The following is a 112,720-nucleotide window of genomic DNA, read 5'->3' as shown; positions in this document are numbered from 1 at the left end:
CGTCACGGATCTGCGGTACGCCGATCAGGTCCTCGGGGGCGAGCTGGGTGCCGAGAAGGCTGACGCACTCCAGGCCCAGGGAGTCGGCGAACTTCCTTACGAGCGAGGACTTCCCGATACCGGGCGCCCCCCACAGGAAAACGGGCCGCACGGTGGCGAGGCCGAGCAGCAGTTCGGGGATCTGGGCGGGGGTGACGGTTACGGCAGCCTGCACGGGCGGGAACGTCCTTAAGGCGGTGCGGTGTGTGGTGCGGCCAGTGTGGCCGCACCACACACCGCCCGGCATCCGGTTTTCCCGCCGGGCCGGGCCCGGCGCCCGTCCCACCCGTCCTGCCGTACCGCCCCGCGGGTCAGCCGGCCGAGCGCTGCCTGCGGGCCGCCATGACGGCGTAGACGGCGACGCCCGCGAAGAGGAAGAGCACGCCCTGGTAGACGGCGGCGTATCCGGAGCCGGCCACCAGCCACATGGAGAAGCCGAAGGCCAGGACGGCGAGGGCGCCGTCGCGGACCAGGCGTCCCCGCCGGACGCGCTCGCCCTGGCCGGAGAGCAGGAAGTAGATCTGCGCGGCGGTGGAGAGCAGGTAGGGGACGGTCGCGGTGAAGGTGGTGACGAGGACCAGGATCTCGAAGACGCCCTCGGAGCCGGCCGTGTAGTTGTAGACGGTCAGGGCGGAGGCCAGGGAGGTCGTGACGACGACGCCGACCACCGGGACACCGCGCTGCTTCTTCTCGAAGGCCCGCGGGAAGAGCCCGTCCTTGGCGGCGGCGTACGGGGTCTGGGCGCTGAGCAGGGTCCAGCCGTTGAGGGCGCCGGCCATCGAGATCACGGCGGCGCAGGCGACGAGCGTGCCGCCCCAGGTGCCGCCGAACATGGCGTTGACGGCGTCGGTGAAGGGGGCTTCGGAGGTGACGAGCTTCTCGTGGGCGACGAGACCGAAGACGGAGAGGGTGCCGAGCAGGTAGACGACGGCAGCACCGGCGGTGCCGAGGATCGTGGCGCGGCCGACGTTGCGGGCGGGGTCGCGGACCTCCCCGGCGCTGACGGCGGCCGATTCCACGCCGAGGTAGCTGAAGAGGAGGATGGCCGCGGAGGCGGAGAGCGCGCCGGCGGGGCTCTGGCCGGTGGCCTGGAACGGGCCGAGGTTGGCCGGGTCGAAGAAGAACAGGCCGCCCACGGCGACCAGCAGCAGCGGGGCGAACTTCAGCACGGTGGCGACGAGTTGGACGGCGCCGACGTAGCGGGTGCCGGCCAGGTTGGCGAGCGCCGGGAGCCACTGCATGGCCAGGGCCGCCAGGCACATGGACCACTTGTGCTCACCGATGGCGGGGAAGAGGACGGAGAGGTAGCCGACCGACGCGACGGCCAGGGCCGCGTTCGACACCCAGGAGGTTATCCAGTAGCTCCAGGCGGCGAGGAAGCCGGCGAAGTCGCCGAAGGCGGCTCGGGCGTAGACGTACGGACCGCCGGTCTGCGGGTGCCGGTGGGCGAGGCGGCCGAAGACGAGCGCGAGGGCGATGGCTCCGAGGGTGAGGACCGCGAAGGCGACGAGGCTGATGGTGCCGAAAGGGGCGACGGAGGCGGGGAGGAGGAAGATTCCGCCGCCGATGATGTTGCCCATGACCAGACAGGTCGCGATGGGCAGGCCGAAGCGTCGGGCATGGGGGTCGCGGCCCTGCTCGGGGGGTGCGGTGGTCTCTGCGGGCAGGGCTGCGGTGCTGGTCATCGGTGGTGCGCCTCGGGTCGTCTCACATGGTGGGCGGGTCGACACATGGTCGGCCACTGTGCGGGACGCACCAAATCAGTGGGTTTCGTCCCGCGCGGGCAGGCCATCGGAAGGAAGGATTCCGCCGATGGGGCCTTCCGGCGATGAATCCTCCGGCGCCCCACGCGGGACCTGCGCCCCCGGCCCACCGGCGGGGCCCGCGGGCGGCCACCCGCCCGGAGCCGCCAAGCCGTCCCCGGGCGGGCCCGNCCGGCGGGGCCCGCGGGCGGCCACCCGCCCGGAGCCGCCAAGCCGTCCCCGGGCGGGCCCGCCCCTCGGGCCCCGGCTCCGGCGCCGCAGCCGCCGGGCTCCGGGCCGAGGCACCTGCGTCCGGCCGCGGGCTCCCGGGCAGGCCCGCCACCGGGCGCGTCCATCAGCCCGGCCCCGGGCCCGGGCCCGGCCGCAGGCCGTTCTCCCGGACCCCCGACACCGGCCCCGGGCCCGGGCCCCCGGGCGGGCCCGGTACGCGGCCGGTCCGGGGCCTCGCCGATCGCCGCGACCGGCGCCGCGGGCTCGGGCGCGGGCCCGGCCACGGGCTCCGGCACGGGCCGGTCCGCAGGCTCGGGCCCGGACTCCGGCACAGGCCGGTCCGCGGGCTCGGGCAGCGGGATCTGGGGGCCGTCCGTTTCGGCCAGCCAGCGTCGTAGGACGCCGTGCACCGCCTCCGCCCCGGTCAGGTCCTCGCCCGGGTCCGACAGGTCCGTGGGCCAGAGCAGGAAGGGGCGGGACTGCTCTCCGCCCAGGCCGCCGTGCGAGCCGATCTGCTCCTCGAAGGCGTGCACCGCGCCCGTGTCCGGGTCGTACGCCGAGTTGACCATGATGTCGGCCACGTGCGGGAAGGAGTCGGTCCGGCGGACGGCCGCGGCCGCGCCCGGGCCGAAGGCCGCGAGCAGTTCCTCCGCCTCACCCGGCACGTCCAGCCGGGCCTCGGCGCCGCCCGGGCCCAGCACCACCCCGTCCACCAGCAGGAAGCCCACACCCGGATGGTTCGCCAGGGTCGCCAGCAGCGCGGGGTGCGCACGCTCGATGCGGGCCCGGGAGGCCCGGCCGGGCATGTCCGGGAAGGAGATCAGCGCGAGGTTGCCGGAGGCCAGCACCACCGGGTCGGAACCCGGCCCCGGCAGCGCCTCCTCGTCCTCCTCCACCGGCCGGTGCAGGGCCGCGAGCACCGCCGCGCGGGCCTCGGCCCCGCTGCGGGTACCACCCGCCCTGCGGGACACGGGCAGTCCGCAGCCCGCCCGCACCAGGTCCTTGAGGGTCAGCCCGTACCGGGCCAGGAAGGTCTCCCCCGGGCTCTGCCCGTGGTCGGAGAGCAGCACGATCCGGTACGGGCGGGGTGCGTGCTCGGCGACCCGGGCGATCAGCGCGAGGCTGCGGTCGAGGCGTTCCAGCACCTGGTCGGTGTCCCGGCCGCGCGGCCCCGAGTGGTGCGCGACCTCGTCGTAGGCGACGAGGTCGGCATAGACGACGGTGCGTCCCGCGAGCATGTCGCCGATCACGGCCGCCACGACCACGTCCCGTTCGACGACGGTCGCGAAGGCCCGGATCAGCGGATACAGCCCGCCGCGCGAGACCCGGGGCCGGTCCCCGCGGATCCGCGCCCGCAGCGACTGGACGATCTCGCGGACCGTGTCGGCGACGAAGGACAGGGCCGTGCGGACGGCGTTGGCCGGGTCGGAGAAGTAGGCGAAGTAGCCGGCGCGGGACCGATTGGCCCGGCCGCGCCGCGCCGAGACCGACAGCACGAGCGCCAGCTGGTCCGCGCCGCCGCTGAAGAGGTTGCCCCGGCTGGCGCCGTCGAGCGTGAGCAGCCCGCCGTCACCGGTGCGCGCGACGGCCCGCCGCTGGAGTTCCGCGGCGCTGGTCGGCCGGTTGCAGACCATCACCTCGCCGGTGTCCTTCTCGTACCAGCGGAAGGCGGGCACGTCGAAGGCGGAGCCGTGCAGGATGCCGAGCTGGCTGGCGCCGGTCTGGCTCGACCAGTCCGTACGCCAGGAGGTGACGCGGTGGCCGCCCTCCAGCCAGCCGGCGACGGTGGGCATCAGCGCGCTGTCGCAGGCATCGCGCAGCACCTCGTAGCCGACCCCGTCGAGCTGGATGACCACCAGCCCGGGCGCGGCCGCCCCGGTCCGGTCCGCCGCCCCGCGGCCCTGCCGTCGCCGTCGGCGGCGGTCGGCCAGCCGGTAGAGCCTGCGCCGGTAGGCCTCGTCGTCGCGCACCGCGAGGGCGGTGGAGGTCGCGGAGGCCACCGCGGACATCACGGCGGCCACCACGACCGCGGTCTCGGGGGCGGCCTCGCCCCGCCCGTCGGGGATCAGCCGGAGCGCGAGCAGCAGGAGCGAGCCGTTCAGGAAGAAGACGAGCAGCCCGAGCACGAGGGCGGGCACGAGCAGCAAGGCCCGTACGAGCACCGGCCAGACCACGGCGCTCAGCACGGCGAAGGCTCCGGCACCCCAGGCCGCCGTCAGGCCGATCCGGGTGATGCTGTCGCCGTCGTCGGACTGCAGCCGGAAGTCCGGGAGGATCCCGGCCAGGGCGAGCATCGTGAGGGTGGACACCGCCCAGACGAGGACCACCCGCACCAGGGTGTTACCCGTGCTCCGCCACCGTCGTCGCCGCACCGTGCCACCCCCTGGGTCGTCTCCCGCCTCCAGGCTCGCACAGCACGGGCGGCCCGGCCGGGCGACGGCCTACGGGGCGGGCAGGAGTGGGGCCGAGGGGTGCGGGGCGGGGCCGGGGGCGCGCCGGGGGCGTGGCGGCCCGCCGTCAGGTGCCGTCGTAGCCGGCGGTCGGCATGGACAGCCGCCGGTGGACCTCGGCCTTCATCGCGGAGGTGTACCGGGGCTCTTCACCCCCGGCGGTCTCCAGGCGTACACCGCGCCGCTCGCACTCGGCGGTGAACTCCTCGACGCAGTGCAGCGCCCGGGCCAGCACCCGGTGGTTGGCGGCGACGAACAGGTCGACCCGCCCGGTGGATATCTCGGACCAGAACCCGCAATGGTCCGCGCGCATCCCGTAGACCAGCAGCTGCTTGGTCACGACAAAGCCGCGGTCGGCGGCCCAGCGCGCGCACACGGCCTGCTGGCCGCGGGTGTCCACGGCGAAGGGGTCGGCGTCCAGGTCTTCGAGCGGGGCCAGGCTGGCGATCGCGGCCACGCGCAACTCTTCCATGCCGCCGGACCCTACTCCGATCCGCCGCCCGAGAGGAGGGGCTGCCCGGTTCTGGTTCCCGCGCGGTGGCGGAAGCCGTCGGCCCGGCATGATGGGTAGGACACCCCGAGGCTGGCGGTACGGCGAGGGAGGGAGTGCCTGGTGCCGGTGGACATCACCTGGTGGGGCCATGCGACGTGCACCGTCGAGGATTCCGGGGTGCGGCTGCTGACGGACCCGTTGTTCGCGCGGCGGCTCGCGCACCTGCGGCGGCGCCGCGGGGCGCTCCCACCGCCCGAGGCGGCGGTGGCCGACGTGGTGCTGGTGTCCCACCTGCACGCGGACCATCTGCACCTGCCGTCGCTGGGGCGGCTCGCGCCCGGGACCCGGCTCGTGGTGCCGCGCGGGGCGCGGCGGGCGGTGCCGGGTCTGGCCCGGCTGGCCGGGCTGCGCGGGCTGGTGGTGACGGAGACCGCGCTGGGCGAGGAGGTCCGCGTGGCGGACGGGGTACGGGTCCGGGCGGTCAGCGCCCGGCACGACGGGCGGCGGCTGCCGTTCGGACCGCACCTGGCGCCGGCGCTCGGCTATGTGGTCCTGGGCGCCGCGCGGACGTACTTCGCGGGGGACACCGGGCTGTTCGACACGATGGCCGAGGAGGTGGGGCCGGTGGACGTGGCGCTGCTGCCGGTGGGCGGCTGGGGTCCGTACCTGGGGCCCGGGCACCTGGACGCCGCGCGGGCGGCGCGGGCGGTGGCGCGGCTGGCGCCGGCGGCTGCGGTGCCGGTCCACTACGGGACGTACTGGCCGGTGGGACTGGACGCGGTGCGGCCGCACGAGTTCCACGCGCCGGGCGAGGAGTTCGAGCGCCATGCGCGGCAGCAGGCGCCGAAGGTGACCGTGCGGGTACCGGGGCACGGTGAGCGGGTGCGGCTGCCGTGACGCTGCGCGACCTCACCGCGGTGGCCGTGGCGGCGGCAGCGGCGGGGGCCGGTCAGGTGCCGCCGGAGACCACCCAGCGGGCGGTGGGCTACCCGGCGTTGTTCGTGCTGGTGGCCGTGGGTGCGCTGGTCCCGGTGATTCCCACGGGGGCGCTGGTGAGTTCGGCGGCGGTGGTGGCCTTCCATCACCAGTCGCCGCCGTACGGGGTGTCGCTCGTGGTCGCCGTGTCGGCGCTGGCGGCCTTCACCGGGGACCTGGCGCTGTACTGGCTCGGTCAGCGCGGGGTGCGGTCGCGCAACGGCTCGCGCCGGCTGGAGGGGCTGCGCGCCCGGGCCACGCCCGAGCGGCTGGAGCAGGCGCAGACCAAGCTGGACGAACACGGGGTCATGGTGCTGGTGCTCTCCCGGCTGGTCCCGGCGGGCCGGATCCCGGTGATGCTGGCCTGCCTGCTGGCGGAGCTGCCGCTGCGCCGGTTCGCCCGCGGCGACGGTCCCGCGTGCCTGGCCTGGGCGGCCACGTACGGGCTGATCGGCATCCTGGGCGGCTCGCTCTTCTCGGAGCCGTGGAAGGGCGTGGCCGTGGCGGTCGCCCTGACCCTGCTGATCAGCGCGGCCCCGGCGATCTGGCGCCGCCTGCGGCGTACCTAGACCGTTCCCCGCTCGTCCGGGGTGAGCGCCCCGGCAGGGTCCGGGGCCGGGCCCGGGGCCGGGGCGGGCGCGGGCAGGGTGCGCGAGGCTCCGACCGGGAGGTCCCAGAGGTCTTCGCGGGGCAGCGCCGCCCGCGACCAGGCGGCCAGGGTGCGGTGCAGGGGCTCCATGACCGGTTCGGCGGAGAGCACGAAGGCGGCCCAGTGCATGGGGGCCATCCGCCGGGCTCCGAGGTCGAGGCAGGCCTGGACGGCTTCCTCCGGGTCGGCGTGGACGTCGCCCAGCCACCAGCGCGGGGCGTAGGCGCCGACGGGCAGGAGCGCGAGGTCGATCCCGGGGTGGCGGCGGCCGATCTCACGGAACCACCGGCCGTAGCCCGTGTCCCCCGCGAAGTACACCTTCCTCGGGACCGGGCTCAGGGTGTCGGTGAGGATCCAGCCGCCCCACAGGGACCGGCAGGTGTCGGTCAGGGACCGCTTCGACCAGTGGTGGGCGGGGACGAACTCGAAGCGTACGCCGCCCAGTTCGGCCGCCTCCCACCAGTCGAGGTCGGTGACCGTGGTGAAGCCGCGGCGGCGGAACCAGCCCGCGAGGCCCGCCGGGACGAAGAGAGCGGTGTCCCGGGGCAGCCGCCTGAGGGTGGGGGCGTCGAGGTGGTCGTAGTGGTTGTGGCTGATCACGACCGCGTCCACCGGCGGCAGGTCCTCCCAGCGCACCCCCACAGGCGTCATCCGGGCCGGGGTGCCGAGGATCCGGCGGGACCAGACCGGGTCGGTGAGCACGGTCAGCCCGCCGGTCCGCAGGACCCAGCTGGCATGCCCGGCCCAGGTGACGGACACCTCGCCGGCAGCGGTCACGGGCAGCGGCCCCGGCGCGTACGGCAGGTCGGGGATGCCCCGCAGCCCTTCGGGTCCGGGCCGGAAGGCGCCCTCGCGGGCGAGCCGGGCGAAGGCCCGGACGCCGGGGAGTGGGGTGGTCAGCCGGTCGGCGAACGAGCGGGGCCAGCGGCGGTGCGCGCCGAGCGGCCGCAGGGCGGACGGGTGCGGCGCCGCCCGGGTGACGGCCGGGCGGACGGCCTCCGCGGCGGGGGCGGCCGGGGCGGCGGGGGCTGAGTCCGTCCGGTCCCTCATCGAGAAGTCTCCGTTCACCTGGGTCGCGGGGGCCGGACGGGCCCGGTACGGTCCGTCCGGGAGGAGCGGAAGGAGCGGAAGGGCCGGCCCGGGAGACAAGCAGCAGGCCGCGAGGTCAGGCCAGCCCGGCGAGGACCGATCCGAGGAGGTCCAGGGCGCTCCGCACGTGCGGCAGTTCGAGGGGATCGCGGGCGGTGAGCGCGGCCAGCCGTTCCTCGGGGGTGGCGCCGAGCAGCGGCCCGGTGGACAACCGGACTCGCAGTGCGCCCAGTTCGTCCGCGAACCGCTGTCCGCCCGGGGTGGGCGTGCCGAGCCGGACGCCGAGCCAGTCCTCCAGTTCCATGGCGTCGCCGACCCCGTGCCGGGCGAGCCCGGACCGCAGCGGGCCCAGGTCGGCGTAGAGGTGCCGCCCGGCCTGCGGGGGCCGGGCCAGGGCGCCGGCCGCGCGGATCTCGCGGTGTGCGGCGGCGGCCACCAGGCCGTGCAGGCGGGCGGCCGCGCGGGCGCGCGCGGCGACGGCGTCGGGTTCGTCGAGGGCGTGCGCAGCCGCCCCGGCGACGGGCCCGGCGACCATCGCCCCGGTGGCGGTCAGGACGTCGAGCGTGTGGGCGCGCAGCCGGGCCCCGTCCGGGGTGTCGGGGAACCGGACCACGGCGGCGGGCCAGCCGGCGGGCAGCAGCGCGCCGGAGAGGTCGACGAGGACCGCCGTCCGTTCGGGCAGCATCTCGGCGGGGCTCAGGACGAGGTCGTCGTGGGGCCGGTGGACGGTGTCGCGCCAGCTCTCGTCGCTGACGACGAACAGCCCGGTGCTCTGGGCGGCCTCGCACGCCTCGCGCAGCAGCTCCGGCGGGGGCACGGTCGCGGTCGGGTCGTCGGCCACCGACAGCAGCAGCACCCGCGGGTCGCCGCCCTCGGCGCGTACCCGCCGTACGGTCTCCAGCAGGGCGTAGGGGTCCGGTACGCCGCCGCACTCGGCCGGGGTGGGCACGTGGTAGGCGCGCCGCCCGAGCAGCCTGACCTGCGGGGTCCACCAGGCGGGGCAGGGCCGGGGCAGCATCACGTCGCCCCCGTGGGCCCCGAGGAGGGCCAGGAGCAGCGCCGGGGCGCCGGGGCCGGCCGCCACGTGCTCGGGGGAGGTGGCCAGCCCGCGCCGGCTCCAGTGCCGGCAGGCGGCCTCACGCAGGGAGGCGCCGCCGCCGGGGGACTGGGGGGAGGAGCGTCCGGCGGCCGCGCCGAGGACGGAGACCAGCTCGGAGAGCACGGGCAGGCCCGGCTGCGGCGCGGGCGGTCCGTAGCGGACGGGGCCGCGGCCCTCCGCCGTCGTGCGCTGCATCCCCGCCACCGCTGCCCGCCTTCCGCGTCCGTCGCGCCGCACTCCGCCGACCCTGACCTTTATACGATTGTTTGGCCACGCATGCCCGTTATCGACTGCCGACTGCCGGTCATCCGGTCTCCCCGTCCCAGCCCTTGCGCCCGACCATCGCGAGCAGCCGGGTCTGTGCGTCCGCGCCCGCAGGGACCTCGACCGGCTCGGCGTACATGCCGCTCGCAGCCAGCGCGTCGGCGTACGGCATGACCTCCTTGATCGAGAACTCGACGAGGGTGCCGGGCAGCCGGTCGTCGACCCCGATGCCGCGGCAGAGGTCCCAGGTGTGCACGACGCAGTCGGCGGTCAGCTCCGAGCAGTACGCGGAGCCGCGCGCGGGCCCGTAGGAGAGCTGCACGGTCCGCTCCAGCGCGCCGGACGCGGCGAAGGCGGCGTGCGCGGCGCCCGAGGCCCTGTCCCACGCCGCGACCGGGTCGTCGCCCAGCACGTCCCCGGAGAAGGCGTCGCCGAGCTCCTCGACGGTGCGGCCCTCGGTGATCAGGGGCGGGATCCACAGCTGCTCCCCGGTGACGTGGTTGACCAGGTCCCGCACGGTCCACTCCGTGCACGGGGTGGGCGCGCCCCACTGGTCGTCCTTGATGTCGCGCACCCGCTCACCGAAGAGCCGCAGCGCCTCGGCATGCCGTTCGAGCAGCGCGTCGGACATGACTCCCACCGTCCTCCACCAGGGGCGACTTCCGGGCGACCTCCCCCTGGAGCCACTCTCCTCGCACCCGGCCGACCGTGCCACCGACCCGGCCGGCCTCTCTGGCAGGCACGGGGGATGTCCACATGTCAATACGCATATCTCAGATGCCGAACTGATCCTTTACGGTGGTGGCAACGTTTCGACGACGAGGGGCAGGTACCGCCATGGTCGCCACGAACGACATGAACGCCGCCAGGGAGACCGCCGTCTACACGCACGGCCACCACGAGTCGGTGCTGCGCTCGCACCGCTGGCGCACGGCCGAGAACTCCGCCGCGTACCTGATCGGCGAACTCCGCCCCGGGCTGGCGGTGCTGGACGTCGGCTGCGGCCCGGGCACCATCACGGCGGACCTGGCGGAGCTGGTCGCACCGGGCGGCCGGGTCACCGCCGTCGACGCCGCCGAGGGCGTCCTGGCGCAGGCCCGGGCCCACGTGGCGGAACGCGGCCTGGACGGCGCCGTGTCCTTCGCCGTCGCGGACGTGCACGCGCTGGACTTCCCGGACGACTCCTTCGACGTGGTCCACGCCCACCAGGTGCTGCAGCACGTCGGGGATCCGGTACGGGCGCTGCGCGAGATGCGGCGGGTGTGCCGGCCGGGCGGGGTCGTCGCCGCGCGCGACGCGGACTACGCGGCGATGACGTGGTATCCGGCGACGCCGGGCCTGGACGGGTGGCTGGACCTGTACCGGCGGGTGGCCCGAGCCAACGGCGGCGAGCCGGACGCGGGCCGCCACCTGCGGGCCTGGGCCCGGCAGGCCGGTTTCACCGATGTGACCTCCTCGGCCACGGCCTGGTGCTTCGCCACCCCGGAGGAGACGGCGTGGTGGTCCGCCCTGTGGGCCGACCGGACCACGGCCTCCGCCTACGCCGACGTCGCCGTCCGCGGCGGCCACGCCACGCCCGACGACCTGACGGCCGCCGCCGCGGCCTGGCACACCTGGAACGCCTCCCCGGACGCCTGGTTCACGGTCCTGAACGCCGAAATCCTCTGCCGCGCCTGACCCGCGAGCGCCTCCCCGCCGGCGCCTCCCCAGGGATCAGGAGGTGGCCGGCCGCATGCGGAAGTCGTAGGAGGGCGGCAGGGGGCAGTCGGTGAGGGCGGACCACAGGTCGGACAGGGTTTCCTCGCCCTCCCGCAGGTCGGGGAGTTCGAAGCCGTCCTCGAAGAGCCGGCGGGCCGCCCGCACATGGCCCTCCGCCGCGAGCAGCCGGGCCGCCAGCAACCGGAAGCGGCCCTGCTCGCGCAGGGCCGGCCGGAGCCGGTCCCAGAGGGCGCGGGCCTGCGGCAGCCGGCCCGCCGCCAGGAGCGCGGCCATCGCTTCCCGGCCCAGCGCCGACTCCGCCGCCGTCCACGGACCGTCCCCGCGGCTCTCCGCGGCCAGGTCCTCGAAGGCCGCCGCGAAGCCGTCGGCGGCCCGCGCCGCGTCGCCCGCCAGCGCGTCCGCCACCGCCAGACAGCGCAGCAGCGGCCACTGCGAGGGGGCGAGCGCCAGCCCGCGCTCCCAGCTCCGCACCGCCTGGGCGGTGTCCCCCGCGTGCCACTGGGCCACTCCCAGGTGGTACTCCGTCAGCGGGTCCGCGGGGGCCGTCTCCAGCATGTCCCGCCAGTGCGCGGCGACCAGACTCGGGCCCGGCGGCACTGCCCGGCGCGGCGCGGGCAGGACGCCCGTGCGCCACAGTTCCAGCCACGGCTCCTGCTCCTCGCCCAGCGTGGACTCCTCGAAGGGCGTACCCGGCAGCCGGTGCCCCGCGCACAGCACCTCCAGCGCTCCCCAGCCCGAGCCGGCCGCCAGCCGCTCCCCCGGTTCGGTGTCGGCGCAGCCGCGCCACGCCTCGTACGCCGCGTCCACCCGCTCCCGGGGCAGTACGGCGTCCAGTGCGTCCTGGGCGGCGCCGCGGGCCGCCGCCCAGTCCGCGCCGTGCACCGCCGACGGCTCGGCCGCCAGCGGCCCGTACGCCTCCAGCCAGCTGAACTCGGCCCCGCCCTCCAGCCGGACGTGTTCCAGCTGGGTCCGGGCCAGCCCGGCCTGGATCTCGGCGTAGCCGCCTGTGCCCGGCTCGGTCAGCCATTCCTGCCAGCGCCGCCCGCCACCGCCCGCGCCCCATACGAACAGCTTGCGCCCCCGCAGCCGTGCCGTGGAGGTCTGCACGAGGCCCTCCCCGGCGGCGTCCAGGGAGGCGATCCAGGGCCGGTCCCCGTCCCGGACCTCGTAGAAGAAGTCGGCCGGATACTGGCTGCGCAGCGGGTACGTACGGTCCGCGGCCTCCCACTCCGGCACGGGGACGCGGCGCAGCGAGCGCTCGTAGCCGAAGTGCCAGGCCTCGTCGGCGGGGGCCAGGACACGGCTGCCGGTGTCCTCGGGGACGGCGATGCTGGACCACCAGTACACGGGCGCGGGCCGCTCGTGCGGGTTGCGCACGCGGACGCCGACGTACAGGAACGCCGAGTCCTCCGGCAGCCACAGGTCCACCTGGAACGGCAGGTCGCGCAGCCGCTCCCACTCCCACAGCCGGACCATCACGCCGCCGTCCGGAGCCGGGGCCGGCGCGGCGTGCAGCGGGGCGCAGGAGAGGGTGGTGTGGCCGGTCGCGCCGGTGTTCCATTCGATGCCGCCGGAGAACCAGGCGCCGTTCAACGCGAAGTTGGCGGGCTGGAACACCGGGTTGCGGTAGAGCAGTTCGCGCCCGGTCGGCAGGTGGACCAGCGAGTGGATCCGCCCGCCCAGGCCCGGCAGCACGGTGACCCGCAGGTGCTCGTTCTCCATGACGACGGCCTCGAACTCCCGCTCCGCGCGCTCCCGCCCGTACCCGTCACGGATGCGGACGGGCAGCAGCGAGCGCAGCGGCTCGTACCCGATCTGCCGGACCATGTCGCGCGGCAGGCCGTCGAGGGAACGCTCGTCCAGGACGTGCACGCCCTCGGGCGCGCGCAGGGCGGGCAGCGGGTTGTCGGAGCCCAACGGGGCTGCGGGGAGGGTCAGTACGGCGCGTCGGACGGTGGTGGCCATGAGGAAATGGAACACGCCACGGCGGCCGGTGCACAGGGGTTCCGCGGATCACCACCGGTCAGGATGACGCAAAGGCACCCGCCACCAGGTCCGCGAGCAGCGCACCCGCACGGCCGTCCGGGTCGAGGTCCGGATCGTAGATGGTGACGTTCAGCCCGACGCACCGCGGTGACCCCACCAGGACGGCCAGCAGGTCGGCGACCTCCTGCGGCAGCAGGCCCCCGGGGTCGGGGCTGTCCACGGCCGGCATCACCTCCGGGTCGAGCACGTCGGCGTCCAGATGGACCCAGAACCCGTCGGTGACGGGCGGGTGCAGGCCGTCCAGCGCCGACCGCGCCACGGTCGCGGCGCCCCGGCGGCGGATCTCGCCGACGGTGGCGGCGAAGATCCCGGCCTCCGCCAGCTCCCGCAGGTCCGCGTCCCCGTCGCGCATCCCGAACAGCCGGACGTCCTCGTCGCGCAGGTACGGCGCGAGGCCCTCCAGATCGCTGAGCGAGGCCTGCCCGCGGCCGGTGGCCAGGGCCAGTTCCTCACCGCCCGCGGCCCCGACGGGTCCGTTGACGGCGGTGTTGCCGGGGTGGCGGAAGTCGGCGGAGCCGTCGACGGCGGCGAGGCCGTAGCGGCCGGTCCGGCGCATGGCGAGGGAGGCGCCGAGCTGGATGGAGCAGTCCCCGCCGAGGACGACGGGGAACTCCCCCGCCCGCAGGTGGCGTTCGATCCGGTCGGCGAGGGTGACGGTGTAGGCGGCGAGCGCGTCGGCGTTGAAGACGCCGTCGCCCTCCACCCAGTCCCCGCGGTCGTAGCGGGGCGGGACCACGACGCCTCCCTCGCGCGCCCCGAGCCTGCTCAGCAGGCCCTGCTCGCGCAGGGCGCCCGCGAGCTTGTAGACACCGGGGACGGCCCCGGGCGCGGGCGGCCGCAGACCGAGGTTGGACGGGGCATCGAGCAGTACCAGGGTGCGCATCCCCTCATCCTGCGCGATCCGGCGCCGCGGTGGTGGCGATTGTTCGCCGTGTGTGCGGGGAGCGGCAGGGTGCGGGCCCGGTGGCCGGCCGGGCCGGCGGTGGCCGGCCGGCGGTCCGTGGGGCGCCTCGCCCACGCGCTGCGGGTGGGGGCGAAGGCGTGGTCGAGGACCAGGCCGAGGGCTTCGCGCAGGAGGCCCCGGCCCGCGGCGTGCGCGAAGGCCCCGTAGCCGAGGGCCCCGCACCGGAAGGCGCCCCGCACGATGTTGTTGACGTTGACGAAACCGGCCAGGGCTCCGGTGCCGAGCTCGCACACGAGGAACCCGGCGCGGGCGTCGCCCTCGGTCAGCCGGGCCGCGTAGGCCTCGTACTCCTCGATGGTGGCGGGCGGGAACAGCCAGGGGCGGTGGAGGTCCCGGCTCTCGCGCACGCGCGCGGTGAACTCGGGCCCGTCGGCGATCCGGTAGGACCGCAGGCCGCCGCGCTCGCCCTCCCCGACGTAGCTGTAAAGGGTCATCGCCCCAGGCTAGGGGGTGTGTTGTCGGCCGGGCCGGATCAGGGAGCGGGTTCTGGTGCCGTGGATCGCAAGGCGGACGAGGGAGGCGACGCGGAGCGTCGTCGACCGAGGACAACGCGGCGAGGCGCGGTGCCAGAACCCGCGAGCCCGGCACGGCCGGCAACACACCCCCTGGGGTGTGTGACACGATCAAGCTGTGATCACGGACGAGACGAGTGCGGCGCTGCGCCGCCGGGCGGCGCTGAACAACGCCGGGTGGTGCGACGCCGTCTGCCGCGCGCACGGCCTGTCGCCGCGGTACGACGGCGGGGACCTCTGGCTGAGCACGGTACGGACACCGCCCCTGTACCCCGATGCCGTGACCCTGGACCCGGGCGTCGGGCCGGCGAGCGTGCTCCCGCCCCTCGACACCGGCTCCCCCGGCTGCTCGGTGAAGGACAGCTTCGCCGCCCTGGACCTGTCCGGGGACGGCTTCGAGGTGCTCTTCGAGGCCCAGTGGATCCACCGCCCGGCCGGGGCGCCGGTCCCGGCGGCGGACCCGTCCGCGCCCCGGTGGTCCGAGGTCCGCGACGCCGCCGAGCTGGCGGCCTGGGAGGCCGCGTGGGACGGCGAGGAGGCCACCGGCCTGTTCCGGCCCTCCCTGCTCGGCGGTGACACAGCATTCCTCGCCGGCCGCGTCGACGACCGGATCGTCGCCGGGGCCGCCCTGCACACCTGCGCCGGCGCGGTCGGCGTCTCCAACCTGTTCGCCCGGGACGGGATCGGCACCGACACGGCCTGGGCGGGCGCTCTGACCGCGATCGCCGCCCGCCGTCCGGGCCTGCCCGTGGTCGGATACGAGCACGGCGAGGACCTGGACAGCGCCCTGAGCAGCGGATTCACCGCGATCGGCCCGCTGCGCGTCTGGCTGCACACCGCCTGAGGCGCGGCGCCGAGGCACCCCTTTCACCGCTGATCGTCCGTCAAGCTCCGTTGTCAGTGGCTCCCCATAGTGTGAACACATCACTCGGGGAGCTTCGGAAAAGGAGCACAGTCATGTCCGCACACAGGATCCAGCACAAGGTGAACCACGTCGCGCTGGTGGTGGACTGTTCGGGTTCCATGCGTCCGCACCAGAGCCAGCTCATCCGCGTCGTGGACGAGTTCGTGGCGGGTTTGAAGGCCGAGTCGGACAGCCTCGGTCATGAGACGCGGATCAGTCTCTATTCCTTCGACCACCGGGTGGAGAATCTGGTCTGGGACATGGACGTGAAGCACCTGCCGTCCATGCGGGGCCTCTACGGCGTGAAGAACGGCGCCACCGCGCTCATCGAGGCCTCCCTGAAATCCCTGGACGACCTCGGCCACATCTGGGAGGAATACGGCGAGCACAGTTTCCTCCAGATCGTGGTGACGGACGGCGAGGAGAACGCCTCCGGCGGCGACCGGCGGCACGACGGCGACATGAGCATCCTCGGCCCCTGGCTCGACCGGATCACGGCCAGGATGGGCGGGCTGCCGGACCACTGGACCTCCGCGATCCTCGTACCGAACTCCCTGGCGAAGCGGACCGCCCAGAACTACGGCTTCCCGGCGGGGAACATCGCCATCTGGGACGCCGACTCCCAGGAAGGCGTCAAGGAGGCGATCGGCACCGTGCGCGCCGCCGCCACCAGTTTCCTGCGCGGCCGCGAGAAGGGCGTGCGCGGCACGAAGAACCTGTTCGCGGTCGGCCAGGACCTTTCCGTCGACGACGTACGGGCGAACCTGGAACCGATCGCCGCCGACAAATTCCGGCTGCTGCAGGTCGATACGGACATGAACATCCGCTCCTTCGTCGACGCCCATCCCGAGGTGACCTACGAACGCGGTTCCTGCTACTACCAGTTGGGAACGCGGGTCCAGGTCCAGGCCGACAAGGAGGTCATCGTGGTCGAGAAGGAGACCGGCCGCGCCTACACGGGCGACGCGGCACGCAGCCTGCTCTTCGGTACCGGAATCCAGGGAACCGTCTCGGTGAAGGCGGGCCACAATCCCGCATTGGAGGTCTACGTGCAGAGCCGTTCGGCGAGCAGGAAGCTCAAGGCGCGGACGCGCCTGCTCGTCCTGGTCTGAGATTCACGAAGAGGTTTCCAGGGGGAGCCTCGGGACATCGGTGCGTTCGCATCCGAAGACCTGCGCGTACAGCGACAGTTCGGCCTCCAGCGCCCGCACCATCGTGTCGGCGCGGCGGAAGCCGTGCCCCTCGCCCTCGAAGGCCAGGTACGCGTGCGGCACCGGCCGGCCCCGCATCGCGGCCAGCAGCCGTTCCGCCTGGGCCGGCGGGCAGACCGGGTCCTCCAGCCCCTGGAGCAGCACGAACGGCGCCGTGATCCGGTCGGCCCGGGCCACCGGGGAGCGTTCGCGGCACAGGACGGCAAGGGTCTGCGGCGGCCCCGCCAGGCCGTCGATGTAGCGGGACTCCAGATCGTGGGTCTCCTCGGCGAAGCCCCGCAGGTCCAGCACCGGGTAGATGATCGCCGCGCAGGCGTACAGGTCGGTGGCGGCCAGTGACGCCGCCGCCGTCCAGCCGCCCGCGCTGCCGCCGCGGATGGCGAGCCGGGAGGGGTCGGCGGTCCCTTCGGCGGCCAGCGCCCGGGCCACCGCCGCGCAGTCCTCCACGTCCACCACGCCCCACTGTTCGCGCAGCCGCTCCCGGTAGGCGCGGCCGTAGCCGGTGGAGCCGCCGTAGTTCACCTCGACCACACCGATCCCGCGCGAGGTGAAGTAGGCGATGTGCAGGTCGAGTACGGGCGGCACGTGGTCGGTGGGCCCGCCGTGCGCCCACACCACGTACGGGGGCAGTTCGTCGGCGGGGGCCCGGCAGGCCGGATGGTGCGGCGGGTAGACATGGGCGTGGATCTGCCGGTCGTCCGGGCCGAGGAAGGTGCGGCTCTGCGGCTCCGGGTAGTAGGCCGGGTCCACCGGGTCCGCGCCCTGCGCGCCGACGACCCTGGCGTGTCCGCCGGCGGTGTCCAGCTCGACCACCTCGTAGGCGCTGCGCGGGCTGGCGGCGACCCCGTAGACCCGGCTGCCGTGCACGGCGAGCGTCGGCTGCCAGGCCGTCCACGGGCCGGCCGCGTCCACCAGGTCGCCGCTCTCCGGGTCCAGGATGCCGAGCACCGAAGAGCCCTGGCCGTGCAGCACGGCGACGAGCCCGTCGGGCAGCGGGGCGAGCCAGCGCAGTCCGGGCTTCCACAGCGCTCCCCCGAACTCCTCCTCCCGCAGGCACAGATTGACGGCCCACCCCGTGTCCGGGTCCACCCGGTACGGGTTCCACCAGCCGCCGCGGTCGCTGACCGCGAGGAGGGTTCCGTCGGCCGTCCAGTCCACCTGGGCGACCGACTCGTCGGGGCCGCCGAAGACCGTCCGTGCCCCGGACAGCTCCCCTGCCGCGGTCACCTCGGCCAGCTGCAGCTCGGTGCCGTCCCAGGGCATCCGCGGGTGGTCCCACACCAGCCAGGCCGCACGCCGGCCGTCCGGGGAGAGCCGCGGTCCGGTGGTGAAGCGGTGCCGGCCGTCCGTCAGCTCCCGTACGGCCGCACGGTCCCCGGCCGCCGACCCGTCCAGCGGTACGGCGGCCAGGACCCGGCGCACATCGGTCGGCGCGGGCCCGGTGAACTCCTCCAGCACGCACCACACTTCGTCCCCGCGCAGCACCGGGTCGGCCCACCGCAGCCCGCCGCCGGTGCCGGACACCGGGGTGAGGGGCCGCGGGTCCGGGGCGCCGGGCGCGTCCGGCTCGTACGCGTACAGCCGCTGGTCGGCGAAGTGGACGAAGACCAGCAGGGGTCCGCCCGCCGCCCGCTCGGCCCCTGCCCAGGGCAGGCCGCCGTACTCGGTGACCCGGCTGCGCACGTTCCACGGCGCGGGCAGCTCGCTGACCTCGCTCCCGGTACCGGACCCGGCGAGGCGGCGGCGCACGAGCGTGCGGCGGCCCGCCTCCCGCGGCCGGGGCTCGGTCCACCACACCTCGGGGCCCACCGTGCCGATGTACTCGGGCCGGCCGTCGCGGGAGGCCGCGAGCCCGGCGTCGATGGGCGAGGGCCAGCTCCCGTACGGCAGGGTCTGCGCGGCGGACATCACCGGGCCCCGCTCACAGGGTCCGCAGCGCGCGGTCGAGGACGCGGACGCCGAAGTGGAGGGCTTCGACGGGGACCCGCTCGTCCACGCCGTGGAAAAGGGACCAGTAGTCGAAGCCGGGCGGCAGTTTCAGCGGGGAGAAACCGTAGCCGGTGATGCCGAGCCGGGAGAACTGCTTGGCGTCGGTGCCGCCCGCCATGCAGAAGGGCACCACGTGTCCGTCCGGGTCGAACCGCTCGACACACTCGCGCAGGACGGCGAACGTCCGCCCGTCCACGGGTGCTTCGAGGGCGACCTCCCGGTGGTGGAACTCCCATGTGACGTCGGGGCCGGTGAGCTCGTCGAGGGTGGCGATGAACTCGGCCTCGCCGCCGGGCAGCATACGGCCGTCGACGTAGGCGGTGGCCTCGCCGGGGATCACGTTCAGCTTGTAGCCGGCGCTGAGCATCGTCGGGCTGGCGCTGTTGCGGACGGTGGCCTCGACGAGGGCGGCGGCCGGGCCGAGCTTGCCGAGGACCGCGTCGAGGTCGAAGCCGCGGCGGCGCGGGTCGACGGACAGGCCCTGGAAGGCGGCGAGTTCGGTGATGCAGGCAGCGACGGTGGCGGTGAGCCGGACCGGCCACTCGTACGCGCCGATCCGCGCGACCGCGGCGGCCAGCCGGCTGACGGCGTTGGCCCGGTTCGGCTTGGAGCCGTGACCTGTGGTGCCGCGGGCGGTCAGCTTGAGCCAGGCGGTGCCGCGTTCACCGGCGGCGATGGGGTAGAGGGACCGGCCGGGTCCGGTGTGGACGGTGAAGGCGCCGGATTCGCTCAGGCCCTCCGTGCACCCCTCGAAGAGTCCGGGATGCCCGTCGGCGAGGAAACCGGAGCCGTCGACGGCGCTGTCCTCCTCGTCGGCGGTGTAGGCGATCACCACGTCCCGGCGCGGGCGGACCCCCGCGCGCGCCCAGGCCCGTACGACGGCCAGCACCATCGCGTCCATGTTCTTCATGTCGACGGCGCCGCGCCCCCAGACGACACCGTCGCGGACCTCGCCGGAGAAGGGGTCCGCACTCCAGTCCGCGGCCTCGGCGGGGACCACGTCGAGGTGGCCGTGGACGAGGAGGGCGGGGGCGGAGGGGTCGGTGCCCTCGAACCGGGCGACCACATTGGTGCGGCCCGGGGTGCGCTCCAGCAGGAGCGGTTCCAGGCCGGCGGCGGCGAGGCGTTCGGCGACGTACTCGGCGGCGGGCCGCTCCCGGCAGTCACCGCCGCCCCGGTTGGTGGTGTCGATCCTGATGAGGTCCGAGGTGAACCCGACGGCCTCGTCGAGGGCCACCGTGTCCACCACCTCCATGGCCTCGGCCGGAGCCCCGCTGTCGGTTGCGCGCATGTCAGCCATACTGCTCCTCCACGGCCGCCGAGACGACCGTCGTGACCGCCTTGAAGCTGCGGATCCCCTCGTACATCGTCGCGCTGGTGTAGGCGACCCTGCGCTCGCCGCTGCGCCGGACCCCCGGGACCACCGTGGCGGACATGGCCAGGTGTTCGGCGTCGAATTCCAGCTCCACCGTGTACGGGCCGCCGGGCGCGGGCTCGTAGCGGACGGCGAGCGCGGTGGCCTCCTTGGCCGCGGCGCGGATGTCGGCGGCGGTGCGGGCCGGGGTCCGGCAGACGGCGGCGTAGCGCGAGACGTGGTCCTTGACGGCGACGGTCACCGCCTGCGGGGCGTAGCTGGCGGCGTCCACGCAGGTCAGGTCGTCGCCGGTGACCAGAACGACCGGGACGCCGTACTCGGCGACGACCTGGGCGTTGAGCAGCCCCTCGCTCGCGCGGGTCCCGTTGAGCCAGACCCCGGTGATGGAGTTGGCCAGGTAGGTGTGGGCGAGCACGCCTTCGGAGCCGGCGCCCGTGTGGTAGCCGACGAAGGCGATGCCGTCGACGTCGCCGCGCTGCACGCCCTCGACCATGGAGAGGGCCTTGTGGCGGCCGGTGAGCATCTCGGCCCGGGCGTCGAGGCGCTCCAGCAGCAGGTTGCGCATCGTCCAGTGGGCCTCGTTGATGACGACCCGGTCGGCACCGCCGTCGTAGAAGCCGAGTACGGCCGCGTTGACGTCGGAGGTGAACAGGGAGCGGCAGCGCTCCCACTGGGGCGTGCCGGGCAGCACGTCTGCGGGCCAGGTGACGCCGGTGGCGCCTTCCATGTCGGCGGAGATGAGGATCTTCATCGGGCCCCCGGGCGGTCGGTTGCGCGGTTGCGCGCGACGCGGGCGGCACGCACTGCGCCCAGCCTAAGGGCTGTCCCCTCGTCCGGGGCGGATCAGCGCGCGGGCGCGCGGCCTGGCCGACCGGGGCGGCCGACCGGAGCGGCCGACCGGAGCGCAGGGGCGGAAAGTCCACCCGAACCGGTGAGAGGGCCGGACCCCGCCGGGGCCCTGGCCCGACCCCGTCCGGAGCTCACCCGGACCCGCCCGGGCCCGCCCGGGCCCGCCCGGGCCCGGGCAACGGCCTTGCTCAGGCCTTGCCTTCGACCTCCGCGGCGAGGTTGTCCAGCAGGGTGTCGTAGATGCGGCCGAGGCCCTTGGGCGCGAAGGTGCGCTCGAAGAAGCCGCCGATGCCGCTGGCGCCGTTCCACACGGTGGTGACGACGGCCTTGGACCTGCCCTCGCCGGCCGGGGTGACGACCCAGGTGGTGACCATCGAGGAGTTGCGGTCCTTCTCCACGAGCTGCCCGTCGGTGGGCTCGGTGACCTCGAGCAGGCAGTCGCGCACGCGCTTGCTGGTGGCCTGGAGCTTCCAGTGCACCAGGGTGCCCTCGCCGTCGCCGCCCTCGCGCACCTCGTACTCGCTGAAGTGCTCGGGCAGCAGCTTGCCCCGGCTTCCGCTGTAGTCGGCCAGCGTGTCGAAGACCGTCTCCGCGTCGGCCTCGATGATGCGCTCCGTGGTGGCCTCGACCTGCGCCATGCCTGTTCCTCCAGCAGTTGTGTCCGTGTGTCCGCTCGTCATGGCGAAGCCAACCACCTCCGGAGCGGTGGCCCAAATCCGGGCCGGCCGCCCGCCCCCGAGTCCCGGACCCGCACGATCATGGGAACGTTTGTTCTATTCTCTCGGCAGAGCCAGCAAGGGAGGCGCACCATGCGCTGGGAGAACCTGACCGAGGGCCCCGCCGGGCCGGCCGCGCTCTTCGGGGCCGGAGCCGTCGTGACCCGCACGATCGACACCCCCGAGTTCCGGGGGATCACCTTCCACGAGGTGCGGGCCCGGTCGATCGTCAACCGGGTGCCCGGCGCCTCGCGCATGCCGTTCGAATGGACCGTCAACCCCTACCGGGGCTGCAGTCACGCATGTGTGTACTGCTTCGCGCGCAAGACGCACAGCTATCTCGACCTCGACACCGGCCTCGGCTTCGACTCACAGATCGTCGTCAAGACCAACGCCCCCGAACTGCTGCGCCGCGAGCTCGCCGCGCCCCGCTGGACCGGCGCGCACATCGCGATGGGCACCAACGTGGACTGCTACCAGCGCGCCGAGGGCCGCTACCGGCTGATGCCCGGGATCATCGAGGCCCTGCGCGACCGCGCCAACCCCTTCTCGATCCTCACCAAGGGCACGCTGATCCTGCGCGACCTGCCGCTCCTGCGCGAGGCGGCCAAGGTCACCGAGGTCGGCATCTCCGTCTCCGTCGGCTTCACCGACACCGCCCTGTGGCGGACCGTGGAGCCCGGTACGCCCTCCCCCACCGCCCGGCTGAACGCCGTCCGGACGCTGGCCGGCGCCGGGATCGAGTGCGGGGTGCTGATGGCCCCGGTGATCCCCTTCCTCGGCGACTCCCCCGCCCAGCTGCGGGCCACCGTGCGGGCGGTCGCCGAGTCCGGCGCCACCTCCGTGACACCCCTGGTACTCCATCTGCGGCCCGGGGCCCGCGAGTGGTTCACCGCCTGGCTGGGCGAGCACCACCCGCACCTCGTCGAGCGGTACGAGCGGATGTACGCGGGCGGCTCGTACGCGCCCACCTGGTACCAGCGGATGATCACCCGCCAAGTCCACGAACTCGCGGCCGAATTCGGCATCGGCCCGGCCCGGCGGGGCACGGCCCGCAAGGCCGCCGGGCCCGAACACCCGGACGGGCCCGCGTCCGCCGGAGCGACCCAGCTCACCCTCCTCTGACGTCCGTCACTGACTGAACGGTCATCACATCGGGCCAATGGCCCTTCCAATCCCGTCTTCCAGGCGTGGTTTCCGGGACGATTCCGCCCAGAACACTCGGCTGGGAGGCCCCATGCTCCACCCCTTGAAGAAGCGCGCCGCCGTCCTGCTGGCGACCTCCACCGTCGCCGCCGCCCTCGCGAGTCCGGTGACGGCCGCCCCTGCCGCGTCCGCCCCGGCGGAGCGGGCCGCGCAGGCCGCACTGCGCTGGACCGGCTGCGCGACCCCCCGCTACCCGACGCTCCAGTGCGCGTCCCTCGCGGTGCCTCTCGACCACGACCGGCCCGCCGGCCGGACGATCACCCTCGCCCTGACCCGGGTCCCCCACACCGCCAAGACCTCCCAGGGCCCCCTGCTGGTCAACCCCGGCGGTCCCGGCGGCAGCGGGCGCGCGCTCGCCGGGTTCGTCGCCTCCGCCCTGCCCAAGGACGTGGCGGCGCAGTACGACGTGATCGGGTTCGACCCCCGGGGCGTCGGCAAGAGCGAGCCCGCCCTCGACTGCGGTGCCGGGCACTTCAGCCCCGTCCGCCCCGACTCCGTACCGCAGGACGCGGCGACCGAGCGGGCCAACCTCGACCGCGTCCGGGCCTTCGCCGAGTCCTGCGGCGCCCGGCACGCGGACGTGCTGCCGCACATCGGCACGGTCTCGGCCGCCCGGGACATCGAGGTGCTGCGCACCGCCCTCGGCGCGCAGCGCATCAGCTACTTCGGCTACTCCTACGGGACCTACCTGGGCGCGGTGTACGCCAAGCTCCACCCGGGCCGGGTGCACCGGCTCGTCCTGGACTCCGTCGTCGATCCGAACGGGGTCTGGTACGAGGACAACCTCTCCCAGGACCTCGCCTTCGACGCCCGCCACAAGGCCTTCCTGGCGTGGGTCGCCCGGCACGACGCCACCTACCGGCTCGGCACCGACCCGGCGGCGGTCGAGGCGCGCTGGTATGCCATGCGCCAGTCGCTGCGCGGGACCCCGGCCGGCGGCAAGGTGGGCCCGTCGGAGCTGGAGGACACCTATATGCCGGGCGGCTACTACGACGGCTACTGGCCCAACCTCGCCGACGCCTTCGCGGCGTACGCGGTGAAGAAGGACAGCAAGCCACTGGTGGCGGCGTACGAGCGGTTCGGCGCGGTGGAGCCCTCCGCGGGCAACAGCTACAGCGTCTACACCGCGGTCCAGTGCCGGGACTCGGCCTGGCCCCGGGACTGGAACGAGTGGCGCGCGGACATGTGGCGCACGCACACCAAGGCGCCGTTCATGACCTGGAACAACGCCTGGTACAACGCCCCGTGCGCGTTCTGGCCGACCGAGCCGCTGCAGGCCCCCGACGTGACCAACGCGGATCTGCCGCCGGCCCTGCTCCTGCAGGCGACCGACGACGCGGCGACCCCCTTCGACGGGGCGGTCAGCATGCGGGAGAAGCTGTCGGGCTCGGCCCTGGTGGTCGAGGAGGGCGGCGGCAACCACGGCATCGCCCTCAGCGGGAACAAGTGCCTGGACGAGAAGGTCGCGGCCTATCTGCGGACCGGGCAGGCGGCGGACGCCACCTGTCCCGCGCAGCTGGCCCCGCAGCCGACGGCGGCGACCCGGGCCGTGCCCTCCTCGGCGGGCGGCGCCGCCCTGCACGGTCTGCTCGGCTTCCGCGGCTGACCGGACGGCCCTGCCGGGTCGGGACCGCCGACGGCATCCGGCGGGCCGGCTCGCCCGCCCGGTCCTGTCGGGCGCCGCGGGCCCGTCGAGCCCTGCGGGCCCGTCAGGCGTCGAGGGCGCGCAGGGCGGTCGTCGCCGCCACCGCGAGGCGGGGGTGGGACTGGGCGCGGGTGAGGACCTCGCGTGCGCGGGGGTCGGCGAGGGCGCCCAGGCCCTCGACGCAGGCCAGCGCGACCCGCCAGTAGGGGTCGTTCGGGGACAGCAGCCGCGACAGGGTGGCGATCAGGGCCGGTACGGACTCCGGGGCGCGCAGGGCGGTGAGCAGCCGGACGGGCTGGAGGGCGTAGGCGGTGCGCAGGCCGTTGGTGGCGAGGGCCGCGGCCGCGCGGGCGGTGCGCGGGTCGTCCAGGACGGCCAGGGCCTCGGCGGCGGCCGCGCAGCGGGGCGGGTCCCGGTGGTTGAGGAGCAGGACGAGGGATTCGAAGGCGCGCCGGTCCCCGGCGAGCCCGAGCCGGTAGGCGGCCAGCTCGCGGGCCCACAGGGGCAGCCCGGCCGAGGTCAGGGAGGCGGCGAGGGCGTCGGGGCCGGCCGCGCGCAGCACCTCGTACTCGGGCGAGCCGCCCGCCTCCGCCCGCAGGCGCTCCAGCACGTCGTTCACGCGGCCCACCCTAGGCGGGCGGGGCGGGCGGCACGCCGGGTTCACGCAGATGATCAAGCACGGTTGATCGATGATCGATGATCGGTACATTTCGGCGGTACAGGTCACATCTCCGCGCTCTGGCGCGTCAGTTACCGGCGAGTTACTGTCGTGGGAACACGTACGAGGGCGGCCTGGTGACGCAGCCGCCTCGTGTCGGTCGGTTCGTTTCGCATGCACGGTATGACCCCGGGACAGGGTCGTGCCGCTTCCGCCCCCGGGGCTGCTTCCCGCCGGGCTCCCGTCCGGGCCGTTCCTGCCCCGGGCTCCTCACCGCACGGCACTCCGTACGGCATCCGCGCGCGCTGTGCGCCGCGCGCTCCCTCAGTCGTCACCCTCTTCCACTGGAGTCCCTCGATGGACCGTCAGTCCAGTCAGCCCACCCTCCAGACCATCGCCGTCGTCGGCCTCGGCACGATGGGCACCGGCATCGCCGAGGTCCTCGCCCGCGCCGGCCGCGAGGTCATCGGCATCGACATCAGCGAGACCGCCGCCCGCCGGGCCTCGGCCTCCCTCGCCGCGGCGACCGCGCGTTCCGTCGCCCGGGAGCGCCTCACCGAGCAGGAGCGGGCGGACGTCCTGGCCCGTTTCCGCACCTTCACCGACCTGGCCGCCGCGGCCGAGGCCGATCTCGTCATCGAGGTCGTGCCGGAGTCGTACGAGGTCAAGCAGCAGGTGTTCCGCGAGCTCGACGCGGTCGTCCGGGCCGACACGATCCTCGCGACGGGCACCAACGCCCTGTCGGTGACCCGGCTCGCCGCCGAGTCCCAGCGCCCGGAGCGCGTGCTGGGCCTGCATTTCTTCAACCCGGTCCCGGCGATGAAGCTGGTCGAGGTCGTCTCCTGCGTCCTGACCGCCCCGACCGCCGTGGAGGCGGTCACGGAGCTGGCCCGCGAGCTCGGCAAGGAGCCCGTGGCCGTCGGCGACCGGCCCGGATTCGTCGCGGACGGCCTGCTCTTCGGCTACCTCAACCAGGCCGCGGCCATGTACGAGGCGAAGTACGCCTCCCGCGAGGACATCGACGCGGCGATGCGGCTCGGCTGCGGCCTGCCCATGGGTCCGCTCGCGCTGCTCGACCTGATCGGCGTGGACACGGCCCGCACGGTCCTGGAGGCCATGTACGCCTCCTCCGGCGACCGCCTGCACGCCCCGGCGCCGATCCTGGGGCAGCTGGCCGAGGCCGGGCTGGCCGGCCAGAAGTCCGGGCGCGGTTTCTACACGTACGAGGCACCCGGCAGCTCGGTGATCGTGCGTGACCTGCAGACCCCGCTGGACGGGTCGCTGCTGGGCGCGGGCCGCCCGGTGAGCTCGGTCGGCGTGGCCGGCTCCGGCACCATGGCGAGCGGTATCGCGCAGGTCTTCGCCCAGTCCGGCTTCGACGTTGTCCTGGCCGCGCGTAGCCAGGAGAAGGCGGAGGCCGCCAAGGCCGCCATCGGCAAGTCCCTGGGCCGTGCGGTGTCCAAGGGCAGGCTGACGCAGGAGGCCGCGGAGGAGACCCTGGGCCGGATCACCCCGGCCGGGTCGCTGGACGCGTTCGCCGAGGTGGACCTGGCGGTGGAGGCGGTCGCCGAGGACCTGGAGGTCAAGCAGGAGCTGTTCGCGGCGCTGGACAAGGTCTGCCGGCCGGGTGCGGTGCTGGCCACGACCACCTCCTCGCTGCCGGTCATCGCGGTGGCCCGGGTGACCTCGCGTCCGCAGGACGTGATCGGCATGCACTTCTTCAACCCGGCCCCGGCGATGAAGCTGGTCGAGGTGGTCCGGACCGTCCTGACCGCCGACGACGTGCACGCCACGGTCCGCGAGATCTGCGTGAAGGTGCGCAAGCACCCGGTGGACTGCGGGGACCGGGCCGGCTTCATCGTGAACGCGCTGCTGTTCCCGTACCTCAACAACGCGATCAAGATGGTCGAGGAGCACTACGCGAGCCTCGACCAGATCGACGCGGCGATGAAGCTGGGCGGCGGCTACCCGATGGGACCGTTCGAGCTGCTCGACGTGGTCGGCCTCGATGTCTCGCTGGCCATCGAGAAGGTCCTCCACAAGGAGTTCCGCGACCCGGGCCTGGCCCCGTCCCCGCTGCTGGAGCACCTGGTGGCGGCGGGCTGCCTGGGCCGGAAGACCGGCCGCGGATTCCGTGAGTACGCCCGGCGGTGACCGAGCGGGCCATGAGCCGGATGCGTGGGGAGGGCTGCTCGGGTCCGCCGGACCCTCACGGCGGACTGACCCTCCCGAGCCCAGTGCGGGCTCTCCCCCGCATCCACCCCTCTCCCACCCCCCTCAGGCGCGCTCCCCTGCGCGAATGAAGTACTTTCGCTCTATGTCCCAGCCCGCCAAGACCTCGCCCCGCGCCTCCTCGGCCCCCGACGCCCCGGAGAGCGCGGCCGGCACCCGGGCTGCCGCCCAACGGCTCAAAATGCGCCGCGAGCTCGCCACGGCGGCCATGGAGCTGTTCGCGACCAAGGGATACGAGGCGACGACGGTCGACGAGATCGCCGCGACGGCCGGCGTCGCGCGGCGGACCTTCTTCCGGCACTTCCGGTCGAAGGAAGAGGCGATCTTCCCCGACCACGACGACACCCTGATCCGCGCCGAGGCGGTCCTGGACGTGGCCCCGGCGCACGAGCACCCGCTCGACACGGTGTGCCGCGGGATCAAGGAAGTCATGAAGATGTACGCCGCCTCGCCGGCGGTGTCGGTGGAGCGCTACCGGCTGACCCGCGAGGTGCCGGCGCTGCGGGAGCGGGAGATCGCCTCGGTGGCCCGGTACGAGCGGCTGTTCACCCGCTATCTGCTGGCGCACTTCGACGAGACCGACCACCACGACGGCAACGACGACCCGCTGCTGGCCGAGGTGGCCGCCTCGGCGGTGGTCACGGCCCACAACCACGTGCTGCGGCGCTGGCTGCGGGCCGGCGGCCAGGGTGATGTGGAGGCGCAGCTGGACCACGCCTTCTCGATCGTCCGCAAGACCTTCGGCACCGGGATCGGCGCGGGCCGCACCCTGAGCCCGGCGGCGCCCTCCGTGCCGGCGGCGGTGCGGGCCGAGGGCGAGGTGCTGGTGGCGGTGGCGCGTACCGACGCGCCCCTGGACGAGGTCATGCGGACCATCGAAGAGGCACTGCGCGCGAGGTAGCCGAACCGGAAGCGATGCTCGTCACAGCGGCCGTCCCCGAGAGGGGGGCGGCCGCTTTCGTATGTCCGGCTTGCCCCTACTCGGCGGTAACTCTGATCGATCATCGCTCATCTGCGCAGGTCAATAGGCAAATGAGAGAAAGTTTTGGCACGCGGTGCCTTGCCGGGTGACACGGGGTGCCATACGTTGAAGTCGTCCGGATGTCCCCGCGACCCACGCCCACACGGCACGGAACGCGCCCCGGACGCCTGCGTCACCAGGCACCCGCACGCCCCACCACGGGCGGCGCCCAGCACCACAGCACAGCCGGACCGACGGCACACCGCACCCGCTCCACGCACCCGTTCACCTCAGCGCACCCTCATCAGCGCTAGCCGGAGGCTCACCGTGAAGGACATCCTGGACGCGATTCAGTCGCAGTCCGCCACCGCCGCAGACTTCGCGAACCTGCCGCTGCCCGACTCCTACCGCGCGATCACCGTGCACAAGGACGAGGCGGAGATGTTCGCCGGACTCACCACGCGCGAGAAGGACCCGCGCAAGTCCCTGCACCTCGACCACGTCCCGCTCCCCGAGCTGGGCCCGGGCGAGGCCCTGGTGGCCGTCATGGCCTCCTCGGTCAACTACAACTCGGTGTGGACCTCGATCTTCGAGCCCGTCTCCACGTTCAGCTTCCTGGAGCGCTACGGGCGCCTGTCGGAGCTCACCAAGCGCCACGACCTCCCGTACCACGTCATCGGCTCCGACCTCGCGGGCGTCGTCCTGCGCACCGGCCCCGGCGTCAACGCCTGGAACCCGGGCGACGAGGTCGTCGCGCACTGCCTCTCCGTCGAGCTGGAGTCCTCCGACGGCCACAACGACACGATGCTCGACCCCGAGCAGCGCATCTGGGGCTTCGAGACCAACTTCGGCGGCCTCGCCGAGATCGCGCTCGTCAAGTCCAACCAGCTGATGCCGAAGCCCGGCCACCTCAGCTGGGAGGAGGCCGCCTCCCCCGGCCTGGTCAACTCCACCGCCTACCGCCAGCTGGTCTCCAACAACGGCGCCGGCATGAAGCAGGGCGACAACGTCCTGATCTGGGGCGCCAGCGGCGGTCTCGGCTCGTACGCCACCCAGTTCGCCCTGGCCGGCGGCGCCAACCCGATCTGCGTCGTCTCCTCCCCGGAGAAGGCCGACATCTGCCGGTCCATGGGCGCCACCGCGGTCATCGACCGCAACGCCGAGGGCTACAAGTTCTGGAAGGACGAGAACACCCAGGACCCGCGCGAGTGGAAGCGCTTCGGCGCGAAGATCCGCGAGCTGACCGGCGGCGAGGACATCGACATCGTCTTCGAACACCCCGGCCGCGAGACCTTCGGCGCGAGCGTTTACGTCACCCGCAAGGGCGGCACCATCACCACCTGCGCCTCGACCTCGGGCTACATGCACCAGTACGACAACCGCTACCTGTGGATGTCGCTGAAGCGGATCGTCGGCTCGCACTTCGCCAACTACCGCGAAGCGTGGGAGGCCAACCGCCTGATCGCCAAGGGCAAGATCCACCCCACCCTGTCGAAGGTCTACTCCCTGGAGGAGACCGGCCAGGCCGCCTACGACGTGCACCGCAACCTCCACCAGGGCAAGGTCGGCGTCCTCGCGCTCGCCCCCGAGGAGGGCCTGGGCGTCCGCGACCACGAGATGCGCGCCAAGCACCTCGACGCCATCAACCGCTTCCGCAACGTCTGAGTCCGTTCAAAGGCCTAAGGGACAGCCTGAGATGACAGAGCGCCAGAAGGACCGTCCGTGGCTCATGCGGACGTACGCCGGCCACTCCACGGCCGAGGCGTCCAACGAGCTGTACCGCCGCAACCTCGCCAAGGGCCAGACCGGCCTGTCGGTCGCGTTCGACCTGCCGACGCAGACCGGCTACGACCCCGACCACATCCTCGCCCGCGGCGAGGTGGGCCGGGTCGGGGTCCCGGTCTCCCATCTGGGCGACATGCGGCGGCTGTTCCAGGACATACCCCTGGAGCAGATGAACACCTCGATGACGATCAACGCCACCGCCATGTGGCTGCTGGCGCTCTACCAGGTGGCCGCCGAGGAGCAGGGCGCGGACATCTCCCAGCTCCAGGGCACCACCCAGAACGACATCGTCAAGGAGTACCTCTCGCGCGGGACGCACGTCTTCCCGCCGGGGCCGTCCCTGCGGCTGACGACCGACATGATTGCGTACACGGTCAACCACATCCCGAAGTGGAACCCGATCAACATCTGCAGCTACCACCTGCAGGAGGCCGGGGCCACCCCGGTCCAGGAGATCTCGTACGCGATGTCCACGGCGATCGCCGTCCTCGACTCGGTGCGCGACTCGGGGCAGGTTCCCGAGGAGCGCTTCGGCGAGGTGGTCGCCCGTATCTCCTTCTTCGTGAACGCGGGCGTCCGCTTCATCGAGGAGATGTGCAAGATGCGTGCCTTCGGCCGCATCTGGGACAAGGTCACCAAGGAGCGCTACGGCATCGAGAACGCGAAGCAGCGCCGCTTCCGTTACGGCGTCCAGGTCAACTCCCTGGGACTCACCGAGGCGCAGCCCGAGAACAACGTCCAGCGCATCGTGCTGGAGATGCTCGCGGTCACCCTCTCCAAGGACGCCCGCGCCCGCGCGGTGCAGCTGCCCGCCTGGAACGAGGCGCTGGGCCTGCCCCGGCCCTGGGACCAGCAGTGGTCACTGCGCATCCAGCAGGTCCTCGCCCACGAGAGCGACCTGCTGGAGTACGACGACATCTTCGCCGGATCCCACGTCATCGAGGCCAAAGTCGACTCCCTGGTCGCCGACTGCCTGGCCGAGATCGACCGGATCCAGGAGATGGGCGGCGCCATGGCCGCCGTCGAGTCCGGTTACCTGAAGGGCGAGCTGGTCTCCTCGCACGCCGAACGGCGGGCGCGGATCGAGGCCGGCGAGGACAAGATCGTCGGTGTCAACTGCTTCGAGCAGACCGAGGAGAACCCGCTCACGGCCGACCTGGACGGCGCGATCATGACGGTCGACCCGGCAACGGAGGCCTTCACCGTCGAGCGGATCGGCCGCTGGCGCGCCGAGCGCCAGGAGTCCTCGGACCGCCAGGGCAACGGCGACCCGTTCGTCTTCCCCACCACCCAGCAGGCGCTGGAGCGCCTGAAGGAGGCCGCGGCGGGCACCGAGAACCTGATGGAGGCCACCCTGGAGTGCGCCCGGGCCGGTGTCACCACCGGCGAATGGGCGGGCGCACTGCGCGAGGTGTTCGGCGAGTTCCGCGCCCCGACCGGGGTCTCCTCGGCCCCGGTCGCCGTCGCCGCCGAACCGGGCACCCCCATGCACGAGGTCCGCGAGAAGGTGGCCCGCACCGCCGACGAGCTCGGCTCCGGCCGGCTGCGCCTGCTGGTGGGCAAGCCCGGCCTGGACGGGCACTCCAACGGCGCCGAGCAGATCGCCGTCCGCGCCCGCGACGCCGGATTCGAGGTGGTCTACCAGGGCATCAGGCTGACGCCCGAGGAGATCTCCTCCGCCGCGCTGGCCGAGGACGTGCACTGCGTGGGACTGTCCATCCTGTCCGGATCGCACAGCGCCCTCGTCCCGGACGTCCTGGAGCGGCTGCGCACGGCGGGGGCGGGTGACATCCCCGTCATCGTCGGAGGCATCATTCCGAACGCCGACGCCGTCGCGCTCAGGGCCGCGGGTGTCGCCGCGGTCTTCACGCCGAAGGACTTCGGCATCACGGAGATCATCGGCCGTATCGTCGACGAGATCCGCAAGGCCAACAAGCTCGCTCCCCTCGACACAGACAACGCACTCGTTGCAAGCACGGAGGTCCCCGCATGACCACGCCAGTCCACCCGGTGAACCGCCTTCGCCCGCGTCGCTCCTGCCTCGCGGTGCCCGGCTCGAACCCGCGGTTCCTGGAGAAGGCCCAGGGCCTGCCGGCCGACCAGGTCTTCCTGGACCTGGAGGACGCCTGCGCCCCGCTCGCCAAGGAAGGCGCCCGCCACACCATCGTGGACGCGCTGAACAACGGCGACTGGACCGGCAAGACCCGCGTCGTGCGCGTCAACGACTGGACCACCCACTGGACCTACCGCGACGTCATCACGGTCGTCGAGGGCGCCGGCCAGAACCTCGACTGCATCATGCTGCCGAAGGTCCAGGACGCCCAGCAGGTCGTCGCCCTCGACCTCCTCCTGACCCAGATCGAGAAGACCATGGGCTTCGAGGTCGGCAAGATCGGCATCGAGGCGCAGATCGAGAACGCCAAGGGCCTGGTGAACGTCGACGAGATCGCCGCCGCCTCCCCCCGGCTGGAGACCATCATCTTCGGCCCGGCCGACTTCATGGCCTCCATCAACATGAAGTCGCTGGTCGTGGGCATGCAGCCGCCCGGCTACCCGGCGGACGCCTACCACTACATCCTGATGCGGATCCTGATGGCGGCCCGCACGCACAACCTCCAGGCCATCGACGGCCCCTTCCTCCAGATCCGCGACGTGGACGCCTACCGCGAGGTGGCCGGCCGGGCCGCCGCGCTGGGCTTCGACGGCAAGTGGGTCCTGCACCCCGGCCAGGTCGACGCGGCCAACGAGGTCTTCTCCCCCTCCCAGGAGGACTACGACCACGCCGAGCTGATCCTCGACGCCTACGACTGGTGCACCTCGGAGGCCGGCGGCAAGAAGGGCTCCGCGATGCTCGGCGACGAGATGATCGACGAGGCCAGCCGCAAGATGGCCCTGGTCATCGCGGGCAAGGGCCGGGCCGCCGGCATGGAGCGCACCACCAAGTTCGAACACCCCTCGACCGAGAAGAAGGCGGAGGCCTGAGCGCCATGCAGTTCGGACGCACGTACGAGGAGTTCGAGGTCGGGGCGGTCTACAAGCACTGGCCCGGGAAGACGGTCACGGAGTACGACGACCACCTCTTCTGTCTCCTGACCATGAACCACCACCCGCTCCACATGGACGCGAACTACGCCGAGAACACCACCGACTTCGGCAAGAACGTGGTCGTGGGCAACTACATCTACTCGCTGCTGCTCGGCATGTCCGTGCCGGACGTCTCCGGGAAGGCCATCGCCAACCTGGAGATCGAGTCCCTGCGGCACGTGGCGCCGACCTTCCACGGCGACACGATCTACGGCGAGACCACGGTCCTCGACAAGACCCCGTCGAAGTCGAAGAACGACCGCGGCATCGTCTACGTCGAGACCAAGGGCTACAAGCAGGACGGCACCCTCGTCTGCGTCTTCCGGCGCAAGGTGATGGTCCCGACCGAGACGTACATCAAGGAGCGCGGCGGCGAGCAGCCCGGCCGCCCCCAGCTGAAGACCCAGGAGAAGTAGCCATGGCCCGACTCGCCCAGACCGCCGGGCTGACCGACGTCCAGCGGGAGATCCTCAAGACCGTCCGCGAGTTCGTCGACAAGGAGATCATCCCGGTCGCCACCGAGCTGGAGCACCGCGACGAGTACCCGCAGGCGATCGTCGACGGTCTCAAGGAGCTCGGCCTCTTCGGGCTGATGATCCCGGAGGAGTACGGCGGCCTGGGTGAGTCGCTCCTCACCTACGCCCTGTGCGTCGAGGAGATCGCGCGGGGCTGGATGTCCGTCTCGGGCATCATCAACACGCACTTCATCGTGGCGTACATGCTCAAGCAGCACGGCACGCAGGAGCAGAAGGACTACTTCCTCCCCCGCATGGCGCTGGGCGAGGTGCGCGGCGCGTTCTCGATGTCCGAGCCGGCGCTCGGCTCCGACGTGTCGGCCATCACGTCCAAGGCGGTGAAGGACGGCGACGAGTACGTCCTGAACGGCCAGAAGATGTGGCTGACGAACGGCGGCAGCTCCACCCTGGTGGCCGTTCTCGTCCGGAGTGACGAAGGACACCCCGAGGGCACGGCGCCCCACAAGTCGATGACGACCTTCCTCGTCGAGAAGGAGCCCGGCTTCGGTGAGGTCCGTCCCGGCCTGACCATCCCCGGCAAGATCGACAAGATGGGCTACAAGGGCGTCGACACGACCGAGCTCATCATGGACGGACTGCGCATTCCGGCCAATCGCGTCCTCGGCGGCCAGACCGGCCGAGGGTTTTACCAAATGATGGACGGCGTCGAGGTCGGCCGCGTCAACGTGGCGGCGCGTGGCTGCGGTGTCGCTCAGCGTGCTTTCGAACTGGGCGTCTCGTATGCCCAGCAACGTCACACTTTCGGCAAGGCGATCGCCGAACACCAGGCCATCCAGTTCAAGCTGGCCGAGATGGCTACCAAGGTCGAAGCCGCTCATGCGATGATGGTGAACGCAGCACGCAAAAAGGACTCCGGGGAACGAAACGACCTCGAAGCAGGGATGGCGAAGTACCTCGCCTCCGAGTACTGCAAGGAGGTGGTCGAGGACGCCTTCCGCATCCACGGTGGATACGGATTCTCGAAGGAGTACGAGATCGAGCGCCTCTACCGCGAGGCTCCGATGCTGCTCATCGGTGAAGGTACCGCCGAGATCCAGAAAATGATCATCGGGCGACGCCTGCTCGAGGAGTACCGACTCCAGGGCTGAAAGTCCCTTTTGCGGCGGATTCACCCTGGGTCCGTCGCAACAAGGTCACTACCAGTCACTGGCCGACGGCCATCGACTCGGCTTCTGGCTTGCCCAGTTGTTGCGCGCAACCGATAGCATTCCAGTAAAGCCGCCGTCCCGTCCCCCTGTTTGCGGCGCGGCAATCACCCGCTACGAAGGTCATCCATGCCCCACAGCCAAACCTCTGCACCCCGCGACAGCCGACTCGGCGTACGTCTCGCCCGCGGAGCATCGCCGTGGCTTCTGCCGACCGTCGCCACCGCGGCGCTCAGCCTCACCCGGGCCCGCAAGTCCGGGCGCTGGGCCGCCGCGGCCGTGCCCGCAACCGCGCTCGCCGCGGGCATGCTGTGGTTCTTCCGCGACCCCGAGCGTGAGATCGCTCAGGGCCGTGTCATCTCGCCCGCCGACGGTGTGGTGCAGAGCATCATGCCGTGGAAGGACGGACGGACCCGGGTCGCGATCTTCATGAGCCCGCTCAACGTCCACGTCAACCGCGCGCCCCTCGCGGGCACGGTGACGTCCGTGGAGCACGTCCCCGGCGGATTCGTCCCGGCCTTCAACAAGGAGAGCGAGAACAACGAGCGCGTTGTCTGGCACTTCGACACCGAGCTCGGCGACATCGAGATGGTGCAGATCGCCGGCGCCGTCGCCCGGCGCATCGTCCCGTACCTGCCGGCCGGCACCAAGGTGGAGCAGGGCGAACGCATCGGTCTGATCCGCTTCGGCTCCCGCGTCGACATCTACCTCCCGGAGGGCGTCGAGGTCGCGGTCGAGGTCGGTCAGGCCACCACCGCGGGGGTGACACGAATTGACCGTGACTGACCCTGAGACTCCGGCCACCGGCTGGGTGCCCGAGTCCACCGAGGAGGAGTCCGCCGAGGACGACATGCCGCTCTCGCTGCGGCTGTCGATAGCGGACACCCTCACCCTCGGCAACGCCACGTGCGGATTCATGGCGGTGTACTTCACCACCACCGGAATCCTCATCCCGCACCTCACCGGGAGCGGCGAGACGGGCATGGCCCGCAACAGCGCCGCCACGGCCGTGATACTGATGCTGCTCGCAGCGGTCTTCGACCTCTTCGACGGCATCGTGGCCCGCAAGCTGCGCAGCTCTCCGATGGGCGCCGAGCTGGACAACCTGTCCGACCTGATCAGCTTCGGCCTGGCACCGGCCTACTTCGTCCTCGTCTACGGCATGGTCGCCGTCGACGCGGACCAGAAGATGTCGGCACTGGCCGCGATCGTGGTGCTGCTCGCCGTGGTGCTCCGGCTCGCGAGATTCAGCTGCGTGACGATGAAGGACGGCATGTTCCAGGGCATGCCGAGCCCCTTCGGCGCGCTGACGGTCGTCTCGATCGTCCTGCTGGAGCTGCCGTTCATCCCGACGCTGCTGGCGATCATCGGGGTGGCCTGGCTGATGGTGAGCCGGGTCGAGTACCCCAAGCCGCGGGGTGTCCTCGCGGTGGCGATGCTCTGCTGGATCATCAGCGCGATGGGGCTCCTGGCGGCCTGGGCGTTCGACGCCCCGGGCGGCCAGCTGCTGCTCCAGACCGGTTGCGCCCTGCAGATCGCGATGGCGGCGACGATCCCGCTGTTCGCGACGACGCGGAGGGCGAACACCTTCCGGCACAACCGCCGCGAGGCCCGAGCGACGTCGCTGCGCTAGCTCGGCAGGTTCGAGGAGGCCCCGGATGCCACAGGCATCCGGGGCCTCCTGCGTGTCCGGGGGCGGTGGCGGGGCTGGGCGGTGGCGGGGCTGGGCCGGGGGCGGCGGCGGGGTGGGGAGTGTCCGGGGTAGGCATGATTTATGGCCCCCGAGCGGGACCGCACAGAACTCGGCAGCAAGGGCCACAAATCACGTTTGACACCCCGGACACTCCCCACCCCACCACCGCCCCCTCAGGTCACCGTCCGCCCGTCCCTCCCAGGCTCCGGGGCGGACACCGCAAGCCCCCGTCGCCCGCCCCGGGTCCGCGCACTGCCCCCGAGACGGGCCCCTGCACCTCAGGCCCGTTGCGCCTCTGGGGTCGGCTGTCGAGACCGGGCCCGGGCGGGGACGGGGTCGGTGGTGGGGCGGGGGTCGTCCGGGGTGTCAAACGTGATTTGTGGCCCTCACCGCCGAGTACTTTCCGGATCGGTCCAGGGGCCATAAATCATGCCTACCCCGGACGGCCCCCGCCCCGCCACCGGCCACGGCCCCGCCCCCACCACCGACCCCGCTCCCCCCCGGCCACCGCTAGCCTTGATGTCGGAAAACCGCCAGCTGCCGGCGATCACGCCCCGGATCCTGGAGCCATGCACACCGACACCGAGCGTTGCGTAAGGGCCGTGCAGTCGAAGGACGCCCGCTTCGACGGCTGGTTCTTCACCGCAGTCCTGACCACCCGGATCTACTGCCGGCCCAGCTGCCCCGCCGTGCCCCCGAAGGTCGAGAACATGACCTTCCTGCCCAGCGCCGCCGCCTGCCAGCAGGCCGGGTTCCGCGCGTGCAAGCGGTGCCGGCCCGACACCAGCCCCGGTTCCCCCGAGTGGAACGCCCGCGCCGACGCCGTCGCACGTGCGATGCGGCTGATCCGGGACGGCGTCGTCGACCGCGAGGGCGTCCCCGGCCTGGCCGCCCGCCTCGGCTACTCCACCCGTCAGGTGGAGCGCCAGCTGGGCGCCGAGCTCGGCGCCGGCCCCCTCGCCCTGGCCAGGGCCCAGCGCGCGCAGACGGCCCGGCTGCTCATCGAGACCTCCGAGCTGCCGATGGGCGACATCGCCTTCGCGGCCGGCTTCTCCTCCATCCGGACCTTCAACGACACCGTCCGCGAGGTCTTCGCCCTCTCCCCCAGCGAGCTGCGGGAGCGGTCCGTGAAGGCCGGCCGGAGGAAGGACACCCCTCCCCGGATCCCGGGGACGATCAGTCTGCGGCTGCCGTTCCGCACGCCCCTGAACCCCGACAACCTCTTCGGGCACCTCGCCGCGACCGCCGTCCCCGGGGTCGAGGAGTGGCGCGACGGCGCCTACCGCCGCACCCTGCGCCTCCCCCACGGCGCCGGTGTCGTCGCCCTCACCCCGCAGCCCGACCACATCGGCTGCCGCCTCGCCCTCACCGATCTGCGCGACCTGACCATCGCCATCAGCCGCTGCCGCTGGATGCTCGACCTCGACGCCGACCCCGAGGCCGTCGACGAGCAGCTGCGCTCCGACCCCCTGCTGGCGCCGCTGGTAGACAAGGCTCCCGGCCGCCGGGTTCCCCGTACGGTCGACGCGGCGGAGTTCGCCGTACGGGCCGTACTGGGACAGCAGGTGTCCACGGCGGCGGCCCGCACGCACGCCGCCCGGCTGGTCACGGCGTACGGCGAGCGCGTCGAGGACCCGATGGGCGGGCTGACCCACCTCTTCCCCTCCCCGCAGGCCCTGGCCGGGCTGGATCCGGAGTCGCTGGCCCTGCCGCGCAGCCGGCGGGCCACGCTCACCACCCTGGTCTCGGCGCTGGCCGACGGTTCGCTGCCGCTCGGCTTCGACAGCGACTGGGACGCGGCCCGTGCCCAGCTCTCGGCGCTGCCCGGTTTCGGTCCGTGGACGACGGAGGTGATCGCGATGCGGGCGCTGGGCGACCCGGACGCGTTCCTGCCGTCCGATCTGGGTGTCCGGCGCGCGGCGCAGGGGCTCGGTCTGCCGTCCACCCCCTCCGCGCTGACGGCGCGGGCCGCCGGCTGGCGGCCGTGGCGCGCGTACGCCGTCCAGTACCTGTGGGCCACGGACTCCCACCCCATCAACCACCTGCCCGTCTGAGGAGCAGCAGTCATGCGAACCACCGTGAACAGCAGCAAGCAGCACACCGTCGTCGACAGCCCGTACGGTCCGCTCACCCTGGTGGCCGTGGGCGGCGTCCTGAGCGGTCTGTACATGGCCGGGCAGCGGCATCGGCCGGCCGAGGAGTCCTTCGGGGAGCGGGTGGCGGCCACGGAGGAGCCGTTCGGCGAAGTGGCGCGCCAGCTGGCCGCCTATTTCGCGGGGGAGTTGACCGCTTTCGACCTTCCGCTGCGGCTGGAGGGCACGGAGTTCCAGCGCAGTGTCTGGGACCAGCTCGTGCGGATCCCGTACGGCGAGACGTGGTCGTACGGGGAGCTCGCGGCGAGGCTGGGCAAGCCCAACGCCTCGCGCGCGGTGGGTCTGGCGAACGGGAAGAACCCGGTCGGGATCATCGTGCCGTGCCACCGGGTGATCGGTGCTTCCGGCAGCATGACCGGCTACGGCGGCGGGGTCGAGCGCAAGGTGCGGCTGCTGGCGTTCGAGGCCGGTCAGGGCCTGACGTCGTAGAGGACGTTGAAGGGGTCTTCGGTGGGGGAACGGGTGACCTCGCCGAAGCCGGCTTCGGCGCACAGGGCTCGGACGGTCGTCTCGGGCAGGCCGCAGGTGCCGAGGGCGGCGCCGTCGTCGGCGAGGGACGTGGTCATGCAGTAGAAGACGCTGAATCCGTACATGAGCGAGGCGGCCGGGCCCACGTTGTCCTCGGGGCGGTCGCGGGAGTTGACCTCCAGCATGAGGTAGTCGCCGTTGTCCTTGACGGCGGACCTGATGGCGGCCAGCAGGCCCCGCGGGTCCGCCGCGTCGTGGATGACGTCGAAGGTGGTGACGATGTCGTAGCGGTCGGGAAGGCCCTGGGTGACGTCGAGGGTGCGGAAGGCGACCCGGTCGGCGACTCCAGCCCGTTCGGCGTTGGCGCGGGCGCGTTCGACCTGTGCGGGGAAGACGTCGAAGCCGGTGAAGCGTGAGCGCGGGAAGGCCTTGGCGAGCACGATCAGGGCCCGGCCCGCGCCGCAGCCGACGTCGGCGACGTGGCTGCCACGTTCGAGTTTGCCGATGACGTGCGGGAAGGTGGAGAGCCAGTCGTCGATCATGACGCTCTCGAACCAGCTGCCGGTGAAACGGCTCATGCCGTCGAACACGGCGGGCGGGTAGGCGGCCTGTCGTACGCCGCCGCCCGTGCGGAAGGCCTCGACGAGTTGTTCGTAGGGCTGCCAGAGGCCGGGGAGCATCTGGTGGACGCCGCCGAGGAACATCGGTCCGGCTTCGTCGGCGAGCGCGGGGGCGTGCGCGGGCGGCAGGGCGAAGGTGCCCGGTTCTGGTTCGGCGAGGTAGCCGGCGGCCGTGAGGCCGCGCAGCCATTCGCGGACATAGCGTTCGTTCAGGTCCAGCCGGTCCGCGAGGTCGTGGCTGCGGGCCGGGCCGCCTTCGGCGAGGGCCTTGAACAGGCCGAGCCGGTCGCCGAGAGCGCACAGGGCCGTGGCCATGGCCCCGCTCAGGTCGCCGAGTGCCTTCTCCATGAAGGCTTCGACCTCGGCGCCGTCCGGTTCCTGGGGTGCGGCCATGCGGGGGTGCTCCTGAGGGGTGGTCGGCTGTGGCCTCGGTGTGCGGCCCGGTCCCCCAGGCAAGCATCCGGGTGGCCTCCGGTGGGTTCGCCGCAGCGTTGGCGGGGCCGAAGTCACTCCAAGGAGTCGGCGACATACCGCTCCGAATGCGGACATACAGGAGCACCTGTATGAAAGAGATACCGCTACACGATCGGAGCCGGGCATGGACGACTATCCGCTTCTGAACCTCTTCTGGACGATGCTGTGGCTGTTCCTCTGGATCATGTGGTTCTTCCTGCTCTTCAAGATCATCACGGACATCTTCCGTGACCACACCCTGGGCGGCTGGGGCAAGGCGGGCTGGCTGATCTTCGTGCTGATCCTGCCGTTCCTCGGCGTGTTCGTGTACCTCATCGCGCGGGGGAAGAGCATGACCGAGCGGGAGATGAAGCAGATGCAGGAGAACGAGGCGGCCTTCAAGAGCTACGTCCAGCAGGCGGCGGCCCCCGGCGGCGGTTCGGCGGACGAGCTGCACAAGCTCTCCGCCCTCAAGGACAAGGGCGACATCACCCAGGAGGAGTTCGACCGCGCCAAGGCCAAGCTGCTGGCCTGACCCGGGGTCAGACCACGAGCAGGGGGACGAGCAGGGCGAAGGCGGCGCCGGCCTCCACGGCGTAGCCGTAGAGCGAGGGGTGCTGCACGGGGGCGGCGAGCAGCACCACGCTCTGCTGGGTGGCGGCCGCCGCCACCCAGTCGGCGTCGGCGCCGAGCGTGCCCTCGTACCAGCCTTCGCAGGCGCCGGGGCCGGTGACGGCGAGGAAGTCGTCCTCACGGCGGTAGAGGGCCCGCCACCGGGAGGCGGGGGTGGACCAGCCCTCGAAGTCGTCGAACCGGGACCAGCCGCCCTCGCGTATCGCGGTGTCGAAGAGCCACACCGGTGTCCCGTCGGGGGTGACCTCGCCACCGGCCTGCTCGTCCGTGGTGAAGTGGACCATGGGCAGGGCGTCCGGCCCGTCGGCCGTGCTGGGCCAGGCGTACATCGTGATCATCTTTTGATTCTGTCCTGGTCGAAGTGAGCCGGCTGTTACGGGGTGGCCGGGGGCCGGCCGTTCTCCAGTTCCGCGGTGCCCTCGCCCGACCGGAGGACCCGGCAGGCCTCTTCGGCGCGCCGCCCGAGCGATCCGGGCAGGTAGGCGGTGAGTTCGGCGGGGTCGACCAGCCGCCACGAGATCAGTTCCTCCTCCTGGAGCCTGATCGAGGCGAACTGGGCCTCGTCGAGCACGCCCCCGTCGTAGAGGTAGGCGACGAGCGGCGGGCGGTCGGGGCCGATCGTCCAGTCCACGGCGAGCAGGCGGCCGAGCGGGAGGTCGATGCCGATCTCCTCGGCGCTCTCCCGGCGCGCTGCGGTACGCGGCGACTCGCCCTGGTCCGACTCGATGGTGCCGCCCGGCAGGGCCCAGCCCTCACGGTAGTTGGGCTCGACGAGCAGGACCCGGCCCTCGGCGTCCCGGTAGAGGGCGGCGGCGCCGGCCAGCACCCGGGGCAGGCTCGCGATGTACGTGGCGTAGTCATCCGTGGTGGTCACCCGGCCACCCTATCCAGGGGGCCGCCGGCCGTCCGCCCGCCCCTGTTCGGTGACCGCGTCGCCGAGCATGGCCCGGACGGCGTCGCGCATGCCGTGCAGGGGATGGTGGCGGGCGGGCCCCGCGCCGGGGTCCTCGCGGAGCTCCTTGAACAGGGCCCAGCAGAGCAGCAGCATCACGACGACGAAGGGCAGCGCGACCAGGATGGTGGCGGTCTGCAGGGACTTCAGGCCGCCCGCGAGCAGGAGCACGGCGGCCACCGCGGCCATCAGCACGCCCCAGGTGACGACGAGCCAGGTGGGCGGGTGGAGGGAGCCGCGGCTGGTGAGGGAGCCCATGACGAGGGAGGCGGAGTCGGCGCTGGTCACGAAGTACGTCATGACGAGGATCATGGCGAGCCACGAGGTGAGCGTGGACAGCGGCAGCGCGTCCAGCATCGCGAAGAGCGAGGCCTCGGTGCCCTCCTTGAGTTCGGCCGCGAACTCGACTGCGCCGGTGGAGTCGAGGCGGATGGCGGTACCGCCCATGACGCAGAACCAGACGACGGTGGCCCCGCTGGGCACGAGCAGGACGCCGATGAGGAACTCGCGGATGGTGCGGCCCCGCGAGATACGGGCGATGAAGGTGCCGACGAAGGGCGCCCAGGACAGCCACCACGCCCAGTAGAAGATCGTCCACGCGCCCAGCCAGGCACTGTCGGTGAAGGCCCCGGTCCGGCTGGCCATGGGCAGCAGCTCGCTCAGGTAGCCGCCGACGCTCGCGGGGACGACGTCGAGGATGTAGACGGTGGGGCCGAGCAGGAAGACGAAGACCATCAGGACGGCGGCGAGCACGATGTTGCCGGTGCTCAGCCATTTCACGCCCTTGTGCAGGCCGGAGAAGGCGGAGACCACGAAGGCCGCCGAGAGCGAGCAGATGATGACCAGCTCGACGGTGGTGGAGTCCTCGATCCCGGTGGTGATGCTGAGGCCTTCGGACACCTGGAGCGCGCCGAGGCCGAGGCTGGTGGCGGTGCCGAAGACGGTGGCGAAGACGGCGAGCAGGTCGATGGCCCGGCCGGGCCCGCCGTCGGCGCGTTCCCGGCCGATCAGGGGGACGAAGGCGGAGCTGAGGCGGTTGCCGCGGCCCTTGCGGAAGGTCGCGTAGGCGAGGGCGAGACCGGCGATGCCGTAGATGGCCCACGGGGTGAGGGTCCAGTGGAAGAAGGAGTACTCCATGGCCGCGAGGGCGGCCGCGCCCGTGCGGGGGGCCGCCCCGGAGGCGGGCGGCGGGGCCAGGTAGTGGGTGAGCGGCTCCCCCACCCCGTAGAACATCAGGCCGATGCCCATGCCGGCGCTGAACATCATCGCGATCCACGACAGGTTGGTGAACTCGGGCTCGGAGTCGTCCGCGCCGAGGCGGATCCGGCCGAAGCGGCTGATCGCCAGGACGACGCACATGACGAGGAAGACGTCGGCGGCGATCACGAACAGCCAGGCGAAGTTGTTCAGGACCCAACCCAGCGCGGTGCTCGACGCGGTGTCGAAGGAGTCCCCGCCGAGGGCCGCCCAGGCGACGACGGCCAGCACGGCGATCACTCCGGTCGTGACGAGGGTGTGGTCGGGGGCGCCGTCCACGGGGCTGCCGTGGCCCCCGCCCGGGGTGTCCGGACGTGGCTGTTCCAGTGATTCGGCGCTCATGCGGCCACACTATGCAGGCGTATATCCCTATTTAGGGGCATGGCGCGCCGGGTGTGGCCCAGGCCACTCATGGGCATAGGAGGATCCTCCGGATAAGCTCATGGCGGCGCGACTGCACTGTTCGATAGCAAGGGATAGCAAGGTGACGGACGGAGCAGTAACTGAGGCCGCGCGCGTGCTCATCGCCGCGGACAAATTCAAGGGCTCGCTCACGGCCGTTCAGGTCGCGGAGCGGGTGACGGCCGGCCTTCGCAGGGCCGTACCCGGCGTGGAGATCGAGACCCTCCCCGTCGCGGACGGCGGCGACGGCACGGTCGCGGCCGCCGTGGCGGCCGGTTTCGAACGCCGGGAGGTACGGGTCACCGGGCCCCTCGGTGACCAGGTCACGGCCGCCTTCGCGCTGCGCGGGGGCACCGCGGTGGTCGAGATGGCGGAGGCCTCCGGCCTCCAGCTGCTGCCGTCGGGCACCTTCGCCGCGCTGACGGCGACCACGTACGGCTCGGGCGAGGTCCTCAGGGCCGCGCTGGACGCGGGCGCCCGCTCGATCGTCTTCGGTGTCGGCGGCAGCGCCACCACGGACGGCGGCGCCGGGATGCTGGCGGCGCTCGGCGCGGTGTTCCTGGATGCGAACGGCGAACCGGTCGGTCCGGGCGGCGGCGCGCTGGCCGATCTGGCCTCGGCCGACCTGTCGGGCGTCGATCCGCGCTTCGCGGAGGTCGACTTCGTCCTGGCCAGCGACGTGGACAACCCGCTGACCGGCCCCAAGGGCTGCGCGGCCGTCTACGGCCCGCAGAAGGGCGCCTCGCCCGAGGACGTGGCGACGCTCGACGCGGCGCTGGCGCACTACGCGCAGGTGCTGGAGAAGTCGGTCGGCCCCAAGGCCGCCGAGCTCGCCGCCTCCCCCGGCGCGGGCGGCGCGGGCGGCATCGGCTACGGCGCACTGCTGCTGGGCGCGAGCTTCCGGCCCGGCATCGAGCTGATGCTGGAGGTGCTGGGCTTCGCGCCGGCGCTGGAGCGGGCCACGCTCGTGATCACCGGTGAGGGCTCACTGGACGAGCAGACCCTGCACGGCAAGGCCCCCGCGGGCGTCGCGGCGGCCGCGCGCGCCGCGGGCAAGCCGGTCGTGGCGGTCTGCGGAAGGCTGCTGCTGGGCCAGGAGGCTCTGGAGGCGGCCGGCATCCGCAAGGCGTACCCGCTGACGGACCTGGAGCCCGACCCGGCCAGGTCCATCCCGAACGCGGGTCCCCTCCTGGAGCAGGTCGCGGCGAACATCGCCGCCGACGTCCTGTGATCCACCCCGGCCCACCGGCCCGGTCCCCCGCCCGGGGGCCGGGCCTCGGCCGTTCCCCCGGGCGGCGGCCGGGGCGCCGGGACCGTCCGGTCACGCCCAAAGCCCTGGACAGTGTTAGAAAGGGCTCATGACCGGACGTTCGGGGCGACAGCCGACCGGGAGGGGTTCGCGCATGTCCGCGCGCCTGTCCCGGGGGGCGCACAGCGTCGCCGGTCAGGTCTTCGCCCTCCAGGCGATGATCGTGGTGCTGCTGATCACCGCCGCCGCGCTGGCCCTGGTCTTCCAGGCCCGCTACGACAGCCAGCGCGACGCGCGCAACCGCTCGCTGGCCGCCGCCGAGGCCTTCGCGCATGCCCCCGGCCTCCCGGAGGCCCTGCTGTCGCCGGATCCGACGGCCGCGCTCCAGCCGCTGGCCGAGGCCGCCCGCCGGGCCTCGGGCCTCGACTTCATCGCGGTGATGGACCTCCGCGGGGTCCGCTACACCGACTCGCAGCCCGAGCTGATCGGCAAGCGGGCCTCGGACATCTCCCGCGCCGTCGCCGGCGAATCGTTCACCCAGGTCTTCAAGGGACAGCCGAGCGACGCCGTCCGGGCGGTGGTGCCCGTACGGAACGCGGACGGCGACATCATCGGCCTGGTCGCCACCGGCATAGAGGTCGAGAACGTCACCCACGCGGTCGAGGGGCAGATCCCGCTCCTCGTGGGCGCCACGGCGACCGGTCTGCTGCTCGGCACCGCCGGGTCCGCCCTGGTCAGCCGACGGCTGCTGCGCCAGACCCGCGGCCTGGGCGCCGCCGAGATGACCCGGATGAACGAACACCACGAGGCCGTTCTGCACGCCGTGCGCGAGGGCGTGCTCATCATCGGCAACGACCAGAGGCTCATCCTGGCCAACGACGAGGCCCGCAGGCTGCTGGACCTGCCGGAGGACGCCGAGGAGCGCGCCGTCGGCGACCTCGGCCTCGATCCGCGCACCACCGAGCTGCTCGCCTCGGGCCGTGTCGTGACGGACCACGTGCACCTGGCGGGCGACCGGCTGCTCGCGGTCAACGTCCGGCCCACCGTGGCGTACGCGGGGCGGCCGGCGGGCCGTGTGGTGACCCTGCGCGACTCGACCGAGCTGGCCTCGCTCTCCGGCCGGGCCGAGGTCGCCCGCAGCCGCCTGCAGCTGCTGTACGACGCGGGTGGGCGGATCGGCACCACGCTGGACGTGGCGCGGACCGCCGAGGAGCTGTCGGAGGTGGCCGTGCCACGCTTCGCCGACTTCGTGACGGTGGAGCTGCTGGAGCCCGTGCTGCGCGGGGACGAGCCCTCCGGCACCGGTGTGTACACCGAGATGCGCCGGGCAGCCATCAGCGGCATCCGCACCGACTCGCCGCTGCAGCCGGTCGGCGACCTGATCCGGTTCGAGGTGCCGACGGCCCCGATGGCGGCCGCCCTGGACGCCGGGCACGCGGTGCTGGCGGCCGATCTCAACGCGGCCATGGGCTGGCGGGCGCAGGACTCCCAGGGCACCCGGACGGCCCTGGACTACGGGCTGCACTCGCTGATCTCCGTACCGCTCCAGGCCCGCGGGGTGGTCCTGGGGATGGCCAACTTCTGGCGCGCCGACACCCCGGAGCCCTTCGACGGGGAGGACCTGTCCTTCGCGGAGGAACTGGGCGCGCGGGCGGCCGTCTCCATCGACAACGCGCGCCGTTTCACTCGTGAGCACGCGATGGCGGTGACCCTCCAGCGCAGCCTGCTGCCGCGGGTACTGCCCGACCAGAGCGCCGTGGAGGTCGCCTACCGCTATCTTCCGGCGACGGCCGGGGTGGGGGGCGACTGGTTCGACGTGATCCAGCTGCCGGGTGCCCGGGTCGCGCTGGTCGTGGGCGATGTCGTCGGTCACGGGGTGCACGCCGCGGCCACCATGGGCCGGCTGCGGACGGCGGTGCACAACTTCTCCACCCTGGACCTGCCGCCCGACGAACTGCTCGGCCACCTGGACGAGCTGATCAACCGGATCGACCAGGACGAGGCCGGGGGCTGGCGGGCGGACGGGAACGCGCACGCGAGCGGGGACGGAGACGGGAGCGGGGCGGGCGGGGAGGACCCGGAGCCCGGCACCGCGGCCGGGCGCACCTCCGCCGTCACCGGCGCCACCTGCCTGTACGCGGTCTACGATCCGGTCTCCGGGCGGTGCCGGATGGCGAGCGCCGGACATCCCGGGCCCGCGCTGATCCGCCCCGACGGCCGGGTGGAGTTCCCCGAGCTGCCGGCCGGGATCCCGCTCGGCGTGGGCGGGATGCCCTTCGAGGCGGTCGATTTCGAGGTGCCCGAGGGCAGCCGGCTCGTGCTGTTCACGGACGGCCTGGTGGAGGACCGCGACCGGGACTTCGACACCGGCCTGCGCCTCCTCGCCGACACGCTGGCGCGGCCCGGACGCAGCCCCGACCAGGCGGCCTCGGACGTGCTCGACGCGATGCTGTTCCCAGTGCCGAGCGACGACATCGCCCTGCTGATCGCGGACACGCGGCGGCTGGAGGCGGACCGGATCGCCGAATGGGAGGTCCCCGGGGAGCCCTCGGCCGTCTCGCGGGTGCGCAACGCCGGCTCGGCGCAGCTCGTCGAGTGGGGCCTGGAGGACCTCGCCTTCCCCGTGGAGCTGATCCTCAGCGAGCTGGTCACCAACGCGATCCGGTACGGGAGCGCGCCCGTCCGGGTGCGGCTGCTGCGGGACCGGAGCCTGATCTGCGAGGTCTCCGACGGCAGCAGCACCTCCCCGCACCTGCGGTACGCGGCCACCACCGACGAGGGCGGGCGCGGGCTGTTCCTCGTCGCGCAGTACGCCGAACGGTGGGGCACCCGGTACGCCGACCGCGGGAAGGTCATCTGGGCCCAGCTGCCGCTGACCGGGGGTGCGGAGCCGCAGCCGCCGGCGCCGCTGGACCTGGACGCGCTGGAGGACATGGCCTGGTGAGCCGGGCGGGCCGCCCGGGCCGTCGGGGCCGTCGGGGCCGCCCCGGGCGGGTCGGCGGCGGACCGGTCAGGCCGGCCGGGAGCGGGCCAGCAGCATCGCCACGTCGTCCTGCTGGGCGCACGGAAGCAGCCGCCGCAGGATCTGGTCGCACAGCCCGTCCAGGGGCTGCTGCACGCCGTGCAGGGCCGCTCCCAGCTGTTCCATGCCCTGGTCGAGGTCGCGGTCCCGGGCCTCGATGAGTCCGTCGGTGTAGAGGACGAGCAGGCTGCCGGGCGGCAGGCGCACCTCCTCGGTGCGGAAGTCCCGGCCGCCCGCGCCCAGCGGGGTTCCGGGCGGGCCGTGGAGGAAGGTGACGGTCCCGTCGGTGGCGACGACGGCGGGCGGCGGGTGGCCGGCCCGCGCGATCACACAGGTCCCGGACGCCGCGTGGTGGACGGCGTACACGCAGGTCGCCATCTCGTCCTCGCCCAGGTCGGCGACGACGGCGTCGAGGGAGCGCAGAAGCTGGGCGGGGGGTACGCCGTGGCGTGCGAGGGTCCGTACGGCCGTGCGCAGCTGGCCCATGACGGCGGCCGCGTGGATCCCGTGGCCCATGACGTCCCCGATGACGAGCCCGGTCCGGCCGCCGGGCAGCGGGATGGCGTCGAACCAGTCACCGCCGACGTCGTGGTCGCTGGCGGGCAGGTAGCGGCCGGTGAGTTCGAGGCCGGGGACCTCGGGCAGGGCGCTGTTGGTGAGGCTGCGCTGGAGGGTCAGGGCGGCCTGGCGCTGGCGGGTGTACATGCGGGCGTTGTCGATGTTGAGGGCCGCGCGGGCGACGAGCTCGTCGACGAGGACGCATTCCTGCTCGTCGAAGGGCGGGCGCTCGCGCGTCCGGGTGACGGTGACGGCGCCCAGGACGGTGCCACGGGCGACGAGCGGGACCAGGCGGGCGGATCCCAGGGTGGCCAGGTAGGCCCGCAGGGCGGCAGCGCGGGGGGAGGTGATCAGGGCGGGGATGTCGGAAGCGTAGAGGTTCAGGGGCAGGCCCTCGGTGATGACCCGCTCGTAGACGGTGCCCGCGGGAATCTGGAAGGTCTGGCCGGGGGCGAGTTTCGCGGTGGGGGCGTTCGGGTCGGGGAAGCGGGCGGCCAGGCGGCGCAGGACCCCGCGGGTGGAGGCGGCGGGTGCCGCGCCCTCGTCGGGGCCGAGGACGGATTCCAGCAGTTGTACGTCGGCGGAGTCGGAGAGCTGCGGTACGAGCTGTTCCACGATCTCCTGGGCGGTCTGGTGCAGGTCGAGGGTCGTACCGATGCGGGCGCCCGCCTCCGCGAGCAGGGCCAGGCGGTGCTGGGCCAGCTCGGCCTCGGCCTGGGCCTGCTCGCTGTCGGTGATGTCGATGAGGGAGGCGATCACGCCGAGGGCCCGGCCGGAGCCGTCCAGGAGGGGGGCGTAGGAGCAGGACCAGGTCCGGTCGTGGTCGGGGTCGGCGGGGGTCCGCCCGGTGCGTCGGACGTCGACGACGGCGCTGCCCCGTTCGAGAACCTGCCGCATGGTCGCCTCCAGGGCGACGGCGTTGACGCCGGGGACCACTTCGGTGAGCCGTTTGCCGAGGTGTTCGGCGGCGGAGACGCCGTTCATGCGGGCCAGCGCGTCGTTGACGCGGAGGAATCTCAGGTCGGGGCCGAGGGTGGCGAGGCCGATGGGCGACTGGGTGAAGAGGCTCTGCAGGGCGGCGAGGGAGTCGCGCATGTGGAGGACCTCGGAGGTCTCCACGGCGATGAGCAGGGCTCCCATCCGCCCGGTGGCGTCGACGGCGGGGACGATCCACATCTCCATCACGACGCGGTGCCCGTCGCGGTGGCGGACGGGGAGGGTGCCGACGACGCTCTCGCCGGCCTGGACGCGGCGGGTCAGCTGGTCGGCGAGCTCGTGGTTGGCCTCGGGGACCAGGACGGAGGCGCCGGGGCGGCCGATGATGTCCTCGGGGCGGTGTCCTAGGAGGTCCTGGGCGGCCAGTGACCACTCCACGATGCGGCCGTCGGCGTCCTCCCGCCACAGGGCGATCGGCAGCAGCTCGCGGAGTACGCCCGCGTAGCCGACAGCCGCCGCCGGCGGGTCCGGCACCGCGCTCGTCGACTGGTAAGTGTCCACACGACCTCACCCCGTGGGGCCCGATTCCTACCGATTCACCCTATCCGAGGCGTCGGCGCAGGGCTCTGCGTCCGCCCGAGGGGTGGGTAAGGACCAGTACCTCGGCGGGGGCGGCGGGAAACACGGAGACCGGCATCGCGGAACCGGGCGTCGGGAAATCGCGCGTGGACCGTGCGGACCCTGACCCCTCACGCGTGGACCGTACGGACCCGGACCCCTCACGCGTGGACCGTACGGACCCGGCTCCTCACGCGTGGGCCATGAGCTCCCGGACCCCGCCGCTGGTCACGGCGGTCACCGGGATCCCCGCCCGGTCGATCAGGCCCGCGGCGATGGTCGCCCGGCGGCCGCTGCCGCACACCACCCAGATCTCCCGGTCCCTGGGCAGCTCACCGATCCTGCGGGGCAGTTCGGCCAGGGGCACGGCGAGCGAGCCGGGGATGCCGCCCTCGGGGCGGTCCGGCCGCACGTCGAGCAGCAGCCGGCCGGCCAGGTGCCCGGCCGACGCGGCGGCGTCCGCGGTGCGGAAGGTGCGCAGTGGGCGGCCTGCGGCCGTCCAGGCGTCGGTTCCTCCCGCCAGGTATCCGGCGACGTCGTCGTAGCCGATCCGCAGGAGCTGGGTCATCGCCTCCTGGGCGGCGTCCCCGGCGGGTTCCGGCAGGACGAGGACCAGGCGCGTACCGAAGGGGACGACCTCGCCGACCAGGCTCGCGAAGCGGTCGTCGAGCTCGTCGCAGATCGAGTCGGGGAGATGGCCGGCGGCGAAGGCGGCCCGGTCGCGCCCGTCGACGATCTGCGCGCCGCCGCCGGCGAGCCCCTCCACCATGGCCGGGGTGAGCGGGCGGAGGGTGGGCGGGCCGCCGAGGACCCGTGGCCCGTGCCCGTTGATGGGTCCCATGTGGTGGTAGTAGGCGGGGTACGGGGGCAGGCCCGACATCCGTCCCCTGACGAACTCCTCCTCGTCCTGGGCGGTCAGTACGGGGTTGGTGCGCCGTTCCGCGCCGACCGTGCTGGTCCGCTCCCCCGACACCGGGCCGGCCGCGCAGGAGCTGCCCGCGCCGTGGGTCGGCAGGACGCGGGTGCCGTCGGGGAGCAGGGCGAGCCGGCGCAGGGTCCGGTACTGGGCCCGGGCGAGTTCCTCCGTACGGCCGGTGCCGGACAGGTCGGTCCGGCCGGCGTTGCCGACGAGGAGGCTGCCGCCGGTGAAGACGGCCGACGGGGCCCGGCCGGTGTCGTCGAAGACCAGGTAGGAGGTGTGTTCGGCGGTGTGGCCCGGGGTTTCCACGGCTCGTACGGTGACGTCGCCGACGAGGATCTCGTCGTCCTCGGCCAGGGGCAGGTGGTCGAAGCCGTAGGGTGCGCGGGCCGGTCCCGCGACCGTGGCGCCGGTGGCCGCTCTGACCTCCAGAGCGCCGGAGACGTAGTCGTTGTGCACGTGCGTCTCCAGGACGTAGCGGATCCCGACGCCCTTGGCGGTACAGGATTCCACCAGGTCCCAGATGTCCCGCTGCGGGTCGACGAGGGCGGCTTCGTCGCCGCTGACGAGCAGGTAGCTGGTGTCCCCGAGCGACGGGGTGGCGATGACCTCGATCGTCGCCTCGGAAGCGTTCATACGACCACCACTTCGACGGAGGCCACGGGGTTGCAGCCGTAGCCGCGGGCGTTCCACGGGGCCTGCGGCGGCTGTGTGTCGCCGCGGGCGTCGGTCGCGCGGGAGAGCAGCCGGTACGGTCCGGGCTGCTGCGGGGTCCACCGGTAGGACCAGCTCCGCCAGGCGTAGGGCCCGGCCGGCGGTTCGAGGACGGCTTCGTGCCAGCCGCGCAGGTGGTCCGGGTCGCTGCCGTCGTCCTCGTGCGAGGCGCGCACCTCGACCCTGCGGACGGGTACCCCGTCGCCCGACCAGGCGTGGCCGCGGACCAGGGTCTCGTGGCCGCGGCGCACGTCGTCGTCCGGTGCGGGCTCGGTGATGAGCGACTTGACCCGCAGGGTCGTCACGGGGCCTTCGGGGGTGCCGCGCGGGTCGACGTAGAGGTACTCCTCGGCCTGGAAGACCCCGGTGAAGGGGCCGGTCACGGCCTGTGCCCCGACCAGCCACTTCACATCTGCGACGGCGTACCGGCCGGGGACGAGCAGACGGACCGGCGCTCCGTGCTCGGGGGTGAGCGGCTCGCCGTTCATGCGGGTGGCGAGGAGGGTGTCCGGGTGGCGGGCGACGGCGAGCGGGAGGCTGCGTTCGAAGGGCGTCCGGCGGCCGCGGACCGTGCCGGAGTCGGCTCCGGTGAAGACGATCTCGACGGCCGCCGGGTCGATCCCGGCGCGGTCGGCGAGGAGGCGGAAGGGCACGCCCGCGAAGTGTGCGCAGCCCACGGCCCGCTGGCCCCAGGCCACGCCGGGCGGGGCCGGCCGCATCAGGCTGCGGCCGTTGCCCGCGCATTCGACGACGGCGTCGAGCTCGCGGTGTTCCAGGGTGAGGAGCTCTGCGTGGCCGATGGAGAAGGCGGTGGCCACGGCGCCGCCGATCCGCAGCCGCCACCGGGCGGGGTCGGTCGGCGGGATGCCGAAGTGGTCGCGTACGAAGAGGGCCGCCGCGGGGGTGACCGGCTCGGCCAGCGCGGCCGACGGGGTCTGGGCGTTGTACGGGTCGGCGGTGACCGTCTCGGGTGCCCAGACGGTTGCGCCGGGCCCGCGGGCGACCCGGAAATCCGGCGCTGCTGTCATGGCCACCTCCGGTCGGCCTGGTGCGGAGCGCGACGCGAATTTCTTCCAGCCTACGTCCGCGAACCCCTTGACTCAGGACAAATAGGGAGGAGACTCATCAATACACCGGATCACCGGAAAGAGCCGCACCTCCCTCAGGAGACGTCCTGGGGTTCGAGTGACTACTCTCCAGGCTCTGGCCAGGCCCCCGGCAGCACCTGTCGACCACGGGAGCCATCGGCGACGGCGGATGGCTCATGGCATCGACGGACTGCCGGGGACTGTCGTGTACTCCCGCTGTTTCAAGGACACCGACCCGAAGTGAGCGAGCGGTGACTCCCGGGCCGGCGCCCCGACGGGCGCCGGCCCGGGAGCGCGTCCGGGTTCAGGCGAGTTCGCGCGGGCGGGGCGCCCCGGCGGTGTCGAGGACCGCCGCGATCCCCCGGGCCAGGCACGGGATCCGGTGGGCCGGGATGCCGGCGATGTTGATCCGCCCCGAGGTCGTCCCGTAGATGGCGTACTGCCTGCGCAGCCGCAGCATCTGGTTCGGGGTCAGCGGCAGCATCGAGAACATGCCCTTCTGCCGGGCCAGCGAGCGGGCCTGCTCCGGGCAGCCGAGATTGCCGAGGTGGGCGGTCAGGTCCGCCCGGTTGGCCATGATCCGGCCGCGCATCACGTCCAGCTCGGCCCGCCAGGAGGCGCGCAGCCCCGCGTCCTGGAGGATCGTGGTCACGACGGCGGCGCCGTGCTCGGGCGGCATGGAATACAGGGTGCGGGCGGCGTTCTGCAGGGCAGTCTCGGCGTGCCGCACGGCCTTGGCCGAGGAGCCGACCACGATGGCGCAGCCGACGCGGTCGCTGTAGAGGCCGAAGTTCTTCGAGCAGCTCACGGCGATCAGCATCTCGGGCACCCGGGAGGCCAGCATCCGCGTGGCCAGCAGGTCGGCCTCCAGGCCGTCGCCGAGTCCGTGGTAGGCGAGGTCGACGAAGGGCACCCAGCCGCCGCGCAGGGCCGACTCGGCCAGCGCCTCCCAGTCGTCCAGCAGGGGGTCGACGCCCGAGGGGTTGTGACAGCACCCCTGGAGCAGGACGACGTCGTCGCGTCCCGCGTCCGCGAGCTCCCGCAGCACGCCGGCCGTGTCGAAGCCGCCCTCGGCGTCGCGCCACCCGTAGGTGCGGACCTTGAGGCCGGCGGCCTCCAGGATCGGCCGGTGGTTGACGTAGGCCGGGTCGCTGATCCACACCGTGGCGCCGGGGCGGGTACGGAAGACCAGGTCGGCGAGGAGGCGCAGGGCGCCGGAGCCCGCGACGGTCTGGACGGCCGCGGCCCGCTCGGCGGGCCCGTCCGGGCCCAGGACCAGGTCGAGCAGGGAGCTGTTGAAGGCGGTGTTGCCGGACAGCCCGCGGTACTCCTTGGAATCGGAGCGCTGCGCGAGCAGGATCTCGGCCTCGCGGACGGCGGCCATGACGGGGGTGGACCCGCTCTGGTCCCGGTAGACGCCGAGGACGAGGTTCAGTCGTTCGGGCCGCTCGTCGCCGCCGAACTCGTACGTCAGGTCCCACAGCGGGTCGGTGGGCGGCGTGGGAAGGAGCTCAAGCATCTGCGGGGACCTCGGGTCGGGGGCGGCGGTTGGCGAGGACGACGCCGGCGGTGATCAGGGGCACGCCGACGAGGACGGCGACGGTGGGTGTCTCGCCGAGCAGGGGGATCGCGAGCAGGACCACGGCGACGGGGCTGAGGCTCCCGACGACGGAGCTGCGTTCGGCGCCGAGGCGCCGGATGGCGAAGGCGTAGAGCAGGCCCGCGCACAGCCCCACTCCGAGGCCCTGCACGACCAGGAAGAGCGCGATGTCGGTGCCCGCGGCGTGCGCGATCCCGGTGGGGAGGACCCCGGTCAGGACGAGCAGTCCGATGATCACGAAGGAGGGCAGGCACAGCAGTCCGATCGATCCGACGGGATCGAGGTCCACCTCGCGCAGCCCCACGGTGTAGAGGGCCCACAGGCCGCTGGCGACCAGGAGGATGCCGGAGCCGGCGAGGACGTCGGTGTCCACGGGGACGACGTAGCGCCAGACGAGGGCGAGGACACCGGCCGCGATCAGGGCGAGGCCGGCGGCCTGCGTGCCCCTGGGGACGCCGTGGCCGCGCCGGATCATGATCAGGGAGACGAACAGCGGGACCATGCCGGGGACGATGGAGCCGACGAAGGCCGCGGAGGTCAGCGCTCCGCCGTGCATCGCGGCCAGGAAGAAGGGCACCCCCGCGCCGCAGACGATCTTCAGGGCGGGGCCCGGCCGCACCGCGGCGATGGCGCGGCGGCGCCGCCACAGGGCGGGCAGGAGCAGGACGAGGGGGAGGCCGAACCGCAGCAGCGCGGCGTCGGCGGGGAGCAGGGAGGAACTGCTGAGGGCGCGGGCGCTGAGCGCGAAGGCCGCCCAGATCGACACCGTCACCAGCAGCGCCAGCATGCCCTGGGCCTGGGGGGAGAGCCCGCGCCGGCCGGGGTGTCCGGCGCGCGGGCCCGCCGCATCGGGAGGCAGGGTCGCCCGGGTGGTGTGCGTCGCGACCAAGGGATCCACTCCAGCCTCTGGAACACGGGCCGGTCCGGCCCGTTCGAGGGCAACGTTAGGTCTTCGGCCGGGGCAGCCGATTGCCAGTTCTGCCTCTCGGACATACGTTTGGGGCAGGATCTGCCAAGGAGTGGCCATGGACGCAGTCGATCTGCAGATAATCCGGGAATTGCAGACAGATGGGCGTCTTTCCAACCAGGAGCTGGCCGATCGCGTCCGGCTGTCCCCCTCGCCCTGCCTGCGCCGGGTCCGGCGGCTGGAGGAGGCGGGCCTGATCCGCGGCTACACGGCCATGGTCGACCAGGTCGCGTTCGGACTGCCGGTGACCGTCTTCGTCCGGATCCGGCTGGAGCGGCACACGGCGGAGGCGGTGCGGCTCTTCGAGGAGCACGTCGCGGTCATCGAGCACATCCAGGACTGCTACCTGATGGCGGGAAGCAGCGACTACCTGCTCCGGGTCGTCATCGAGGACCTGGAGGCGTACGAGGCCCTGGTGCGCCACCGGATCCACGCGATCCCCGGGATCGCCTCGATCGAGTCGAGCTTCGCGTACGGCAGCGTCAAGCAGACCAGGACCTACCCCCGCCCGGCGCAGGGCACTGCGCGCCGGCCGGTGTGACCCCCTAGCGGGTGGCTTCGACGGCCGCCTCGAAGGCGGCGTGGGCGGCTTCGTCGAAGAGGACGAAGCGCACCTCCTGGACGTCGGTGCGGGCTGCCAGGACCGTACGGACGGCGATCCGCGCCCCGTCGTCCATGGGCCAGCCGTAGATGCCGGTCGAGATGGCCGGGAAGGCGACCGTACGGGCGCCCAGCTCGTCGGCGACGCGCAGCGACTCGCGGTAGCAGGAGGCGAGCAGCTCCGAGCGGTCCTCCTCCCGCGACCAGACGGGACCGACGGTGTGGATGACGTGCTCGGCGGCCAGCCGGCCGGCGGTGGTGGCGACGGCCCGGCCCGTCGGCAGGCCCTTGCCGTAGTGGCCGCGCCGCAGGTCCTCGCAGGCCGCGAGGATCTCCGGGCCGCCCTTGCGGTGGATGGCGCCGTCGACCCCGCCGCCGCCGAGCAGCGAGGAGTTCGCGGCGTTGACGATGGCGTCGGCCTGCTGGGTGGTGATGTCGCCGCGGACCAGGGTGATACGGACCATGGGGAGTCCTTTCATGGGCGGCCTCAGGCGGCCTTGCGCAGGTGGCGCCAGACCGCCTTGGCGGCGTTGTGGCCGGACATGCCGTGGACGCCCGGGCCCGGCGGGGTCGCCGAGGAGCAGAGGAAGACCGCCGGGTGGGCCGTCGAGTACGGGGAGAGGCTGAGCCGGGGGCGCAGCAGGAGCTGGAGGCCGGAGGCGGCTCCGCAGGCGATGTCCCCGCCGATGTAGTTGGGGTTGCGGGCGGCGAGCTGGGGCGGGCCGGCCGTGGCGCGGGCGAGGACCAGGTCGCGGAAGCCCGGGGCGAAGCGCTCCAGTTGGCGTTCGACGGCGTCGGTGAGGTCGCCGTCCCAGCCGGCGGGGACGTGCCCGTACGCCCAGAAGACGTGCTTGCCCTCGGGGGCCCTGCCGGGGTCGGCCAGGCTGGGCTGTGCCGTGATGAGGAACGGCGCGCGGGGTGCCCGGCCGCCGGAGGCGAGCTGCAGGGCGGCGTCGATGTCGCGCATGCGCGGGCCGACCTGGACGGTGCCGGCGCGGCGCGGTTCCTCAGCCGTCCACGGGACCGGGCCGTCCAGCGCGTAGTCGACCTTGAACACGCTGGCGCCGTACCGGTAGCGGTCGTAGGCGCGGCCGAGGCGGGCGATCCTGGCCAGTGCGGTCGGCGAGGTGTCGAAGACGTAGGCGCGGGCGGGCGGGAGGTCGTCGAGCCGCTTGACCTCGAAGTCGGTGTGGATCGACCCGCCGAGGTCGCGCAGGTAGGAGGCGAGGGCGTCGGAGATCGACTGGGAGCCGCCGCGGGCCATCGGCCAGCCTCCCTCATGTGCGGCGAGGGCGAAGACCAGGCCGACGGCGCCGGTCCCGATCCCGCCGAGCGGGGCGATGACGTGGGCGACGAGCCCCGCGAACAGGGCCCGCGCCCGCTCGTCCTGGAACCGGCGCAGCAGCCAGGTCGAGGGCGGCAGCCCGGCGAGCCCGAACCGGGCGAGGGTGACCGGGTCGCGGGGCAGCGCGGTGTTCGGCAGGGACATGAAGTCCCGGGCCAGGGTGTCCCATCGGCCGAGGAACGGCCCGACCAGGCGCCGGTAGGCGCCCGCGTCGCGCGGCCCCAGCGACGCCGCCGTCTCCGCGACCGAGCGCGACAGGACGGCGGCCGTTCCGTCGTCGAAGGGGTGCGCCATGGGCAGCGGGGCGTGCAGCCACTCCAGCCCGTACCGCTTCAGCGGCATCGTGGCGAAGACCGGCGAGCCGGCGCCGAGCGGGTGCACCGCCGAGCAGGGGTCGTGCCGGAAGCCGGGGAGGGTGAGTTCCTCGGTCCGGGCTCCGCCGCCGACCGTGCCGGCGGCTTCGAAGACGGCAACGGAGAAGCCGCGCCGGGCCAGTTCGACGGCGGCCGTCAGCCCGTTGGGCCCCGCTCCGACCACGACCACATCGAAAATCGACGGCACGTGCGACTCCTTCGTTTCCGGTGGTGGCGCCTGCACCCCCAGGATATGGCGACGCGTACGCGGCACCGGACTCCTTATCGGCCCCGGAGCAGTTCCCGGACGCGTACGGCGGTGGCCTCGTCCCGGCCGACGGCGAACGGCAGGGCGTTGTCACGGTCCACCCGGAAGGGGACACCGTCGACAGTGCTCTGCGCACCGCCCGCCTCGGCGACCAGCAGCAGTCCGGCGGCGTGGTCCCAGGCCGAGGGCCAGGTGAAGGCGAGGGCGTCCATCTCCCCGCGGGCCACCTTCAGGTACTCCAGGCCGGCCGAGCCGCAGGGGCGGGCCGCGACGCCGGGCACGTCGAGCCGGGCCAGGGTGCGCTTGTTCTCGTCGGAGGTGTAGAGCGGGTGCGCGGTGGCGACCCGCAGGTCGGCGCCTGGTTCGGGCGAACCGCTGTGGATCCGGTCGCCGTTGACGTACGCGCCCCCGCCGCGGACGGCGGTGGCGAGCTCTTCCAGGGCCGGGGCGAAGGTCCAGGAGGCGAGGATCTCGCCGCGCACGGCCAGCGCGACCAGGGTGCAGAAGGCCGGGTCCCCGTTCACGAACTGGCGGGTGCCGTCGACGGGGTCGACGATCCACACGGGGGCATCCGCGCGCAGCGCCTCGTACACGGTGGGGTCGGCATGGACGGCTTCCTCGCCGACCACGGCCGATCCGGGCAGCAGGTGCGTCAGGGAGGCCGTAAGGTGCTCCTCGGCCTTGCGGTCGGCGACGGTCACCAGGTCGTGGGGGCCGCTCTTCTGGTCGACCTCGTGCTCGGCGAGCTGCCTGAATCGCGGCATGATCTCGATCGCCGCCGCCTTGCGGACGGCTTCTTCCACATCGGGCAGGCCATGGGCCAGGAACTCATCGATCATGCCCCCCAGCAAAGCACGCCCGGCCGGCAAACCCCACCGCCACTACCGGACACCCGGACGGACACCGGGTGGCCTCCGGGTGAACCGCCTCCGGTGCTCCCGCCTGGGCGATGTCAGCCCACCGGTGCTTCGGCTGCGGACGCTCACACAGTCCGGCGTGTGCGCTGCGCGTGCTCCCGTGCCCGTCCGCCGGCGCCAGGTTTCCAGGCCGCCGTCGGCCGGGCCCAACGCCGCCCGCTGGACGCGGCGGCCGTCCCGCGCAGGCCCCGGAGTGCGCCCGGCGCGCGAAGCCCGTCACCATCCCTCATCGTGGGGGTACGGGGTCCGCTCCGCCCGATGCGCCAGGTTGCGGGGCGGAGGCAGCGGGACGAGGGGAGTACCGTCCGATGTCATCGCCACGGATTGTCTCGTCTGACGACGGCGTGCACCCCCTCGTTTCACCGGTCGGCTCGCACAACGAATGGGACCCGCTGGAGGAGGTCGTGGTCGGGCGTCTGGAAGGTGCGACGTTCCCGTCCAGGCACCCGATCGTGACCTGCAACGTCCCGATGTGGGCCGGACGGCTGCAGGGTCTTGCCGCCGGCTTCCGCTATCCCCGCGCCATCGTCGAGCCGGCGCAGCGTGAGCTCGACGAATTCATCGCCCTGCTGCGGTCCTTGGGCGTCACGGTCAGACGGCCGGACCCCGTCGACCACCGCCGGCGCTACGCGACTCCGGACTGGCCGTCACGCGGCTTCGCCAACAGCTGCCCGCGTGACAGTCTGCTGGTGATCGGTGACGAGATCATCGAAACCCCGATGGCCTGGCCGTGCCGGTACTTCGAGACGTTCTCCTATCGCCCCCTCGTCAAGGGCTACTTCCGTCGCGGCGCGCGCTGGACGTCGGCTCCGAAGCCGCAGCTCACCGATGCCCTGTTCGATGAGAGCTACCGGGTCCCCAGGCCTGGCAGGCAGGTGCGCTACCTGACCACGGAGTTCGAGCCGGTGTTCGACGCAGCGGATTTCGTGCGGGCGGGCCGTGACCTGTTCGCCCAGAGGAGCAACGTGACCAACCGGATGGGCATCGAGTGGCTGCGTCGCCACCTGGGGCCCGACTATCGCATCCACGAGATCGAGAGCCGCTGCCGCACCCCGATGCACATCGACACGACGTTCCTCCCGCTCGCTCCGGGCAAGGTACTGGTGAATCCCGAGTACATCGATGCCGACCGCCTGCCGACGGTTCTCGACGGATGGGACGTGCTCGTCGCCCCCGAGCCCGATCCACTCCCTGAACGGCTGCTCAAGATCACCTCAATGTGCGGCAAGTGGCTGAGCATGAACGTCCTGGTGATCGACGGCGAACGCGTGATCGCCGATCGCCACCACACCCGCATGCTGCGCGCCCTCGAGGGGTGGGGCTTCGAGCCCGTCCCTTGCGACCTTCTGCACTACGCGCCGTTCGGCGGGTCGTTCCACTGCGCCACCCTCGACATCCGTCGCCGCGGTGCGCTCGAAACCTACTTCCCCCGGCCTGCCGCCGCGACCGCATCGCACACCGCTCGCCACGTCCGGGGAACGCAAACCGGCGGATCGAACGTCTGGGGGTAGCGAAGAAGGTGTGGCTCACCTGCGCCGTCGTACGGAGCCGCGTCGCGTGTCGCGGGGCCCGCAGCCCGGGGAGGAGCCCCCGCCCGCGCCGCCAGAAGGGAGCGCAAGCATGTCCCGTCCTGTGATTGTCGGTGTGGACGGGTCGCCGGAGGCCGTCGCGGCGGCCGCATGGGCCGCGAGAGAGGCGGTACTGCGCAGAGTCAGCCTGCGTATCGTCCACGCGGACGACACGCCGGGCCCGGCGACCGCGTGGCCCGACAGCTTCGAAACACGGGGCCGATGGGCCGAAGACCTGCTCGCCGAGGTCGCAGAATCGGTGCGTCGCGAACACCCTGCTCTGGAGACCGAGGGCCGGCATCGATCCGGGCGACCCTCCGAGGTTCTGGCCGACGAGGCGTCCGAGGCCGGACTCCTCGTGCTCGGCTCTCGGGGTCTGGGCGGGGTACGGGGATTCCTCCTCGGTTCGGTCGGCATGGCGACGATCAGCGTCACGAAGTGCCCGGTCGTGCTGGTACGGGCACCGGAGCGGCCGGACGCGGCAGACGGCGCCGTCCCAGCCGGCCCAACGCGCAACGTGGTCGTCGGCGTGGACCTCGACCGGTTCTTCGCTCCCCTCCTCGATTTCGCCTTGACGGAGGCCGCGTTGCGTGGCGACCGTGTCCTGGTCCTGTACGGGTGGTCCATGATGCCCGTGGTCCGCGACGCCTCGGCGCTCGTCGCAGCCGAGCGGGACATGGGCCCCGGCATCGCGGGGCGCCTCACGGAAGCCCTGAAGCCGTGGCGGCACAAGTTCCCTTCCACGGAGGTCGTCCAGCAATCGCCCGTCGGCGGCCCGGCTCGACTGCTCCTGCATGCCGCGGACACGGCGGACCTCGTGGTGGTCGGCCGACGTGTACGCAGTGGATCTCTGGGCGTACACATCGGATCCGTCACCCATGCCCTGATTCACCACTGTCCGGCACCCGTCGCCGTCATCGCGCATGAATGACGTCTTCGCCGCCCGGACCATGCCCGTGCCGGAGTCCGCGCGGACCCCGGCGGCGTCCGGCATGCCCGCCGGCCTGATGGTCCCGGCCGGACCGTACACGTGTGCCTCGGACGTGGTCCGTCCCGCGGCGGCAGGGCTCTTCGACCCGTGAACCTCGTGATAGCGGTGTCGAGTGCCCTGATGGCCGCCGCATGTTTCGGTATCGGGTCGGTGCTGCAGCACGAAGCTGCGCGGCAGGCGTCGATGCAGGAGTCGATGAGGCTGCGGCTCCTGCTCGACCTGGCCCGTCGACCCAGGTGGCTGGTGGGGCTGGGGCTCTCCGTCTCCTCCTTCGCCTTCCTCGGATTCGCGCTCGCGTACGGTCCCCTGGTCCTGGTCCTTCCGCTCGCGGCAACCGATCTCGTGTTCGCGCTGCCGTTGCTGGCTCTGCGGCGCGGGGAGCGACTGACCCGGCGGGAGAAGACGGGAGTGGTCTGCACGGCGGGAGGCGTGGCGGTGTTCCTGGCGGTGCTGCCCCTCACTGCCGACCTGACGCCCCCCGCGGTCCACGACTGGGCCCCCGCGTTCGCGGTGGTGGTCGGTTCCGTGGCGCTGCTGGCGCCCGTAGGGGCCAGGCGTCCTGGATGGGTACGGACGGCCGCGTACGCGGTCTGCGCGGCGCTGATGCTGGCGCTTCTCGATGGCCTGGCCAAGAGCACGGTCGGCCGGTTCCGGGCCGACCGCCTCGAAGTGCTGCTCCACTGGGAACCATACGCGCTGGTCGCCGTCGGGGTGACGAGCCTGGTTCTGTCCCAGAGCGCCTTCCAGGCCGGCTCTCTGGCTGTCAGTCTGCCGATCATCGACACCCTGGAGCCGATCGGCGCCGTCGCGATCGGCATCGCCGTCTTCGGCGAGCGGCTCGCACTCACCGGCTGGGAGCTCACCGTGCAGATGCTGGGAGCGGCGGCGGCCGTGACAGGCATCGTGTTGCTGGGGCGGTCGCCGCTGGCCACGGTATGACGCACGGCCGGATGCGCCGACGCGGCGCGCGCCGACCCCCACCCGCTCGTCGGGAGCAGCCGTCACCCGCGTCGCCGGGACCGTCCGGCTCCGGCGCGGGTACCGGCAGGGGTGGCGGTCCCCTGCCCGGTCCCGGGGTGCCGAGGCGGACGGACGTCCGGGCAGCGGAGCATCCACGGGAGGCTTGGGACCGCGGACGGCCTCCGCTCGGCCGTGCCCTGCTCACGAGGGTCACTGCAGCAAAGGAATGATCTGCGTGCCGTAGGCGTCGATCGTGGACTCCTTCGCGTCGTGCATGTCGTAGACGGCGAACTGGTCGACGCCGAGGTCGCGCAGGGCGCGGAGCTTGTCGATGTGTGCCTCGGCCGGGCCCAGCAGGCAGAAGCGGTCGACGATCTCGTCGGGGACGAAGTCGGTGGACGGGTTCCCGGCCCGCCCGTGGTGGCTGTAGTCGTAGCCCTGGCGGGCCTTGATGTACTCGGTGAGTTCCTCCGGGACCATGCTGGAGTGCTCTCCGTAGCGGGAGACCAGGTCGGCGACGTGGTTGCCGACCATGCCGCCGAACCAGCGGCACTGGTCCCGGGCGTGGGCCAGGGCTCCGGCCGAGTCGTCGGCCGTGACGTAGGCGGGGGCCGCCACGCAGATGGTGATGGCGGCCGGGTCCCGGCCGGCCTCGGTGGCGGCCTCGCGGACCGCGTGGATCATCCATTCGGTGAGGTAGGGGTCGGCGAGCTGGAGGATGAAGCCGTCGGCCTTCTGCCCGGCCAGGGCGAGGGCCTTCGGGCCGTAGGCGGCCATCCAGACGGGCAGCTTCCCGTCCTTGATCCAGGGGATGCGGACCGGGTTGCCGTCGACGGACGCCTCGCGGCCCTCGGCGAGGTCGCGGATGACGCCCATGGCCTCGCCGAGCCGGGCCAGGGTGTTGGGTGCCCTGCCCGCGACCCGCATCGCGGAGTCGCCGCGCCCGATCCCGCAGACGGTGCGGTTGCCGTACATGTCGTTGAGGGTGGCGAAGGTGGAGGCGGTCACCTCCCAGGTGCGGGTGCCCGGGTTGGTGACCATCGGGCCGACGTGCAGCTTCTGCGTGTTCGCGAGGATCTGGCTGTAGATGACGAACGGCTCCTGCCACAGCACGGCGGAGTCGAAGGTCCAGCCGTAGCGGAAGCCGTTGCGCTCGGCGCGCTTCATGAGGCTGATGACCTGGGAGGCGGGCGGGTCGGTCTGCAGGACGAGGCCGAAGTCCATCGGGCGGCTCCTTGACGCTCTTTACAGGTACTGGCAGGTGGAGCGGTGGACGAAGGCCCCGTGGCCGGCCCGGCCGGTGTACTCGCGCCGGTCGACGACGAGTTCGCCGCGCGAGAGCACGGTGTCGACGCGTCCGGTGATCCGCTTGCCCTCGTACGCCGAGTAGTCCACGTTCATGTGGTGCGTCTCGGCGGAGATGACCTGCTCGGCGTGCGGATCGTAGAGGACGATGTCGGCGTCCGAACCGGGGGCGATGGTGCCCTTCTTCGGGTAGAGGCCGAACATCCGGGCGGGTGTGGCGCAGGCGATCTCGATCCACCGGCGGCGGCTGATGTGGCCGTCCACCACGGCCTGGTGCAGGAGGTCCATACGGTTCTCCACGCCCGGCAGCCCGTTGGGGATCTTCGAGAAGTCCCCGCGGCCGAGTTCCTTCTGGCCGCGGAAGCAGAAGGGGCAGTGGTCGGTGGAGACCACCTGGAGGTCGTTGGTCCGCAGCCCCCGCCACAGTGCGGCCTGGTGCTCGCGGGGCCGCAGCGGGGTGGAGCAGACGTACTTGGCGCCCTGGAAGTCCGGCTCCTCCAGGTTGTCGGTGGAGAGGAAGAGGTACTGCGGGCAGGTCTCCCCGAAGACCGGGAGCCCCTTGTCACGGGCGGCCGCGAGCTCCGCGACCGCCTCCTCCGCCGAGACGTGGACGACGTACAGCGGGGAGCCGGCGACCCGGGCGAGCTGGATGGCGCGGTGGGTGGCCTCCGCCTCCAGGAGGACCTTGCGGACCTCGCCGTGGTGTCGGGGATCGGTCTCCCCGCGCGCCAGGGCCTGTTCGACGAGGACGTCGATCGCGATGCCGTTCTCGGCGTGCATCATGATCAGCCCGCCGTTGGAGGCGCCGCGCTGCATCGCGCGCAGGATCCGCCCGTCGTCGCTGTAGAAGACGCCCGGGTAGGCCATGAACAGCTTGAAGGAGGTGACGCCCTCCTCCACGAGGAGGTCCATCTCCTTCAGGGTGCCCTCGTTGACGTCCGAGAGGATCATGTGGAAGGCGTAGTCGACGGCGCAGTTGCCGTCGGCCTTGGCGTACCAGGTGTCGAGTCCTTCGCGCAGGGAGTGGCCCACGCTCTGCACGGCGAAGTCGACGATGGTGGTGGTGCCGCCCCAGGCGGCGGCTCTGGTGCCCGTCTCGAAGGTGTCCGAGGCGGAGGTCCCGCCGAAGGGGAGCTCCATGTGGGTGTGCGCGTCGACACCGCCCGGGATGACGTACTTCCCGGACGCGTCGATCGTACGGTCGGCGGTCCAGGCGCCGGCGGCCGCGGAGCCGTGCGCGGCCAGCGCGGCCACGCGGCCGTCCTCGATCAGGACGTCCGCGTGCAGTTCGTCGGCGGCGGTGACGACCAGGCCGCCGGTGATCAGAGTGCGGTTGCTCATGGGAGGTTCCCCCTACTCCACACGGTTCACTTGATGGAGTGCCTTTTCGAGGATCTCGGCGCCCTCTTCCGCCTCGGCGACGGTGAGGGAGAGCGGCGGCGCGATGCGCAGCACGCTGGTGTTGTGGCCGCCGCCCTTGCCGATCAGCAGGCCGCCTTCGCGGGCGGCCTCCAGGACGGCGGAGGCGGCGTCCGGGTCGGCCTGGTCGGTGCCGGGCCTGGTCAGTTCGATGCCGGCCATCAGGCCCCGGCCGCGGACCTCCCGTACCGCGGGAACGGTGGCGGCGATCCCGCGCAGCCGTTCCAGGAGCAGGCCGCCGACGCGGCGGGCGTTGCCCTGGAGGTCGTGTTCCAGGAGGTAGCCCAGGTTGGCGACGCCCGCGGCCATGGTGACCGGTGAACCGCCGAAGGTGGAGATGGAGTTGGCGTCGAGGCAGTTCATCACCTCGGCGCGGGCGACGACGCCGCCGATGGACATGCCGTTGCCGATGCCCTTGGCGAAGGTGAGGATGTCCGGCGGGCCGTTGCGGGCGTGGGCCTGCCATCCCCAGAAGTGGTCGCCGGTGCGGCCCCAGCCGGTCTGCACCTCGTCGCTGATCCACAGGATCCCGTGGCGGTCGAGGACCTCGCGGAAGGCGCCGTACAGGCCGTCGGGAGGGGAGGTGAAGCCGCCGACGCCCTGGATCGGCTCGGCGATGAGGGCGGCCACTCCCCCGCGGGCCTGGCCCAGTACGTCCTCGAGGTCCGCGACGGCCGCGGCGGTGAAGGCGGTGTCGTCGAGGTGGGCGAAGGGACCCCGGGTGCGGACGGCGCCGTGGACGTAGTACGTCTGCAGCGGGGACAGGCTGGTCGGGGACCAGCCGCGGTTGCCGGTGATGGAGACGGTGGAGAAGGACCGGCCGTGGTAGCTGTTGCGCATCGCCAGGATCTGGTTGGAGCGGCGGTACGTCGTCGCGAGCAGCAGGGCGGTGTCGTTGGCCTCGGTGCCGGAGGTGGTGAAGAAGACGCGGGCGTCGGGGATGCCGGACAGGGCGGCGATCCGCTCGGCCAGCTCGATCATCGGCCGGTTGAGGTACAGGGTGGAGGAGTGGATGATCCGTCCGGCCTGCTCGGAGACGGCCTTGGTGACCTCGGGCAGGGCGTGGGCGGTCATGGTGGTGAGGATGCCGCCGAAGAAGTCGAGGTAGCGGTTGCCGTCGGCGTCCCAGACGTGGCGTCCTTCGCCGTGGGTGAGCTCGATGGGGTTGTTGTAGTAGAGCGCGAGCCAGTCGGGCAGGACGGTGCGGTGGCGGCTGTGGAGCGGGGTGGGGTCGGTCACGGCTGTACGAGCCCTCCGTAGGCGTCGGGACGGCGGTCGCGGTAGAAGGCCCACTGGTCGCGGACCTCCTTGATCAGGTCGAAGTCGAGGTCGCGGACGAGGAGTTCCTCTTCCTTGTCGCTGGCGACGTCCCCGACGAACTGGCCGCGCGGGTCGACGAAGTAGCTCGTGCCGTAGAAGTCGTTGTCGCCGTACTCCTCCTGGCCGATGCGGTTGATCGCGGCGACGAAGTACTCGTTGGCGACGGCCGCGGCGGGCTGTTCCAGCTGCCAGAGGTGGGCGGAGAGGCCGCGGTGGGTGGCGGAGGGGTTGTAGACGAGCTGGGCGCCGGCCAGGCCGAGTTGGCGCCAGCCCTCGGGGAAGTGGCGGTCGTAGCAGATGTAGACGCCGATCCGGCCGACGGCGGTGTCGAAGACGGGCCAGCCGAGGTTGCCCGGTCGGAAGTAGTACTTTTCCCAGAAGCCCTTGACCTGCGGGATGTGGTGCTTGCGGTACTTGCCGAGGTAGGTGCCGTCGGCGTCGATGACGGCGGCGGTGTTGTAGTAGAAGCCCGCGCTCTCCAGCTCGAAGACCGGGACGACGACGACCATGCCGGTCTCGCGGGCGAGGTCCTGCATACGGCGGACGGTCGGGCCGTCGGGGACGGCCTCGGCCCAGCGGTAGTGCTCGGGCTCCTGGACCTGGCAGAAGTAGGGGGCGTTGAACACCTCCTGGAAGCCGATGACCTTCGCACCCTCGGCGGCGGCCCGGCGGGCGTACTCCTCGTGCTTGGCGATCATCGATTCGGTGTCTCCGGTCCAGGTGGCCTGGACCAGCGCGGCGCGGACGACTTGGGCCATGAGCTGCTCCTTGCGACGGGAACGCCGGTTCTACGCACGTAGACGGAGTGCGTAGGGAGTAGAACGTAGGCCTCGTCACAGCGCGGGGCAAGACCGCCTTGCACAGTTGGAGTAGTCGGTCACGTTACGTCGCCGCGCGGTCGTTTGCGGTCAGCAGACGGGACTTTGACGACACGAACCCGGGAGCACCCGCGCCCTGTTCCACGTGCCCGCCCGCCCCGGGTCGCGCGGGGCGGGCGGGACGGTTGGGGCAGGTGCGGGACCCGCGGGGTGCGCGGGCCGGGCCGGCGGGCGGGTGTGGGGCGGGCCGGCCGGGCAGGCGAGACACCCGTCTAGGGGGTGTCGATGCCGGCTACGCGGAGGGCGTGGACGAGGTCGCGGTGGCGGGCGCCGGGGAGTAAGCGGGCCACATGGAGCAGCAGCGGGGCGAGCCACTGGGGGTCGTGCCGGGCCAGGGTGGCCGCCTCCTCGGCGGTCCGGACCCGTACGAAGGCTCCGAGCAGGGCTTCGGCCTCACGGGTACGGCCGGCCCTGCCGAGGGCGAGGGCCGCGTCCGCGACCTCGGCGGCGGGGCGGGCCACGCCCTGCCGCAACAGGGCGTCCCGGTCGGCCTCCCGGCCGGCGTCGCCGAGGGCGGCGGCCGCCGCAGCGAGCCGGTCGGGCGGCAGGGAGGCCGCCTCCCACAGCAGCGTCGTCCAGTCGGCCGCCAGGCCGGCGCGGGTCAGCTCGGCGGCCAGCCGGGGCAGCTGCCCGGCGGGCCAGGCCGCGGCCTGGCAGAGCAGGGCGTGCGCCTCACCGCTGCGGCCCTGCGCGCGCAGCGCGATCAGTTCGGCGGCGACGTCCCGCGGCGAGCGGGTCGGCGGCGCGGGCGCTGGTACGGGCACGGGTACGGGCGCCGGTACGGGTACGGGCTCGGGTTCGGCCGCCCGCTCGGGCCGCGGACGGCCGAACCGGGCGCCCCGCGGGGCACGATGGACTTCCGGGCTGCCAGGCCCGCCGGGAGCCTCGGCGTCCGGGTGGCCCGGCGGCGGCGTGAAGGCCGGGGCCTCGGGAGCCGCCGACCCGGCGTACCGGGCGCCCCCGGCCCGCCGCGCCCCGCGCAGCCACCGCCCCTCGGCCCGCCCGACAGGCGGCAACACACCGGCCTCCCGGCCCGAGGCGCCGCCGTCCTCCACGGGCGGCGATTGCGAAGCGTGTGCGTGCCCCCCACCCTCCCCCGGCACACGCGGGCCACCGCCGTCGGCCGGGCTCCCGTCCCAGGACCCGCCCCAGGGCCCACCCTGAGCCGCACGCCCCGCCCAGGCTCCCGCCGGGGCCGCGCTCCGCGCTGCCGCCTCGGGCGCCTGCCGCACGGGGGCGCTCGGGGTGGGCGTGGTGTGCACGGCGGCCAGGCGGGCGGCCAGGTCTTCGTGGCGGGCCGCGGCGCGGGCCATGTCGTCCTGGGTCCAGGACAGCTCCCGCGTCAGGGCTTCGGTCTCGGCCCGGTCGGCGGTCCCGCCGAGCCGGGCGGTCAGGCTGCGCAGGGCCTCCTCCGACTCCGCCCGCTGGGCGGCCGCCGCCGCCAGCAGGGTCCGCAGTTCCTCCGCGCCCCCCGGGAGCCGGTCCCACGCGGCCACGGCCGCCGCCCGCAGCCTCGCCGCGTAGCCGGTCTCCCGCGCCGCGAGCTCCGCGCCGCCCGCCCCCGCCAGGTCCCTCAGCAGCGATTCCACCACGTCCCACGGAGGTATCGCCGACCCGTTCAGACAGGCCCGCATGCCCTCCGGATCCCGGCGCAGGAACTCCCCGTACCAGCCTGCCCCGGCATCCAGCCTCTGCGTCAGTCCCCGCAAATATCCGGAGAGCTGACTGATCGCCAGTGAAGTCGCGGTCTCCATGACCGCATTGGACCCCACCTGTGTTACAGGCGGACTACGGGAATCTCAAAGCTTGACGGCGATCGCGGTGTGCGGCCGCTTCCCGCGCCGCACCAGAGCGGCGGGCACGTCCACCATCCAGAACTGCCAGGTGTACTTGCGCGACATCAGCCTGCGCACCCGGCGCAGGCCCTCCTCGTCGAGCAGCCGGGCCCGTCCCTCGACCGCGGGCGCCCCTTCCTCGACGCGCCCCCGCACGTCGCACGGGGTGACGGTGACCCGCCCGTCGTTGCGGATGCGCTTGACCTTCCAGGAGTCGCTGCGCGTCCACACGTACAGCTCGCTCCCGTCGGCGACCGCCCATACCGGGGTCGCCACGGGCGTGCCGTCCTTGCGGAAGGTGGTGAGGCTGACGTACCGCGCGCTGCCGAGCTCCTGGAGACCCATACCGGGACCCTAGCGCGTGTCCGCGACGTCCCGGTCGACGGCTCCCTGGCGGGCCCGCCCGTCCGCTTCGCGGAGGGGCGAGGGCCGGTCGTCGGGCAGGGTGCACGCCGCCAGCAGCAGGCCTCCCGCGAGGAGGGCGCCGGCGGCTGCGAATCCGAGTCGTTTGGCTGCGTTCGTGGCTGACACGCCTTCACGCCTGCCCCGCGCGCGGCAAGTCCCACCGCCGATTGGGCCGTTCGGCCTCGGCTCCCGCCCGAAGGGGACGACCCGACGGCAGGGCCTCAGGCCGGCAGGACCTCAGGCCGGCACGGCCGCGCAGCGCCTGAGCAGGTCGTCCAGCGAGAGCCCGAGCGCCTCGGCGAGGGCGGCGACCGTGAAGAAGGCGGGCGTGGGCGCCCGGCCGGTCTCGATCTTGCGCAGGGTCTCGGCGGAGAGCCCGGCCCCCGCCGCGACCTCGACCATGCTGCGGGTGCCGCGGGCCTCGCGCAGCAGGGCACCCAGGCGCTCGCCACGCTCGCGCTCTTCGGGGGTGAGAGGGGTACGGACCATGCGCCCATCCTACCCGGGCGGCCAATAGTTATCCCGGTAAAGTAATCCCGTTACAGTTATACCGGTATAGTTATTGGCATGGTGGAACTGAAGACAGCACCCGAGATCGAGAAGATGCGCGCCGCGGGCCGGATCGTCGCCCGCACCCTGGCCGCCGTCCGGAGGGCCGCGCACGTCGGCACGGCCCTGTCGGAGCTGGACGGGGTGGCCCGCGAGGTGCTCCGCGGCGCCGGCGCGGCCTCGCCCTTCCTCGGCTACCGGCCGCGGTTCGCGCCGGTGCCCTTCCCCGCGGTGGTGTGCGCCTCCGTCAACGACGCGATCGTCCACGGCATCCCCGACGGCTACCGGCTGCGCGACGGCGACCTCGTCAGCATCGACTGCGGGGCGAAGCTCGGCGGCTGGGTCGGGGACGCCGCGGTCAGCTTCACCGTCGGCCGCGCGCGTCCCGAGGACCTGCGGCTGATCGAGACGTCCGAGGCGGCCCTCGCGGCCGGTATCGCCGCCGCCGTGCCGGGCAACCGGATCGGGGACATCGCCCACGCCGTCGGCACGGTCTGCCGCGCCGCCGGGTACGGCGTGCCCGACGGCTTCGGCGGCCACGGGATCGGCCGCAGCATGCACGAGGACCCCGGCGTGCCGAACGAGGGCCCGCCGGGGCGCGGCATGAAGCTGCGCCCCGGCATGGTCCTCGCCATCGAGCCGATGCTGATCGCGGGCGGTACGGACGACTACCGCTGCGACGGCGACGGCTGGACCCTGCGCACCGTCGACGGCACCCGCGCCGCCCACTCGGAGCACACGGTCGCGATCACCGCCCGCGGCCCGCGGATCCTCACCGCGCCCTGACCTCCCAGGTGTCCGCTACGGCCTGCCGTGCGGGTGGACGACCATGGCCGAGCCGCCGCCGCGCCGGGAGGTCTCGGCCGCCGCCAGCCACCGGCCGTCGGGCAGCCGCTGGACCCCGGTGGCGGCGCCGATCTCCGGGTTCTGCCGGAAGCCCTGGCCCAGGGCCTCCAGCTCGGCTCGCAGCGGGCTGTTCCACAGGCCCGGTTCCAGCTCGGTGGTGGTCTGGTTGCGCTGGCTGGCCCGCGGCGCGGCGATCGCGTCGACCAGCGGCAGGCCCCGGTCCAGGTGCCCGGTCAGGGTCTGCAGGACGGTGGTGATGATGGTGGCTCCGCCGGGCGAGCCGACCGCGAGCACCGGCCGGCCGTCGTCCAGCACGATCGTCGGGGACATGGACGAGCGCGGGCGCTTGCCGGGGCCCGGCAGGTTCGGGTCCGGGACACCGGGCGCCGCGGGGGCGAAGGAGAAGTCGGTGAGCTCGTTGTTGAGGAGGAAGCCCCGGCCGGGGACGGTGATGGCGCTGCCGCCGGTGGACTCGATGGTCAGGGTGTAGGAGACGACGTTGCCCCAGCGGTCGGCGACCGTCAGGTGCGTGGTGTTCTCCCCCTCGTACGTGGTCGGCGCGGCCTGTCCGGTGGTGGCGCAGGGCACCGGGTGGCGCGGGTCGCCGGGGGCCAGCGGGCTGGTCAGGGCCCGGTCCGGATCGATGAGGCAGGCGCGGGAGTCGGCGAACCGCTGGGAGAGCAGTTCACGCGTCGGCACGTCCACGGCGGCCGGGTCGCCGACCCAGCGGCCGCGGTCGGCGAAGGAGATCCGGGAGGCCTCGATGAAGTGGTGCAGGTACTGCGTCTTGGACAGCTTCGACAGGTCGGTCCGTTCCAGGATGTTCAGGGCCTCGCCGACCGTGGTGCCGCCGGAGGAGGAGGGCGCCATGCTGTAGACGTCCAGGCCGCGATAGCCCACCCGGGTGGGTTCCTGCCGCTTGGTGCCGTACGCGCGCAGGTCGCCGGTGGTCAGGTCGCCGGGCCGGACCCGGCGGGTGGCGGCCGGGTCGACCGGGGGCGTGCGGACCGTGCGGACGATGTCCTCGGCGATGGGGCCCCGGTAGAGGGCACCGGTTCCCTTGCGGGCGAGTTCGGCGTAGGTGTCGGCGAGGTCGGGGTTCTTGAAGGTGGAGCCGACGACCGGCAGGGAACCGCCGGGCAGGAACAGCTTCGAGGTGTCGGGGAAGTCCCTGAACCGGGCCTCGTTGAGCTCGGTCTGGGCCCGGAAGGTGGCGTCGACGGTGAAACCGTCACGGGCCAGTTTCTCGGCGGGCCGCAGAAGTTGGCGCAGCGGGCGGCTGCCCCAGGCGTCGAGGGCGCTCTTCCAGGTGGCGGGGGTGCCGGGGACACCGACGCCGAGGCCGCTGGTCTGGCCCTCCGCGAAGGGGATCGGCTGCCCGTTCTCCTGGAACAGGGTCTCGGTGGCCGTGGCCGGGGCGGTCTCCCGGCCGTCGATGGTGTGCACCCGGCGGGCGCGGGCGTCGTAGTAGACGAAGTAGCCGCCGCCTCCGATGCCCGCCGAGTAGGGCTCGGTGACGCCGAGGGCCGCGGCGGTGGCGACGGCCGCGTCGACGGCGTTGCCGCCGGAGCGCAGCACGGCGATCCCGGCGGCCGAGGCGTCCGCGTCGACGCTGGCGACGGCTCCGCCGTAGCCGGCGGCGACCGGTACCTTCGCCGGCGGGGCGGGGGCCGCCGCGACGGGCGGGGCGGCGCCGGTCGCCACGAGTGCGGCGGCGACGGTCAGCAGCGGTAACGTGCGGGCGACGGCGGGACGGTGCATCCGGACCTCCAGTGGCAGCGTGGGCCGAGCCTAGCGCCGGGCCCGGCGCCCCGTCAGGGCGTCTGCCGGGGCGCGCCGTCGAGCGGTGGGCCGTCCCGTGGGGCACGCCGCCGACGGGTGGCGGGGAGACGGGCGGGGAGGAAGGTGTACCGGAGGGCGGAAGGGGGCCGGGCCGGTGACCTCCGCGCCGGCACCGCTAGCATCCGCGCATGAACGACGACGTGCGCAACATCGTGCTCGGGGTGATAGCCACCGCCGTCAGCGGCGGGTTCGGCTGGTTCTCCCGGACCTATCTCTGGCGGCGCGCGCTCCGCCGCAAGCAGGCGTTCTTCGGGCTTCCGACGGGCTCCGACTGCCTGTTCGTGGTCAACCGGCAGATGGGCGGAAAGGATTCCTCGCTGCACCGCAACGACGCCTTCGCCCTGCTGGAGATCTCCGCCCTGATCAAGGACTGCGGGGCGAACGTCCAGATCGTCACCCACGACACCGCCCGTCAGGGCTTCGGCGACCGGGCCGAGTTCTGTGTCGGCGGGCCGACGTCCAACGCCCGCACCACGGCGCATCTCGCCTCCATGCTGCCGGGCATCACCGTCAACATCGACTCCGAGCAGCACGAGGACCGGGGCGCGATCCAGGTGGGCGGCGAGACCTACCGGTGGCGCAAGGGGCTGGAGGAGCACGTGGTGCTGGCCCGGCTGGCGGGCGGGGAGGGCGGCCGCCCGGTGTTCCTGCTGTCCGGGCAGACCGCGGTCAGCAACCAGGCAGCTGCACGGTACCTGAACCGGAACCACACGCAGCTGGCGCGCAAGTACGGGTTGGAGTCCTTCTGCCTGGTGCTGAAGGTCGTCAACTCCGACGCCTACGGGCCGGACGTGACCGAGCTGGTCGCGGACGTCACCCGGCCGGCCCGGACACCCGCAGCGGCAGCCGCGTGATCCCGTTGATGAAGTTGGACACCAGCCGCTTGGGCTGGCCGGCGAGTTCCGGTACGGGCATGGCCGCGCACCACTCCTCGTAGAGGATGCGCAGCTGGAGGCGGGCGAAGTGCGCGCCCAGGCAGACGTGCGGGCCGTCCCCGAAGGACACGTGCGGGTTGGGTGTGCGGCCGAGGTCCAGGCGGCCGGGGTCGGTGAAGACGCGGTCGTCGTGGTTGGCGGAGGCGTGCAGGACGACGACCTTGTCGCCGGCCCGGACCGGCTGCCCGGCCAGTTCGTGGTCGGTGGCGGCGCTGCGCCGGAAGCTGAGGACCGGCGGGTGGACGCGCAGGAGTTCGTCGACCGCACGTTCCACGGGGACGTCGCCCGCCGCGAGCCGGCGGTATTCGTCGGGGGCGCCGGCGAGGGCGAGCAGGCCGCCGGGGGCGGCGCTGCGGACGGTGTCGTTGCCCGCGACGGTGAGCAGGAAGAAGAACATCTCGAGTTCGGCGGGGTCCAGCCCGGCGGTGGCGAGGGCGGTCATCACGTCGTCGCCGGGGTGGTCGCGTTTGTGTGCGGCGAGTTCGCGGGCGTAGGCGAACATCTCGCCGAGCAGGGCCGGGGAGCGCGGGTTGAGGGGTGTGCCGTCGGGGCCGAGGAGTGGTGCGGGGGCGTCGTCGGGGTCCTGGTAGCCGATGACCCGTACGGTCCATTCGAGGAGCAGGGCCCGGTCGGCGGGCGGGACGCCGAGCAGGTCGGTGAGGTTGAGCAGCGCGTACTCGTCGGTGACGGTGCGGACGAGGTCGGCGGCGCCGTCTTCGGCGGTGTCCCGGGCCGTGGCGAGCAGGGTACGGGCGCGTTCGCGGACCCGTCCGGCGAAGGCGTCGACGCGGGCGGGGGTGAAGGCGCGGGCGACGAGCCGGCGCAGTCTGCCGTGCTCGGGGGGATCCTGGTTGAGCATGGTGCGGCGCAGGAAGGGCAGGTCGGCCGGGTCGGGGTCGCGGATCTGGGTGGCGCCCAGCCAGGAGGAGTACGTGCGGTGGTCACGCAGGACGTGGACGACGTCGGCGTGCCGGGTGACGGCCCAGAAGCCGGGGCCGGCGGGCCAGCCGGCGATCTCGGGCTCCGGCTGCCAGGCGACGGGGTGCCGGTCGCGCAGCAGCCGGTAGCGCTCGTGGGGGACGCCTGCGGCGTAGACGCGGGGGTCGAAGACGTCGGGGATGTCCGCGGCGTGGTCCATGGGGCCACCGTGACGCGTGGGCGGCCCTGCCCGCAAGGGCACGCCGTGGGCGGGTGTGCGCCGGGTCAGCGCCGCGGGTTGCAGTCGGTGGCGGGGAGGGTGGTATCGGTACCCTGGATGGCGACCGGGGTGACGGTGTCGCGTACGGCGGAGACGCCGAAGGTGCACACCAGCTGCTTGCGGGCCAGGTCGGACAGGCCGGCCACGGGGAAGGGGACACCGACCGTGATCCCCTTGTCCGGCTGGTACTTGCTCACCGCCACCCGCTCCGAGTCGGCATCGGACACGGACACCTTCGGCAGGGCGGTGGTGAGTCCGGCCGCCGAGGCCGGACCGGTGGGGCCGTCCAGCAGGATCCGCAGGAGCGGTACGGGCGCGAGCATGTAGTCGGTGCCGATCGAGAAGGGGACCGGGACGACCCGGTCGCCGTCCTTGGAGACGAAGTAGAGCGTGGCGGCGTTCTTGCTTCCGGGCACCTTGACGGTGGCGGCGTGGCCGCTCTCGATCACCCCGGTGCGTTTGATCCCGCATCCGGCGAGCAGCAGGGCGCAGCCCGTCAGGGCGGCGGCGGCCGCCGTGGCACGGGATCTCGTCGTGCGCCCTGTCATGCGCGGGCCTCCAGCGGCATGTCGAGGGTGAAGAAGGCGCCGCCCTCGGGTCGGTTGCCCGCCCGGAGGGTGCCGCCGTGCAGGCGGACGTTCTCCAGGGTGATGGCGAGCCCGAGGCCGCTGCCGGCGGAGCGGGTGCGGGCCGCGTCGGCCTTGAAGAAGCGGTCGAAGATGTGCGGCAGCACCTCGGGGGCGATGCCGGGGCCGCTGTCGGCGACGTCGATGAGGAGCCGCTCGCCGTCCCCGCCGGATGCGGTGCTCACGGTGACGTGCACGGGGGCGCCGCCGTGCCGCAGGGCGTTGCCGACGAGGTTGGCGAGGACCACGTCGAAGCGGCGCGGGTCGAGCCGGGCGCGGACCCCGTCGGGCAGTTCGGTGACGACGCGGTCGTCGTCCCAGTGGCGTCGTTCGAGGGTCTTGCGGACGGCTTCGGCGATGTCCACGTCGTCGAGGTTGAGCTCGGCGGCCCGGGCGTCGAAGCGGGAGATCTCCATCAGGTCCTCGACGAGGACGGCGAGTTTGCCGGTCTCGGCGCTGACCAGGTGCAGGGCCTTGGCGGTGTCGGCGTCGAGGCGGGCGGCGTCCTCGTCGAGGACCTCGGTCACGGCGAGCATCCCGGCCAGCGGGGTGCGCAGTTCGTGGGAGACGTCGGAGGCGAAGCGGCGGGCGCGGGTCTCGGCCTCCTGGAGTTCACGCACGGACTGTTCCAGGGCACGTGCGGTCTCGTTGAAGGTGCGGGCGAGTCCGGCGAGTTCGTCGGCGCCCCGGACCTCGATGCGCGTGTCGAGGCGGCCGCGGCCGAGTTTCTGGGCGGCGCGGCGCATGTCGCGTACCGGGCGCAGCACGCTGCGGGCGGCCAGCAGTGCGGGGACGACGGCGATGGCCAGGCCCGGGACGGCGCCCTGCTGGGCGGCCTCGACCATGGCTTCGACGGTCTGCTTCTCGGTGGACAGGGGGACGCTGGCGTAGAAGACGACCCCGGTGGCTTCGGTGTATCCGTTGTGTTCGAAGACGGCGGGGACGCCGATGGTGAGCCAGGGGTTGCCGCGCTGGTCCTCGACGCGCTGGAAGGCGGCGTACTGGTTGTTGCGGACCCGGTCGCGCAGGCTGTCGGTGATCACGGTGGAGGTGGGCGTGCCGGGGTTGGTGGAGACGCGTGTGCCGCCGTACTCGCCGAAGATGATCCAGGGGTGGGGTTTGCCGCGTTTGCCGAGCTCGATGACGATGCGCTGGAGTTCCTGCTGTTCCAGGGGGAGGCGGACCTCCTGCTGTTCGACCTGGTCGCGCAGGGTGCTGACGGCGGTGTCCTGGGTCTGTTTGAGGATGGCGTTGCGGGCCTGCTGGTAGGTCAGGGCCGCGGTGGTTCCCGCACTGATGGCGGCGACCAGGAGGAAGGCCGCTATCAGCCGGGTGCGCAGCCCGAGGGGTGCTATGCGTCGCACCGCGGCCTACAGGGGGCCGAAGCGGTAGCCGAAGCCGCGCACGGTCTGTATGTAGCGGGGGCTGCGGGCGGGGTCCTCGATCTTGTGGCGGAGCCGGCGGACGCAGGCGTCCACGAGCCGGGCGTCGGCGTGGTAGCTGTGGTCCCAGACGTACTCCAGGAGCTGCTGGCGGGAGAAGACCTGCTCGGGCGAGGCCGACAGGTGCAGCAGGAGTTTGATCTCGCTGGGTGCGAGGGCGACGCGTTCGCCGTTCTTGGCGACGGTCAGCCCGGCGCGGTCGATGGCGAGTTCGCCGTGGGTCTCGATGCCGGGGCGGGTTCCCACCGGGTCGCTGAGCCGGCGCAGCACGGCCTTGATGCGGGCCTCGATGACCTCGGTGCGGGCGGGTTTGACGATGTAGTCGTCGGCTCCCGCCTCCAGGCCGATGACGATGTCGAAGTCGTCGCCGCGTGCGGTGAGCATGATGATCGGCACTTCGCTGGTCTGGCGGATGCGGTGGCAGACCTGTACGCCGTTGATGCCGGGCAGCATCAGGTCGAGCAGGACGAGTTCGGGGTGGAAGGTCGCCATCAGGGCGAGTCCCTCCTCCCCGGTCTCGGCGGCCTGCACGTCGTGGCCGCGGCGGCGCAGGCCGAGGCCCACGCCTTCGCGGATGGAAGGGTCGTCCTCGATCAGCAGTACGCGTGGCATCCGGTCAGTATCCCAGGGTGATCTTCGGCTTCTCCTCCCGCTACCGGCCGGTCTTGCGCCGCAGGGAGTCCAGCAGGTCGGTGATCTCGGCCAGCCGCAGCGGCCGGGCGAGGAGTACGACGACCAGGGCGAGGGCCGCGGTTCCCGCTCCGACGGCGGCGAAGTCGCCGAAGCGTTCGGCGGCGCGGGCCGCCGCGTACGCCGCCGCGGCCGCGGGTGCGCAGGCCGCGAGCAGCCGCAGGTGGGTGCGTACGGCGGTGGTACGGCGTTCGGTGCGGCTGCCCGGGCGCGGGCCGAGCCTGCGGGAGAGGGCGTACCCGGTGGCGGCGGCGCCCGCGAGGAAGGCGACGGAGGAGGCGGCGGCCATGCCGGTGACCGCCCAGCGCGGGGAGAGCAGGAGGTAGGCGGCGGCCGACAGCGCGGCGTTCAGGGTGACGATGACGAGGTTGAGGAAGAAGGGGGTCCGGGTGTCGGAGAGCGCGTAGAAGCCGCGCGAGAGGACGTACTGCGCGGAGAAGGCGACCAGTCCGGGGGCGAAGGCCGCGAGCATGCCGGCCATGATCCCGATGTCGGCGGCGCCGGTGCGTCCGTAGCCGAAGACGCTGCCCATCACCCAGGGGGCGAGGGCGGCCATGAGGGTGGCGGCGGGAACGACGAGGGCGGCGCTGGAGCGCAGGGCGTAGGAGACGTCGCGGCGGACGGCGCCGAGGTCGCCGTCGGTGGCGGCGGAACTCATCCGCGGCATCAGGGCCGTGACGAGGGAGACGGTGATGATGCCCTGCGGGACGATCCAGAGCTGGTAGGCGTTGCTGTAGGCGGTGTAGCCGGCGCCGCCCGCGAGACCGGCGTCGACGGCGCGCTGGCCGGTGGCGGTGGAGAGCCGGGTGACGACCCAGTAGGCGATCTGGTTGGTGAGGACGAGCAGGACGGTCCAGCCCGCGTTGCGCAGGGGGCGGCCGAGGCCGCTGCCGCGCCAGTCGAAGCGGAGGCGCCAGCGGAAGCGGGCCGCGCGCAGCGAGGGGATCAGGGCGAGGGCCTGGACGACGATGCCCGCGGTGGTGCCGAGGCCCAGGAGCCGGGTCTCGGCGGCGGTGAGGCCGGTGGCGCCGTCGTGCGAGAGGTACAGGAACAGCCCGAAGACGGCGATGATGACGACGTTGTTGAGGACCGGGGTCCACATCATCGCGCCGAACCGGCCGCGGGAGTTCAGGACCTGCCCGAGGAGGGTGAAGAGCCCGTAGAAGAGGATCTGGGGCAGGCAGTACCGGGCCAGGGCCACGGTGGTGTCGGCCTGGGCGCCGCTGTAGCCGGTGTACGCCGAGACGATCAGCGGGGCGGCGATCACGGCGGTGGCGGTGAGGGCGACGAGGGCCGCGGTGCAGGCGGTGAGCAGCCGGTCGGTGTAGGCGGCGCCGCCGTCGGCGTGTTCCTTGGCGGCCCGGACCAGCTCGGGCACGAAGACGGCGTTGAGCGCGCCGCCGATGAGCAGGATGTAGATGATGTTCGGGACGGTGTTGGCGACGGCGTAGCCGTCGCCGAGCAGTCCGGTGCCCAGGGCCGCGACGACGACGGCGGAGCGGACGAAGCCAGTGGCGCGGGAGACGATCGAGCCGGCCGCCATGAGCGCGCCGCTGCGCAGCACCGAGGTCTTGCGCGGTGCTGCGTCGTCGGTGCCGGGGCCGGGGCCTGCCTGTCTGGTGTCGGTGGCCGTCACCGGCGGGCCAGGTAGGCCTGGAACGCCTTGTAGAGCGCCGCGTTGGCGACTCCGTCCATCGGGGTCTCCCATTCACCGAGCGTTTCGACGACCTGCCCGCCGGTGCCGAGCTTCCAGCGCAGCAGCCCGAAAGAACGTTCGTCGGGGTCAAGGGTGGAGGGTACCCCGCGCATGTCGTACTCGTCGGCGCCCAGGGTGTGTGCGTCGCGCATCATGCGCCACTGCAGGGCGTTGCTGGGCCGTACTTCGCGCCGGTGGTCGGCGGAGGCGCCGGTCTGGTACCAGACCCTGCTGCCGGTGCTGATCATGGTGTGGGCGGCGAGGATCTCGCCGCTGTGGACGGCGAGGTAGAGCCGCATCCGGCCGGGCTGTTCCTCGTTCAGGACGCGGTACTGCTGCTCGTAGTACGCGAGGGAGCGGCCGAGCCGGAAGCCGTCGCGCTCCTCGGTGATCCGCAGCAGCCGGTAGAACTCGGGCAGGTCGGCGGAAGTGCCGAGGACGGTCTCGACGCCGGCCTTGCCGGCCTTGCGCACGTTGCGCCGCCATTCCTGGTTGAGGCCGGACCACAGGTCGTCGAGGCTGCGTCCGGCGAGCGGAACGCGGAAGACGTGGCGGGGCTGGGCGTCGCCGTCGTCCTCGCCTCCGCAGCGCTTCCAGCCGCGGGTGCGCAGCCGGTCGGCGAGGGCGGCGCCCACGGGGTCTACCTCGGTGGCGAGGACGTCGGATATCTGGCGGCCCGTTCCGGTGCCGGCTTTGGCGGTGGCCGCGTCCCAGCGGCGGTAGGCGGGGCTGGGGCCGATGCGGACGGCGAAGGCGCCGGCGGCGCGCAGGTGGCGCATGAGCGGGTCCAGCCAGCGGTCGATGCGCGGGTCGGACCAGTCGGCGACGGGGCCTTCGGGCAGGTAGGCGAAGTATTTGCGGGTGCCGGGGAATTGCCGGTAGAGAACGAGGCCGGCACCTTCGATCTCGCCGCCCGGACAGTGCCATCCGACCATTTCCGAGCGCCAAAGGTCCTTCACCCGGCCCCATGACGGGTGCTGGAGAAAGCTCGCCGCGGGGCTCCTGGACAGGAAGGACTGGTATTCGGGGACGGACAGGGTGCGCACCCGGAGCTCGTGGTCCTGGTCCTGCCGGGCGGGGGTAACGAGCAGTGCGCACACGGCTGACGGCCTTCCTGATCGTCCTGAGGGGTCGTTCACAGGACTCTCACAGCCACCCGTGACCGAAGTGCGCGGCGAATGTGACCGGATGATGACCGTTTCGCTGCGGTCCACGTCACAAGAGAAAGAGAGATCTTTTCCGTGGTTTGTGCAACCTAAAGTCGTCCCGTTCTCATCCTCTTTTGCGAACGTTCGTCACCGCCACGACTCGAAGGGGCCCTTCGTTGAGCCGCACACGCCGCACCGCCATTGCGGGCACCGCATTCCTGGCCGCCGCGCTGACCGCCTGCTCGGGCGGGAGTGACGGTGGCAGCGACGACAAGGGCAAGGCGGAGTCGAAGCCGAAGGCGCCGATGGCTGTCTCGGTGAACCTCACGGGTGATCAGGTCAAGGCGGGCCAGCCGGTGACGGTGACCGTCGCCGAGGGCAAGCTGGCCCAGGTGAAGGTGACCGACGCCAAGGGTGCGGAGCTGCCCGGCAAGATAGCCGACGACGGGAAGACCTGGACCTCGGAGCGCAACGCCCCGCCCGGTGCGGAGTACAAGGTCGAGGCGCAGAACACCGACAGCCAGAGCGCCACCACGCAGTTCAAGACCGGCCCCGCCGACAAGGTGAACAAGGTCGCCATCAACATCTCCAAGGGCAGCACGGTGGGCGTTGCGATGCCCGTGTCCCTCGTCTTCGACAACCCGGTGACGAACAAGGCCGAGGTGGAGAAGCAGCTCAAGGTCACCACCTCGGACAACACCGAGGGCTCCTGGGGCTGGATGAAGGACCACGACGGCAAGGACCGCGTCGACTGGCGGCCGAAGGACTACTGGAAGTCCGGCACGGACGTGAAGGTCGACATGAAGCTGAACGGGGTGGACTCGGGCAAGGGCGGCGGGCTGTTCGCCCGCGACTACAACACCGAGTTCAAGATCGGCAAGGACCGCCGGGTCCAGGTCAGCCTGGACACGAAGAAGCTGACGGTGACCGAGAACGGCCAGGCGCAGAAGGCGATCCCGATCTCGGCCGGCACGCCCGGCGGCAAGAAGGCCTCCTGGTCCGGGAAGATGGTGATCATGACCAAGGAGGGCACCATCCGGATGGACTCCCAGACCGTGGGCCTGGACAACGCCTACGACAAGATGGTCGATTACTCGATGCGGCTGACCTGGTCGGGCATGTACGCCCACGCAGCCCCGTGGAACGCAGCCAACTTCGGCCGCACCAACAGCAGTTCCGGCTGCGTGGGAATGAGCGACGCCGACGCCAAGGAGTTCTTCGGGCAGTCCCAGGTCGGCGACCTCTTCGAGGTGGTCGGCGAGGGCTCGAAGGGGCAGCCGCCGATCGGCAACGGCTACGGCGAGTGGAACCTCTCCTGGGACGAGTGGAAGACCAAGAGCGCGCTGTCCGGCGCCCCGCAGAACGGCTGACCTGCGGACCTCGCCTCCTGACTCTCGTTCAATTGTTACCACCACGTAACTTACCGACGGGTTACCTTCGGTAAGCCGCTCCCGTTACCGTCGGGTCACTTTCCGGACCCGGTGCACGCGAGGAGCGACCGATGGAACGCACCACCACCGCCGCAGCCGTGGCGGCACTCCTGGCGGCGACCGCCCTGGGCCTGGCCCCCCACCAGGCCCAGGCGGCTCCCGCGCCCGCCGCGGCGACCGCTGCCCCCACCGCGCAGACCGCCGCCGCGGACCTGCGCTTTCACGACATCCCCGGCTCCGGCGGCATCACCCTCAAGGGCAACGTCTTCACCCCGGACGGCGCCACGACCGGCCGGAAGTATCCGCTGATCGTGCTGCCCACCAGCTGGGGCATGCCGCAGATCGAATACATCGCCCAGGCCAAGAAGCTCGCCGACTCCGGCTATGTCGTGGTCAGTTACACCTCCCGCGGCTTCTGGCTCTCCGGCGGGCAGATCGAGGTGGCCGGGCCGCCGGACGTCGCGGATGTCTCGGCCGTCATCGACTGGGCCCTCGCCAACACCCCCGCCGACGCGGACCGCATCGGCCTCGGCGGGGTCTCGTACGGCGCCGGCATCATCCTGCTGGCCTCCGCGCACGACCCGCGCGTCAAGGCCGTGGTCGCCATGAGCGGCTGGGCCGACCTCATCGAATCCATCTACTCGGGCCGCACCCAGCACCGCCAGGCCGCCGGGCTGCTCGGCGCCGCCGGCTACCTCACCGGCCGCCCCGGACCCGAACTCCAGTCGCTCCTCGGCGACTTCCTCGGCTCCCGGCTGGACCGCGAGGCGCAGATGATCGAGTGGGGCAGGAAGCGGTCGGCCGCCGAACAGGTGGACCGGATCAACGCCAACGGCGCGGCGATCATGCTCGGCAACGCCTGGGGCGACACGGTCTTCCCGCCCAACCAGTACGCGAAGTTCTACGAGCGGCTGACCGGCCCCAAGCGGCTGGAGTTCCGCCCGGGCGACCACGCCACCGCCGAGGGCACCGGTCTGCTCGGCCTGCCCAACGACACCTGGACCAACGCCCACCGCTGGTTCGACCGCCACCTCAAGGGCGAACGCAACGGCATCGACACCGAGGCCCCGGTACAGATCAAGTCCCGCGGCGACGGCGGATACGAGGGCTACCCCGACTGGGCGTCGGTGGGCTCCGGCGGCACCGAGAAGCTCCCGCTCACCGACAGCGAGCACCTCTTCGCGAACGTCGACTCCGGGGCCAACGGCGGCGTCGTGATCCTCTCCAGCGTCCTCGACCAGTTCTTCAAGGCGCCCCCGGTCGCCTCGATCCCGCTGCTCCCCCGCTCCTTCGCCGCCGTCTGGCAGTCCGGGCGCCACGACGAGGCCCGCCGTATCCGCGGCACCGTCAAGCTGCACACCACCGTCACGCCCACCAAGAGCGACGGCACCTTCGTCGCGTACCTCTACGACGTCGGCCCGCTCGGCATCGGCAAGCTGGTCAGCAACGCCCCGTACACCTTCCACGGCAAGGCCCCGGGCCGGGCCTTCGGCGTGGACCTGGAGCTCTTCTCCACCGCCTACGACGTGCCCGCGGGCCACCGGCTCGCCCTCGTCGTCGACACCGTCGACCCGCTCTACATCGAGCACAACCCCACCGGCGCGCAGCTGACCTTCTCCTCGCCCGCGGGCGACCCCAGTTACGTCTCGGTGCCGCTGCGCGAGCAGTGATCCACGGCGGCGGCCGGGCCTGGGCGGCCCGCTCCCGGGCTCCTCAGTGCTTGAGGATCTTGGAGAGGAAGTCCTTGGCCCGGTCGCTCTCCGGGGCGGTGAAGAACTCCTCGGGGCTCCGGTCCTCGACGATCCGGCCGTCCGCCATGAACACCACGCGGTTGGCAGCGGAGCGCGCGAAGCCCATCTCGTGGGTGACCACGACCATGGTCATGCCCTCCTGGGCGAGCTGCCGCATGACCTCCAGCACCTCGTTGATCATCTCCGGGTCCAGTGCGGAGGTGGGCTCGTCGAAGAGCAGGGCCTTGGGGTCCATGGCGAGGGCGCGGGCGATGGCCACGCGCTGCTGCTGGCCGCCGGAGAGCTGGGCGGGGAACTTGTCGGCCTGGTCGGCGAGGCCGACCCGTTCCAGAAGCTCCCGGGAGCGCCGGTCCGCCTCGCGCTTGCCCCGCCCGCGGACCTTGACCTGCGCGAGGGAGACGTTGGCAAGAACGGTCTTGTGCGCGAAGAGGTTGAAGGACTGGAAGACCATCCCCACCTCGGCGCGCAGCCGGGCCAGGTCCTTCCCCTCGGCGGGCAGCGGTTCCCCGTCGATCAGGATCGTGCCGGACTCGACGGTCTCCAGCCGGTTGATCGCCCGGCACAGGGTGGACTTCCCGGAGCCGGAGGGGCCGATGACCACCACCACCTCCCCGCGGCCGACGGTGAGGCTGATGTCCCGCAGCACGTGCAGCGGTCCGAAGTGCTTGTTGACGTCCCGCAGCTCGATCAACGGATCGACGGCCATGCGCTGCCCTGCCCACTCGGTGTCGGATGCCGGTCAGCGCAAACTATCCAGCGGCGGAAGGGCACTTCGCCGCGACACGCCGCCGACCGCCGCCGACCACTGCCGGCCCCGGCCGGCCGCCGCCGGCGTCCGGCGCTGTCAGCCCTCGGAGGCCTCCGCGTACGCCTGGCTGAGCTCGGGGGAACCGGTCATCGCCCAGGACACCCCCGACTCGATCACGTTCAGCTCCCGGCCCGAGGCCAGGCGGATCACCGGCTGGCCGTTGGGCCACACCTGCCAGGCGGTGCCCGGGACGGTCCGGACGATCACGGTGCCGAGGTAGAAGCCCGCGTCGTTGCCGAGCCAGGGCACCACCTCGGGGTCCCGCCGCCAGCGGGGCATGAGCTGGTCGAGGGCCTCCAACGAGGCGGGGCTCCCGTCGAGTTCCAGCCCGGCCGCCCGTGCGTGGACCCGCAGCATCTCGCACTCCGCGAACAACTCGGCGACGCCCTCGGGATCGTCCACGAGGGCGGCCGCGAGCCCCGCACCCTGTTCCGTTTCACGCCGGTTCAGCCAGTTGTCCAGGAAAGGGATGTTCATACCGCCCAGCGTCGCACCAGGATCCGCCGGTGGCCACAGGGCGCGCCTGGGCCGTTTCGGCGGGCCGTGCCCCTGCCTACCGGTCGAGATCGAGGTCGACGACGACCGGTGCGTGGTCGGAGGCGCCCTTGCCCTTGCGCTCCTCGCGGTCGACGTAGGCGTCGGTGACGGCCTTGGTGAAGGGCTCGTTGCCGTAGACCAGGTCGATGCGCATGCCCTTGTTCTTGGGGAAGGCGAGCATCCGGTAGTCCCAGAAGGTGTACGGGCGGTCGTACTTCAGCGCGCGCGGGAAGACGTCCGAGAGGCCTGCGGCGCGCAGCGCCTCCAGGGCGGCCCGCTCGGCCGGGGTGACGTGCGTGAGTCCCGCGAAGACGGCCGGGTCGTACACGTCCTCGTCGGTCGGCGCCACGTTGAAGTCGCCGAGCACGGCGAAGGGGCGCGGGCCGGCCGCGTCCTCGGCGACGGCCGTGGCCAGGGAGCGGAACCAGTCCAGCTTGTAGCCGTAGTGGTCGTGCTCGACCTCCCGGCCGTTGGGCACGTACACCGACCAGACCCGGACCCCGCCGCAGGTGGCGGAGATCGCCCGGGGCTCCTGGACGCCCTCGTAGTCGGGGCCGCCGGGCAGGCCCGTGACCACGTCGTCCAGGCCGACCTTGGAGAGGAGGGCCACGCCGTTCCAGCGGCCGGTGGCGTTGACCGCGGCCTCGTAGCCCAGCTCGCGCAGCTGCTCGTGCGGGAACTGCTCCGCCGAGCACTTGGTCTCCTGGATGCACACGACATCGGTGCCGGAGCTCTCCAGCCAGGCCAGCAGGCGCGGCAGCCGGGCGGTGATGGAGTTGACGTTGTAGGTGGCGATACGCATACCTGCCAACCTACCGCCCGGCACCGACAGCGGCCGTTACAGCTCGGCGCTGTCCCCGGCGGTGAGGCGCCCGTGGTCGGTGCCGCCCAGCTTGTCCAGAGCGAAGTCGTAGATCGGCCGGGCGATGTCGGCGAGGTAGGCGTCGTGGATGTCGAGGGCCCGGCGCGGCCCCACCTCGCGCAGGTAGTCGATCACCTCGGAGACCTTGTTCCAGGGTGCGTGCACCGGCACCATCAGGGTCTCCACCGGGACCCCGGGCACGGTCAGCGCGTCGCCGGGGTGGAAGAGGGATCCGTCGACGAGGTAGCCGACGTTGGTGACCCGCGGGATGTCCGGGTGGATCACGGCGTGCAGCTCGCCGTGCACCTGTACCTCGAACCCGGCCGCGGTGAAGGTGTCGCCGTGACCGACGGTGTGCACCCGGCCCGGGTAGGCGGGGGCGAGCCGCTCGGCGACGCTGCGCAGGGTCCACAGCCGGGCCGCCGGGTTCGCGTCGAGGGCGGCCCGCAGCCGCCCCTCCTCGAAGTGGTCGGGGTGTTCGTGCGTGACCAGCAGGGCGTCCGCCCCCAGGCCCGCGTCCGGTTCGCTGAAGGCGCCCGGGTCGATGACGAGCGTGCGCCCGTCCTTCTCCAGCTGGACGCAGGAGTGCAGCCGCTTGGTGAGCTTCATGATCCCAGGCTAGTGCTGTGGCCGGAAAGGTTTGCCGGGGCACGGGGTGCCCGCCGGCTTACGGGGTGGTCGTGGAGACCACGTAGACCTTGGGGTGCTCGGGGTCCGTCAGGTCCACCGTGATGTCCCGGCTGGGTCGCGGGTCGTCCTGCTCCAGGCTGGTCCCGTACCAGGTGGCGCGGGGGCTCCAGCTCCAGCCCGCGACCTCGGAGTCGTGGGGGGAGATGGTGACCGCCCCGGCGACCAGCTCGGCGCGGCTGGTGCCGACGGAGGCGAGGAAGCCGTCCAGGTCGGCCGGGGTCACCGCGAACTGGGTGAAGAGCCGGCTGGTGCGCCAGTTGTTGGTCTCCAGGAAGCCGACCTTCCAGGCCTTCGCCGGGATCGGCACCTCGTAGATGCTGCGCTGCACCCTGGAGGGCCAGCCGGGGCGCACCGTGGACGCGCCGACCTTGGCGGCCTTGTCGCGTCCGCTCTCCCGGCTCTGCTGGGTGGAGATCGCGAGGTAGCCCGCGGGCACGCCGATCAGCAGGACGATGATGATCGCGGTGATCCAGCGCCGCTTGACGACGTGCCGGCGGTCCTCGGGGGTGGGCTGCGGCGTGCCGCCCTCGTCGGGGGCGGAGGCCTGGTGGGGCAGGGTGGGCGGGTTCACGACTGGGGGTCGTCCTTGGAGTCCGTGGGGGCGGCGGTCTCGCGCCTGCGGCCCAGCTGGCCGAGCTGCGCGTAGCGCTCGTAGCGCTCGACCCGTCGGCGGGTGGCGCGGCGGAAGCGCCGGGCGACGAGCCGGGCGAGGTCGGCGGCGCCGACCATACCGGCCTCGGGGCCGAGCTGGGCCTTGGCGATACGGGCCTCGGGACGGTAGCCGCGGCCGGTGAGGTGGCGGCGGAAGGCGTCCCGGGCGGGGCCGATCAGCAGGTCGTCGGCGGCGCTGACGCCGCCGCCGATGACGAAGCAGGACGGGTCGAGGGCGGCGGCGAGGTTGGCGATGCCGACGCCGAGCCACTGGCCGATGTCCTGGAGCAGCTCGACGCACATGGCGTCGCCCTCGCGGGCCAGCTCGGTGATCAGCGGCCCGGTGATCTCGGAGACGTTCCCGCCGACCCTGGCGATGATGTTGTACGCGACCGGGGAGTCGGCGGCGGCCAGTTCGCGGGCCTCGCGCACCAGGGCGTTGCCGGAACTGTACTGCTCCCAGCAGCCGCGGTTGCCGCAGGGGCAGCGGTGGCCGCCGGGGACGACCTGCATGTGGCCGAACTCGCCGGCGACCCCGTACCGGCCGCGTTTGACCTGGCCGCCCTCGAGGATGGCGCCGCCGATGCCGGTGCCGAGCGTGATCATGACGAGGTGGTCCTCGCCACGTCCGGCGCCGAAGCGCCATTCCGCCCAGGCGGCGGTGTTGGCGTCGTTGTCGACCATGACGGGGACCGCGAGCCGGGACTGCAGGGCGTCGCGCAGGGGCTCGTCTCGCCAGGCCAGGTGGGGTGCGAAGAGGACCCGGGAGCGGTCGGCGTCGACCCAGCCGGCCGCTCCGATGCCGACGGCGTGCACGTCGTGCCGGTCGGAGAGGTCCAGCACGAGCTCGACGATGGTGTCCTCGACGACCTTGGGGCTCTTGGACTTGTCCGGGGTCTCGGTGCGGATCTTCTCGAGGATGACGCCGTCGGCGTCGACGACCCCGGCCATCACCTTGGTGCCGCCGATGTCGATGCCGACGGTCGGGACGCGTGGGGCGGTCAGGTGCGACCGCCGCTCGCGGGTCCCGATGGTGCGCAGGACGGTGCCTCGCGCCGACCCCCGGTGGGTGAGCGTGAAGTCCCGGTACGTGCTCATCGAGTCGTGTCGTCCCTCTTGGGTGCGGTGGTGCGGGAGGCCCGGTCGGCCGGGCCCGCCGGTGCGGTGCGGCCGGCTCCGCGGGCCGTGGCGTCCGTGACGCCCGGTCCCGATTCTGCCACCCGCTCCAGTTCGTGGCTCAGTTCGTCGAGCTCGGAGCCGCCCGCCATCTGGCGGGTGAGCTCGTCCAGGGTGATCGAGTCACGGGTGTGACTGCCCGCCATGGCGCCGCGCTTGAGCAGCACGAAGCGGTCCCCGACCAGGTACGCGTGGTGCGGATTGTGGGTGATCAGGACCACACCGAGACCGGCGTCACGGGCCGCGGCGACGTACTTGAGGACCACGCCGGACTGCTTGACGCCGAGGGCGGCGGTCGGCTCGTCGAGGACGAGGACCTTCGCCCCGAAGTAGACGGCGCGGGCGATGGCCACGCACTGCCGCTCCCCGCCGGACAGGGTGCCGATGGGCTGGTCCACGTCGCGCAGGTCGATGCCCATGCGCAGCAGCTCGTCGCGGGTGGTGCGGCGCATGAAGTCCACGTCGAGGCGGCGCAGGGGGCCGCGGCCCTTCGTCGGCTCGGAGCCGAGGAAGAAGTTGCGCCAGACGGGCATGAGCGGGACCACGGCGAGGTCCTGGTAGACGGTCGCGATGCCGTGGTCGAGGGCCGCGCGCGGGTTGGCGAGCACGGTCTGCGCGCCCTCGATCTCGAAGGTGCCGGCGTCGTGCCGGTGCAACCCGGCGATGATCTTGATGAGGGTGGACTTGCCCGCGCCGTTGTCGCCGAGGACACAGGTGATCTCGCCCGCGGAGACCTCCAGGGAGACGTCCTGGAGGGCGCGGATGTTGCCGTAGTACTTGGCCACGCCGGTCAGCTTCACCAGGGCGGTCGTCGCGTCCGGAGTCGTGGTGGTGCTGTCGGTGGTCACTTGCTCGCCTCCGCCCGCTTGCGGACCCATGCGTTGAGCAGCGTGGCCAGCAGGAGCATCGCGCCGAGGAAGAACTTGAACCAGTCCGGGTTCCACTGGGCGTACACGATGCCGTTGCTGGTCATGCCGAAGATGAAGGCGCCGACCGCGGAGCCGATGGCGGAGCCGTAGCCGCCGGTCATCAGACAGCCGCCGATGACGGCCGCGATGATGTAGAGGAACTCGTTGCCCACCCCCTCGCCCGACTGGACCACGTCGAAGGAGAAGAGGATGTGCTGGCCGGAGATCCAGGCGCACAGGGCGACGCCCATGTACAGGCCGATACGGGTCTTCACGACGGGCACGCCGACCGCGCGGGCCGCGTCCGCCCCGCCGCCCACGGCGAAGATCCAGTTGCCGGCGCGGGTGCGCAGCAGGATCCACGTGGCCACGGCGACCAGGGCCAGCCACCACAGGACGGTGACCTGCAGGGTGACCGAGCCGATCTCCCACTTGGAGGCGAAGACGGCGCGGGCGGAGGGGAAGCCCTCCATGTCGGCGATGGACTTGGTGGAGACCGTGCCGCTGATCAGCTTGGTGAAGCCGAGGTTCAGGCCGGTCAGCATCAGGAAGGTGCCGAGCGTGATGATGAAGCTGGGCAGCTCGGTGCGGGTCAGCATGAAGCCGTTGAAGAAGCCGATGGCCAGGGTGACCAGCAGGGACACTCCGACGCCAACCCAGACGTTGGCGGTCATCTGGTAGCTGAACATAGAGCTCACCAGGGCCGAGGTCGTGACCATGACACCCGCGGAGAGGTCGAACTCGCCGCCGATCATCAGCATCGCCACGGGGGCCGCCATGATCCCGATGGTGGAGGCCGAGTACAGGATCGTGCTGAGGCTGGAGGCCTGGAGGAAGGTGGGGGCGGCGATGGAGAAGAAGACGAAGACGGCGACGGCCCCGACCACCGCGCCCAGCTCGGGCCGCCCCAGCAGCCGGCGGACCAGGGAGGTCGGCGCGAGCCGTTCGTCGACGGCGGTGGCGGCGCTCATCGGCTGCCCCGCCGGATGTACTCCTCCAGCTCGGCGGCCTCGGCGGCGGTGACGATCTGCGGTCCGGTGAGCACCGGGCGGCCGCCGCCGAGCACGTCCGCGTTGTAGCGGTAGAGCCAGAGCAGGTCGACAGCCTCGTACCCCTGCAGGTAGGGCTGCTGGTCCACGGCGAAGCCGAGGGCGCCGGACTTCAGGTCGCGGGCCACCGAGTCGTTGAGGTCGAAGGTGTCGACCTCGGCCTTGCTCCCGGCGGCCTCCTTGGCCTTGACCGCGGTGGGGGCGAACGGTGCGCCGAGGGTGAGGATCGCGTCGACGGAGGGGTCCGCCTGGAGTTTGGCCTGGATCGCCGCCTGGACGGAGGGCATGTTCGTGCCCTCGACGTACAGGTTCTCCATCGTCCCGGAGAAGGTCTTCTTCGCGCCGGCGCAGCGCTGCTCGTGGCCGACGTTGCCCTGCTCGTGCAGGACGCAGATCGTCTTCTTGCGGCCCCGCTTGTTCAGCTCGCTGCCGACGGCCTCGCCCGCGATCGTCTCGTCCTGGCCGATGTGGGTGAGCGCCCCGTACGCGGCGGACTGGGCGGACCCGGAGTTGACCGTGATCACCGGGATGCCGGCCTTGACGGCCTTGGCGACGACGTCCTTGAGGGCTTCCGGCTTGGCGAGGCTGACGATGATCCCGTCGACCTTCTGGTCGATGGCGTTCTGCACGAACTGCGCCTGCTGCTGCGCCTGGTCGTCGTGGGCGTAGACGAAGTTGATGTTGTCCTTGGCCGCGGCCTCCTTGGCGCCCTTCTGGACGATGTCCCAGAAGGTGTCGCCGTCGCCCGCGTGGGTCACCATCGCGAAGGTCCAGCGCGGGGTGGAGACGGCGGGGCGGCCCGCCTCGGCGGCCTTCGCCCGCTCCTCGGCGCGCTTGCCGCCGGTGCTGCTGCACCCTGCGAGCGAGGCCCCCAGTACCGTCGCGAGCACGGCGCCCACGACGCGTACCCCTGTCCGAACCCTAGCCACGTCGCCGCGCCCTTCCCTCGTCCGTCTCGTCCGTCGTCCCGGCTGTCATGCCGTCCGTCATCATTCGGTCATTCCGGTGTCAGCCGCCCAGTATCCGCCACAGTGGACCATGAAGGGCCATCGGGGCATGCACCCGCAGACCGGCACGACGCGATCGCAGATCAGCACGGGAAATCCTCAAGATCGATGCGAGCGGATTGACAGGTTCCCCCGACGGGGCCAGGTTGAGTTCATGCGCATCGGGCTCATCGGAACCGGCCGGATCGGCTCGTTCCACGCGGCGGCTCTCGCCCGCCACCCGGAGGCCGGCTCGCTCCTGCTCGCGGACTCCGATCCCGCACGGGCGGCGCGCCTCGCCGACCGGCTCGGGGCCACGGCCGCGCCCTCCGTGGAACAGGTCTTCACCTGGGGTGTGGACGCGGTGGTCGTGGCGTCCTCCACCGACGGGCACGCGGAGCTGGTCGTACGGGCGATCCGCGGCGGCCTGCCGGTGTTCTGCGAGAAGCCGGTAGCCCCCGACCTGAACCGCACCCTGTCCGTGCTGCGCGAGGTCTCCGCCCTGGGCGGGCTGCTCCAGGTGGGCTACATGCGCCGCTTCGACGCGGGCTACCTCACGGCCCGGGAACTGGTCCGCTCCGGCGCCCTGGGCCGGCTGCACACCGTACGGACGATGACGGCCGATCCGGCGCCGCCGGCCGCCGACTACCTGGCGACCTCGGGCGGTCTCTACCGGGACTGCATGGTCCACGACTTCGACATGGTGCGGTGGGTGACCGGGCACGAGGTGGTGGAGGTCTACGCGGCCGGGTCGGACGCCGGTCCGCCGCAGTTCCGGCAGACAGGGGACGTCGACACGGCGGCCGCAGTCCTCACCCTGGACGACGGGACCCTGGTCACGTCCACCGGGACCCGGTGCAACGGCGCCGGCTACGACGTGCGGATGGAACTGGCCGGGGAGCGGGACCAGGTCTCCGCGGGCCTGGACGACCGGACGCCGATCGCCTCGACCGAACCGAACGGGCCGCCGCCCGCGAGCAAGCCGTGGACCGGCTTCCTGGAACGCTTCGGCCCCGCGTACGAGGCCGAGCTGAACGCCTTCGTGCACCTGGCGCGCGGCGCGGGCGAGAACCCCTGCGACGGGCGGGAGGCCCTGGCCGCGCTGCGGGTGGCGGAGGCCTGCGAGCTGTCGCGGCGGGAGCGGCGCCGGGTCCGGCTGGAAGAGCTCCCGGACCTGCCGGATCGCTGACCGGAACGCTGACCGGATCGGCAACCGCAGCTGCGGCCGGATCGGTAACCGGATCGGTGAACAGGGCATCCGGCCACCCTACGGTGGTGATCCCCGGCTGACTGCGGCGCTTTCCGGACACGCTCGGGGGACCGTGGGACCGCCCTCAGGCGCGGGTCGCGGTGACCGCCCGCCGTCCCCAGGCGGTGCCGGCCAGGACCAGCACGACGCCGGCGTAACCGAGCGGCCCGAGGTGCTCGCCGCCGACGGCGATGCCCGCGACGGCCGCCCACAGGGGCTCGGTGCCGAGCAGCAGGCTGACCCGGGAGGGCGAGGTACGGCGTACGGCCCACATCTGCACGAAGAAGGCGAAGAGGGTGCAGAAGACGGAGAGGAACGCCAGGCCGGCCCACTGGGCGGGCCCGAAGTCGGCCGCGGCGGCCCAGGGGGTCGCGCCGGTCCCGGGTACGGCGGCCAGCAGTGCGAAGACGACCACGGCCCCGCCGAGCTGCACGGTGGTCAGCGACAGCGGGTCGGCACCGCGGACGCCCTCGGACCGGGCCATCAGCAGCACGTGCAGGGTCCGGGCGAGGGCGGCGCCGAGGATGAGCAGGTCACCGAGGCCGGGCGCGGTGAAGCCGGCACCCTGGGTGAGCAGCACGACGCCGAGGACGGACAGCGCGGCGGCGCCGAGGAATCCGGCGGACGGCGCCCTCCGCTTCACCGCCGCATCGGCGAGCGGGGTGAAGATCATGGTCAGGCTGATGATCAGCCCGGCGTTGGTGGCGGAGGTGTGGACGACCCCGTAGGTCTCCAGCAGGAAGATCCCGCCGAGTACGAGGCCCAGCAGCCCGGCGCCGCGCAGCTGGGCCGGGGTCAGCGCCCGCAGCCGCGCCCACCCGGCGACGACCAGCACGGGCAGCACGAGCGCGAACCGCAGCACGAGCACGGCGATCACGGTGTGCGCGGTGGTGATGCCCTTGGCCGCGAGATAGCTCCCGCCCCACACGACGGCGACGGCCAGGACGGGCAGATCGGCGAGCCAGGCCCGGCGGGGTGCGGCGTGCAGGGTGGGCGAGGCGACGGCCACGGAGGTCTCCAACGTCACTCGGGAGGTGGAGACATCGGCGGCTCGCACGGTTGCGGGGCACACCGTACCGGAGCCGATCATGCGGGGCGACCCGTTTCCGGGCCTCGCACCTCTGCCCCGTAGAGTCGGGCGCATGGCTGATCTTTACGCCGTGGATCTGGCGTTCGACCTGCTCGACACCACACCCGACGTCGTACTCGCGGAGGTGCGCCGCCACCTGACGGGAGACGGCCTGCTCTCGCCCCGCGGCCCGGCGTGGCACATAGGCGGGATGCTCGTGGGCGAGTTCGGCCCGGCGGAACGCGACGGCTGGGCCCTGACGGCCCGCCAGGAGATCCACGAGGACCAGCTCCCGGCCCTGGAGGACCTGCTGCTCCTCCTCACCCCGCACATCCGCCCGCCGGGCCCGGTCGGCCGCATCCGTCACCACGCCCACGAGTCCCCGGACCTCCTGGTCCTGCGCGAGGGCCGCGTGGTCCAACTGGCCCTGGACCGGCGGTAGGGGGTGTCCCGCAGCATGACCGAGCCCCGGGACGAGGAGCAGCTGACCGCGCAGGGCTTCCGGCGTGTGTACGCCGAGCTGGACTGCTACGACGGGCCGCGGGCGGGCCTGGCCGACGTGGACGGCAGCCCGCACTACTTCCAGGGCTACGACTACGACCACGCCGACGCGGCCGACGAGTACCTCGTGTGGCCGGCGAGCGAGGCCGCCGTCGCGCTGGAGCGCGAACAGTGGGCGATCTTCGCCGGCTGGAACCGGCGCTACGAAGCCGGATCGGCCGGTCCGGAAAGCCACCCGGGCCACGGCGGCACCGACGCCCGCCACGACGAGCTGACGCATCTCCTCGCCGTGCACCGCCAGCCGCCCGCCGATGCGCGCCGCCTGGTCGGCGAGCTGGGGTTCGACAAGGGAGACCGCTACCGCGCCGAGGGCGTCGACTACTGGTTCCGGTGGCGCCCGGCCAGGTGAGGCAGGTCAGGAGCCGACGGTCCCGAACGTGGCCCGCCCCGTCGGCCGATAGGTGTGGATGGCCATCCCCGACGGTGTCGTGCGGGAGGCCTTCAGCTCGTAGGCGGTGGGCAGCCCGCCGGTGGGGAACAGCCGACGGCCGGTCCCCAGGACCACGGGGAACACCAGCAGGTTGATCTCGTCGACGAGGTCCCGGGCGAGCAGCCACTGCGCGAGCTGCCCGCTCCCGTGCACCTGGAACTCCCCGCCCCCCTCCAGCGCGTCCTTGACCCGGACGATCTCGCTCTGCAGGTTCTCCCCGTCGAGCACGGTCGCCGGCCCCCAGGCCGGCTCCTTCAGGGTGGTCGAGGCCACGTACTTGGGCAGCCGGTTCAGCCCGCCCGCCACGGGATCGCCCGGCTCGTCGTGCTCGGGCCAGTAGCCGGCGAAGATCTCGTACGTCCGCCGCCCGAGCAGGAACGCCCCGGCCCGGCCGAACACCTCGGTGATGAACTCCCCCATCCCCTCGTCGACGTACGGCGCGGCCCACCCCCCGTACTCGAACCCGTCGCTGCGGTCCTCGTCGGGCCCGCCGGGCGCCTGCATCACGCCGTCCAGCGTCACGAAGGTGGTCAGTGTCAGCTCGGCCATGCCTCTGCGCTCCTCGCTCGATGCTCCTACGCAAGAGCAGACTCCCGGGCCGCCCCGGACTCATCGGTGCGCCACGCGAATGACGGCCTGAACGCGGGGTCGGATTCCTGCCAGCGGTGGGGCGTTGGGGGCTATTTGATTGAACCCGCAACCAAGTGGGCGATGTGGGAGGAAGAACACATGGACAGGAACGCGGTGGCGCTGGTGACCGGGGGGAGCCGGGGGATCGGGGCGGCGGTCGCGGTGCGGCTCGCCGAGGACGGGGCGGACGTCGCCATCACCTACGTCAGCGATGCCGAGGCCGCGGACCGGGTGGTCAAGGCGGTGCAGGCACTCGGGCGGCGGGCCGTCGCGCTGCGGGCGGACGCGGGGGACGCGGCGGAGGTCGCGAACGCCGTCGGGGAGACCGTACGGCGGTTCGGGCGGCTCGACGTGCTCGTCAACAACGCCGGTGTGGGGGCGGTCGGACCGATGGAGGAGGTCGGGCCGGCCGACCTCGACCGGGTGCTCGGCGTCAACGTGCGGGGCGCGTTCCTCGCGGCCCAGGCTGCCGCGGGGCGTATGCGGGAGGGCGGGCGGATCATCACCATCGGCAGCTGCATGGCGCAGCGGGTGCCCGGGCCGGGCGGGGTGCTGTACGCGATGAGCAAGGCCGCGACGATCGGGCTGACGAAGGCCCTGGCGCGGGAGCTCGGCGGGCGCGGGATCACCGCGAACCTCGTGCATCCGGGGCCGGTCGACACCGACATGAACCCGGCCGACGGACCGTACGCGGGCCCGCAGGCGGCCATGACGGCGCTGGGCCGCTTCGGCAGGGCGGAGGAGGTCGCGGACGTGGTGGCCTTCCTCGCCGGTCCGGGCGCGGCCTACGTCACGGGGGCGGAGTTCGCGGTGGACGGCGGCCATGCCGCGTAGCCCTCGGCGGTCGGCGGCTGTTACCTGGTCGGGTTCAGGTCGGTGTGCAGCAGGTGGTGGTCCGAGTGGGGGCTGGGGCGGACGTGGTGTGTGCGCGGGGTGATGCCGCGCAGGAAGACGTAGTCGAACTTGCTGTTCCAGTCGGTGGTCGCCGTACAGGCGTCGGCGTCGGCGTCGGCGTCGGCATCGGCGGAGGCGGCCGAGGGGCGGCAGCCCGGGTCCGGGTCCGTGGCCAGGGACCACATCGGGGTGAGTTCGGCGGCGTGCGGCGCGGCGTTGAAGTCGCCGAGGACGATCGCGCGGTCGTGGCGCTCGACCTCCGCCGCGAGCACCTTCACCTGGCCGGCCCGTACCTCCGCCTGCCGGCGCTCGGCGAGGTGGGTGTTGAAGACGCGGACGGGCCGGCCGCCCACCAGCGTGGTGACGGCCAGGTATCCGCGGTCCTCGGAGCCGCCGTCGGGGTATTCGACGCTCACCCGGTCCGTCATCGGCGCCGCCGAGAGGATGGCCTGGCCGTAGCCGCCCGGCCGCCACGGCAGACCGCCGCAGCGGTTCCAGTTCTGCAGGACCGGCCCGTACTCGACCCGGTAGACCAGCCCGTAGGCCTCCTCCAGATGGTCACGGATCTGCTCGACATCCCGTACGCACGCCTCCTGCAGGCCGACGACCTGCGGCGCGTACGCGGCGATCTCCGTCGCCCGGCCGTAGTTCTGCCGGCTCCCGCCGCACGGATTGCAGATGTTCCACGTGGCGACCCGGTCCGGGACGGCCTCCGCGATGCGAGACGCGCCACCACCCGGTGTGCCCGGGCCCAGGAGCAGCAGCACGCAGACCGCGGCCGTCGCGCCCGCCGCCCACCGCGCGCCCCTTCTCAGCACCGTCGCCTCCCCCGGAAGTGGACGCACATCATCACACGGCGCCCTCGGCACACGACGGGCACGCCTGCGCACCACCGCCCGCTGCCTCGCCGCGGTGGACGGCTTCCCGGCGGACCGTACGGAGAACGACCGGGCCGCCGTCCGGGCCGCCTGCCTGGCCGTTCCCGAGACCGTACGGCACTACCCGCTCGGCGACACGGACCGCAAGGACCACCCGCTCCGGGTGCTGGTGGCGGGGCCCTGCGCAACGACCACCCCGCCCCGACCACCGTCGGCGACGTCACCTGTCCGGCCGTGGCGCACGCCTGCTGGGGCCGGGGCGGCACCTGGGCGGGCCGTCTGCTGGAACTCGTCCGTTCCGAACTGCAGGCCGGGCCGGCCGGCCAGACCCCCGTCGGCTGGCGCAGGACCGCCCGCCACGAACCGCCGCCGGGGCGCACCGGCGTGCGGTGCGCCCCGGCGGGACGTGCGGCCCCGGGGGGTGTGCGGGCCCCGGGGGTGTCGGCCCCCGGGGCGGTCAGGGGAACGGGGTCAGCCGCCCAGCTCCTGGTGGCGGGCGGTCAGCGCCGCCGCGCCGGCCTCCGTCAGCGAGCCGAAGAGCCGCAGGCGGGAGAAGCCGCCGTCCGGGAAGATGTCGATCCGTACGTGGGTGCCCACAGCCGGGGTGTCCAGGACGAAGCGGTGGTTGGTGTCGGGCTGCAGGCGGGTGCGCGGCAGGAACTCCGTCCACTCACCCTCCTCGCCCGTCTTCACCGACAGCGAGGCCCAGCCGGCCGAGTTGCCCTTGAGGTACGCGGTGTCGATCTCGACGGCGCGGATCTCGGACTCGGTGACGAGCTGGTAGCGGATCCAGTCGTTGCCGTTGTCGCGGCGGCGGGCGGTCTCCCAGCCGTCGTCCATCTTGCGGGAGCGGCCCGGGTTGATGGTGTTGGTCGGCGGGGAGTAGAAGCGGTTGGAGGCGTCCTGCACGGAGCCGCCGTTCTCCAGCGCCACCACGTCGAAGGAGCCGAGCGCCGCGAGCCACCTCGGGTCGGGCAGGACCTCGCCGTAGACGCGCAGGCGGGCGATGCCGCCGTCGGGGTGCTGGTTGACGCGCAGGTGCGTGAAGCGCTGCTCGGTGTCGACCTCGAAGCCGTTGGCGGCATGGCCGCCAACCGCCGTGCGGGGCACGACGGTCGTCCACTTCACGTCGTCGCCCTGGAGCTCCTCCGGGGTCGGCGCGAGGGCGCCCTCCCAGTTGGTGGCCTCGATGGAGACGGCCTGCGGCATGTTGCCGCGGAAGTGGGCGGTGTCGACGACGATGCCGCGGATGACGCCGGGCGCGCCCAGGCGCACCAGCGCCCAGTCGTGGTCCTCGGGGGTCGGCCAGGGCTGGGTGGCGGAAACACCGCGGCGGCGGCGGGTCTCCCAGCCGTCCATGACCTTGCCCTTGTGGCCGAAGTCCTCGGGGTCGAAGTGCGCGGCCTCGGAGATCAGCAGGTTCTCGCGCTGGGCGAAGAACTCGTCGTTGGCGGCGATGACACCGGCGCCCAGCTCACGGGCGGCGAGGTTCGCGTACTGGGCGAAGGGGAAGTCCGCGGTGCGGTAGTCCGCGTACGGGTCGCCGCCCCCGTACGGGTTCGCGTTGCCGGTGAAGGATTCAATCGCCACTGGTCAGTTCTGCCTTTCGAGGAGGAGGCCCGTGGGCTCGGTCGGGGTGCCGTGGTCGGCGATCTGCCTGCCGCGCAGCCAGGTGGACTTCACGACGCCGTGCAGGGTCCTGCCCGCGTACGCCGTGACCTGGTTGCGGTGGTGGAGCTCGGCCGGGTCCACGGTGAACGTTTCTTCGGGGGCGAGCACGGCGAAGTCGGCGTCCCGGCCGGCCTCGATCGCGCCCTTCTGCGCCAGACCCGCGAGGGCGGCCGGGGCGGCGGACATCCAGCGCACGACGTCCTCCAGGGAGCGTCCGCGCCGGCGCGCCTCGGTCCAGATGGCGGGCAGGCCCAGCTGGAGGGAGGAGATGCCGCCCCACGCGGTGGAGAAGTCGCTGGTCTTCAGGTCCGCGGTGGAGGGCGAGTGGTCGGAGACGATGCAGTCGATGGTGCCGTCGGCGAGCGCGTCCCACAGGAGGTCCTGGTTGGCGGCCTCGCGGATGGGCGGGCAGCACTTGAACTCGCTCGCGCCGTCGGGCACTTCCTCGGCCGTCAGGGTGAGGTAGTGCGGGCAGGACTCAACGGTGATGCGGACGCCCTCGGCCTTGGCGGCGGCGATCAGCGGCAGCGCGTCGGAGGAGGACAGGTGCAGGACGTGGACGCGCGCGTTCAGCCGCTTGGCCTGGGCGATCAGGTTGCCGATGGCGGTGTTCTCGGCGTCGCGCGGCCGGGAGGCGAGGAAGTCGGCGTACTTGGGGCCCGGGACGACGGGGGCGGCGTCGAGGTGGTGCGGGTCCTCGGCGTGCACGATGAGCAGGCCGCCGAAGCCGGTGATCTCTGCGAGGGAGGTGGCGAGCTGCTCCTGGTCGAGCTCGGGGAACTCCTCCACGCCCGACGGCGACAGGAAGCATTTGAAGCCGTAGACGCCGGCGTCGTGCAGCGGAGCCAGGTCCTTGACGTTGTCCGGGAGGGCGCCGCCCCAGAAGCCGACGTCCACGTGCGCCTTGGCGCGGGCGACCTCCTGCTTGACGCGCAGGTTGTCGACCGTGGTGGTCGGCGGGAGGGAGTTGAGCGGCATGTCGAGGATGGTGGTGATGCCGCCGGCGGCGGCCGCGCGGGTGGCCGTCCAGAAGCCCTCCCACTCGGTGCGGCCCGGGTCGTTCACGTGGACGTGGGTGTCGACCAGGCCGGGGAGCAGGACGTCGTCGCCGAAGTCCTGCAGCCGGGCTCCGTCCGGTACCTCGGCGTCGTGTGCCAGCACAGCCGTGATCTTCCCGCCGGCAACGGCGACCGAGGCGGCGCGCGTCCCCTCGGGGGTGATGACGCGCGTCGAGCGCAGTACCAGTTCCACAGCCACGTCGGCCACCGGAACCTCCCCATCTACTTCCACAGAGCGAAATTCAACGTTCTGTTGACGGAGTCTTCACGGCGATCCGGGAGCAGTCAAGAGCGCCCGGACGGACCACTGACACACCAGGACCGCAATTGGATGTTTCCACAAGATGGAATTAATATTTCGCCATACAGAATGTAGCTACCGCCACCGGGAGTCGGACGGATAACTTCCCGAGGATGTCCGCCACCAGGACAAACCACCTCTGACCGGCGGCGACGGCCCCGACCCCAGGACTGGGGCCGACGCCGGCCGCCGGGTAGGCTGCTCCCTTGCCTGCCAGCACCGAAAGGACCGCGCCGTGCCGACGTCCAGCGCCAGCACCACCGACGCTTCCTCGAAGACCCCTGCCGCCAGCGGTGGCGTCCAGTCCCTCGAGCGCGCCTTCGATCTGCTCGAACGCATGGCGGACGCCGGGGGCGAGGTCGGCCTCAGCGAACTGTCCGCCGCCAGCGGCCTGCCCCTGCCCACGATCCACCGCCTGATGCGCACGCTGGTGGCCTGCGGGTATGTACGCCAGCAGCCCAACCGACGGTACTCCCTCGGTCCCCGCCTGATCCGTCTCGGCGAGTCCGCGTCGCGCCTCCTCGGCACCTGGGCCCGCCCCTACCTCGCCCGTCTGGTCGAGGAGACCGGTGAGACGGCGAACATGGCCCTGCTCGACGGGGACGAGATCGTCTACGTCGCCCAGGTGCCGTCCAAGCACTCCATGCGCATGTTCACCGAGGTCGGCCGCCGGGTGCTGCCGCACTCCACCGGCGTGGGCAAGGCCCTCCTCGCCCACACCCCCGCCGACGAGGTACGGGCCCTCCTCGCGCGCACCGGGATGCCTGCCGCGACCGAGAAGACCATCACCACACCCGAGGGCTTCCTGGAGGCGCTGGAGCAGGTCCGCCGGGCCGGCTACGCGGTCGACGACAACGAGCAGGAGATAGGGGTCCGCTGCCTGGCCGTGTCGGTGCCGAACTCGCCGACCGCCGCCGCGATCTCCATCTCCGGCCCGGCCGGCCGCGTCACCGAGGCCGTGACCGAGTCCTTCGTCCCGATCCTCCAGAACGTCGCCGCCGAGCTGTCGGTGGCCCTGTCCAACCAGACCCCGGCGTAACCGGAGATTCCCGGCTCTGCCGGACACCGAGCCCCGCCGTACACCGAGCCCCGCCGGATCCGTCCGGCGGGGCTCGCGCCGTGTACGGCCGGCCGCCGCTCTCCGCTGGCGGGGTGCTGCCGGGCCGGGCAGCGTGGGCAGTCCCGTCCGCCTCCCGTCCCGCCCCCGGAGGGCCGCCCATGGCTTCCGACCCCCTTACGGAGCCGGCCGTGCGTCCGCGGCCGGCCCTCCGCGTCCGCCGCCACGGCGATCTGTGGCTGCTCGGGCCGGTCGCCGCCGCGTACGCCGTCGCGCAGCTGCTCCTGGCGGTACCGGGTACCGGGCTCGGCTGGGACGAGACCGTCTACGTCAGCCAGGTCTCCCGCGACGCCCCCGCCGCGTTCTTCAGCGCCCCGCGCGCCCGCGGCATCAGCTACCTCGTCGCGCCGGTCGCCGCCTTCACGCCGTCCGTCACGGTCCTGCGGATCCATCTGGCCCTGCTGTCCTCCGGGGCCCTGCTGCTGTCGCTCTGGCTGTGGCGGCGGCTGCTGCCCACCCCCGTGCTCGCCCTCGCCGGAGCCCTGTTCGCCGGCCTGTGGACGGCGCTCTCGTACGGGCCGCAGGCCATGCCCAACCTCTGGGTCGCCTTCGGGTCGCTGATGGCCGTCGGCTGCTTCCTGCGGGCCGCCCGCGCCCCCGGCGACCGGCGGGCGCTCGCCGGGCTCTGCGCCGCGACCGCGCTGGCGGCGCTCATGCGCCCCGCCGACGCGCTCTGGCTCGCCCTGCCCCTGGTCTGCGCCTCGGTCGTCGTCCCGCAGTGGCGTCGGCCCGCCCTCCCGGCGGCCGTCGCGGCCGGCGCCGTGCTCGGCGGGGCGTCCTGGGCCGTCGAGGCCGAGCTGCACTACGGCGGCATCCTCGCCCGCCTGCACCGCGCCGGCGAGATCCAGGGCGGTCTCGGCTGGCACCCCGCCCTCGGGGACCACCTGCGTGCCCTCGGCGGCCGTACCCTGTGCCGTCCCTGCGACGTGCCGTGGAGCCAGCCGGTGACGGGCCTGTGGTGGCTCGTCCTTCCGGTCCTCGTCGCGGGCGGCCTGGCCGTCGCCCACCGCGGCGGCCCCGGCCCGTGGCGCACACTCCTCGTGCCCACCGCCGCCGCACTGTCGGTCGCGGCGCCGTACCTGCTGTTCGTCGGCTACGCAGCTCCCCGCTTCCTGCTGCCCGCCTACGCGCTGCTCTCCCTCCCGGTGGCGTACTGCCTGGCCCGGGTGTTCGCCGCGGCCCGCGGGCGCCCGCTCGTCCTGACCGGGCTCTGTCTGGCGCTGGCCGCGCACTTCGCACTCCAGCTGGCGATCACCGCCGGCGTGGGTGCCCGCAGCCGGGCGACCGCGGCCGCCTTCACCGCCGTGGCCGCCGAACTGCGCACGCAGGGACTGCGGCCGCCGTGCCTGGTCAGCGGCGCGGAGGCGGTCCGGACGGGCTTCCGCACGGGATGCGCCTCGCGCCAGGTCCTCGGCGGCCACGACGGCAGCATCAGCGCCGCCGGACTCGTCCGCCTCGCCCGCACCACGCCGACGGCGGTCCTCGTCGCCGGTGGCGCCCCTCCCCCGCCCTGGGCCGCACGGTGGCGCCCGCACGACCTGCCCGCGCTCCCGGGCCTGCCCGGCTACCGCGCCTACCTGGCGCCCTCCGCCCGGGCGGAGGGCGCGCCTGCGCGCTGAGCACCCCCGGCAGCGCCCTGGGCTCCCAGGACCGTACCCGCCGGGGCGTCCGCTCCGGCGCCGGTGAGCCGGCCGTCGGCCATCGTCGCCGTACGGTCCATCCGCTCCAGGTGGGCGTGGTCGTGGGTGACCAGCACGGTGGCGGTGGAGCGCTCGCGCGTCAGGGTGACCAGCAGGTCCAGCACGGCCGCGCCTCGCTCGTGGTCGAGGGCGCTCGTCGGCTCGTCGACCAGCAGCACGGCGGGCTCGTTCATCAGCGCGCGGGCGATGTTGATCCGCTGGCGCTGGCCGCCGGAGAGCTGGTGGGGACGCTTGTCGGCCTTGTCGGCCAGGCCCACCGCGTCCAGCAGCTCCAGCGCGCGCCCGCGGACGGCCTTCGCGGGCCGTCCCGCCACGTGCGCCATGACCTGGAGCTGCTCGGCGGCGGTCAGCGAGGCCAGCAGGTTCGGCTGCTGGAAGACGATGCCGATCTTCTCCCGCCGCAGGGCCGACTTCTCGGCGGGGCCGAGCCGCGTCGTGTCCTCCCCCGCGACGACGACCCGGCCGCTGTCCGGGGTGACGAGGGTGGCGGCGACGGCGAGGAGGGAGGACTTGCCGGAGCCGGAGGGCCCGATCACCGCCGTGAGGGTTCCGGCGGGCACCTCCAGGCCGACCGCGTCCAGGGCGGTGAGCCGGCTCTCCCCGTCGGGGTAGGTGAGCGTGACGTCGTGGACGAGGAGGGTCATCGGGCGCTCCCGAGGGCGGTCAGCGGGTCGACGGCGGTGATCCGCCGGATGGACAGGGCCGCGCCCAGCGCGCCGAGCGCGATCATGATCGCGGCGGGGACGAGCACCGTGGCGGCGTCGAGGACGAAGGGCACGTCGCCGCCGCTGATCAGCGCGCCGAAGCCGGCGGCGAGGGCGGTGCCCAGCCCGGTGCCGAGGGCGAGCATCACCACGGCCTGGCCGAGGGCGTCCCGCAGGAGGTAGGGGGTGGAGGCGCCCAGGGCCTTCAGGACGGCGATGTCGCCGCTGCGCTGGATGGTCCACACCGTGAAGAAGGCGCCTATGACCAGGGCCGAGATGGCGAAGAGGAAGCCGCGCATCAGCTGGAGCGAGCCGTTCTCGGCCTGGTAGGAGCCGATGGCGCCGAGGGCCTCTTCGACGGTCTGTGCCCTGGTGCCCGCCGCCCGGTCGGCGGCGGCGAGGTCGATGCCGCTGCCGGATACGGCGACGACGGTGGCGAGGGTGTCGATGGAGGTGCCCGGGTTGCCGATGCGCTGCCAGTCGTTAAGGTCCATCCACACGACCGGGGTGTGGCTGTGGGCGGCCGTGCCTGCGACCGCGGCCACGGTCAGTTCGAGCGGGCCGATCCTGAGCTTGGACCTGGTGGTGAGGCCGCCGAGCTCCTTCGCCGCCTTCTCGGCGAGGACCACCCGGCCCTGCGCGAGGCCCGCGCCGCGCGGCGCGAGCCCGCCCGCGGGGTCCACGCCGAAGACCGAGACGGCGGCGGTGCGCTCACCCGAGACGGCGTTGGTGGTGCGGATGCCGAGGGGCTGCGCCGTCCGCACCCCGGGCTGCTCGCGCCAGGCCAGCCAGGCGGACTCGGGCACCTGGGAGTTGGTGAACGACACCTTCTGGTCCCCGGTGGGCGCGGCGAAGGCCAGGTGCGAGGCGGGCAGGCCGGTGACGGCCGAGATGTTCTCCCGGGCCAGGCCGGCGGTGAGCCCGGACAGCAGGCCGACCAGCAGCGTGATCAGCAGCACGACCGAGCCCATCAGGGCGAAGCGGCCCTTGGCGAACCGTAGATCTCTCCATGCGACGAACATGTCCCCCACCCTGGTCTGCCGCGTGGACACAAGGCATCGCGCCACAGTAGGGATCCTGGTATCGAAGGGCGCACCGGGACATCAAACTTTCGGTTGACCGGGGCCCGGCGGGACCGCTTTACGCTGGTTCGGACATGACTGCTGCCGCTGCCCCCGTTCCGCCCGGTGCCTGCCCGCCCCCGCACGAGCCCGTGACCGCGCCCGCGCCCGTACCCCCGACTGCGCCCGCGACCGCATCCGCCGCCCGGCCCCTGACGCCGGTGTCGAAGGTGCTGACGCTGTGCCTGCACGCCCTGCTCCTGGGGCTGCTGGTCCTGGCCGCCGGCCGGGCCGTCGCCGACTCCGCGCCGCGGGCCGGCTGGGTGATCGCCGCCTGCGCGCTGCTCGCCGCCGTCTACGCGGCGGGCGTACGGGCGCCGGCCGTGCACCGCTCGCCGCGGGCGGGCGCGGTGTGGCTGGCCGGGCTCGGGGCGGCCTGGGCGGGCCTGCTGGCGCTCTCCCCGGACGGGCTGTGGATCGCCTTCCCGCTGTACTTCCTGGAGCTGCACCTGCTGCGGCTGCGCTGGGGGGTCGCGGCCGTCGCGGTGACCGCCTGCGCCGCCATCGGCGGCTTCCTCGCGCACAGCAGCGCGGCGACCCCCGGAGCCTTCCTCGGGCCGCTGCTGGGCGGTGCCGTGGCCGTGGCGACCGTACTGGGCTACCAGGCGCTGTACCGCGAGAGCGAACGGCGCCGGGAGCTGATCGAGGAGCTGATCACCACGCGGGCCGAGCTGGCCGCGGCCGAGCGCAGCGCCGGGATCCTGGCCGAGCGCGAGCGCCTGGCCCGGGAGATCCACGACACCCTCGCGCAGGGCCTGTCCTCCATCCAGCTGCTGCTGCGGGCGGCCGAGCGGGCGCTGCCGGAAGGGGCCCCGGCCCTGCCGCACATCGCGCAGGCGCGGGAGGCCGCCCAGGACAACCTCGCCGAGGCGCGTCGCTTCGTACGGGCCCTCACTCCGCCGGACCTGGAGCACGGCTCGCTGGCGGCGGCGCTGGAGCGGCTGTGCGCGGGGGTGCCGGGGCCCCGGGTGCGGTTCTCGCTGAGCGGCCGGCCGCGGGTGCTGCCCACCCCGTACGAGGTGGCGCTGCTGCGGATCGCCCAGTCGGCGCTGGCCAACGTGGTGCGGCACGCCCGGGCCGGGCGCGCGGAGATCACGCTGACCTTCATGGACGCCTCGGTCACGCTGGACATCGTCGACGACGGCGACGGCTTCTGCCCGTCCTCGGCCGCGACCGGCCCGGGCGCGGCTTCCGGCTCCGCCGACGGGGGCTTCGGGCTGCCCGCGATGCGCTCGCGCGCCGAGAGCCTGGGCGGGCTGTTCACGGTGGAGTCCGACCCGGGCCAGGGCACCGCCGTGGCGGTCACCCTGCCGCTGCCCCTGGAACCGCTGGACGCCATGGACCCCGTGGAGGCGCCGTGACCATCCGTCTCCTGCTCGCCGACGACCACCCCGTGGTCCGGGCGGGCCTGCGCGCGGTGCTGGACACCGAGGCGGACTTCGCGGTGGTGGCCGAGGCGGCGACCGCCGAGCGGGCGGTGGAGCTGGCCGCCCGCGAACCGGTGGATGTCGTACTGATGGACCTGCAGTTCGGGCCGGGCATGCACGGCTCGGAGGCGACGGCCCTGATCACGGCGCGCCCGGGCGCCCCCCGGGTGCTGGTGCTGACCACGTACGACACGGACGCGGACATCCTGGCGGCGGTGGAGGCGGGCGCCTCCGGCTATCTGCTGAAGGACGCCCCGCCGGAGGAGCTGGCGGCGGCCGTACGCACGGCCGCCGCGGGCCAGTCGGCACTGGCCCCGGCGGTCGCGCTGCGCCTGATGGACCGGATGCGGACGCCGGCGGAGGCGCTGACCAAGCGGGAGCTGGAGGTGCTCCAGCTGGTGGCGGACGGACTGTCGAACCAGCAGATCTCCAAGCAGCTCTTCCTCAGCCAGGCCACGGTCAAGTCCCACCTAGTCCACGTGTACGCGAAGCTGGGCGTCGAATCCCGCACAGCAGCAGTGGCAGCCGCCTCCACCCGCCGCCTGATCCGCACCCCGTAGCGGCCGCCCGGGCGGGCCGCGCGGTCACGCCACCCAGTGCGGGCGGTCCACCGACGGGGGGAGGGGGACGCCGTCGTGGAGGGCGGCTGCCAGGCGGCGGACCGCTTCGTCCAGGCGGTCGGCGGGGAGGGTGTACGGGATGCGGAGGCGGTGTTCGAAGGTGCCCGGGTCGACCCCGAAGCGGGCGCCGCGGCCGATGTGCACGCCGGCGGCCGCGGCCCGCTCGGCCAGGGCCGAGCTGACCGGCTCGCCGAGGTCGACCCAGAGCGAGAGGCCGCCCGGCGGTACCTGCCAGGACCATTCCGGGGTGTGCCGCTGGAGGGAGTCCACCAGGGCCGCGCGCCGGCTGCGCAGTTCGGCGAGCCGTGCGGGCAGGGACCGGTCCATGCCCGCCAGCAGCGGGAGGGCGACGAGCTGGTCGAGGACGGAGCCGGTCATGTCGGCGGAGACCCGTACGGCCGTCAGCTCGGTGATCATCTTGGCGGTGGCCCGGACCCAGCCGACGCGCAGGCCGCCCCAGTGGGTCTTGCTGAGCGAGCCGATGGTCACCACGTGGTCCGCGCCGCCGCGCGGGGCCAGGGAGGCCAGCGGCGCGGGGGCCGGCACGTCCAGGGCGATGTCGGCGATGGTCTCGTCGACCACCAGCCAGGTACCGGTGCGCCGGGTCGCCGCGAGCAGCCGCAGCCGCTCCTCCCCGGGCATGAGGGCGCCCGTGGGGTTGTGGAAGTCGGGGATCACGTAGGCCAGCCGGGGCACGGTCTGGCGCAGCGTGGACTCGGCGATCTCCATGTCCCAGCCGGCGTCGGAGACGGCGATCGAGCCGGTGCGCAGGCGGGCGTGGCGCAGGGCGTCGAGGGCGTTGGCGTAGGTGGGGTTCTCGGTGACGACCCGGTCGCCTGCCCGGCAGAGCAGGCTGACGACGAGACCGAAGGCCTGCTGGGCGCCGGAGGTGACGAGGATCTGCTCGGGGCGGGTGGGCAGGCCGCGCCGGGTGAAGCGCTCGGCGACGGCCTCCCGCAGGTCGGGCAGGCCGAAGGGGTGGTAACCGGGGGTGCGGGCGGCCTCGGGCAGCCGGGTGGCGGCCCGGGCGACGGCGTCGGCCAGGAGGCCCTCGGGGGCGCCCATGGCGGCGATGGCCAGGTCGATGCCGGGCTCGCCGTCGGCGCCGTGGCGGGCGGCGCCGACGAGGGCGTGGGCTCCGACGGGCCGGTGGCCGTCGGGGAGCTCGGTCCAGGTGCCGGAGCCGCGCCGGCTGCGGACGTAGCCGCTCTCGCGCAGCAGGTCGTAGGCGCCGGTGACGGTGGCCCGGCTGGCGCCGACGGCTTCGGCGAGCTCGCGTTCGGCGGGCAGCCGGACGTGGAGGGCGATGCGGCCGTCGAGGATCAGGGTGCGCAGGGCGTCGGCGAGCGACCGGTAGCCGGGGCGGGCCCGTACCTCGGCGGGGAGCAGGGCCGCGAGCTGGCGGCTGCCGATGGTTCTGTCCGCTGCGTGGACCACTCGCCCGTTCGCCATGCCAACCTCCCTCGATCGGCTCTGCCGGCCAGGCCAATCCGGGTCCAGACTCGCGGTATTGGCCCCCGATTGGCAAGGAGACGCCGTAATGCCGACCGGCCGTGACGAACGTGCCCTGCCGGCCGCAGCCGGGAACCGGGTGTCCCGTCCGCTGCGGATCGGGGCCGCGCTCGCCTTCGTACGACGCGCCCTCACACCACGTACGCAGGATCGGCCGCAGGATCGGCGTCCGCAGGATCGGCGGCCGCACGCGGGAGCGAGAATCGGTGGCATGTCATCCCACTCGCACTCCGATTCGCCCGTGATCGCGGGACTGCTCCTGGCCGCGGGCGGCGGCCGCCGGCTCGGCGGCCGCCCCAAGGCCCTGCTGCCGTACCGCGGGCGGCCGCTGGTGGAGAACGCCGTACGGGTCCTGCGGGAGGCGGGCTGCGGTCCGGTGCACGTGGTCCTCGGCGCCTCGGCGGCCGAGGTACGCGAGCGCGCCGACCTGAGCGGCTGCGTGGTCGTGGACAACCCGGACTGGGCGGAGGGGATGGGTTCCTCGCTGCGGGTGGGCCTGGCCTCCCTGGCCGGTACCGACGCCCGCGCCGCCCTGGTGTCGCTGGTCGACCAGCCGGGCATCGGCCCGGCGGCCGTGGCCCGGGTCCGGGAGGCCTACCGGTCCCCCGCGAGCCTGGCGGCCGCTGCGTACGGCGGGGAGCGCGGGCACCCGGTGCTGTTCGGCGCGGACCGCTGGGCGGACATCGCGGCCACGGCCACCGGCGACAAGGGCGCCCGGGTCCACCTGGCGCGCCACGCCGGAGAGCTCATGCTGGTGGAGTGCTCCGACGTCGCCGAAGCCTTCGACATCGACACGCCGCCCGACCTGGCACGACTCCTCTGAGCACCGCGTGACGACAGTGGCACTGAGGGCCACCGGAAAGTGGAATCTGTCGACTCAGAGAATCTCGACATCAACAAACCATTGAACTTCCACCATGAGGAAATTACTATCCACTGGTCAGAAGCGCCCTGAACCCACAGACGGCGCCCGCGACCGTATTTCGGAGCTCTCCACACCCGACGGCACTGCGTGCCGTCTCGCGCGAGCATTCCCCGCGGCCGCCAGGCACCGCCGCTGAAGGAGTGACAGATATGTCCGCACCAGCGCCGTCCCCGCTGGCCATCGTCGATGCCGAGCCCCTGCCCCGGCAGGACGAAGTCCTCACCGAAGCGGCCCTCGCCTTCGTGGCCGAGCTCCACCGGCGGTTCGCCCCCCGCCGCGCCGAGCTCCTCGCCCGCCGCGGCGAGCGCCGCGCCGAGATCGCCCGCACCTCCACCCTCGACTTCCTCCCGGACACCGCACAGGTCCGTGAGGGTGACTGGAAGGTGGCGCCGGCCCCGGCCGCGCTGAACGACCGCCGTGTGGAGATCACCGGTCCGACGGACCGCAAGATGACCATCAACGCCCTGAACTCCGGCGCCAAGGTCTGGCTCGCCGACTTCGAGGACGCCTCCGCCCCCACCTGGGAGAACGTCGTCCTCGGCCAGCTCAACCTGATCGACGCCTACGAGCGCCGCATCGACTTCACCGACGCCCGCACGGGCAAGGCCTACGCCCTGAGGCCCGCCGCCGAGCTCGCGACCGTCGTCATGCGGCCGCGCGGCTGGCACCTTCAGGAGCGCCACCTGCAGTTCGAGGGCGGCCCCGCCTCCGGCTCGCTCGTGGACTTCGGCCTGTACTTCTTCCACAACGCCAAGCGTCTGATCGACCTCGGCAAGGGCCCGTACTTCTACCTGCCGAAGACGGAGTCGCACCTGGAGGCGCGCCTCTGGAACGACATCTTCGTCTTCTCCCAGGACTACGTCGGCATCCCGCAGGGCACCGTCCGCGCGACCGTCCTGATCGAGACGATCACCGCCGCGTACGAGATGGACGAGATCCTCTACGAGCTGCGCGACCACGCGGCGGGCCTGAACGCGGGCCGCTGGGACTACCTCTTCTCCATCGTGAAGAACTTCCGCGACGGCGGCGAGAAGTTCGTCCTGCCGGACCGCAACGCGGTGACGATGACCGCCCCCTTCATGCGGGCCTACACCGAACTGCTCGTCCGCACCTGCCACAAGCGCGGTGCGCACGCCATCGGCGGCATGGCGGCCTTCATCCCGTCCCGCAAGGACGCCGAGATCAACAAGATCGCCTTCGCGAAGGTGAAGGCCGACAAGGACCGCGAGGCGGGCGACGGCTTCGACGGATCCTGGGTCGCCCACCCCGACCTGGTCCCGATCGCCATGGCCTCCTTCGACGCCGTCCTCGGCGACAAGCCCAACCAGAAGGACCGGCTGCGCGAGGACGTCTCGGTGGCCCCGGGCGAGCTCATCGCGATCGACTCCCTCGACGCGAAGCCGACGTACGAGGGCCTGCGCAACGCGGTCCAGGTCGGCATCCGCTACATCGAGGCCTGGCTGCGCGGCCTCGGCGCCGTCGGCATCTTCGGCCTGATGGAGGACGCGGCCACCGCCGAGATCTCCCGCTCGCAGATCTGGCAGTGGATCAACGCCGGGGTCGTCTTCGAGAACGGCAGGACCGCCACGGCCGAGCTGACCCGCGAGCTGGCGGCCGAGGAGCTGGCCGCCCTGCGCACCGAGGTCGGCGAGGAGGCCTTCGCGGCCGGCAAGTGGCAGCAGGCCCACGACCTCTTCCTCAAGGTCTCCCTGGACGCGGACTACGCGGACTTCCTCACGCTCCCCGCCTACGACCAGCTCGTCGGCTGACGTCCCGGATCCGGCCGACACGCACAGCGGCCCGAACCGTCCGGCTCCGCCCCCGCCGCCCCAGGCAGCGGGGGCGGAGCCGTGTGATCACCCGACAGAGCCTCAGTCGACCTGCGGGGAAGGGGAGTCGGGCGGAAGCGGAGCGGGGCGACCCGAACGACCGATCGGTCGTTACTGGTTCGTAATGTGACTGTACCTAGCGGTAACAAGCGGGGCCGTGTCACCTTTCCGATGCCACCGGCCGGCGGTAACCCCCACTTCCCAGCCACGTCTCGGGCAACGCGTTCGTTGCCCGGCTTCGCCGTGGCCGAGCGCAGGAGTTCCGCAGTGATCGGATTCCGCAACGTCAGCAAGGACCGGGACCCCAGCCGGGTGCGACGACTGGCCTGTGCCGCCGTGACCGTGCCGCTCGCCGCCGGCGCGCTGCTGGCCGGCGGTGCCGGGACCGCCGGGGCCACCCCCGGGACCGGTCCCACGGCCGTGGTGTCCATGGGCGACAGCTACATATCCGGCGAGGCGGGGCGCTGGAAGGGCAACAGCCTGACCAACACCGGCAGTCGCAACGGCACCGACCGGGGCTGGATCAGCGGCAGCACCTACGACCCGGCCAAGGTGTACGGGGCCACGGCCGGCGGCTGCCACCGCTCCGACTCGGCCGAGGTGCACAGCGCCGGGGCGGTCGCCGACGTCGCCGTGAACCTCGCCTGTTCCGGTGCGACGTCCGACAACGTCTTCCGCGCCGCCAACGGCGGGGTCTCCTACCGGGGCGAGGCCCCACAGGCCGACCAGCTCGCCGCGGTGGCCGCCGGCCACGACGTCAAGGTGATCGCGCTGTCCATCGGCGGCAACGACCTGGGCTTCGCGGACATCATCGAGAACTGCGCGTACGACTTCATCCTCTGGAACTCGTACTGCTACGACGACCAGCAGTACGCCGTCGACCAGAAGATCGACGCGGTCATGGGCAAGGTCGGCAAGTCCGTGGACGAGGTACGGGCCGTCATGCGCACGGCCGGGTACGCCGACTCCTCCTACCGGATCGTGCTGCAGTCCTACCCGTCGCCGATCCCGCGCGGCGCGGAGAACCGGTACACGCAGAGCGACTGGAGCCGGCTCAACACCGGTGGCTGCCCCTTCTGGAACAGGGACTCCGACTGGGCGCGCGACTCGCTCGTGCCGCAGATCGCGGGCCGCATCAAGGGCGTGGCCGCGGCCAAGGGCGTGCAGTTCCTGGACCTGCGGGACATGCTCCAGGGGCGCGAGGTGTGCGCGAAGGCGAGCAAGCAGGTGAGCTCCACCGTTCCGGCCTCGGCGAAGACGAGCGAGTGGGCCCGCTGGATCGACAACAACGAGTCGCAGGGCCTCATCCAGGAGTCCATGCACCCCAATCACTACGGCCAGCTGGCCGCCGGCCGCTGCCTGGCCCTGGCGGTGGCGCAGCCCGCGAACTCCGCCTCCGGCTGCAGGAACACGGCGGGGGGCGACCACACCGGGATGTTCCTGACCCCGGCGCCGTAGGGGCGAAAACCGGATGATCGACAGCGGTGCGGGCTGGCATGCTCTCGCGCATGGCAGTCCGCACCGCACGTCCCAGTCTCTACATCTCCGTCGACATCGAGGCCGACGGACCCATTCCAGGACCGTATTCGATGATCAGCTTCGGGGCCGCCGTCGCGGGCCGGCAGGAGGGGGATTCGTATACGGCAGCCGATCCGGAGCAGCGGACCTTCTACCGGGAGCTGCGGCCGATCAGCGACGCGTGGGTGCCCGAGGCACTGGCCGTCAGCGGGCTCGACCGCGACCGGCTGGTCCGGGAGGGCACCGATCCGGCGGCCGCGATGGCCGCCTTCCGCGCCTGGGTGCGCAAGGTGTCCGAGGGCGCCCAGCCGGTGATGTGCGGCTACCCGGCGTCCTTCGACTGGACGTTCCTGTACTGGTACCTGATGCGGTTCGGCGGGGACAGCCCCTTCGGCCACTCCGGATGCCTCGACATGAAGACCCTCTACGCGACGAAGGCACGGGTGCCGCTGCGGGCTGCGGTCAAGGGGCGGATGCCCCGTGAACTGCTGTCCCGGCGGCGCCACACGCACCACGCACTCGACGACGCGATCGAGCAGGCCGAGCTGATGAGCAACCTGATGCTCTGGCGGCCCTGACCCGCCGCGCCGTCACCGGCTGTACGGGCGCACGGCGGTTCGCCCGTACCGGAACGCGGCGGGGCGCCCGCCCC

At 72.9% G+C, this 112,720-nt stretch carries 99 protein-coding genes and 3 pseudogenes (1 of these 102 cut by a window edge); 43 read left to right on the top strand and 59 right to left on the bottom strand.

Annotated elements, in window-relative coordinates:
* The 4 genes and pseudogenes from AAT21_RS28990 to AAT21_RS28975 form a co-directional block, all read right to left on the bottom strand.
* On the bottom strand, nucleotides 1–214 hold the 5' portion of the coding sequence (locus tag AAT21_RS28990) for an ATP-binding protein (RefSeq protein WP_046779904.1). The gene continues 848 nt to the left of window position 1, outside the view; the window shows 214 of its 1,062 coding nt (coding positions 1–214); the start codon lies at nucleotides 212–214; the stop codon falls past the left edge of the window.
* Between the two features lie 136 nt (nucleotides 215–350).
* Nucleotides 351–1,724: an amino acid permease gene (locus AAT21_RS28985; RefSeq protein WP_046779903.1), complete on the bottom strand. Its 1,374-nt coding sequence runs from the start codon at nucleotides 1,722–1,724 to the stop codon at nucleotides 351–353.
* A 578-nt stretch (nucleotides 1,725–2,302) separates the two neighbouring features.
* Nucleotides 2,303–4,339 (bottom strand): annotated as a pseudogene (locus AAT21_RS28980) (phage holin family protein); the annotation flags it as partial.
* 190 nt (nucleotides 4,340–4,529) lie between these two features.
* Nucleotides 4,530–4,934, bottom strand: coding sequence for a hypothetical protein (locus tag AAT21_RS28975; RefSeq protein WP_046779902.1), 405 nt, complete (start codon nucleotides 4,932–4,934; stop codon nucleotides 4,530–4,532).
* A gap of 141 nt (nucleotides 4,935–5,075) precedes the next feature.
* On the opposite strand from AAT21_RS28975, the gene AAT21_RS28970 reads away from it, so the two are divergent.
* Both AAT21_RS28970 and AAT21_RS28965 read left to right on the top strand, forming a co-directional pair.
* Nucleotides 5,076–5,852, top strand: coding sequence for an MBL fold metallo-hydrolase (locus tag AAT21_RS28970; RefSeq protein ID WP_046779901.1), 777 nt, complete (start codon nucleotides 5,076–5,078; stop codon nucleotides 5,850–5,852).
* The gene (locus AAT21_RS28965) at nucleotides 5,849–6,499 is read left to right on the top strand and encodes a DedA family protein (protein WP_046779900.1); all 651 of its coding nucleotides are present in this window, start codon (nucleotides 5,849–5,851) and stop codon (nucleotides 6,497–6,499) included. Before AAT21_RS28970 ends, AAT21_RS28965 begins: the two co-directional genes overlap by 4 nt.
* Here AAT21_RS28965 and AAT21_RS28960 read toward each other — a convergent pair.
* The 3 genes from AAT21_RS28960 to AAT21_RS28950 form a co-directional block, all read right to left on the bottom strand.
* Entirely contained in the window at nucleotides 6,496–7,629 is a 1,134-nt protein-coding gene (locus tag AAT21_RS28960) for an MBL fold metallo-hydrolase (RefSeq protein ID WP_079026029.1), read from the bottom strand. The two genes, AAT21_RS28965 and AAT21_RS28960, sit on opposite strands and share 4 nt — an antisense overlap.
* Nucleotides 7,630–7,744: 115 nt before the next feature.
* Nucleotides 7,745–8,962, bottom strand: a complete 1,218-nt coding sequence (locus AAT21_RS28955) for an aminotransferase class I/II-fold pyridoxal phosphate-dependent enzyme (protein ID WP_046779899.1) — start codon at nucleotides 8,960–8,962, stop codon at nucleotides 7,745–7,747.
* A 109-nt stretch (nucleotides 8,963–9,071) separates the two neighbouring features.
* Nucleotides 9,072–9,662: a TIGR03086 family metal-binding protein gene (locus tag AAT21_RS28950; protein WP_046779898.1), complete on the bottom strand. Its 591-nt coding sequence runs from the start codon at nucleotides 9,660–9,662 to the stop codon at nucleotides 9,072–9,074.
* A gap of 206 nt (nucleotides 9,663–9,868) precedes the next feature.
* On the opposite strand from AAT21_RS28950, the gene AAT21_RS28945 reads away from it, so the two are divergent.
* The gene (locus AAT21_RS28945) at nucleotides 9,869–10,708 is read left to right on the top strand and encodes a methyltransferase domain-containing protein (protein ID WP_235439255.1); all 840 of its coding nucleotides are present in this window, start codon (nucleotides 9,869–9,871) and stop codon (nucleotides 10,706–10,708) included.
* A gap of 36 nt (nucleotides 10,709–10,744) precedes the next feature.
* On the opposite strand, the gene AAT21_RS28940 is transcribed toward AAT21_RS28945, so the two are convergent.
* The 3 genes from AAT21_RS28940 to AAT21_RS39395 are packed head-to-tail and all read right to left on the bottom strand — an operon-like array spanning nucleotide 10,745 to nucleotide 14,194.
* Nucleotides 10,745–12,715 carry a DUF5107 domain-containing protein gene (locus AAT21_RS28940; protein ID WP_046779973.1) on the bottom strand — a complete coding sequence of 657 codons (1,971 nt, stop codon included), beginning with the start codon at nucleotides 12,713–12,715 and terminating at the stop codon, nucleotides 10,745–10,747.
* Nucleotides 12,716–12,773: 58 nt separating this feature from the next.
* A complete protein-coding gene (locus tag AAT21_RS28935; protein WP_046779897.1) occupies nucleotides 12,774–13,679 on the bottom strand; it encodes an arginase family protein in 906 nt (301 codons plus the stop codon).
* Nucleotides 13,562–14,194 carry a GNAT family N-acetyltransferase gene (locus AAT21_RS39395; protein ID WP_235439254.1) on the bottom strand — a complete coding sequence of 211 codons (633 nt, stop codon included), beginning with the start codon at nucleotides 14,192–14,194 and terminating at the stop codon, nucleotides 13,562–13,564. Before AAT21_RS39395 ends, AAT21_RS28935 begins: the two co-directional genes overlap by 118 nt.
* 196 nt (nucleotides 14,195–14,390) lie before the next feature.
* Here AAT21_RS39395 and AAT21_RS28925 point away from each other — a divergent pair, with 196 nt between their 5' ends.
* Nucleotides 14,391–15,116 carry a hypothetical protein gene (locus AAT21_RS28925; RefSeq protein ID WP_235439253.1) on the top strand — a complete coding sequence of 242 codons (726 nt, stop codon included), beginning with the start codon at nucleotides 14,391–14,393 and terminating at the stop codon, nucleotides 15,114–15,116.
* Between the two features lie 113 nt (nucleotides 15,117–15,229).
* Nucleotides 15,230–16,288 carry a vWA domain-containing protein gene (locus AAT21_RS28920; RefSeq protein WP_046779896.1) on the top strand — a complete coding sequence of 353 codons (1,059 nt, stop codon included), beginning with the start codon at nucleotides 15,230–15,232 and terminating at the stop codon, nucleotides 16,286–16,288.
* 3 nt (nucleotides 16,289–16,291) lie between these two features.
* On the opposite strand, the gene AAT21_RS28915 is transcribed toward AAT21_RS28920, so the two are convergent.
* The 4 genes from AAT21_RS28915 to AAT21_RS28900 all read right to left on the bottom strand — a co-directional run bounded on the left by AAT21_RS28915 (nucleotide 16,292) and on the right by AAT21_RS28900 (nucleotide 21,238).
* Nucleotides 16,292–18,295, bottom strand: a complete 2,004-nt coding sequence (locus AAT21_RS28915; RefSeq protein WP_046779895.1) for a S9 family peptidase — start codon at nucleotides 18,293–18,295, stop codon at nucleotides 16,292–16,294.
* A 13-nt stretch (nucleotides 18,296–18,308) separates the two neighbouring features.
* Nucleotides 18,309–19,676: a M20/M25/M40 family metallo-hydrolase gene (locus tag AAT21_RS28910; protein WP_046779894.1), complete on the bottom strand. Its 1,368-nt coding sequence runs from the start codon at nucleotides 19,674–19,676 to the stop codon at nucleotides 18,309–18,311.
* Entirely contained in the window at nucleotides 19,669–20,502 is an 834-nt protein-coding gene (locus AAT21_RS28905; protein WP_046779893.1) for a M55 family metallopeptidase, read from the bottom strand. Before AAT21_RS28905 ends, AAT21_RS28910 begins: the two co-directional genes overlap by 8 nt.
* 286 nt (nucleotides 20,503–20,788) lie before the next feature.
* Nucleotides 20,789–21,238 (bottom strand): SRPBCC family protein, encoded by a 450-nt coding sequence (locus AAT21_RS28900; RefSeq protein WP_046779892.1) that lies wholly within the window; start codon nucleotides 21,236–21,238, stop codon nucleotides 20,789–20,791.
* A gap of 171 nt (nucleotides 21,239–21,409) precedes the next feature.
* Here AAT21_RS28900 and AAT21_RS28895 point away from each other — a divergent pair, with 171 nt between their 5' ends.
* Both AAT21_RS28895 and AAT21_RS28890 read left to right on the top strand, forming a co-directional pair.
* On the top strand, nucleotides 21,410–22,441 hold the full coding sequence (locus AAT21_RS28895; protein WP_046779891.1) for an Rv2578c family radical SAM protein: 1,032 nt from the start codon (nucleotides 21,410–21,412) through the stop codon (nucleotides 22,439–22,441).
* A 112-nt stretch (nucleotides 22,442–22,553) separates the two neighbouring features.
* Complete coding sequence (locus AAT21_RS28890; RefSeq protein ID WP_107081417.1) at nucleotides 22,554–24,128, top strand: alpha/beta hydrolase; 1,575 nt, start codon at nucleotides 22,554–22,556, stop codon at nucleotides 24,126–24,128.
* Between the two features lie 103 nt (nucleotides 24,129–24,231).
* On the opposite strand, the gene AAT21_RS28885 is transcribed toward AAT21_RS28890, so the two are convergent.
* Complete coding sequence (locus tag AAT21_RS28885) at nucleotides 24,232–24,786, bottom strand: HEAT repeat domain-containing protein (RefSeq protein WP_046779890.1); 555 nt, start codon at nucleotides 24,784–24,786, stop codon at nucleotides 24,232–24,234.
* Between the two features lie 396 nt (nucleotides 24,787–25,182).
* Between AAT21_RS28885 and AAT21_RS28880 the strand changes: the two genes are divergently transcribed.
* From AAT21_RS28880 to AAT21_RS28830, 11 genes are all read left to right on the top strand, one after another.
* Nucleotides 25,183–26,979, top strand: coding sequence for a 3-hydroxyacyl-CoA dehydrogenase family protein (locus tag AAT21_RS28880; protein ID WP_046779889.1), 1,797 nt, complete (start codon nucleotides 25,183–25,185; stop codon nucleotides 26,977–26,979).
* Nucleotides 26,980–27,142: 163 nt separating this feature from the next.
* Complete coding sequence (locus AAT21_RS28875; protein WP_046779888.1) at nucleotides 27,143–27,958, top strand: TetR family transcriptional regulator; 816 nt, start codon at nucleotides 27,143–27,145, stop codon at nucleotides 27,956–27,958.
* Between the two features lie 387 nt (nucleotides 27,959–28,345).
* Entirely contained in the window at nucleotides 28,346–29,683 is a 1,338-nt protein-coding gene (gene ccrA, locus AAT21_RS28870) for a crotonyl-CoA carboxylase/reductase (protein ID WP_046779887.1), read from the top strand.
* 31 nt (nucleotides 29,684–29,714) lie between these two features.
* Complete coding sequence (locus AAT21_RS28865) at nucleotides 29,715–31,796, top strand: protein meaA (RefSeq protein ID WP_046779886.1); 2,082 nt, start codon at nucleotides 29,715–29,717, stop codon at nucleotides 31,794–31,796.
* On the top strand, nucleotides 31,793–32,785 hold the full coding sequence (locus AAT21_RS28860; protein WP_046779885.1) for an HpcH/HpaI aldolase/citrate lyase family protein: 993 nt from the start codon (nucleotides 31,793–31,795) through the stop codon (nucleotides 32,783–32,785). The genes AAT21_RS28865 and AAT21_RS28860 overlap by 4 nt, the downstream gene beginning before the upstream one ends.
* 5 nt (nucleotides 32,786–32,790) lie before the next feature.
* Nucleotides 32,791–33,303: a MaoC family dehydratase gene (locus tag AAT21_RS28855; protein WP_030027414.1), complete on the top strand. Its 513-nt coding sequence runs from the start codon at nucleotides 32,791–32,793 to the stop codon at nucleotides 33,301–33,303.
* A gap of 2 nt (nucleotides 33,304–33,305) precedes the next feature.
* On the top strand, nucleotides 33,306–34,511 hold the full coding sequence (locus AAT21_RS28850; RefSeq protein ID WP_046779884.1) for an acyl-CoA dehydrogenase family protein: 1,206 nt from the start codon (nucleotides 33,306–33,308) through the stop codon (nucleotides 34,509–34,511).
* Between the two features lie 186 nt (nucleotides 34,512–34,697).
* Nucleotides 34,698–35,354, top strand: coding sequence for a phosphatidylserine decarboxylase (locus tag AAT21_RS28845; RefSeq protein WP_046779883.1), 657 nt, complete (start codon nucleotides 34,698–34,700; stop codon nucleotides 35,352–35,354).
* A 64-nt stretch (nucleotides 35,355–35,418) separates the two neighbouring features.
* Complete coding sequence (gene pssA, locus AAT21_RS28840; RefSeq protein ID WP_220818446.1) at nucleotides 35,419–36,201, top strand: CDP-diacylglycerol--serine O-phosphatidyltransferase; 783 nt, start codon at nucleotides 35,419–35,421, stop codon at nucleotides 36,199–36,201.
* Between the two features lie 629 nt (nucleotides 36,202–36,830).
* Nucleotides 36,831–38,315 (top strand): DNA-3-methyladenine glycosylase 2 family protein, encoded by a 1,485-nt coding sequence (locus tag AAT21_RS28835; protein ID WP_046779881.1) that lies wholly within the window; start codon nucleotides 36,831–36,833, stop codon nucleotides 38,313–38,315.
* A gap of 12 nt (nucleotides 38,316–38,327) precedes the next feature.
* Nucleotides 38,328–38,843, top strand: a complete 516-nt coding sequence (locus AAT21_RS28830; protein ID WP_046779880.1) for a methylated-DNA--[protein]-cysteine S-methyltransferase — start codon at nucleotides 38,328–38,330, stop codon at nucleotides 38,841–38,843.
* On the opposite strand, the gene AAT21_RS28825 is transcribed toward AAT21_RS28830, so the two are convergent.
* A complete protein-coding gene (locus AAT21_RS28825; RefSeq protein WP_046779879.1) occupies nucleotides 38,825–39,895 on the bottom strand; it encodes a class I SAM-dependent methyltransferase in 1,071 nt (356 codons plus the stop codon). The genes AAT21_RS28830 and AAT21_RS28825 overlap by 19 nt on opposite strands.
* A 205-nt stretch (nucleotides 39,896–40,100) precedes the next feature.
* Here AAT21_RS28825 and AAT21_RS28820 point away from each other — a divergent pair, with 205 nt between their 5' ends.
* Nucleotides 40,101–40,490: an SHOCT domain-containing protein gene (locus AAT21_RS28820; protein ID WP_046779878.1), complete on the top strand. Its 390-nt coding sequence runs from the start codon at nucleotides 40,101–40,103 to the stop codon at nucleotides 40,488–40,490.
* A 7-nt stretch (nucleotides 40,491–40,497) separates the two neighbouring features.
* On the opposite strand, the gene AAT21_RS28815 is transcribed toward AAT21_RS28820, so the two are convergent.
* From AAT21_RS28815 to AAT21_RS28805, 3 genes are read right to left on the bottom strand one after another with little or no spacing between them, the layout of a single operon-like run.
* Nucleotides 40,498–40,926, bottom strand: coding sequence for a hypothetical protein (locus AAT21_RS28815; RefSeq protein WP_046779877.1), 429 nt, complete (start codon nucleotides 40,924–40,926; stop codon nucleotides 40,498–40,500).
* A gap of 35 nt (nucleotides 40,927–40,961) precedes the next feature.
* Entirely contained in the window at nucleotides 40,962–41,462 is a 501-nt protein-coding gene (locus AAT21_RS28810; RefSeq protein ID WP_046779876.1) for an NUDIX domain-containing protein, read from the bottom strand.
* A gap of 9 nt (nucleotides 41,463–41,471) precedes the next feature.
* A complete protein-coding gene (locus AAT21_RS28805) occupies nucleotides 41,472–43,139 on the bottom strand; it encodes a BCCT family transporter (protein ID WP_046779875.1) in 1,668 nt (555 codons plus the stop codon).
* 142 nt (nucleotides 43,140–43,281) lie between these two features.
* Here AAT21_RS28805 and AAT21_RS28800 point away from each other — a divergent pair, with 142 nt between their 5' ends.
* Complete coding sequence (locus AAT21_RS28800; RefSeq protein ID WP_046779874.1) at nucleotides 43,282–44,430, top strand: glycerate kinase; 1,149 nt, start codon at nucleotides 43,282–43,284, stop codon at nucleotides 44,428–44,430.
* Between the two features lie 172 nt (nucleotides 44,431–44,602).
* A complete protein-coding gene (locus AAT21_RS28795; RefSeq protein WP_046779873.1) occupies nucleotides 44,603–47,392 on the top strand; it encodes a SpoIIE family protein phosphatase in 2,790 nt (929 codons plus the stop codon).
* 66 nt (nucleotides 47,393–47,458) lie between these two features.
* On the opposite strand, the gene AAT21_RS28790 is transcribed toward AAT21_RS28795, so the two are convergent.
* The 5 genes from AAT21_RS28790 to AAT21_RS28770 form a co-directional block, all read right to left on the bottom strand.
* A complete protein-coding gene (locus AAT21_RS28790; RefSeq protein WP_046779872.1) occupies nucleotides 47,459–49,525 on the bottom strand; it encodes a SpoIIE family protein phosphatase in 2,067 nt (688 codons plus the stop codon).
* Between the two features lie 247 nt (nucleotides 49,526–49,772).
* On the bottom strand, nucleotides 49,773–51,137 hold the full coding sequence (locus AAT21_RS28785) for an MBL fold metallo-hydrolase (protein ID WP_046779871.1): 1,365 nt from the start codon (nucleotides 51,135–51,137) through the stop codon (nucleotides 49,773–49,775).
* On the bottom strand, nucleotides 51,134–52,243 hold the full coding sequence (locus AAT21_RS28780; protein ID WP_052758027.1) for a sulfite oxidase: 1,110 nt from the start codon (nucleotides 52,241–52,243) through the stop codon (nucleotides 51,134–51,136). The genes AAT21_RS28785 and AAT21_RS28780 overlap by 4 nt, the downstream gene beginning before the upstream one ends.
* 364 nt (nucleotides 52,244–52,607) lie before the next feature.
* On the bottom strand, nucleotides 52,608–53,822 hold the full coding sequence (locus AAT21_RS28775) for an amino acid aminotransferase (RefSeq protein ID WP_046779870.1): 1,215 nt from the start codon (nucleotides 53,820–53,822) through the stop codon (nucleotides 52,608–52,610).
* Nucleotides 53,815–54,792: a DMT family transporter gene (locus AAT21_RS28770; protein ID WP_235439251.1), complete on the bottom strand. Its 978-nt coding sequence runs from the start codon at nucleotides 54,790–54,792 to the stop codon at nucleotides 53,815–53,817. The genes AAT21_RS28775 and AAT21_RS28770 overlap by 8 nt, the downstream gene beginning before the upstream one ends.
* 136 nt (nucleotides 54,793–54,928) lie before the next feature.
* Here AAT21_RS28770 and AAT21_RS28765 point away from each other — a divergent pair, with 136 nt between their 5' ends.
* Nucleotides 54,929–55,411 carry an Lrp/AsnC family transcriptional regulator gene (locus tag AAT21_RS28765; protein ID WP_046779869.1) on the top strand — a complete coding sequence of 161 codons (483 nt, stop codon included), beginning with the start codon at nucleotides 54,929–54,931 and terminating at the stop codon, nucleotides 55,409–55,411.
* 4 nt (nucleotides 55,412–55,415) lie between these two features.
* Here the strand turns inward: AAT21_RS28765 and AAT21_RS28760 are convergent, their stop codons facing one another.
* From AAT21_RS28760 to AAT21_RS28750, 3 genes are all read right to left on the bottom strand, one after another.
* A complete protein-coding gene (locus AAT21_RS28760; protein WP_046779868.1) occupies nucleotides 55,416–55,934 on the bottom strand; it encodes an O-acetyl-ADP-ribose deacetylase in 519 nt (172 codons plus the stop codon).
* A gap of 23 nt (nucleotides 55,935–55,957) precedes the next feature.
* The gene (locus AAT21_RS28755) at nucleotides 55,958–57,376 is read right to left on the bottom strand and encodes a phytoene desaturase family protein (protein WP_052758026.1); all 1,419 of its coding nucleotides are present in this window, start codon (nucleotides 57,374–57,376) and stop codon (nucleotides 55,958–55,960) included.
* 74 nt (nucleotides 57,377–57,450) lie between these two features.
* Complete coding sequence (locus AAT21_RS28750) at nucleotides 57,451–58,275, bottom strand: inositol monophosphatase family protein (protein WP_046779866.1); 825 nt, start codon at nucleotides 58,273–58,275, stop codon at nucleotides 57,451–57,453.
* Between the two features lie 386 nt (nucleotides 58,276–58,661).
* On the opposite strand from AAT21_RS28750, the gene AAT21_RS28745 reads away from it, so the two are divergent.
* The 4 genes from AAT21_RS28745 (at nucleotide 58,662) to AAT21_RS28735 (ending at nucleotide 61,851) form a co-directional block, all read left to right on the top strand.
* Complete coding sequence (locus AAT21_RS28745; protein ID WP_235439249.1) at nucleotides 58,662–59,864, top strand: amidinotransferase; 1,203 nt, start codon at nucleotides 58,662–58,664, stop codon at nucleotides 59,862–59,864.
* 109 nt (nucleotides 59,865–59,973) lie between these two features.
* Nucleotides 59,974–60,852, top strand: coding sequence for a universal stress protein (locus AAT21_RS28740; RefSeq protein ID WP_046779865.1), 879 nt, complete (start codon nucleotides 59,974–59,976; stop codon nucleotides 60,850–60,852).
* Complete coding sequence (locus AAT21_RS37805) at nucleotides 60,845–61,003, top strand: hypothetical protein (RefSeq protein WP_157879807.1); 159 nt, start codon at nucleotides 60,845–60,847, stop codon at nucleotides 61,001–61,003. Before AAT21_RS28740 ends, AAT21_RS37805 begins: the two co-directional genes overlap by 8 nt.
* A complete protein-coding gene (locus AAT21_RS28735; RefSeq protein ID WP_046779864.1) occupies nucleotides 61,000–61,851 on the top strand; it encodes a DMT family transporter in 852 nt (283 codons plus the stop codon). The genes AAT21_RS37805 and AAT21_RS28735 overlap by 4 nt, the downstream gene beginning before the upstream one ends.
* A gap of 231 nt (nucleotides 61,852–62,082) precedes the next feature.
* Here AAT21_RS28735 and AAT21_RS28730 read toward each other — a convergent pair whose 3' ends face one another.
* From AAT21_RS28730 to AAT21_RS28700, 8 genes are all read right to left on the bottom strand, one after another.
* Nucleotides 62,083–63,096, bottom strand: a complete 1,014-nt coding sequence (locus AAT21_RS28730; RefSeq protein WP_046779863.1) for a TIGR03842 family LLM class F420-dependent oxidoreductase — start codon at nucleotides 63,094–63,096, stop codon at nucleotides 62,083–62,085.
* Between the two features lie 21 nt (nucleotides 63,097–63,117).
* Nucleotides 63,118–64,518, bottom strand: coding sequence for a dihydropyrimidinase (gene hydA, locus AAT21_RS28725; RefSeq protein WP_046779862.1), 1,401 nt, complete (start codon nucleotides 64,516–64,518; stop codon nucleotides 63,118–63,120).
* Nucleotides 64,519–64,530: 12 nt separating this feature from the next.
* On the bottom strand, nucleotides 64,531–65,835 hold the full coding sequence (locus tag AAT21_RS28720) for an aspartate aminotransferase family protein (RefSeq protein ID WP_046779861.1): 1,305 nt from the start codon (nucleotides 65,833–65,835) through the stop codon (nucleotides 64,531–64,533).
* Nucleotides 65,832–66,674, bottom strand: coding sequence for a nitrilase-related carbon-nitrogen hydrolase (locus AAT21_RS28715; RefSeq protein WP_046779860.1), 843 nt, complete (start codon nucleotides 66,672–66,674; stop codon nucleotides 65,832–65,834). Before AAT21_RS28715 ends, AAT21_RS28720 begins: the two co-directional genes overlap by 4 nt.
* A 332-nt stretch (nucleotides 66,675–67,006) precedes the next feature.
* Nucleotides 67,007–68,548 (bottom strand): hypothetical protein, encoded by a 1,542-nt coding sequence (locus AAT21_RS28710; protein WP_046779859.1) that lies wholly within the window; start codon nucleotides 68,546–68,548, stop codon nucleotides 67,007–67,009.
* Nucleotides 68,549–68,593: 45 nt separating this feature from the next.
* A complete protein-coding gene (locus AAT21_RS28705; RefSeq protein WP_046779858.1) occupies nucleotides 68,594–68,974 on the bottom strand; it encodes a PPOX class F420-dependent oxidoreductase in 381 nt (126 codons plus the stop codon).
* A 9-nt stretch (nucleotides 68,975–68,983) separates the two neighbouring features.
* A complete protein-coding gene (locus tag AAT21_RS37800; RefSeq protein ID WP_157879806.1) occupies nucleotides 68,984–69,160 on the bottom strand; it encodes a hypothetical protein in 177 nt (58 codons plus the stop codon).
* Nucleotides 69,161–69,271: 111 nt separating this feature from the next.
* Nucleotides 69,272–69,523: a helix-turn-helix domain-containing protein gene (locus AAT21_RS28700; RefSeq protein ID WP_046779857.1), complete on the bottom strand. Its 252-nt coding sequence runs from the start codon at nucleotides 69,521–69,523 to the stop codon at nucleotides 69,272–69,274.
* Nucleotides 69,524–69,601: 78 nt separating this feature from the next.
* On the opposite strand from AAT21_RS28700, the gene map reads away from it, so the two are divergent.
* Nucleotides 69,602–70,369 (top strand): type I methionyl aminopeptidase, encoded by a 768-nt coding sequence (gene map / locus AAT21_RS28695; protein WP_046779856.1) that lies wholly within the window; start codon nucleotides 69,602–69,604, stop codon nucleotides 70,367–70,369.
* Nucleotides 70,370–70,384: 15 nt separating this feature from the next.
* Here the strand turns inward: map and ggt are convergent, their stop codons facing one another.
* Nucleotides 70,385–72,190 (bottom strand): gamma-glutamyltransferase, encoded by a 1,806-nt coding sequence (gene ggt, locus AAT21_RS28690; RefSeq protein ID WP_046779855.1) that lies wholly within the window; start codon nucleotides 72,188–72,190, stop codon nucleotides 70,385–70,387.
* 209 nt (nucleotides 72,191–72,399) lie between these two features.
* Between ggt and AAT21_RS28685 the strand changes: the two genes are divergently transcribed.
* On the top strand, nucleotides 72,400–73,125 hold the full coding sequence (locus tag AAT21_RS28685) for a hypothetical protein (RefSeq protein ID WP_046779854.1): 726 nt from the start codon (nucleotides 72,400–72,402) through the stop codon (nucleotides 73,123–73,125).
* Here AAT21_RS28685 and AAT21_RS28680 read toward each other — a convergent pair.
* The 6 genes from AAT21_RS28680 to AAT21_RS28655 all read right to left on the bottom strand — a co-directional run bounded on the left by AAT21_RS28680 (nucleotide 73,085) and on the right by AAT21_RS28655 (nucleotide 79,958).
* On the bottom strand, nucleotides 73,085–74,344 hold the full coding sequence (locus tag AAT21_RS28680) for a cytochrome P450 (RefSeq protein ID WP_046779853.1): 1,260 nt from the start codon (nucleotides 74,342–74,344) through the stop codon (nucleotides 73,085–73,087). The genes AAT21_RS28685 and AAT21_RS28680 overlap by 41 nt on opposite strands.
* A gap of 65 nt (nucleotides 74,345–74,409) precedes the next feature.
* Nucleotides 74,410–74,952, bottom strand: coding sequence for a hypothetical protein (locus AAT21_RS28675; RefSeq protein WP_046779852.1), 543 nt, complete (start codon nucleotides 74,950–74,952; stop codon nucleotides 74,410–74,412).
* Nucleotides 74,949–76,394 (bottom strand): sensor histidine kinase, encoded by a 1,446-nt coding sequence (locus AAT21_RS28670; RefSeq protein ID WP_046779851.1) that lies wholly within the window; start codon nucleotides 76,392–76,394, stop codon nucleotides 74,949–74,951. Before AAT21_RS28670 ends, AAT21_RS28675 begins: the two co-directional genes overlap by 4 nt.
* A 6-nt stretch (nucleotides 76,395–76,400) precedes the next feature.
* The gene (locus tag AAT21_RS28665) at nucleotides 76,401–77,084 is read right to left on the bottom strand and encodes a response regulator transcription factor (protein WP_046779850.1); all 684 of its coding nucleotides are present in this window, start codon (nucleotides 77,082–77,084) and stop codon (nucleotides 76,401–76,403) included.
* Nucleotides 77,085–77,124: 40 nt separating this feature from the next.
* A complete protein-coding gene (murJ, locus tag AAT21_RS28660; protein WP_412180352.1) occupies nucleotides 77,125–78,798 on the bottom strand; it encodes a murein biosynthesis integral membrane protein MurJ in 1,674 nt (557 codons plus the stop codon).
* On the bottom strand, nucleotides 78,795–79,958 hold the full coding sequence (locus AAT21_RS28655) for a lipid II:glycine glycyltransferase FemX (RefSeq protein ID WP_046779849.1): 1,164 nt from the start codon (nucleotides 79,956–79,958) through the stop codon (nucleotides 78,795–78,797). Before AAT21_RS28655 ends, murJ begins: the two co-directional genes overlap by 4 nt.
* Before the next feature lie 224 nt (nucleotides 79,959–80,182).
* Between AAT21_RS28655 and AAT21_RS28650 the strand changes: the two genes are divergently transcribed.
* Entirely contained in the window at nucleotides 80,183–81,376 is a 1,194-nt protein-coding gene (locus AAT21_RS28650; RefSeq protein ID WP_046779848.1) for a L,D-transpeptidase, read from the top strand.
* A 131-nt stretch (nucleotides 81,377–81,507) separates the two neighbouring features.
* Entirely contained in the window at nucleotides 81,508–83,106 is a 1,599-nt protein-coding gene (locus tag AAT21_RS28645) for a CocE/NonD family hydrolase (protein WP_046779847.1), read from the top strand.
* A gap of 43 nt (nucleotides 83,107–83,149) precedes the next feature.
* On the opposite strand, the gene AAT21_RS28640 is transcribed toward AAT21_RS28645, so the two are convergent.
* The 9 genes from AAT21_RS28640 to AAT21_RS28600 all read right to left on the bottom strand — a co-directional run bounded on the left by AAT21_RS28640 (nucleotide 83,150) and on the right by AAT21_RS28600 (nucleotide 90,797).
* A complete protein-coding gene (locus tag AAT21_RS28640) occupies nucleotides 83,150–83,893 on the bottom strand; it encodes an amino acid ABC transporter ATP-binding protein (protein WP_046779846.1) in 744 nt (247 codons plus the stop codon).
* A 138-nt stretch (nucleotides 83,894–84,031) separates the two neighbouring features.
* Entirely contained in the window at nucleotides 84,032–84,472 is a 441-nt protein-coding gene (locus tag AAT21_RS28635) for a DUF6278 family protein (protein ID WP_046779845.1), read from the bottom strand.
* A gap of 76 nt (nucleotides 84,473–84,548) precedes the next feature.
* The gene (locus AAT21_RS28630; RefSeq protein WP_046779844.1) at nucleotides 84,549–85,334 is read right to left on the bottom strand and encodes an exodeoxyribonuclease III; all 786 of its coding nucleotides are present in this window, start codon (nucleotides 85,332–85,334) and stop codon (nucleotides 84,549–84,551) included.
* A 36-nt stretch (nucleotides 85,335–85,370) separates the two neighbouring features.
* Entirely contained in the window at nucleotides 85,371–86,003 is a 633-nt protein-coding gene (locus AAT21_RS28625; RefSeq protein ID WP_046779843.1) for an MBL fold metallo-hydrolase, read from the bottom strand.
* Between the two features lie 58 nt (nucleotides 86,004–86,061).
* Complete coding sequence (locus AAT21_RS28620) at nucleotides 86,062–86,655, bottom strand: hypothetical protein (protein WP_046779842.1); 594 nt, start codon at nucleotides 86,653–86,655, stop codon at nucleotides 86,062–86,064.
* Complete coding sequence (locus AAT21_RS28615; RefSeq protein WP_046779841.1) at nucleotides 86,652–87,833, bottom strand: ROK family glucokinase; 1,182 nt, start codon at nucleotides 87,831–87,833, stop codon at nucleotides 86,652–86,654. The genes AAT21_RS28620 and AAT21_RS28615 overlap by 4 nt, the downstream gene beginning before the upstream one ends.
* Nucleotides 87,830–88,789, bottom strand: coding sequence for an ATP-binding cassette domain-containing protein (locus AAT21_RS28610; RefSeq protein ID WP_235439248.1), 960 nt, complete (start codon nucleotides 88,787–88,789; stop codon nucleotides 87,830–87,832). The genes AAT21_RS28615 and AAT21_RS28610 overlap by 4 nt, the downstream gene beginning before the upstream one ends.
* Entirely contained in the window at nucleotides 88,756–89,790 is a 1,035-nt protein-coding gene (locus tag AAT21_RS28605) for an ABC transporter permease (RefSeq protein WP_046779840.1), read from the bottom strand. The genes AAT21_RS28610 and AAT21_RS28605 overlap by 34 nt, the downstream gene beginning before the upstream one ends.
* Nucleotides 89,787–90,797 (bottom strand): sugar ABC transporter substrate-binding protein, encoded by a 1,011-nt coding sequence (locus AAT21_RS28600; protein ID WP_046779839.1) that lies wholly within the window; start codon nucleotides 90,795–90,797, stop codon nucleotides 89,787–89,789. The genes AAT21_RS28605 and AAT21_RS28600 overlap by 4 nt, the downstream gene beginning before the upstream one ends.
* A gap of 232 nt (nucleotides 90,798–91,029) precedes the next feature.
* On the opposite strand from AAT21_RS28600, the gene AAT21_RS28595 reads away from it, so the two are divergent.
* Entirely contained in the window at nucleotides 91,030–92,043 is a 1,014-nt protein-coding gene (locus AAT21_RS28595) for a Gfo/Idh/MocA family protein (RefSeq protein WP_046779838.1), read from the top strand.
* Between the two features lie 145 nt (nucleotides 92,044–92,188).
* Here the strand turns inward: AAT21_RS28595 and AAT21_RS28590 are convergent, their stop codons facing one another.
* Nucleotides 92,189–93,124 (bottom strand): DMT family transporter, encoded by a 936-nt coding sequence (locus AAT21_RS28590; RefSeq protein WP_046779837.1) that lies wholly within the window; start codon nucleotides 93,122–93,124, stop codon nucleotides 92,189–92,191.
* Nucleotides 93,125–93,245: 121 nt separating this feature from the next.
* Here AAT21_RS28590 and AAT21_RS28585 point away from each other — a divergent pair, with 121 nt between their 5' ends.
* Nucleotides 93,246–93,614: a hypothetical protein gene (locus AAT21_RS28585; protein WP_157879805.1), complete on the top strand. Its 369-nt coding sequence runs from the start codon at nucleotides 93,246–93,248 to the stop codon at nucleotides 93,612–93,614.
* 15 nt (nucleotides 93,615–93,629) lie between these two features.
* Nucleotides 93,630–94,082 (top strand): hypothetical protein, encoded by a 453-nt coding sequence (locus AAT21_RS28580; RefSeq protein ID WP_046779836.1) that lies wholly within the window; start codon nucleotides 93,630–93,632, stop codon nucleotides 94,080–94,082.
* A 6-nt stretch (nucleotides 94,083–94,088) separates the two neighbouring features.
* Here AAT21_RS28580 and AAT21_RS28575 read toward each other — a convergent pair whose 3' ends face one another.
* Nucleotides 94,089–94,712, bottom strand: a complete 624-nt coding sequence (locus tag AAT21_RS28575) for a dihydrofolate reductase family protein (RefSeq protein WP_046779835.1) — start codon at nucleotides 94,710–94,712, stop codon at nucleotides 94,089–94,091.
* A 180-nt stretch (nucleotides 94,713–94,892) separates the two neighbouring features.
* Between AAT21_RS28575 and AAT21_RS28570 the strand changes: the two genes are divergently transcribed.
* Entirely contained in the window at nucleotides 94,893–95,627 is a 735-nt protein-coding gene (locus AAT21_RS28570; RefSeq protein ID WP_079026024.1) for an SDR family oxidoreductase, read from the top strand.
* A gap of 20 nt (nucleotides 95,628–95,647) precedes the next feature.
* Here the strand turns inward: AAT21_RS28570 and AAT21_RS28565 are convergent, their stop codons facing one another.
* Entirely contained in the window at nucleotides 95,648–96,505 is an 858-nt protein-coding gene (locus AAT21_RS28565; protein ID WP_046779833.1) for an endonuclease/exonuclease/phosphatase family protein, read from the bottom strand.
* Here AAT21_RS28565 and AAT21_RS40155 point away from each other — a divergent pair.
* A pseudogene (locus AAT21_RS40155) lies at nucleotides 96,405–96,749 on the top strand (DUF7639 domain-containing protein); the annotation flags it as partial. The gene AAT21_RS28565 and the pseudogene AAT21_RS40155 overlap by 101 nt on opposite strands.
* Nucleotides 96,750–97,036: 287 nt before the next feature.
* Here AAT21_RS40155 and alc read toward each other — a convergent pair.
* The gene (gene alc, locus AAT21_RS28560) at nucleotides 97,037–98,155 is read right to left on the bottom strand and encodes an allantoicase (RefSeq protein WP_046779832.1); all 1,119 of its coding nucleotides are present in this window, start codon (nucleotides 98,153–98,155) and stop codon (nucleotides 97,037–97,039) included.
* A gap of 3 nt (nucleotides 98,156–98,158) precedes the next feature.
* The gene (gene allB, locus AAT21_RS28555; RefSeq protein WP_412180354.1) at nucleotides 98,159–99,493 is read right to left on the bottom strand and encodes an allantoinase AllB; all 1,335 of its coding nucleotides are present in this window, start codon (nucleotides 99,491–99,493) and stop codon (nucleotides 98,159–98,161) included.
* A 337-nt stretch (nucleotides 99,494–99,830) separates the two neighbouring features.
* Between allB and AAT21_RS28550 the strand changes: the two genes are divergently transcribed.
* Nucleotides 99,831–100,634: an IclR family transcriptional regulator gene (locus AAT21_RS28550; protein ID WP_046779830.1), complete on the top strand. Its 804-nt coding sequence runs from the start codon at nucleotides 99,831–99,833 to the stop codon at nucleotides 100,632–100,634.
* Between the two features lie 209 nt (nucleotides 100,635–100,843).
* Nucleotides 100,844–102,331 carry a hypothetical protein gene (locus tag AAT21_RS28545; protein WP_046779829.1) on the top strand — a complete coding sequence of 496 codons (1,488 nt, stop codon included), beginning with the start codon at nucleotides 100,844–100,846 and terminating at the stop codon, nucleotides 102,329–102,331.
* A 62-nt stretch (nucleotides 102,332–102,393) separates the two neighbouring features.
* On the opposite strand, the pseudogene AAT21_RS28540 reads toward AAT21_RS28545, so the two are convergent.
* A pseudogene (locus tag AAT21_RS28540) lies at nucleotides 102,394–103,056 on the bottom strand (ABC transporter ATP-binding protein); the annotation flags it as partial.
* A complete protein-coding gene (locus AAT21_RS28535) occupies nucleotides 103,053–104,138 on the bottom strand; it encodes an ABC transporter permease (RefSeq protein ID WP_046779828.1) in 1,086 nt (361 codons plus the stop codon). The pseudogene AAT21_RS28540 and the gene AAT21_RS28535, both read right to left, overlap by 4 nt.
* A 134-nt stretch (nucleotides 104,139–104,272) precedes the next feature.
* Between AAT21_RS28535 and AAT21_RS28530 the strand changes: the two genes are divergently transcribed.
* Both AAT21_RS28530 and AAT21_RS28525 read left to right on the top strand, forming a co-directional pair.
* Nucleotides 104,273–105,598, top strand: a complete 1,326-nt coding sequence (locus tag AAT21_RS28530; RefSeq protein ID WP_079026022.1) for a sensor histidine kinase — start codon at nucleotides 104,273–104,275, stop codon at nucleotides 105,596–105,598.
* Nucleotides 105,595–106,224 carry a response regulator gene (locus tag AAT21_RS28525; RefSeq protein ID WP_046779827.1) on the top strand — a complete coding sequence of 210 codons (630 nt, stop codon included), beginning with the start codon at nucleotides 105,595–105,597 and terminating at the stop codon, nucleotides 106,222–106,224. The genes AAT21_RS28530 and AAT21_RS28525 overlap by 4 nt, the downstream gene beginning before the upstream one ends.
* Before the next feature lie 24 nt (nucleotides 106,225–106,248).
* Here AAT21_RS28525 and yczR read toward each other — a convergent pair whose 3' ends face one another.
* On the bottom strand, nucleotides 106,249–107,736 hold the full coding sequence (gene yczR, locus AAT21_RS28520) for a MocR-like transcription factor YczR (protein WP_046779826.1): 1,488 nt from the start codon (nucleotides 107,734–107,736) through the stop codon (nucleotides 106,249–106,251).
* Nucleotides 107,737–108,007: 271 nt separating this feature from the next.
* Here yczR and AAT21_RS28515 point away from each other — a divergent pair, with 271 nt between their 5' ends.
* The 4 genes from AAT21_RS28515 to AAT21_RS28500 all read left to right on the top strand — a co-directional run bounded on the left by AAT21_RS28515 (nucleotide 108,008) and on the right by AAT21_RS28500 (nucleotide 112,646).
* Nucleotides 108,008–108,619: a nucleotidyltransferase family protein gene (locus AAT21_RS28515; protein ID WP_046779825.1), complete on the top strand. Its 612-nt coding sequence runs from the start codon at nucleotides 108,008–108,010 to the stop codon at nucleotides 108,617–108,619.
* A gap of 251 nt (nucleotides 108,620–108,870) precedes the next feature.
* Nucleotides 108,871–110,490 (top strand): malate synthase A, encoded by a 1,620-nt coding sequence (gene aceB, locus AAT21_RS28510; RefSeq protein ID WP_046779824.1) that lies wholly within the window; start codon nucleotides 108,871–108,873, stop codon nucleotides 110,488–110,490.
* 327 nt (nucleotides 110,491–110,817) lie between these two features.
* Nucleotides 110,818–112,008 (top strand): GDSL-type esterase/lipase family protein, encoded by a 1,191-nt coding sequence (locus AAT21_RS28505; RefSeq protein ID WP_412180351.1) that lies wholly within the window; start codon nucleotides 110,818–110,820, stop codon nucleotides 112,006–112,008.
* 50 nt (nucleotides 112,009–112,058) lie between these two features.
* Nucleotides 112,059–112,646: a 3'-5' exoribonuclease domain-containing protein gene (locus AAT21_RS28500; RefSeq protein ID WP_046779961.1), complete on the top strand. Its 588-nt coding sequence runs from the start codon at nucleotides 112,059–112,061 to the stop codon at nucleotides 112,644–112,646.
* The last annotated feature ends 74 nt before the right edge of the window (nucleotides 112,647–112,720 follow it).

This window comes from Streptomyces yangpuensis (assembly GCF_001005295.1).
Taxonomy (GTDB): Bacteria; Actinomycetota; Actinomycetes; order Streptomycetales; family Streptomycetaceae; genus Streptomyces; species Streptomyces yangpuensis.
The sequence above is the reverse complement of the archived record's forward strand: the minus strand, read 5'-3'. Positions and strand labels throughout refer to the sequence as shown.

Bases quoted from the DNA above. Each gene is read 5' to 3' on its own strand.
- AAT21_RS28890 (WP_107081417.1), top strand. From the start codon at position 22,554: ATGCTCCACCCCTTGAAGAAGCGCGCCGCCGTCCTGCTGGCGACCTCC.
- yczR (WP_046779826.1), bottom strand. From the start codon at position 107,736: ATGGCGAACGGGCGAGTGGTCCACGCAGCGGACAGAACCATCGGCAGC.
- AAT21_RS28880 (WP_046779889.1), top strand. From the start codon at position 25,183: ATGGACCGTCAGTCCAGTCAGCCCACCCTCCAGACCATCGCCGTCGTC.
- AAT21_RS28760 (WP_046779868.1), bottom strand. From the start codon at position 55,934: ATGGTCCGTATCACCCTGGTCCGCGGCGACATCACCACCCAGCAGGCC.
- AAT21_RS28700 (WP_046779857.1), bottom strand. From the start codon at position 69,523: ATGGTCCGTACCCCTCTCACCCCCGAAGAGCGCGAGCGTGGCGAGCGC.
- AAT21_RS28610 (WP_235439248.1), bottom strand. From the start codon at position 88,789: ATGGGTCCGCAAGCGGGCGGAGGCGAGCAAGTGACCACCGACAGCACC.
- AAT21_RS28615 (WP_046779841.1), bottom strand. From the start codon at position 87,833: ATGAGCACGTACCGGGACTTCACGCTCACCCACCGGGGGTCGGCGCGA.
- AAT21_RS28850 (WP_046779884.1), top strand. From the start codon at position 33,306: ATGGCCCGACTCGCCCAGACCGCCGGGCTGACCGACGTCCAGCGGGAG.
- AAT21_RS28535 (WP_046779828.1), bottom strand. From the start codon at position 104,138: ATGTTCGTCGCATGGAGAGATCTACGGTTCGCCAAGGGCCGCTTCGCC.
- AAT21_RS28740 (WP_046779865.1), top strand. From the start codon at position 59,974: ATGTCCCGTCCTGTGATTGTCGGTGTGGACGGGTCGCCGGAGGCCGTC.
- AAT21_RS28945 (WP_235439255.1), top strand. From the start codon at position 9,869: ATGGTCGCCACGAACGACATGAACGCCGCCAGGGAGACCGCCGTCTAC.
- AAT21_RS28745 (WP_235439249.1), top strand. From the start codon at position 58,662: ATGTCATCGCCACGGATTGTCTCGTCTGACGACGGCGTGCACCCCCTC.
- AAT21_RS28975 (WP_046779902.1), bottom strand. From the start codon at position 4,934: ATGGAAGAGTTGCGCGTGGCCGCGATCGCCAGCCTGGCCCCGCTCGAA.
- AAT21_RS28580 (WP_046779836.1), top strand. From the start codon at position 93,630: ATGACCGAGCCCCGGGACGAGGAGCAGCTGACCGCGCAGGGCTTCCGG.
- AAT21_RS28935 (WP_046779897.1), bottom strand. From the start codon at position 13,679: ATGCGCACCCTGGTACTGCTCGATGCCCCGTCCAACCTCGGTCTGCGG.
- AAT21_RS28625 (WP_046779843.1), bottom strand. From the start codon at position 86,003: ATGAAGCTCACCAAGCGGCTGCACTCCTGCGTCCAGCTGGAGAAGGAC.
- AAT21_RS28705 (WP_046779858.1), bottom strand. From the start codon at position 68,974: ATGGGTCTCCAGGAGCTCGGCAGCGCGCGGTACGTCAGCCTCACCACC.
- AAT21_RS28900 (WP_046779892.1), bottom strand. From the start codon at position 21,238: ATGGCGCAGGTCGAGGCCACCACGGAGCGCATCATCGAGGCCGACGCG.
- AAT21_RS28585 (WP_157879805.1), top strand. From the start codon at position 93,246: ATGGCTGATCTTTACGCCGTGGATCTGGCGTTCGACCTGCTCGACACC.
- AAT21_RS28815 (WP_046779877.1), bottom strand. From the start codon at position 40,926: ATGATCACGATGTACGCCTGGCCCAGCACGGCCGACGGGCCGGACGCC.
- AAT21_RS28730 (WP_046779863.1), bottom strand. From the start codon at position 63,096: ATGGACTTCGGCCTCGTCCTGCAGACCGACCCGCCCGCCTCCCAGGTC.
- AAT21_RS28835 (WP_046779881.1), top strand. From the start codon at position 36,831: ATGCACACCGACACCGAGCGTTGCGTAAGGGCCGTGCAGTCGAAGGAC.
- AAT21_RS39395 (WP_235439254.1), bottom strand. From the start codon at position 14,194: ATGACCCTTTACAGCTACGTCGGGGAGGGCGAGCGCGGCGGCCTGCGG.
- AAT21_RS28575 (WP_046779835.1), bottom strand. From the start codon at position 94,712: ATGGCCGAGCTGACACTGACCACCTTCGTGACGCTGGACGGCGTGATG.
- AAT21_RS28960 (WP_079026029.1), bottom strand. From the start codon at position 7,629: ATGAGGGACCGGACGGACTCAGCCCCCGCCGCCCCGGCCGCCCCCGCC.
- AAT21_RS28515 (WP_046779825.1), top strand. From the start codon at position 108,008: ATGTCATCCCACTCGCACTCCGATTCGCCCGTGATCGCGGGACTGCTC.
- AAT21_RS28805 (WP_046779875.1), bottom strand. From the start codon at position 43,139: ATGAGCGCCGAATCACTGGAACAGCCACGTCCGGACACCCCGGGCGGG.
- AAT21_RS28845 (WP_046779883.1), top strand. From the start codon at position 34,698: ATGCCCCACAGCCAAACCTCTGCACCCCGCGACAGCCGACTCGGCGTA.
- AAT21_RS28605 (WP_046779840.1), bottom strand. From the start codon at position 89,790: ATGAGCGCCGCCACCGCCGTCGACGAACGGCTCGCGCCGACCTCCCTG.
- AAT21_RS28795 (WP_046779873.1), top strand. From the start codon at position 44,603: ATGTCCGCGCGCCTGTCCCGGGGGGCGCACAGCGTCGCCGGTCAGGTC.
- AAT21_RS28910 (WP_046779894.1), bottom strand. From the start codon at position 19,676: ATGGCTGACATGCGCGCAACCGACAGCGGGGCTCCGGCCGAGGCCATG.
- AAT21_RS28950 (WP_046779898.1), bottom strand. From the start codon at position 9,662: ATGTCCGACGCGCTGCTCGAACGGCATGCCGAGGCGCTGCGGCTCTTC.
- AAT21_RS28570 (WP_079026024.1), top strand. From the start codon at position 94,893: ATGGACAGGAACGCGGTGGCGCTGGTGACCGGGGGGAGCCGGGGGATC.
- AAT21_RS28640 (WP_046779846.1), bottom strand. From the start codon at position 83,893: ATGGCCGTCGATCCGTTGATCGAGCTGCGGGACGTCAACAAGCACTTC.
- AAT21_RS28825 (WP_046779879.1), bottom strand. From the start codon at position 39,895: ATGGCCGCACCCCAGGAACCGGACGGCGCCGAGGTCGAAGCCTTCATG.
- AAT21_RS28820 (WP_046779878.1), top strand. From the start codon at position 40,101: ATGGACGACTATCCGCTTCTGAACCTCTTCTGGACGATGCTGTGGCTG.
- AAT21_RS28855 (WP_030027414.1), top strand. From the start codon at position 32,791: ATGCAGTTCGGACGCACGTACGAGGAGTTCGAGGTCGGGGCGGTCTAC.
- AAT21_RS28905 (WP_046779893.1), bottom strand. From the start codon at position 20,502: ATGAAGATCCTCATCTCCGCCGACATGGAAGGCGCCACCGGCGTCACC.
- pssA (WP_220818446.1), top strand. From the start codon at position 35,419: ATGCCGCTCTCGCTGCGGCTGTCGATAGCGGACACCCTCACCCTCGGC.
- ggt (WP_046779855.1), bottom strand. From the start codon at position 72,190: ATGCACCGTCCCGCCGTCGCCCGCACGTTACCGCTGCTGACCGTCGCC.
- AAT21_RS28940 (WP_046779973.1), bottom strand. From the start codon at position 12,715: ATGGCCACCACCGTCCGACGCGCCGTACTGACCCTCCCCGCAGCCCCG.
- AAT21_RS28985 (WP_046779903.1), bottom strand. From the start codon at position 1,724: ATGACCAGCACCGCAGCCCTGCCCGCAGAGACCACCGCACCCCCCGAG.
- AAT21_RS28750 (WP_046779866.1), bottom strand. From the start codon at position 58,275: ATGATCGATGAGTTCCTGGCCCATGGCCTGCCCGATGTGGAAGAAGCC.
- AAT21_RS28685 (WP_046779854.1), top strand. From the start codon at position 72,400: ATGAACGACGACGTGCGCAACATCGTGCTCGGGGTGATAGCCACCGCC.
- AAT21_RS28675 (WP_046779852.1), bottom strand. From the start codon at position 74,952: ATGACAGGGCGCACGACGAGATCCCGTGCCACGGCGGCCGCCGCCGCC.
- AAT21_RS28630 (WP_046779844.1), bottom strand. From the start codon at position 85,334: ATGCGTATCGCCACCTACAACGTCAACTCCATCACCGCCCGGCTGCCG.
- aceB (WP_046779824.1), top strand. From the start codon at position 108,871: ATGTCCGCACCAGCGCCGTCCCCGCTGGCCATCGTCGATGCCGAGCCC.
- AAT21_RS28875 (WP_046779888.1), top strand. From the start codon at position 27,143: ATGTCCCAGCCCGCCAAGACCTCGCCCCGCGCCTCCTCGGCCCCCGAC.
- AAT21_RS28635 (WP_046779845.1), bottom strand. From the start codon at position 84,472: ATGAACATCCCTTTCCTGGACAACTGGCTGAACCGGCGTGAAACGGAA.
- AAT21_RS28775 (WP_046779870.1), bottom strand. From the start codon at position 53,822: ATGCTTGAGCTCCTTCCCACGCCGCCCACCGACCCGCTGTGGGACCTG.
- AAT21_RS28665 (WP_046779850.1), bottom strand. From the start codon at position 77,084: ATGCCACGCGTACTGCTGATCGAGGACGACCCTTCCATCCGCGAAGGC.
- AAT21_RS28715 (WP_046779860.1), bottom strand. From the start codon at position 66,674: ATGGCCCAAGTCGTCCGCGCCGCGCTGGTCCAGGCCACCTGGACCGGA.
- AAT21_RS28500 (WP_046779961.1), top strand. From the start codon at position 112,059: ATGGCAGTCCGCACCGCACGTCCCAGTCTCTACATCTCCGTCGACATC.
- AAT21_RS28920 (WP_046779896.1), top strand. From the start codon at position 15,230: ATGTCCGCACACAGGATCCAGCACAAGGTGAACCACGTCGCGCTGGTG.
- AAT21_RS28785 (WP_046779871.1), bottom strand. From the start codon at position 51,137: ATGAACGCTTCCGAGGCGACGATCGAGGTCATCGCCACCCCGTCGCTC.
- AAT21_RS28830 (WP_046779880.1), top strand. From the start codon at position 38,328: ATGCGAACCACCGTGAACAGCAGCAAGCAGCACACCGTCGTCGACAGC.
- map (WP_046779856.1), top strand. From the start codon at position 69,602: ATGGTGGAACTGAAGACAGCACCCGAGATCGAGAAGATGCGCGCCGCG.
- AAT21_RS28645 (WP_046779847.1), top strand. From the start codon at position 81,508: ATGGAACGCACCACCACCGCCGCAGCCGTGGCGGCACTCCTGGCGGCG.
- AAT21_RS37805 (WP_157879807.1), top strand. From the start codon at position 60,845: ATGAATGACGTCTTCGCCGCCCGGACCATGCCCGTGCCGGAGTCCGCG.
- AAT21_RS28780 (WP_052758027.1), bottom strand. From the start codon at position 52,243: ATGACAGCAGCGCCGGATTTCCGGGTCGCCCGCGGGCCCGGCGCAACC.
- AAT21_RS28530 (WP_079026022.1), top strand. From the start codon at position 104,273: ATGACTGCTGCCGCTGCCCCCGTTCCGCCCGGTGCCTGCCCGCCCCCG.
- AAT21_RS28765 (WP_046779869.1), top strand. From the start codon at position 54,929: ATGGACGCAGTCGATCTGCAGATAATCCGGGAATTGCAGACAGATGGG.
- AAT21_RS28895 (WP_046779891.1), top strand. From the start codon at position 21,410: ATGCGCTGGGAGAACCTGACCGAGGGCCCCGCCGGGCCGGCCGCGCTC.
- AAT21_RS28915 (WP_046779895.1), bottom strand. From the start codon at position 18,295: ATGTCCGCCGCGCAGACCCTGCCGTACGGGAGCTGGCCCTCGCCCATC.
- AAT21_RS28595 (WP_046779838.1), top strand. From the start codon at position 91,030: ATGCGCATCGGGCTCATCGGAACCGGCCGGATCGGCTCGTTCCACGCG.
- AAT21_RS28680 (WP_046779853.1), bottom strand. From the start codon at position 74,344: ATGGACCACGCCGCGGACATCCCCGACGTCTTCGACCCCCGCGTCTAC.
- AAT21_RS28955 (WP_046779899.1), bottom strand. From the start codon at position 8,962: ATGCAGCGCACGACGGCGGAGGGCCGCGGCCCCGTCCGCTACGGACCG.
- AAT21_RS28710 (WP_046779859.1), bottom strand. From the start codon at position 68,548: ATGGAGACCGCGACTTCACTGGCGATCAGTCAGCTCTCCGGATATTTG.
- hydA (WP_046779862.1), bottom strand. From the start codon at position 64,518: ATGAGCAACCGCACTCTGATCACCGGCGGCCTGGTCGTCACCGCCGCC.
- AAT21_RS28860 (WP_046779885.1), top strand. From the start codon at position 31,793: ATGACCACGCCAGTCCACCCGGTGAACCGCCTTCGCCCGCGTCGCTCC.
- AAT21_RS28865 (WP_046779886.1), top strand. From the start codon at position 29,715: ATGACAGAGCGCCAGAAGGACCGTCCGTGGCTCATGCGGACGTACGCC.